The following is a 115,343-nucleotide window of genomic DNA, read 5'->3' as shown; positions in this document are numbered from 1 at the left end:
TTGGCTGATGTCATTCTTATTAACCATAACAACATCTAGTTTTAATTTTGAAATGTCAATACCTACGTGAAACAAATAATTTTTCATAATTTTAACCTTAAGTAAATTAAAAATGTTGAACTTCTTTAGAACCTTTATTAGAGCTTTTATCTACTATTCTATTTGAAGCAATTCAACGGATATTCAAACCGAAAACAGAGGACTGATACGCGTGCTAAGTCTATCTTAGTTAGGGATATAGTTCACCTCTGTTTTCTTTTGAATAAAGGTAACTTTTACTCTGAATACAAACTAAAGGTTAGGGATTGAACGGCATGTTTGAAATCCCCGACGCAGGAGGGATTGAGTAGTGAAAGCCCGACCGGAGCGATCCTGCAAGGTTTCCTTAAAACCTTGTAGGTGTGAGCGTAGGGAACGCCCAAAAAAATAAAAATGAATATAGAACAACTAAGAACATACTGCCTTAGTAAAAAAGGAACTTCAGAAAGTTTTCCGTTTGATGAAAGTACTTTGGTGTTCAAGGTGTTAACAAAAATGTTTGCGCTCGCACCATTAAGTTTATGGGATAAAGGCGAAGACACCATTACACTTAAGTGCGATCCAGATTACACGGAAGAACTTAGAGCAGAATATGATAGTATTTATGCAGGGCCTTATGTAAGCAACAAACATTGGAATACCCTAAGCATTTATAAAGGCGAGTTGTCTCCCCATTTTATAAAAGATTTAATAGACCATTCGTATGCTATGGTTGTAAAAGGAATGACCAAGAAAATGCGGGCAGAACTGGAGGCGCTTTAGTCTTCGTTTTTCTTTTTAAACAAGCCTACTCCCAACGGAAACATAAGTACAAGAAATAGAAATCTGCCTGTAACTAAACCGTAAATGGTAATGCAGGCCAGTATAATCATTAAAATTACTTTGTGGCTATACTTCATCTTTTAAAAGTAAAAACTAAATTAAGGGTATAAAAATAAAACGATATGTTGGAAATTAGACCGACTTGCGAAAATTGTAACATAACACTTCCTTTTGACTCAGAAGAAGCCATGATCTGTACTTTTGAGTGTACCTTCTGTAAAAATTGTGCAGAAACTATTTTGCAGAACATTTGCCCTAATTGTGGCGGGAATTTTGAAAAACGCCCTATTCGCCCAAAACATCTTTTGCAAAAATATCCAGTATCTGATAAGATAGTTTTTAAACCTGTGGATTTACACAAACATCAGGAGTTGGTGAACTGGATAAAAAACAATACATAAATTCTACACTGAAGTATCAGCTATAATTTTCCATTCTCCGTTTATCTTTTTAAATACTAGCATAAAAATACCATCAGCATTACCAACCTCCCTTTTTAAGTGATATTCACCTAGAACGTAGTAGGAATCTGGAGCTATATTATTAACGGCATTTATTTTAAAACTTAATTTTCCAGTATATGCCGCTGTTGGGTAATAGGTTAAATAATGGTCTAATGTGTTTTCCCATCCGTAAGTAACGCCTTTATTACCGTAAAATGCAAGGGAATCACTTTTCCAATAGCTATTCATAAAGCCTTCAATGTCATTATTAGACCAAGCTATTCTGGCTTTTTTCAAAACTTTATTTATGGACTTAATGTCAGAATCCTTATTAACCTGCACTTGGCCGTAGGTAAAACTAAAGGTCAAAAAACATAAAATTGTAATTAATTTTCTCATAATCGTAGGTTTTTCAAAAAGTGTTTCTGGGTAAAAGTAATCAAAAAATCATGCCAAAAATGTTGATCGTCGATAAAATTGACATTCGTAATTCATTCAACCTCAGTAAAAATCTATTTATCGAAAAATAATCTTTTTTTTTATTTAAGTATATATATTTACAACCTAATCAGACGATTAATAGCCCAAATTTATTGTTGAATTAAAAATTTATTTACCATGGACTTAAGAATTACTAGTTGTAATAACTTCTTCAAACTAAAAGGAATTCTAAACAAAAACAATGTTGATGCATTTCAATCAGAATTCCAAGATGCATTTGATAGATTTGATAGCCTTACAATAAGTGTAGAAGGGCTTGAAAGTGTTGACCGCTCTGGAGTTAACGCACTAACAGACTTACATTACCTTTCTCTGAAAAACAATAAACAATTGTCGATTGTTGGATTGGGCTGTAAGGAACTTTACGACCATTTTAAATCGTCTGAAGCAGCTTAATTTTTTATTTCTTTCTTTATAATTTTTAGATTTTATTTTGGGGTAATATATGTTTTTTGCCTAAAAGTGTAGGAAATTTGAATTATTTTGTTACCTTTACAATCTAATTAATCGATTAAAACCCAAATTTATCGGTATAAAGTATGTTGTACTATGGACTTAAAAATAATCTCTTGCAATAATTTCTTCAAATTAAGAGGGGAATTAAACAAAGAAAATGTTGAGGTATTTAAGAGCGAATTCCAAGAAGCCTTACAAAAATTTAGTGCCTTATCCATCTGCGTTGACGGCTTAGATAAAGTTGACGATTCAGGAATGGAAGCATTTTCAGGATTGTACTCTAAATCTTTAGAAATGAATATCCAATTCCATATTCTCGGTAGAGGTTGTGAAGCACTTTATCAAAGCCTAAAAACCAATGAGGTTTTTGCAGCTTAATCTTACAAAATAGACTTTTGCTTTTTATAAAATGCATCGGCTTGCAATTGTAAAAGTTCGCGAGCCTTTTTGCTTTTATATGCATATAGCTCTTCATCTTTCTTAATATCTGTATATACACTATCATTAAGTGCGTTTTCAGTATCAAGTAACGCTGCCCTTTGGTGCTTGTTTTGTAAAATTAGGTGTCTTACGGTCTCTTCTTCATCTTCCAATCTATAATCATAAACACCTTTTGGAGATATAAGTTTAGCAAAAATTGGTGCGGTTTCAATAGCAAGAAATGATAAGAATATGAAGAACGATGGTAGCCAAGGCAATGTATTCAAAGCGTTAATACGTGCCATTAAGCCATCAAAATTTGTAATTATGGGTTGTGTATCCACCACTTTGGCGTTATAATCTCCTTTCAACTCTGCAATTTTAGTTTCTGCTGCTAGTATTTTAGCTTTATTTTCGTCTTTTAGAGCTTGTAATTCGGCCAATGCTGCGTCGTGTTTTTCTCTTTTTTCCTTGTAAACGGAACCTTTTCCCAAAAGTTTGGTTCCTGCGGTGCCTTCAGCTTCAGAAATATATGTATCGTATAGGCTGTTTACTTCTGCTTCTTTAGAAGCAATTTGTGTATTTAGGGATGAGATTTCAGAATTAAGCGACTCAATTTCAGGAGTAAATTGTTCGGCTATTTGGGTTTTGTTTGCCAAAGTCATAGCGTTTTTTTCTTCCAATAAAACTTGATTAATTTCTTTTTCAAAAATCTTCAATTCTAAAGGTTTTGAAATAACAACTGCTATAATGATTGCTAAAATAATTCTAGGAGAAGCTTGTATTAACTCGTCTATTGCATGGCCTGTTTTTTTAATAGTTGAAACGATATAACGGTCTAAATTAAAAATGAGCAAGCCCCAAATAAGTCCAAAGAATATGGCTGTAAACAGATTGTCAAATACGGTGTAAAGGGCATAACCAGCAGCTATAAAAGCCATGACTGCTGTAAAAAATACTGTGGCACCAATGCCAACGTATTTATTTTGCTCGCCTGATGAACAGTTTTCTAAAATTGCGGTATCCGCTCCAGAGCAGATGATAAAAAAACGCTTTAACATACTGATTGTTTTTCGACCCTTCGACAAGCTCAGGGCAGGTTGATGATTGACTATTAGAACGTTAAAGCTGGGGATTTGTTACAAAAAAATCATAAAAGTTAAGTTTTTCTAGATCTAACACTTTCGATAACCACCGTAGTGAGAATTAAGGCACCACCAATAAAAGTGTTTAGCCTTGGAATTTCATTTAAGAAAAAATAAGCCATTATTATTCCGAAAATGGGTTGAGCACTGCCTATGATGCTGGCGGTACTCACAGAGAAGTGTTTTAAACTGCTGATGAATAAGGAATGACCAAGTGCAGTGGTTATTAAACCTAAAATTAATAAATATGGTAATTGTGTTTTTGTTTGGTCTACGTCTAAATTAAACAACACTGGTACTAGAACAATACTCACAATTATACATTGCTGCATCATTAGCACTGTGCCGTCATAGGTGGTGACGTGACGTTTAAGAATAAGATTTCTTGTCGCGTAGCAAAATGCCGAAAACACGCCCAAAAGTATGCCTTGTAAATACGTGCTTTCAAAGTTTATTTCTGGCGCTAGAATGTAAATTCCTAAAAGCACCATAAGCCCTAAAATTACGTGTATTGGGTTTAGTTTTGTTTTTGTGAAAAAAGGCTCTAGTAAAGCAGTAATTACTGGAAACGTAAACATAGAAAGCATGCCAACTGCTACGTTACTTAATTTTAAAGCTAAAAAATAGGTAACCCAATGTATACCGAGTAACACACCGCCTAAGATAATGGTAGGTAAATCTTTTTTTGATTTGAGTTTAATATTTAACTTTTTGAATTTACAGAATATAAACAAGAAAATGGTTGCTAAAGCACTTCTAAACCATATAATTAAAGGTGTTGGAAGATCTATATATTTTCCTAATACACCCGAGGTGCTTATGAATAATGTTGCTAAACCTAGTAGTAAAAGGTGGTTGGTATGTTGGTTTTTCATGTAATATTAATTATAGTTGGGACTGCGTTAGGGATTGCAGCGGCATCCTTTTTTGTTTTTCTCAAAAAAGATATAGCGGAAAGCCCGACCCCTTGTGGGTAACGCCCAAAATATTATGTTGAAAGCTCTGTGAAATATTTATAAAATAACGGAATAGTTTCGATGCCTTTAAGGTAATTCCATACACCAAAATGCTCGTTTGGTGAATGTATGGCGTCGCTATCTAAACCAAAGCCCATTAAAATGGTTTTGCTTTTTAATTCCTGCTCGAAAAGTGCTACAATAGGTATGCTGCCACCACTACGTTGGGGAATTGGGGTTTTTCCAAAAGTATCTTGATAAGCTTTACTGGCTGCTTTATAGCCAATACTATCTATTGGGGTTACATAACCTTGCCCACCGTGGTGAGGTGTTACTTTAACTTTAACACCATGGGGTGCGATATTCTCGAAGTGAGTTTTAAATAGTTGTGTTATTTCATGCCAATTTTGATGTGGTACTAAACGCATAGAGATTTTAGCATAAGCTTTACTAGCAATTACTGTTTTTGCGCCTTCGCCCGTGTAACCACCCCAAATACCATTAACATCAAGTGTAGGTCTTATAGAGTTTCGTTCGTTTGTTGTATAACCTGCTTCCCCATAAACCGCATCAATATCTAAAGCTTTTTTGTAGTTTTCTAGACTGAAAGGAGCTTTTGCCATTTCAGCACGTTCTTCTTTGGAGAGTTCTTCAACGTTGTCGTAAAATCCAGGAATAGTAATATGATTGTTTTCATCGTGTAGTGATGCAATCATTTTTGTAAGCACATTAATTGGGTTTGCTACTGCGCCACCATAAAGTCCTGAATGTAAGTCGCGATTGGGACCAGTGACTTCCACTTCTACATAACTTAATCCTCTGAGTCCAGTAGTGATGGATGGTACATCATTGGCAATCATGCCTGTATCTGAAATTAAAATGACATCATTTTGCAGTTTTTGTTGATTGTTTTTTACGAAGGTGGCTAGGTTTGCGCTTCCGACTTCTTCTTCGCCTTCAATCATAAACTTAACGTTACAAGGTAATTGATTGGTGGCAGTCATAAATTCCATAGCCTTCACATGCATGTACATTTGTCCTTTGTCATCGCAAGCACCTCTGGCAAAAATAGCACCTTCAGGATGCTTTTCGGTGTTTTTAATAACAGGCTCAAATGGTGGTGAATCCCACAAGTCGATGGGGTCTGGTGGTTGTACATCGTAATGTCCGTAAACCAGAACAGTCGGTAAGTTTTTATCTATTATTTTTTCACCATAAACAATGGGGTAGCCATCTGTTTTGCATATTTCTACACTATCACAACCTACTTTTTCTAAACTTATTTTTATAGCATCTGCTGTTTTTAAAACATCGTTTTTGTATGCAGAGTCTGCACTGATAGAAGGGATTTTAAGTAGCTCTATAAGCTCGTTTAAAAATCGATTTTTATGTTCTGAAATATAGGATTGAATTTGATTCATAGAGGTATCTGTGAGTAAGTATTCAAAAGTATGAAAAAAGAACCTTTTTTAAGGGTTAGGGGTTTGCAATTTAAAAATGTTGTTTATATTTGCAACCCGATAATTATCGGGATTAAGCGGGCGTGGTGGAATTGGTAGACACGCTAGACTTAGGATCTAGTGCCGCGAGGTGTGAGAGTTCGAGTCTCTCCGCCCGCACTGAAAGAAAAAGCCGAAGACACATCTTCGGCTTTTTTTGTGTAAAAGACTTATTGAGTTGCTTTATGTTGTTCTAAAACAGAGCTGTTTTAAAACAATATCCTAGTTAATAGTATCACATTCCTTCAGTCTTTATGATATTTGCATAAAATCTTCACTAAAAATTTTCTTTAAATAGAAAATTAATTCTTCGGCATTTTTCTGAGTAAAAACCATAGGTGGCTTTATTTTTAAGACATTATGGTCGGGACCATCTGTACTCATTAAAATACCGTGGTCTTTCATTCGGTTAGCAAGATAATCGGTTTGTGCTTCTAACGGATTCATATCTGCATCAACCAATTCAATACCTAAAAAAAGCCCTTGACCACGCACCTCACCAATTATTGGAAAATCTTTGGAAAGTTGTTGTAATTCAGTTTTTAAAAACTCGCCAATTTTTAGAGCATTTTCTTGTAGTTTTTCTTGTTTAACAGTTTTTAAAACAGCAGTTGCTACAGCACAAGAAACTGGGTTTCCGCCAAAGGTGTTAAAATACTCCATACCGTTGGCAAAGGCATTTGCTACAGCTTGTGTACACGCCACGGCAGCTACAGGATGCCCGTTACCTAAAGGTTTTCCAATGGTAACAATATCTGGTATTACGTTATGTAATTGAAACCCCCAAAAGGTTTTTCCCATTCTGCCGCAACCCACTTGAACTTCATCTGAAATGCATAATCCTCCAGCTGCACGAACCATACTATATGCTTTAGCTAAAAAACCTTCAGGAAGTTCTATTTGTCCGCCACAACTTATAATGGGTTCAATAATAAATGCGCCAAGGCCTCTACCTTTAGCCTTAATAGTATCTATTTGTTTTTGTACTTCATTAGCATATTGCTCACCGGTGTTTTTACCTCTATATTTACCGCGAAATGCATCTGGTAAAGGGAAAATATGTGTGTGTTCTGGAGCACCTTTTCCACCTTTACCATCAAATTTATACGAAGAAATATCTATACACATATTTGCATTTCCGTGGTAACCTACTTCTGATGCAATAATATCTCGTTCTCCTGTGTAAGCTTTTACCATTCTGACGGCCAATTCATTGGCTTCACTGCCAGAATTTACAAAATGCAATACGTTAAGTTCGGGCGGTAAGGTTTCAATCAATTCTTTTGCCAAAGCATTTATATTATCATGCAAATAGCGAGAATTGGTGTTAATAAGTGCCATTTGGTCTTGACCTGCCTTTACTACCTTGTAGTTTTCATGCCCAACATGTGCCACATTATTAACGGTGTCTAAATATTTATTACCAAATTGATCTATTAAATACTGACCTGCTCCGCGCACCATTTTGATAGGGACTTTGTATTGCAAGCTCAGGCTTTTTCCTAAATGTTGTTTTCGGTAGTTTATTAAGTCTTCGTTTGAAGCGGCTTGATTATTGTTTAAAGTGTCTAATTTGAATAGTAAATTTGGGTTTGGACATAGACTTTTCCATACAGATACTTGGTTGGGGTATGCGACTCCTGGAAAATCATTCTTGTAATTTAATAGCGATAGCATTATTTGAAAATGGAGATGTGGGGCCCAATTCCCGTTTTCAGAAGGCGCTCCCAATGTTCCGATGCGATCTCCCTTTTTAATAATATCACCTTGCGTATATGTTTTGGCACTTTCAATACTTAGATGTCCGTATAGTGTAAAGAATTCAAAATCATTTATTTGATGTTTTAAGACTATCAAACCACCATATTCCTTATCGCCTGTATCATATGCAGCAATACTAACTTCACCGTCAAATAAAGCATGAACAGGAGTCTCTTGAGGAAGCCAAAAATCAATACCTAAATGAATGGTTCTGCTTTGTCTTCCATAATTGCCAATGGTATCGTATTCTGTTGAGGTATATAAAGCACGAGGTTCTAAATAACCACCAGAAATAATTTTATCTGGTACTTGTTTTTGAAGTTGTTCAATTTTAAATTGAAATAAATCTAAATTATTAAACTCTTCTTGATGACCTGTAAATTTGCTAGAAACACTTAAATCTAAATGATGAATTTGATTTCTATTTACTGTTGGAAACAATTCAGATAAAGAAACTTGTTGTTCTTTTGCCCATTTTTCAAATTTTTGTTGATTTGGGTGTGCTGTATACCCACATGCATTTCTAAAACTATACTGTGCAAAATTAGCTGAAATTGTTCTCCATTTTCTCAAAACTTCCCAAGCAGGTTTTTCGCTTATAAGCAAATACGTATTGTCAGGTTCTTCAATTTTATTTATAGCCGATTTGGTTACAGAAATTACCAAACGCATCGCAATAGCAGTATACAAATGCTCCAATTCTCGTTCTTCCAACGGGAAAGAATTGTGGTAGCCTTTAATAATAGGTAGTGCCGATTCCAAAGGGTCGTTATGATGCATAATGCAATACGCACAACTAATGGCTAAATCGTTAATGATTTGGGTGTAAATAGCATCGCCATAATCGATTGCGGCTTTTACTGTTGGATGCTTCAAATCTTCAGAAACTATAACATTATTATCGTTAGCATCGTTATGAACAACAGCTTTTCTTAACGTATCATAAGCTGGTTTGGAACTTTTAAATTGGTTTTGAAAGTATAAAACAATGTCTTTTTCGTCGTCTTTAAATAAATTAATATGTGCCTCTGTCCATAAGGATTGTGCTACATCCCAAACAAATTCGCGATGCGCTTCTTTATGGTCAAAACCTTGTAACGCTTTGGTTAAAAGACCACATTGCTCACCTAAGCTGTAACGTAAACTGTCTAATTGTGGGTTTACGCTACTCCAAACCCGACCAGAAATCCATGTGAGTAGTCGAACTTTTCTAGTATTTCCAAAATCATCAACAAACGAAGTAAGGGTATCTCCATTTTTGTCTTTAATAACTTTTGGAGCGATAAGTTGGTTGCCATGGTCTTCTAGATGTTGCAATAATTTTTGTTGAAAATCAAGGTAGTCTTCATTTTCGTTAGGTCGTGATATTTTTAGAATATAACCTGCTTTATTTTCAATTTTAATCCTGAAATTAAAATCGACTTCCCCAGGAAGTTCTGAGGCTTTTCCCTTTAAATTAAACCAATTGAAGAGAATGTCTTCAGCTTGTTGAGTTGTAATTTTTAAATTCGTGTAATTCATAAATTTTCTAACAGGAAATAACCTAAAAAACTATTAATTTAATCAATAAAAATAGCAGCTAATAGAAACACTAAATTTATAGAATTCATAACTAAAATTTACCCTTTTTATGAAATTATGTTCTACAACAAAGTATTTGTTTGCTATAAGTTGAATACGATGCCTTGAGCTAAAGGTGCCTCTTTACCATAATTTACGGTGCATGTTTGTCTTCTCATATAGGCTTTCCATGAATCTGAACCACTTTCTCTTCCGCCACCAGTTTCTTTTTCACCTCCAAAAGCACCACCAATTTCTGCACCAGAAGTTCCTATATTAACATTTGCAATACCACAATCAGATCCAGCATTGGACAAGAATTTTTCTGCTTCTTGCATGTTTAAAGTAAATACAGCAGATGATAAACCTTGAGGAACATTGTTTTGTATCGCAATAGCTTCTTCAAAAGATTCATAAGGAAAAACGTATAGTATTGGAGCGAAAGTTTCATGCTTAACTATAGGCATGTCTATGTTTGCTTCAATTATTGTGGGAACTACATAACAGTTAGATTTATAGGTGTCACCATCCAATACTTTGTTTCCATAAACAAGTTTTCCTCCTTGCTTTTGCGCTTCTTCTATGGTCTTTAAGTAAGCATTTACCGCATCAGTATCAATTAATGGACCTACATGATTTTTTTCATCTAACGGATTGCCTATTTGTAATTGCTTGTAGGCATGGGTTAATTTGCTCAATAAGCTTTGGTATTGATTCTTATGAACTATCAATCGTCGTGTTGTTGTGCATCGTTGTCCTGCTGTTCCCACAGCACCAAACACAATGGAAGGAATAGCAGCATTTAAATCTGCTTCTTCAGTTACAATTATGGCATTATTGCCCCCTAATTCTAGTATAGATTTCCCAAGTCTTTTTCCAACGGTTTCAGAAACGCTTTTTCCCATTCTGGTGGAGCCGGTTGCAGAAACCAATGCAATATTTTGGTCTGAAGCCATACGTTTGCCTATTTCACTATCGCCAATAATAACATTAGAAATGCCCTCTGGTAGGTTGTTTTCTTTTAGAATCTCTTTAAAGATTTCTTGACATGCCAAAGCCGAAAACGGTGTTTTTTCAGAAGGTTTCCAAATACAAACATTACCGCAAACCCAAGATAAAGCAGCGTTCCAAGCCCAAACAGCTACTGGGAAATTAAAAGCAGAAATGATACCTACTGTTCCTAAAGGATGCCATTGCTCAAACATGCGATGGTTTGGTCTTTCAGAATGCATTTGTAGTCCGTAAAGTTGACGCGACAAGCCTACAGCAAAATCACAAATATCTATCATTTCTTGAACCTCTCCATAACCTTCTTGCAGGCTCTTGCCCATTTCATAACTTACTAATTTACCTAGGTTTTCTTTTTCATCTCTTAACGCATTTCCAAATTGACGAACAATTTCTCCGCGTTGTGGAGCTGGAAGTGCTTTCCAAATAGGGAAGGCTTCATTGGCTTTTGCAACTACAGCATCATAACTTTTAATATCTGCAAGTTCTACGTTGCCAATAATAGTACCATCAACAGGGGACTTTATCGTGGCAGTTTTTCCGCTATTCCCAATCCAATCCTTTTGTCCTGTACTGGTATTGTAATAAGGTGTTTTAAGGTTAAATGCCTCTAATATATTTTTCATTTTTATGTTGTGTTTATTTTGTTTGCTCGGTATAAGTGCTTTCAAAAATTTTATCGGCATTTGCCGTTTCAAAACCATCTCTACGGAAGGTTCTTTTTATATCTTCTTTCTTGGTATTACTGTATTCTGGGAGTAATTTTCGCTCTGCAAACTCTACATAGCTTCCAGCGATTTTTAAACTTTTATTATCAGAAAACGTAGCGTCAATCATTTTAGCCACAGTGCTACTTTGTTTTAATAAACCATCTGAACTAATTTTAATTTTACCTCCTGCTGTGTTTAGTTTTATCTGAATTCCTTCAAGAAATTGGTTAAAGTCTTCTATGGTATTATAACCTTCTGGTAGTTCGTGAACACTAATAGTGTAGTGGTTTAAGTAATAACGATTGTAAATAACCCATGCAGCATATTCCGATTCTTTTAAAAGGATTGAATATTCTTCTGAAGAAGGTAGACTCCATAAAGGTTTGTAGAAAAAGTTTGCTACATCAGTAATATTGTCTAAATCAAGAGCATCTATAGGATCTTGCGTTATAGGGTCTGTATATTTGTAAATAATATTTTGCGCTTTTTCCGATAAATCATTAACTCTTAATTCACTAATAAAAATTCTTGGAAAGTGTTCAGCAGGTGGCGCATACCAATATGCATTTAGTTTTTTTTCTTCAAAATTGTAAAATCCTTTTTTTTCATAGCCATGGTGTAAAAATATCTTTTCAAATGAAGCGATACCCAAATTTTTCACACCCAATGTTCTAAAAGCAATATGGTCGTTGGTGATCTCCTTCTCATTTTCGATAATACCAGTTTCTAACATGGCATTGGTTATTTTTGCAACATCAGTTACGCTTTCTTTGTAAGGAACTAGTAAAGCATTCAATACGTTTTCCAATGTGCTTTCATTAGAATGTTTCATAATTTATAAGTTTTGCACTAAAAAATTTTACTTTTTTATTTTATAAGTGCAAATATAAAAGTATGTTTGAGTAGTAATAATTTTTATTAATTATTAAATGATAAGTAAAATTAATCAATTAGAGATTCGTCATATACGTTATTTCTTAGTTTTGGCAGAAACGTTGCACTTTAGAAAAGCAGCGGCTAAACTTTTGATTTCTCAATCGGCACTTAGTCAACAAATTAATTTATTAGAAACTATACTAGGTGTTAAATTGTTTGATAGAACGAATAGGAAAGTAGTATTAAATGCTGCAGGAGCTCTTTTTTTAGAAGAATCTCGGTTTATTTTAAACCAATTGGATAATGCTATGGACAGGTGGCAGCAAGCGCTACATGGTAGTAGCGGACAGCTTAAGATAGGTTTTGTTGGCTCTACCATGAAACATTATTTACCACCTATAATTAAAGAGTTTACCAGTGATTACCCAAAGGTTGGTTTAGCTTTAGAAGAACTTACAAATTCCGATCAATTAAAAGCTTTAGAAAAAGACCATATTGATATTGGGTTTATGAGGTCTAATAAAGTATCTTCTGAGATGAATATTAAATCGGTTTATCAAGAAAATTTTTCTTTGGTGCTACCAGAACATCATCCTATTAATGAAAGTAATTTTGTTAATATTGGGCAATGCGCTAACGAACCTTTTATCCTATATCCTAATGAAAGTAGCCCAATGTATTTTCAGCAAATATTAAATTTATGTTCTGAGCATGATTTTAGCCCTATTATTTCGCACAGAGCTATTCACGGAGCAACTATTTTTAAATTGGTAGAAAGCGGTATGGGACTTTCTATTATACCTAATTCTTTGAGGGATGAACACAACTATAAAATTCGGTTTATAGAGCTTAAAAATACCATGATAAAAACAGAATTATTTGTTGTTTGGAAAAAGGATTTTAAAAATCCTGTTCTAAATACTTTTTTAAAACATATTTAATATGAAATGTGTTGTATATTTCAAAGCATAATCCATGTCAGAATCTATAATGAATAAGGCCTTAAAAGAACTTTCAGAAAACTTGAAAGGCGAGTTGTTTTTTGATAATTTGCATAAGAGCATATATGCTACTGATGCTTCGGTATATCGAATGCTACCCTTGGCGGTTTCATACCCAAAAGACACAACAGATATTAAGAAATTAATAGCTTTTGCAACCAGTCAAAATGTTACACTTATTCCAAGAACAGCAGGTACATCCTTAGCAGGACAATGTGTTGGAGAGGGTATTGTGGTTGATGTTTCTAAACATTTTACAAAAATTATAGAATTTAATAAAGAAGAAAAAACAATTGTTGTAGAACCGGGTATAATTCGAGATGAATTAAATCGTTTTTTAGAACCTCACGGATTGTTTTTTTCACCCAATACGTCAACCAGTAATCGCTGTATGATAGGTGGTATGGTTGGAAACAATTCATCTGGTTCAACCTCTATTCAGTATGGTGTTACACGCGATAAAGTTTTAGAGATTAAAACCATTTTGTCTGATGGTTCTGAAGTAGCTTTTAACACATTATCAGTATCCGATTTTAAAGCAAAACGGTCCAGTGAAGGTATTGAAGGTGCTATTTATAAAACGATTTACAACACATTATCAGATCCAGAAGTTCAAGCCGAAATTCATAACGAGTTTCCTAAGCATACAATCCATAGAAGAAATACAGGTTATGCGATTGATGCTTTTTTAGATCGTAATTCGCCAAATGGATTATTGTCCGAAATGAATGTTGCAAAATTACTTTGCGGAAGCGAGGGTACATTAGCGTTTACTACTGCTGTAACATTGCAATTGGATGAATTACCACCCAAGAACGAGGTTATGGTGGTTGCCCATTTTAAGAGTATACAAGAAAGTTTGGAAGCCACTGTTACGGCTATGAAACATAATTTGTATGCCTGCGAATTGTTGGATAAGCCCATTTTAGATTGTACAAAAAACAACAGAGCACAGCTGAAAAATAGATTTTTTATTGAAGGCGATCCTGAAGCTATTTTAATGCTGGAAATTAGAGCTGAAACTAAAGCGCAGACCGATATGCTTGCTGACGCTTTAGTAGAGGATTTGAAACAGTATGGTTTTGGTTATGCATACCCTAAATTATACGCTGAAAATATAATTAAAGCCATGGAGTTACGTAAAGCAAGTTTAGGGCTATTGGGTAATATGGTTGGTGATAAAAAGGCAGTTGCATGTATAGAAGATACTGCGGTAGATTTAAGCGACTTGCCTAATTATATTTCTGAATTTACAAAAATGATGGATGGTTTTGGGCAAAAATCTATTTACTATGCACATGCAGGAGCTGGTGAAATACACTTGCGCCCCATATTAAATTTAAAGAACAAAACCGATGTTGGGCTTTTTAGAGAAATAACAACCGAAACAGCAAAACTTGTTAAAAAATATAAAGGTTCTTTTAGTGGTGAACATGGAGACGGTATAGTTAGGGGTGAGTTTTTGCCAATGATGATTGGAGATAAAAACTATAAACTATTAAAGTGTATAAAGCAAGCATTCGACCCAAATAATATATTCAATAAAGGAAAAATAGTTGATGCTTATCCTATGGATGCCTCTTTGCGTTATGAAATTGATAGAAAGGAACCCAAAGTAGAAACGGTATTAGATTTTTCAGATTCTTTAGGGATTTTACGAGCTTCGGAAAAATGTAATGGTTCAGGCGATTGCAGAAAATTACCAGCTGCAGGAGGTACCATGTGTCCTAGTTATAGAGCTACTCGAAATGAAAAAGATACTACACGCGCTCGAGCCAATACGTTAAGAGAATTTTTAACCAATTCAAATCAAGAAAATAAATTTAATCACAAGGAGTTAATTCAGGTGTTTGATTTGTGTTTAAGTTGTAAAGCCTGCGCTAGCGAATGCCCAAGTAATGTGGATGTGGCTAGTTTTAAAGCAGAGGTTTTATATCAATATCAAAAAGAAAACCCACCATCGTTTAGAACCAAATTACTGGCCAATAACGTTAAGTATAATAAAATGGGGAGTTTTCTGCCTGGTCTAACAAATACCCTGTTAAACACAAAACTTACAAAGAAAGTTTTGGGTGTAGCACCCCAAAGGAGTATTCCCAAACTAGCTAAAAATACATTCAGGAAATGGTATAGACAAAACCAACATAAATTTCAAAATGAAAAAGAAACTATAGGAGCGTTGTATTTGTTTATTGATGAGTTTACTAATTATTACGATGTTCAAATAGGAATTGATGCATTCGAGTTACTAACAGAATTAGGATATAAAGTGCATATTGTAAATCATGAAGAAAGTGGTAGAAGTTTTATTTCCAAAGGTTTTCTTGATGAAGCTAAGGTTGTAGCTAATAAAAATATTACGGTATTTAAGGACATTATTTCTAAAAACACACCACTTATAGGCATTGAGCCATCTGCAATTTTATCCTTTAGAGATGAGTACTTGCGTTTAGCTAGTGATGTAACAAGTGCAAAACATATTGCAAATCATACGTTTACAATTGAAGAATTTATAAAAAAAGAAGTAGTAAAAGGTAACATTCTTTCAAGTCAATTTACTGATGAATCAAAACTGGTTAAAATACATGGGCATTGCCATCAAAAAGCATTAAGTAGTATAGAACCTACTTTTACTATGCTTAATCTGCCTAAAAATTACTCGGTAAGTATTATTAATTCAGGGTGTTGCGGTATGGCAGGTTCTTTTGGTTATGAGAACGAACATTACGATGTAAGCATGCAAGTAGGGGAAGATTCGCTATTTCCAAAAGTTAGAAATACAGATAAATCTACTATAATTGCTGCATCTGGTACGAGTTGCAGGCATCAGGTTTTGGATGGTACAAAGCGTATTGCTAATCATCCTGTGAGCATTTTAAAAGGTGCTCTGGTTTAATAGCTTCATCAGTTTAAATGTATTTTAGGTTGAGAGCTGCCGCTTCTGCACTTATACAAGATTATTCTGAATAAAACCTATAGTGCCTTCGCAAGTATATAATTCAAAGCATATTAACGAAATAGCTTAAAAATTAACAACAATTCTTGTAACATTTTTAGTGTTAGAAAGTCTTCTATAAAACGACTAACGCAATAATTTGTAAATTTGTTACTCACCGAATTACATAGAATCATGGATATTAATGATAATATCGAATCGCCAATGATGCTGAAGGTTAGCTTTAATAAGCTATTGGAGCATTATGAAGCAATTGCGAAAAGCGAAGATGAATTTCTTGCGGCAAAGGCAAAGCGTGTATTAAAAACAGCTGAGCCTTACCCAGAACTTAGAAATGGATTTAGCGACACGCAAATCTTGAATGATAGAGAGAAAGAAATAGGTGTTATTCTCCAAGATTCTTTTGCGCCCGTTTTAACAAAAAATGAAATTAAAACGGCATCTGTACCTTTCCATGATTTGATTTTTAATTCTTCAGAACGATTTAAGAATATAATTAAAACCGCCGGTGATGATTTTGAGTTGAATATCAAAAACATGCCTGATGATCACCGATATATTATTGCATGCACAGTAATTTTAAACTTTTGCTATGGTTATAATTTGAATTTTAAGCGACCGTTTTATTATGAGATTCCTGATGCAAATGGAGTTTTAAGGTTTTATAAAATATTATATAATGCTGATTTCTGTGAAATAGTAGCTACGGATAAAGCACATAAAATTACTGAAGAAGATTATCGAGAGTTACTTGATAATTTTGACAATTTAGAACTTTGGAAGGAAAAATTTCCACCTGATAGTTACATTTTTAGAGGTTTCGTAATTTCAAATATTTTTGATGTTACTGAGGATCAATCTATTTCTAATATTAAATCCTCGCTAATTGGAGAGGATAAAAGGAAAGATGAAGGTTTTATGGAAAACTTTCACGAAATATTCAGATCACTACTGGGTATAAACGATATTAAAGTAGGTTTTTCAATTTATAATAAAGAAGACGATATTTTTGAACGCGTTTATGGTGTAGGGATGAACAGCTATCTTTTAGGAGATAATGAAAATAAGAAATGTTCAGATGCGCTATGTAGCTGGTCATATAATCAACTTTTAATTGAAAAAAACTATTTTTCAGTTTCTGATGTTGATAGAGATTTCAAAAAATCAAAAGGGAAGACGCCTCATATTTCCAATTTAAAAGCACAAGGTATTAAAAGCGCAATTTTTGCACCAATAGCGAATGATGATGGGTTAATGGGTATTATTGAGATTGTTTCTGCAACGCCACAAACTCTGAATAGCATCAATGCCAATAAGTTAATTGATATCATGCCGTTTATTGTTTCGGCTGTTGAACGCTCAAAGAAGGATGAAGAAAACTTAATTGAGGCTATTATTCAAAAAGAGTGTACTTCTATACACTCAAGTGTCCACTGGCGTTTTGCTAAAGAGGCAAAGAATTACATTAAGAACGAGATGGAAGGTAAAGATGCGTCTTTTAGAAAGATAGCATTTGATAATGTATATCCGCTTTATGGGCAAATAGACATTAAAGGTTCTTCTGAAGCTAGAAATAGTGCCACAAGAGAGGATTTAGGCTTGCAGTTGAAGGCAGCAAAGCGTATTTTGAAAAATGCTCTCGATATTGAAACCATTCCGATTTATGAACAATTTATTTATCAAATTGATGAGTTTCAAAAAGGCCTAAACGATAATTTTCAAGTAGATAGCGAGCAACAGATTTCAACTTTCTTTAAAGAAGATATTGAACCCTTATTGCAGCATTTAAATTCAATTCCTGGGTTAAAGGAAGATATTCAAAACTATTATACTAGTATTGATGATAAGGTAAATGTACTTTACAAGCACCGAAAAAATTATGATGAAACCATAGCAAAGATAAATGTGGAAATGGCTGCATTGCTTGATAAAAAGCAGAAAGAAGCACAACAAATGTATCCGCATTATTTTGAAAGATTTAAAACTGATGGTGTAGAGCATAATATGTACATTGGAGAATCTATTACAAAAGAGGAGAGCTTCAATAAAATTTATCTCTATAATCTTAGATTATGGCAACTACAAGTAATGTGCGAAATGGAAAATGCGTATTACCAAATGCAGTCAGATTTTCCAGTAGCACTAGATGTGGCCTCCATGGTTTTGGTGTTTAATCAGCCGTTATCTATAAGTTTTAGAATGGATGAAAAACAATTTGATGTTGATGGCACCTACAATGCCCGTTACGAAATTGTAAAAAAACGAGTAGATAAGGCCTACATAAAAGGTACTACAGAACGTGTTACGCAAAAAGGAAAAATAAGTATCGTGTATTCTCAAAAGCAAGATGAGATAGAGTATTTAAGTTATATTAAATTTTTGCAGTCGAAGAATTATTTAGATAGTGATATCGAAATAGTAGAGTTACAGGATTTACAAGCGGTAACTGGATTGAAAGCCATTAGGGTAAGCGTATTGTATCATAAGTATGAAGATGATAAAGCGTTTTATACTTATGACGATTTAATGAAAGAGATTAAAGCCTAGTGTTTTAACCTGCACCGCTAGTTTTAAAGGCAACTCCAAAAGCAATAACGCTTACCACAATACCAATCATAAACACAGTGTAAGTGGTTCTCAACAGGTTGTATTTTCTATTTAAAACAAGTCCTAAAAAGTATAAATCTTTAGTAAGCGAACCGTATAAATAATCTTTATCCTGCATCATTTCTCCCATAGCCCATTCGAAATCCTTCAAACTCATTTGGTGAAAATTGCCAAAGAATAGTAGATTCACTTTTTTATTAGCAACATCTTCTTTGGTAAACTGGCCTTTAGTTACATTAGGTCGTGTTGCCAGTACCGATAAGACTATTGAAGCGACAGTAAATCCTAGGAAAATAAGTGTAGGATAAATTAAATAAGTATTTGATGGGTTATCAAGCTTAGGTAATAAATTAGAAAGCGCTACTGAGATTATAATAGCATTTACAGAAAGTAAAATATTGGCTTTTGTATCAGCAATATCGCTTAGCGTAATATGGTTTCTTAAAGCGACCCTAAACATGGTTTCTATTCCTCTGTCAGGTAAATCTAGTTTTTCTTTTTTAAATTGAAGCTCTGCTTTTTTCTGTTTGAGTTTTTCGGTACTCGCCTTAATTTTATTTTGATTTTGAATGAGGTTAGCTAGGTTTTTACCTTTACGTTTTTCCCATTTGCTTGCTGCTAGTGGCGAATAAAACGTATGGTTTGTCAAAAAATTAATATTCTCCTCAAGCCACTCCGTTTTCGAGATTTTTTTATTCAACGTAAGTTCCCATTCTTTTCTTAATAGGGATGTGTAGTCTTCGTATTTTTTACTTGATACATGCGCACAATCAGCATCTCTTATAAGCTCCTCTAAAAGATTTTTAGGCTTATATCCCATTTCGGTTGCCAAAATAATTTTCGAAATTGTTTCAATATCTGCTTTCGAAACGTTTTCAGATTTTAAAAAACTTTCAGCAATTTTTACACTTTCTTTTTCATGGTTCTTGATGGTTTTTGTGAAGCCTGTATCATGTAACCATGCCGCAACAATAAGAAGTTCTTTTTCGTTGTCACTTATAACAACAGGTTCATCTTCGATAAGTTCATATACTTTGCCAACCACTCGCTGTGTGTGCGCAATATTGTGGTAAACAAATGAAGAATCAAGATTATCATTTAAATATTTAGTTACAAATTTTTCAGTTTTATCGATAAGAGTATTCATTCTGAAGTGCGATTTTGAGTAAAAATACTAAACTTTAGTTACATTAAAATTAAGTGTTTAAAACATCATTATTTGTCGTAAATTTCAGTATTACTTTCAGAGTTGGTTTTGCATGTTGAAAATGTAAGTTTTTGGATATGATTTCGACCAAAATTCTACTTTGAAGGCATATATTTAATTTAATAAAGAAAGGACAAAACATATGCTAACTTGGAAAGAAGTCATTAGTTTTTCTGTGAATGGAAATCCTATTCCAGACAGAAGAGTTGAGAAAACCAAAAAGGAGTGGGAAGCGCAATTAACTCCAGAACAATTCAGAATTACTAGATTAAAAGGTACAGAGCGCCCGCACAGCGGAGCACTCTGCAGTATTCATGAGGCTGGTAAGTATAATTGTGTGTGTTGTGGCACGCCATTGTTTGATTCTACCATTAAGTTTGAATCTGGCACAGGATGGCCTAGTTTTACACAACCTATTAAGGAAAACGCTATTAAATACGAAAAGGATACCGCCTTTGGGATGGTGCGTGTTGAGGTAATGTGCAATACGTGCGACGCGCATTTAGGGCACGTATTTCCTGATGGTCCAGAACCTAGTGGATTGCGGTACTGTATTAATTCTGAATCTATGCAATTAGAGACGGAGGTTTCAAATGAGCAATAAAATTTTGCAAACCGCCACGGTTGGTGGCGGTTGTTTTTGGTGTACAGAGGCAATATTTCAAGAACTAAAAGGTGTTGAAAGTGTAGTTTCTGGCTATTCTGGAGGAACAGTTCCTGGGCATCCCACATATAGAGAAGTGTGTTCTGGCTTAACAGGACATGCAGAAGTGGTACAAATTACTTTTAATGCCGCAATCATTTCTTATGAAGAGATTTTAGTGATGTTTATGACTACACATAATCCCACTACACTAAATAGACAAGGTGCAAATAGAGGAACCCAATACCGTTCTGTGATTTACTATCGCAATGAGCAGCAAAAAGAGATTGCGAGTGTTGTCGTGAAAGAAATGGCTGCATATTTAGAAAACCCAATTGTAACTGAAATAGCACCTTTAAAAATATTTTATAAGGCAGAAGCACATCATCAGGAATATTATAAAAACAATAAAGAACAAGGCTATTGTAGCATTGTAATTGCCCCTAAATTAAAAAAACTGAGAGAGCTTTATAAGGATAAATTGAGATAAGCTATGACACCGAAAATAAAACTTTATGGCGCCGAAAGATGTCATAAAAGTCGATACTATAAAAATTTTTTAGAAGCCTTAAATTTGAAGTATGAATTTTTGGATGTCGAACAGAATGCAAATAGTGCTGAAGCATTGCGAAATTTATATGAGAATGGAAAACTCAACTTTCCAACAATTACGATTGATGAGAATAAATTAAGAAACCCTTCTGATAAAGATTTAAACAAGTGGATTGAAAAATTGTTATGAAACTGAATATAAAAGATAAATTTAATGAAGAACTACCAGCAGATCCTATTCTAGAAAATTCTAGAAGACAGGTTTCTGAGGCTTGTTTTTCGTATGTAACACCAAAGCAAACTGCAAAACCCGAGTTGTTACATGTATCTCCAGAGATGCTAAAAAATTTGGGTTTATCTAAAGCGGATGCAAAAACCGATGAATTTCTAAAAGTATTCACAGGAAATAAAGTTTTAGAAGAAACAAAACCTTATGCGATGTGTTATGGCGGACATCAATTTGGGAATTGGGCAGGTCAATTGGGCGATGGTCGTGCCATTAATTTATGCGAAGTAGAACATAAAGGTAAAAACTGGCAATTACAACTTAAAGGTGCTGGAGAAACACCATATTCTAGAAATGCAGATGGTTTAGCAGTATTACGCTCTTCCATTCGGGAATATTTATGTAGCGAAGCCATGTTTCATTTAGGCGTGCCAACCACAAGAGCTTTGTGTTTAGCGTTATCGGGAGATCAGGTGTTAAGAGATGTAATGTACGATGGTAATCCTGCTTATGAAAAAGGAGCTATTGTTTGCAGAACAGCCGAATCGTTTTTACGCTTCGGAAACTATCAAATTTTCGCTGCCAGAAAAGATGATAAAAATTTGAAACGATTGGTAGATTATACCATAAAGCAGCATTTTTCAAGTTTAGGTACTCCTTCAAAAAATACATATATCGCTTTTTTTAAAGAAGTTGCTAATCGAACGTTGAATATGATTATCCATTGGCAGCGTGTGGGTTTTGTACATGGTGTGATGAATACCGATAATATGTCAATATTGGGTTTAACTATTGATTACGGGCCTTACGGATGGTTAGAAGGTTTCGATTTTGGATGGACGCCAAATACTACCGATAGGCAACACAAGCGTTATCGCTATGGCAATCAACCAAATATAGGGCTTTGGAATTTACTACAATTAGCCAATGCATTGTATCCGCTTATTGAGGAGGCAGCACCTCTAGAAGAGATATTGAATCAATATAAAACCGATTTTGAACGTAAATCTTTTGAGATGATGAAGTTGAAATTAGGGTTATTTGAAGACGTTGATGATGATGCATATTTTATTCAGGATTTAGAAGAGAATCTACAACTAGTAGAAACAGATATGACCATATTTTTTCGAAATTTAAGCGATTTTAAAGATGAAGGAACTGGTTTTGAAGTATTGAAAAAGGCATTCTATGATTTTAAAAATATGCCAGATGATGTAAAAGATAAATGGGAAACGTGGTTTTTAAATTACCAAGTTAGGCTTCAGCACGAATTTGAGCCTTATGAAGAAAGAAAGAAAAAAATGAACGTAGTAAACCCAAAATATGTGTTGAGAAACTACATGGCGCAATTAGCTATTGACGCCGCAGATAAAGGTGATTATAGTGTAATAGATGAATTGTTTCAAATGCTTAAAAAACCTTATGATGAACAACCAAAATATGAAAAATGGTTTGCAAAACGACCCGATTGGGCACGCCATAAAGTAGGATGTTCTATGTTGTCATGCAGTTCGTAATGAGTATTCTTAAACATATTCATAAGTTGCCTGTGGGCTACTCAGAAGGCGTGTATGAAAATGCGAAATATGGCATTACCAAATCGATATTCAATAACGGAAAATCGTTTAAAATATATGCCAAAGAGTTACAAGGCACTAATATTATTAGTTTGAATTATTACATTACTACTAGTAAAGAAATTTTAAAACCATGTGAAATGCCTAAGCAGAAGGTAATCGATTTTTTGAAGCATATAAAATTGAAGTGAACAAACGAAAATTTAAAATAATAGAAAGATGAGCAATTATAAAAAAGCATACATCGCAGGAGGCTGTTTTTGGGGAATGGAAGATTTGTTTAGAACACGCCCAGGAGTTGTAGATACAGAAGTTGGGTATCAAGGTGGGGAAAATGATAACCCTACCTACAAAAACCACCCAGGACATGCCGAAGGTATTGAGATTACCTATGATGCCGATAAAACTTCTTTTAGGGAATTACTGGATTATTTTTTTAGAATGCATAATCCTACCACGGTGGATAGGCAAGGTAACGATATGGGTTCAAGCTACCGTTCGGCAATTTTTTATCAAAATGAAGAAGAAAAACAAATTGCTGAGGAGATGATTGCCATAGTTGATGCGTCTGGCAGATGGGATAATAAAGTGGTAACAACTCTAGAGCCGTGGTCTACGTTTTGGAAAGCAGAAGACTACCACCAAGATTATTTGGTAAAAAACCCTAACGGGTATACCTGCCACTTTTTACGATTTGAAACGCCATTTATTTAGACGTCTTATTATATTTTGAAAACACTAGTAAAAATAGCATTTGGAGGTGGTTGTCATTGGTGTACCGAAGCGGTTTTTCAATCATTGCTTGGTGTTATAAAAGTAGAGCAAGGTTTTGTAGCTTCCATTGATGAAAATAGAGAGTTTTCAGAAGCAGTAATTATTCATTTTGATACTACAAAAATTTCATTAGGGATTCTTATTGAAATTCATTTGCATACCCATAAAAGTACCTCAAATCATTCTATGCGCAACAAGTATCGTTCTGCGATATATACGTTTTCAGAAGCACAAAAATATAAAGCTACGGCACAATTAGAATTATTGCAATTTCAGTTTCAAAATGAATTAATAACTCAAGTGTTACCGTTTGATAAGTTTAAAGCTTCACGAGAACAAATTCAGAATTACTATTACAAAAACCCTAAAAAACCTTTTTGTGAAAGTTTTATCAATCCTAAGCTACTAATACTACTTAAAACGTTTTCAAAATATACAGATCAAAACAAACTAAAGCATTTGAAAGATGAATCGCGAGAGACTAAGTATCCAGAACGCCAAGGGTCATAAACTACAAGCATATTTAGAGTTGCCAGCAGACCAAAAACCGCATTATTTCGCCATTTTTGCGCACTGTTTTACCTGTAATAGTAATTTAACTGCTGTAAAAAACATTAGTAGGGCATTAACGGCTTATGGCTTTGGTGTAGTGCGTTTTGATTTCACTGGTTTAGGACGAAGTGAGGGCGAATTTGCAGAAAGTTATTTTTCTGCCAACGTAGATGATTTAATTGCCGTTAGTAATTACATGTCTAAGCATTATAAAGCACCAGAGCTATTGGTTGGGCATTCACTTGGTGGTGCAGCGGTAATTGTTGCGGCTTCAAAATTAAATGCGATAAAAGCAATAGCTACCGTTGGAGCGCCTTCTAAGGTAAGTCATGTGAAACATTTGTTTTCCCACGGAATTGAAGCGATAAAACAAAAGGGCGAAGTTGAAATTAACATAGGTGGAAGACCTTTTAAAATTGACAACCACTTTGTTGAAGATTTTGATAATATAGACCTTCCAGAAATCACCAAAAACTTAAGAAAACCGTTGCTCATTATGCATGCGCCTTTTGATGGTATTGTTGGTATAAACAATGCACAAGAATTATATCATAATGCACACCATCCAAAAAGTTTTGTGAGTTTAGATGATGCCGATCATTTGCTATCAAATTCAAAAGACAGTAACTATGTAGGGAATGTTATTGGTACATGGGCAGATCGTTATTTTGAGCCACAAGACAATACCATGTTAGAACCTAATGGTGAGCAATTAGTGGCACATCTTAATATCGTTGAAGATAATTTTACCACATCCATCCAAACCAAAAAACACCATTTTACAGCAGACGAGCCAGAGAGTATTGGCGGTGACGATTTTGGACCTTCACCCTACGATTTTCTTAGTGCAGGATTAGCAGCTTGTACTGTAATGACATTAAAGATGTATGCAGAACGTAAAAAGTGGGATTTACAAGAAGTGTATGCCTATATTACATATTCTAAAAAGCATAGTGATGATCTAATGCTGAATTTAGAGGAGCCAAAGCGTATCGATCATTTACAAAAACGCCTAAAGTTTGTTGGTGATTTGGATGAAACCCAGAAAATAAAATTAAAAGAAATAGCATCTAAATGTCCTGTGCACCGTACATTGCTGTCAGAAACTATTATTGAAACAGAAGTCATTAATTAATGAATAAAAACACAACTGAAATAGGGTTAGGGTTAGCTGCTTTAGGCCGACCAGAATACATCAACATTAGAGATAATGATGCTGTCGATAAATCTGAAACCGCGTTTAAACAAAATACATTTTCAGTCTTAGATGAAGCCTACAAACTTGGAATCCGTTATTTTGATGCAGCGCCGTCTTACGGCAAAGGAGAGGCATTTTTACAGGAATGGAACGATTCAAGAGTGTATAAAGATACGATTTTAGGTACAAAATGGGGTTATGCTTATGTAGCGAATTGGCAATTGGGCTTTGATGGAAAGCACGAAATAAAAGAGCATTCCGTAGAGAAATTATTGGAGCAATGGGAGGTTTCAAAACACTTATTGCCTAACCTAAACTACTATCAAGTACATTCTGCGACTTTTGATAGCGGCATTCTTGAAAATAATGAGGTTTTAAATCAACTACATCACATTAAGAAAAAAACTGGTTTAAAAATTGGAATTACTACCAGTGGGGCAAACCAAAAAGACGTTATTACTTCTGCATTAAAAGTTAATATCGAAAGCGAAGCGTTATTTGATAGTTTTCAAGTGACTTATAATCTGTTTGAACAAGATACGTTTAGTGTTTTAAAAACAGCTTTATTATCAGGTAAACATATAATCATAAAAGAAGGCTTATCCAATGGGCGTGTTTTCCCAAATAAGAGGTTCGTAAATTATTCAAAAGCATATGATGTTTTGGAGGGGCTATCAAAAAAATATAAAGTAGGGGTTGATGCCATCGCACTTAGATTTATAATTGATAATTTACAACCTACCTATGTTTTAAGTGGTGCGTCTAACGTAAATCAACTTAGAGCTAACATGAAAGCAATCTGTTTTAAGCTTTCAGAAGAAGATCTTAGTGTATTGCACAATTTAAAAGTTTCCCCACAAAATTATTGGGAAGAACGCAGTGAACTACATTGGAATTAAATCAAAATCTAATTATTATCTTTAAGAATTAATCCACTCATCAATGAAATTTCAAAATGTATTAGTATCGTTCATTCTTATAAGTGTTTTTCAGGCTTGTGCGACCTATAAGCCACAATACAAGAATGAAGGCGCACAACCTAGTTTTCCAGATAAAGATATAATACATTCATTTTACCTTATTGGAGATGCAGGTGTTTCTGGAGAACCAGAATCATCCCAAGCTATTTCTTATTTTAAGAGTGAATTATCAAAAGCTTCAAAAAATAGTACTGTAATTTTTCTGGGAGATAATATTTATCCAAAAGGCTTACCCAAAAAAGGAGAAGAGGGGCGTGCTTCAGCAGAAAAACAATTGGATGCTCAAATTAATGTAGTAAAAGACTTTAATGGAGAAACTGTTTTTATTCCAGGGAATCATGACTGGTATAGCGATGGTTTAAAAGGACTTAAGCGACAAGAAAAATATATAGAAGATGCCTTAGGGAAAAACACGTTTTTACCCGAAGATGGTTGCCCTATTGAAAATATTGATATTACAGATGATATTGTTTTAATAGTTGTTGATTCTGAATGGTATTTAACCAATTGGGATAAACATCCAACCATAAATGATGATTGCGATATAAAAACCAGAACTAAGTTTTTTGATGAGTTAGAAGGTGAGATAAAAAAGGCTAGAGGCAAAACAACTATAATTGCCATACACCATCCTATGTTTACCAATGGGTCTCATGGTGGGCAATATTCGTTTGGAAGTCATATGTCGCCAATTCCAGTTTTAGGAATACTTAAAAACTTAATCAGAAAAACAGGAGGAGTTACTTCGGTTGATAACCAAAATAAACTGTACAATGAGTTTAGAAAACACATCATTACTCTGGCGCAAGAAAATGATAAAACCATTTTTGTATCTGGGCACGACCATAACCTGCAGTATATATTAAAAGATAATCTACCGCAGATTGTCAGTGGTTCAGGATCTAAAAAGATGGCAACGCGTAATGTTGGTGGCGGTCAGTTTTCTTATGGAGCAATGGGTTATGCCCGTTTAGATATTTTTAAAGATGGTTCGTCTTATGTGCGTTTTTATACAGATGGAAAATTGGTTTTTCAATCAAATGTTCTAGAGGCAAATGATAAAAAAGTTTTTACTACCTATCCTAAATCCTATCCAAAAAATAAAGTTGCTTCCATATATTCTGAAGAAGAAACTACTAAAGGAGGTCTTTTTCAATTCTTCTGGGGAGACCGCTACAGAGAGGATTTTAGTACATTGGTAAAAGCGCCAACAGTGGATTTAGATACGTTATTTGGAGGCTTAAAAATGATTAGAAAAGGTGGAGGACACCAATCAATGTCGCTTCGTTTGGAAGATAAAAAAGGGCGACAATACGTTATGCGTGCCCTTAGAAAAAATGCGATACAATACATACAAGCCGTGGCATTTAAAGATCAATATATAGAAGGGCAATTTGATGATACATATACCGAAGGGCTGTTGTTAGATGTCTTTACAGGTTCACACCCTTACGCACCTTTTGTTATTGGTAAGCTTGCAGATGCGGTAGATGTTTATCACACAAATCCTGTATTGTATTATGTGCCAAAACAAAATGCACTTGGTAATTTCGCAGATGAATTTGGAGATGCGCTTTATATGATTGAAGAGCGCACTGATTCTGGGCATGGAGATAAAGCAAGTTTTGGATTTTCTAACAAAATGATTAGTACGGATGATGTTTTGAAAAAAATAAACAAAGACGAAGATTTTGTAATTGATGAGGAAGCCTACATAAGAGCACGTTTATTTGATATGCTTCTAGGAGATTGGGATAGGCATGAAGACCAATGGCGTTGGGCGGAGTTTAAAATTGATGGTAAAAAAGTATATCGCCCTGTACCAAGAGATAGAGACCAAGCGTTTTCAATAATGGCAGATGGAGCTTTGCTTAGTGTAGCTACTAAAATAGTACCTGGACTTCGTTTATTGCAAAGTTATGAGGAAGAATTAAAAAGTCCTAAATGGTTTAATTTTGAGCCTTATCCTTTAGATATGGCATTAATCAATCAATCTGGTAAGGCTGTTTGGGATGCTCAAGTAGATAGGATTGTGAAGCATTTAACCGACAATATCATCGATGATGCCTTTACAAATTTTCCGCCTGAAATCAATCAAAATACAATTCAAGAGATAAAACAAAAGCTGATTGGAAGACGTGCAAATCTTCAAAAAATATCAGATGCCTATTACAAGCATATCAATAAATATGCAGTTATAAAAGGTACTAATAAAGATGACTGGTTTGATATAGAGCGATTGCCTAATGGTGAAACTAAAGTTGAAGTTTACAGGATTAAAAAAGGGAAGAAAAAGGATAAATTTCATAGCAGAACATACACTTGTGACGATACCAAGGAAATCTGGATTTATGGTTTGGATGATGATGATCAGTTTGAAGTATTTGGTAACGGCAATAAGATGATAAAAGTACGTATCATTGGTGGGCAAAATAATGATGTTTATAATATTTCTAACGGAAGCCGATTGAAGATCTACGACCATAAATCAAAAGAAAACACATTCTTAACCAATAAAGGCAATGTAAAGCTTACTGATGATTACGAAACCAATATTTACAATCATAAAAAGCTAAAAAATAGCTCCAATCAATTTTTGCCAACTATTGGCGCTAACCCTGATGATGGTTTAAGTCTTGGTTTTACAAACACGTTAACCAATTACGGTTTTGAGCGCAATCCGTTTAGTTCGCAACACACACTTTCTGCGGCATATTATTTTGCTACAAATGGTTTTGATTTAGGGTATCATGCGGAATTTGCAAATGTTATAGGGCATTGGAATTTAGCAGTCGATACAAAATTTACAAGTCCAAACTATGCTATCAATTTCTTTGGGTTTGGTAATGAAACAACAAATCCAAATGCTGAAGATGATGATGCGTTCGATTTAGATTATAATCGTGTAAAGCTAAGAACATTTAAGGTTGCACCAGCATTGACATGGAGAGGGAGAATGGGCGCTAGTTTTAAAATAGGTGTGTCATACGAATCTAATGAAGTAGATAGAACTGCAGGACGATTTATTGCAGAACCCGATGTAATTAACACTTCTGTTTTTGATAAGCAAGACTTCTATGGCGCAGATGCAAAATATGAATATGCAAATAATGATAATGCTGCTTTTCCTACCTTGGGAATGCTATTCGCAATTCGGGCAGGTTATAGAAATAATGTAAGCACTTCTAAAGGGTTTGGGTACATTATTCCAGAATTAGCTTTTGACTATAAATTGGTGTCTAGTGGGCAATTGGTTTTAGCTACAAAGTTAAGTGGCCAATTTAATTTAGGTGATGATTTTGAGTTTTACCAAGCAGCTAGCTTAGGAAGAAATAATGGCTTACGAGGGTATAGAGACGAGCGTTTTATTGGTAATTCTGCTTTTGTACAAAGTACAGATATTAGACTAAACCTTCGTAAAGTAAAAACAGGACTTCTACCTTTAAATATTGGGTTTTACGGAGGAGTAGATTATGGTCGTGTGTGGCTAGATGGCGAAGACTCTAACACATGGAACAATTCCATTGGTGGTGGTGTTTTTGCAAATGCCGCAGATATGATGACCTTAAATGTGTCTGCCTTCAATAGTGATGATGGCTTGCTTTTGGCATTTAAGTTAGGCTTTGGGTTTTGACACTCAGTGTCATCCTGAACTTGTTTCAGGATCTCATTTTTTCTGACGTAATGTTATCCAGATTTGTGCGTCTAAAAAGACATCAAAAATAAATAAAAATGAAAAGTAGTTTTAACGATATAACCAATTCAGAAAAAGTAGTTTTAGTAGACTTTTTCGGTACATGGTGTGGCCCATGTCAAGCGCTTATGCCAATTCTTAAAGATGTAAAAGATGAGGTTGGAGATGCCGTAAAAATTGTAAAGATTGACATTGATAAAAATAACGAGCTGGCACTAAAATATCAAGTAAGAAGTGTGCCTACGATGATACTCTTTGTTAACGGTGAACCAAAATGGAGGCAATCAGGGGTGCTGCAAAAAAATGATATTTTAAATGTGATAAAAACACATTCAGGCAATGCGGTTTAATCTATGTTAAAGGTGTATAAATTTCCACCATCGCCCTTATCTCTCTCGTCAGTGATGTAAACTGTTTTAGAATCTTTAAAGCAAATTCCCTCTTTTTGGGTGTTATGGTCAAATTTTAGTTCTTCAATTTTTCCATCGAAGAAGTTATCATCTTTAAAATTGCTAATTTTCCAAAGTTTGTCATGGTTTAATAATACTACGATCTTACCATTATCACTGATGTCGGCCGAAGTGATCCTGTGGTTCTTGCCATCTAGCTTAAACTCTTTAACTAAAATAGCGGTGTGTAGCCCAACTTTATTAGGTACCTTAAATAGCATGCTAGATTTGTTTTCTTTACTAAATACATAGAAAAATCCATTCCAAATAAAAAACGCTTCAAAGTCTTTTGGCTTCACATCCTTAGGTAACATAAAGTTGATGCGTTGTGCGTTGGTTTTATCTTTGCTAAAATGAGATATTTTGTAAATGGTGAAGTCGTCTCTATTTTTACTATTGTTTCCAAAATCACCAATGTACAGGTTGCCTTCTTTATCCGAAGTTAAATCCTCCCAATCAATATTACTGGAGTTTTTTATGTCAATATCTTTTATGATGTCGCCATTCGTATTCAATCCATAAATATTGTTTTTGTTTCCAGAATCTTCAATCGTCCAGAGTAAATCAGAATTTACTACTGTCTCAATAGCTGAAGCTTCTTTTAAACTTTTTGGTACATCTGCAATTACACTTAACTTGCCGGTTTGGCATGCATTTAATAAGATGAAAATTAAAAGCAATTTTTGTATTTGGTGCATTCTTAATTTTTTAATCATTTCAAAATTACAACTTAGAGCTCCAAATGAAAGTTAAATATCATAAACTATTTATAAAATATGGGAAATCCCTTTTTAATTGATAGTTTTATGGTGAAAATCTTTGCTTATGACGACAGTTGATGACTTACTGAATCTTTTAGTTTTAGATAAAATTAGTGATGATGCTTTTAACGGGGTAAGTAAAACGGTGGGTAGTCCTATTGTTTTTGGCGGGCAGGTGCTGGCGCAAGCTTTAAATGCGGCCAGTAGAACGATTACAAACCATAGAGTTTTACACTCCATGCACGCCTATTTTTTGGAAGCTGGAGATTTAGAATGTCCTATTACGTATAACGTTAGTAAGGTGAGGGATGGCGGAAGTTTTTCTGTAAGACGCGTAACGGCGCATCAAAAAGAGACTACAATTTTTATCTTATCAGCATCATTTCATAAAAAGGAGGAAGGTTATGAACATCAAATTGAAATGCCAGCAAATATAGATCCTCCAGAGGATTTGTTAAGTTGGACCGATATGCGAAAAGAATTTGGAGATGCACTTCCCAAAGGATTGAAATCGTTTTTAGAAGTAAAACGCCCTATAGAATTTAAGCCAACAGCTTTTGCCAACCCTTTACAACCTAAAGATTTGCTTCCAAAACATCAGGTATGGTTTAAATTGAAGGGAAATGTTGAGAATTTAGATTTGGCAACTAAGCAACAGATTTTAACTTATATTTCTGATTATAATATTTTGGTGTCTACATTAAATCCTAATGCCAGTAAAGCCCATTGGGGCAACACTCAAACGGCAAGTTTGGATCATTCTATGTGGTTTTTTAGGGATTTTGATTTTTCAGATTGGTTGCTTTACGATATGGAATCGCCCAGTGGGGCTATGGCAAGAGGGTTTGCAAGAGGACATATTTTTACTAGAGATGGAAAATTAATAGCTTCAGTAGCGCAGGAGGGATTGGTAAGACCCATAGCAAAATAATGGTTAAGAAAGACGTAATTATCATTGGGGGCGGTGCTGCAGGTTTTTTTGCAGCCATTAATATCGCGGAACAAAACCCTAATTTGAAAGTAGCTATTTTAGAACGAGGAAAAGATGGGCTAACTAAAGTAAAAGTGTCTGGTGGCGGACGATGTAATATAACACATGCTGAATTTATACCTTCTGAACTAGTTCATAATTATCCCCGTGGTGAAAAAGAGTTATTAGGGCCTTTTCACAAGTTTATGACAGGCGATACCATTGATTGGTTTGAAAAAAGGGGTGTGGCTCTAAAAATAGAAGATGATGGCAGAATGTTTCCAGTTTCAAACTCATCACAAACCATCATCGATTGTTTTTTAAATGAAGCTAATAAGTTTGGTGTTGAGGTATTTTATAACCATTCTGTGAAATCAATTCATAAAGAAGAAAACAATTTTAATATAGAAACAACACAAGGTCTATTTTCAGTAGAAAAAGTTTTGATGGCCACGGGAAGTAACCCTAAAATTTGGAATTTACTGGAAGGTTTAGGGCATACCATTTCACAGCCTGTACCTTCATTATTTACGTTTAATATTGAGGATGAGCGCATTAAAGATATCCCTGGTGTTGTTGCAAAACATGTTTCCATACAAGTTTTAGAAACCAATTTATGGAGCGAAGGCCCTTTATTGGTAACACATTGGGGGATGAGTGCACCATCTATTTTAAAGCTATCCGCTTTTGGTGCTTTGGAATTGGCAAAACTAGAGTATAAATTTCAGATTGAAGTTAATTTTATCAAACAGTCCTTTGAAGATTGTTTGGATGTTTTAAAAGTTTTAAAACAGGATTTGTCAAAAAAAGCAGTGTATAAATCCACACAATTTGATTTACCAAAACGTTTGTGGCATAAATTGGTTGTGGCATCCCAAATTCAGGTTGAAACCCGATGGGCAGATTTAAACAAAATACAATTAGAACAACTAGCAACCCAATTAACCAAAGCTGTTTTCAATGTTAATGGTAAAAGCACATTTAAGGAAGAGTTTGTAACTGCTGGAGGCGTAAGTCTTAAGGAGGTAAACTTTAAAACATTTGAGAGTAAGAAAATTAAAAACCTTTATTTTGCAGGTGAGGTGTTAAATATTGATGCGGTTACGGGAGGATTCAACTTTCAAAATGCATGGACAGGAGGTTATATTGCAGCCTTAGACATTGTAAATTCATCTTAAAATGAAGTATCTAGTTACGCTTTTTCTTTTTTCCAATATGATCTGGTCGCAAAACTTAGACACCCATTTATGGGAGAATCGTGTTATCGTTATTTCATCGGATAATTATAATCTTCAAAAGGCAGAAATCCAGTTTGATTTACTTTTTAAAGAAAAAGAGAAGCTCATAGACAGAAGATTAGTCATTTATAAATGCATTGAAAATAGCTGTATGTTTCATGATTTTAAGCAAGGAAAAAAAATATTCAAAAGCAATAAAGAAATAGAAGGTTTTAGCGTTAAGTTGATAGGATTGGATGGTGGTGAAAAATACACATCAAATCAAATAGAAAAGACTGATACGTTTTTTAACTTGATCGATAGAATGCCAATGCGACGTCAAGAGCTCAAAAACAAAAAGGGTGAAAATGACTAAATATATCGCATTACTTCGTGGCATAAATGTTAGTGGGCAAAAGAAAATTCCCATGGCAGAATTACGTGAATTACTTTCCAAATCTGAGTTAGAGCAAGTACAAACTTATATTCAAAGTGGGAATGTTATCTTTCAATCTTCAGAAAAAGATAAAGGAATATTAGAAATAAAGATTTATGATGCTATAGAAAAACATTTTGGGTTTGAAGTGCCAATTCTAGTGCTAATGCTAGAGGAATTACAACAAATTTTTGATAATTGCCCTTTTCCACAGGAAAAAAAGGAAAAGAGTTATTTTATGATGCTATTCTCCAAAGCAGAAAAAGCCAAAGTTGATGAGATTTCGAAATTGTCCTATCCAAACGAGGAATTTCAAATAACTGATAATTGTGTATATTTTTATTGTTCTGTTGGTTATGGAAAAGCAAAATTCAGTAATAATTTTTTTGAAAGAAAATTAAAAGTTATCGCCACCGCCAGAAATTATAACACAATGGTAAAGTTATTATCTTTGTCGGCAGAATAATTGCTATGATAGAAAAAGACTTTATACCAAAAGCATATAAGAGTTCAATTGACAAAGGAAGTGTTACTTGGTCATCTCCAAGTAATATAGCTTTAGTGAAATATTGGGGCAAAAAGCAAAATCAAATTCCAGAAAATCCTTCTATTAGTTTTACATTAAACAATTGTAAAACAACAACTACTTTAAGCTACACTAAAAAGGGAGACAGTGATAACTTTTCATTTGAAGTGTTTTTGGATGGGAAAAAAGAAGATGGATTTAAACCAAAAATTGAAATGTTTTTTAAAAGGGTTGAGGTGTATTTGCCTTTTTTGAAAGACTATCATTTTAAAATAGAAACATCCAATACATTTCCTCACAGTTCAGGAATAGCATCTTCAGCTTCGGGAATGAGTGCTTTAGCCTTGTGTTTGATGAGCGTTGAACAAGAACTTTCAAAGGCTGATGTTATTCCGAGTGCAGTCGAGGAATCCAGCTTCATCAAAAAAGCGTCGTTTTTAGCACGCCTAGGTTCTGGGAGTGCATGTAGAAGTTTGGAAGGCGATTTAGTGGTTTGGGGAAAGCATGATGCTATTGAAGGCAGTTCGGACTTATTTGGTGTAAAATATCCATACGTGGTTCATGACGTTTTTAAAAATTATCAAGACACCATTTTATTGGTTGATAAAGGCGAAAAGCAAGTAAGCAGTACTGTTGGACACAATTTAATGCATGGGCATCCCTTTGCTAAAGAGCGCTTTAAACAGGCCAGTAAAAACCTTTCAAACATCATTTTTATATTAAAGGAAGGTGATTTAGATGGCTTTGTTGCTTTGGTTGAGAGCGAAGCACTTACGTTGCATGCAATGATGATGACAAGTATGCCTTATTTTATTTTGATGAAACCAAATACGTTGGAAATCATGAATAAAATTTGGGCTTACAGAAAGCAAACAGGCTCTAAAGTTTGTTTTACTTTAGATGCAGGTGCAAACGTACATGTATTATATCCTGAGCGTGAAGCACCAAAGGTTTTAGAATTCATTCAGAATGAATTAGTTGCATATTGCCAAAATGGACAGTATATTTGTGACGTTATTGGTTTGGGGGCTAATAAATTATAAGATCATTAATTAGTTTGTTTATATTTTAATTATATTTGTTAAACAAATTGCTCCAAGCAAAATAGCTATTATGAAAGGACCACTCTTTTACTCAAAAATTCTTCTCTTTGGAGAGTATGGTATAATCAAAGATTCCAAAGGTTTATCCATTCCCTACAGTTTTTATAATGGAGCTTTAAAAAAGGATGACAATACGTCAAAAGAAGCATTACAATCAAACGAAAGTTTAAAACGTTTTGTTGAACATCTTGCCAGTATTGATGCGGATATTGTTCGTTTCGATATAGAGCGTTTAAAAGCAGATGTTGATTCTGGAATGTATTTTGATTCCTCCATTCCCCAAGGTTACGGTGTGGGTAGTAGTGGTGCATTGGTTGCTGCTATTTATGATAAATATGCTTTTGATAAAATTACCGTTCTTGAAAATCTTACCAGAGAAAAGTTATTGAAATTGAAAGGTGTATTCTCAGCTATGGAATCTTTTTTCCATGGAAGTTCCTCAGGTTTAGACCCTTTAAACAGTTATTTGAGTATTCCTATACTTATCAATTCAAAAGATAACATTGAAGCCACAGGTATTCCTGCCCAACAAAGCGAAGGTAATGGTGCCGTATTTTTATTAGATAGCGGTATCATTGGTGAAACTGCTCCTATGGTGCAGATTTTTATGGAAAATATGAAGAAGGAAGGCTTCCGTAGTATGTTGAAAAATCAATTTATTAAGCATACCGATGCCTGTGTGGATGATTTCTTAAAAGGCGATATTAAATCCTTGTTTAGAAATACCAAGCAACTCTCTAAAATTGTGTTAAACCATTTTAAACCAATGATTCCGAAGCATTTTCACGAACTTTGGAAAAAAGGTATCGAAACCAACGAGTATTATCTAAAACTTTGCGGTTCTGGTGGAGGTGGTTATATTCTTGGTTTTACGGAGGATATAGACAAAGCAAAACAAGCATTATCCGATCATAAATTAGAAGTCGTTTATAGCTTCTAATATTCTTATCTTTATTGATCATTTTAAAAATAACGCCACCCTGAGCTTATGTAAAGGGCATTAAACTGTACATATGCTTTCCAGAAGACAGAAACATATTCTTCTTAAGTTTTTTAGTATGTTTTCTGTGGTTAGAGGGTACAATATTCTGGTGATTGTAATTGCCCAATACCTAACCTCTATTTATATTTTGGCGTATGATAAGCCGTTAAAAACAGTAATTTTTGATTTAAATTTATTAATGCTCGTTTTGGCTACTGGGGCAACTATTGCGGCGGGCTACATTATCAACAATTTTTATGATTCTGAAAAGGATCTAATCAATCGGCCAATAAAGTCAAGATTAGATCGCCTAGTCAGTCAAAACACCAAACTATCCTTCTATTTTGTTCTCAATTTTATAGCGGTGATAATGGCAAGTTATGTGTCTTTTAAGGCCGTAATATTCTTTTCTATTTATATTTTCGGTATTTGGTTTTATTCGCATAAACTGAAGAAATTACCATTTATTGGAAATCTAACATCTGCTATATTAACTATTACTCCATTCTTTGCCATTTTTATGTATTACAAGAATTTTGAATCCGTAATTTTTGTGCATGCCATATTTTTATTTTTAATGATTTCAATGCGCGAACTGACCAAGGATCTCGAAAATATAAAAGGAGACATCGCGCAAAACTACATCACTATTCCAGTGGCCTATGGTGAACGGGCTTCAAAAATTATGCTCACATTATTAGCAGTGGCTACGTTATTGCCAATGTATTTATTGTTATTTCATTATGAGGTAGGGTATATGTATCTCTTCTTCTATTTAAGTTTATTCCTTTTGGTAATTTTTATGATATTATTGTGGAAATCTACGACTAAGATTCAATATTTGATATTACACAATATTTTGAAATTTATAATTCTTGCAGGGGTATTTAGTATATTACTGATCGATGTGAGTGTTATTTTAAATCGAATTTAAATGCAAAATTTATTAAAAGTTGCTCTAGCTCAAATTTCCCCAGTTTGGTTGAACAAAGTTGAAACCTTAAAAAAAGTGGAACAGGCTATACGTGATGCTTCAAAAGAAAATTGCGAATTAATAGTATTTGGGGAAGGTTTAGTACCTGGGTATCCATTTTGGTTGGCTTTAACAGGAGGAGCAGAATGGAATACCAAGGTGAATAAAGAGCTACATGCACATTATGTAAAAAATTCAATTACTGTTGAAGAGGAGGATTTAGAATCAATTTGTGAATTAGCTAAAAAACACAAAATTGCCACTTATTTAGGGATTATTGAGCGCCCTTTGGATCGTGGTGGCCATAGTATTTATGCCTCTTTAGTTTATATAGATGCCAATGGAAAGATACAATCTGTACACAGAAAACTCCAACCTACCTACGATGAACGCTTAACTTGGGCGCCAGGAGATGGTAACGGTTTGCAAGTGCATAAATTAAAAGATTTTACGGTTGGAGGTTTAAATTGTTGGGAAAATTGGATGCCCCTTCCCAGAGCTGCGCTTTATGGTTTAGGTGAAAATTTACATATTGCCGTTTGGCCTGGGAGCGACCATAACACCAAAGATATTACACGGTTTATCGCTAGGGAATCTCGGAGTTTTGTGATTTCGGTAAGTAGTTTGATGACTAAAGAAGATTTTCCAAAAGATACGCCATATTTGGATGAAATTTTAGATAAAGCACCTGATGTTTTGGCCAATGGTGGTAGTTGTATCGCTGGTCCAGACGGCGAATGGATTGTTGCACCCGTTTTACATAAATCAGGTTTAATCATTGAAACAATTGACTTTAATCGCGTGTATGAGGAACGACAAAATTTTGATGCGGTAGGACATTATTCCAGACCAGACGTTACACAATTGCAGGTGAATACCGAGAGACAGTCTACTGTAAAATTCAACAAATAGATAAATCCTTATTCCAAAATCATCAATCATAAATTATTAGGTATATCTTTGCACAAAATTTACAGTGATGAATAAGCAACAAGGCGGTAAAGGGAAAGGAAAACCATCAAAATTTGATGGTGGTAACAAGCGCTATAAAAACATTTCCAAAGATAAAACCCCTGTTAAGAAGACTAATTCACAACATAAAAAATCTGGAAATCCAGATCAAATCCGTTTGAATAAATATGTCGCCAATGCAGGAGTGTGTTCACGACGTGAAGCTGATGTGCATATTGCAACAGGATTGGTTTCGGTTAATGGAAAAATCATCACTGAAATGGGCTTTAAGGTAAAACCAGGCGATGAGGTACGCTATGATGGTGCTAGAATTAGCCCAGAGAAAAAAGCCTATGTGTTACTAAATAAGCCAAAAGGTTTTGCTACAACTACTAGTGAGGGAAAGGGCAGAACGGTAATGGATTTAGTCGCTAATGCTACCAACGCCAAGATAAAACCTATTGGTCGCTTAGGTAGAAATTCAAAAGGTTTATTATTGTTCACAAATGATGATTCGGTTCATAAAAAGTTCACTCATTCTAAAAATGGGGTAGCGCGTTTATTTCATATTGAACTGGATAAAAACCTAAAACTTGAAGATTTAAAGAAGATTCAAAATGGGTTTAAGGTTGAAGGGAAACTAATAGAAGTGGAAGAAATAAGTTTTATAGATGGAGCTAGTAAAAAGGAAGTCGGTTTAAAAATCAAGAATACTGGCAATACTATAATCCGAACTATTTTTGAGCATTTTAACTACGATATTTTAAGCTTGGATTGTGTGGCGATCGGGCATTTAACCAAAAAAGATATCCCTCGTGGGCATTGGAAGCATTTAACAGAACAGGAGTTGAATACCTTAAAGATGCTTTAAGGGTTTTTAAACTCACCAATATGCCATAGCACCCCAGATGGGTCGTGTACAAAATATTCATTACCCCAATCATTATAATGAATTTCTGAAATTTTCACATCTTTATATTTGTTTTCTAAATGAAGTGCTTTGATATTTTTTAGATGTGTTTCTAAGTGCTCGACCTCCATAAAAATCATAGAATTATCTATCCAATCTTTAATGTTATAATCTTGCAAGTAAAAACCAAAGTCTCCTGATTTAAAGTAAGACATTTTATCTGAGAGCTTTAGTTCCTCAAATCCGAAATCATTGTAAAACTGTCTGGAAAGGCTGTAATCTTTGGCGCCTATGAAGGATCGGAGGGATTTTATATGATGATGCATCTTCAAAAAATAAACTATTTAAAAATACTGCGTTTTAACCTGCTTTATACTAAGAATATCTTAGCAAGCGGTTTCATAAGTGGAATATCAGTGTTATAATCAATGTGGCGAAGCCTTGAGATTATAGGGTAAGGCTAAAAAAGAATGGTATTCAAAGAAAGATTGAATACCATTCCAATCAAATATTGTTTTTATTTGATATTACTTCTTCCAAGCTTTTCCATTTCCTCTAATTCAAGCCCTTTGGTTTCATAGACATATTTATAAACAAAGTACACTGAAAGTATAGCGCCTATTGTATATAAACTATATGCAAAAGCTAGACCTGCTGACCCAAGTAACATTGGGAAGGTTAAGGTAACAACAAAATTTGCTATCCATTGTGATAGTCCTGCAATTGCTAAACCCAAACCTCTTATTTGATTTGGGAACATTTCTCCTAACATTACCCACATTACAGGCCCCCAAGAGAAGTTAAATAGCATCACATATGCGTTTGCAGCAATTAGAGCAAGTATTCCCATGCTATCGCTTAATTCTAAAGTTTCTTCTCCTGTAACCGCATTTAGTTCCATAGTTCCGGTAGAAAAAGCATATACTACTAAAGCTAAGGTAATACTCATGCCAATTGAACCAATCATTAGTATAGGTTTTCTTCCAATTTTATCTACTAAGAATAGTGATAGCACCACACCAGCAATACTCAAAGCACCTGAAATCACATTGATTAATAATGAATCACCTTCATCAAAACCAACAGCTTGCCATAATACGGCACCATAATAGAATACTACGTTGATACCAACAAATTGTTGAAATGCTCCTAGTCCAATCCCTACCCAGACAATAGGTTTAATTCTTCCTAATGTTTTGTCATACAAATCAGAAAACCGAGGTTTGTGGTCTGAAGATATGGAAGCATCAATTTCCTCTACTTTTCGCTCTCCAGTAACTGAACCATAGAGCTTGCTTAGAACTTTCTGTGCTTTTTCCTTATGGCTTTTTGCAACAAGATATCTTGGACTTTCTGGTATAAATAATAGCGACACAAAGAAAATTGTAGCAGGTATTAGCTCAATCCAAAACATCCAACGCCAAGTTTCGTAATCCCACCACAATGGATTTAAGGCAGATCCCGATAAATCGGCTAGCTTATAATTACTTAAGAACGAAAAAAACAAACCTGCAATAATTGCAATTTGTTGGGTGGTTGCCAGAGCACCTCGATATTTTGCAGGTGCTATCTCACTTATATAAGCAGGTGCCATTACTGAGGCTGCGCCAACACCTAAGCCACCAAGAATCCTATAAATTATAAACTCAATAGAAGATGTTGAAATCCCAGATCCCCATGCAGATACGATGAACAATATGGAAGCAACGATAAGCATGGATCTTCTACCATATAAATCGGCTAACTTCCCTGCAAAAAACGCACCTATAGCACAACCCAATAACATCGATGCAACATTAAAACCACTACCAATATTTTGAGCTTCAAAGGCAATTTCCAAACCTTTTACAGTTCCATTTATCACGCCACTATCAAATCCAAAAAGAAACCCTCCTAAGGTTGCTACTAAGGTTATTCCAATGACATATAATTTATTTACTTGTTCTTCAGTTTTCAAAATAATGACGTTTTAAATGTTAGCGATTTCAATTTAATTGATTTCAAATGTAAAGAATATTAATTTAGAGCTCAGCTATTAAATATGCTGATTAATTATATTTTCGAATAATTCTTGTTTACCACTCTTTAAAGGTAACTCTCCATTTTCTTTTGCTATTTTGTATAAATCGTTAAAGTCTAATTTACCACTTTCAAAGGCCTTACCGTTTCCTGAATCGAATGATGCGTAACGCTCCTGTCTTAACTTATCATAAGCTGAAGATGAAATGATTTTATCTGCAGTAATTAACGCACGTGCAAAAGTATCGGCACCGCCAACATGAGCATGGAATATATCTTCTAAATCTGTAGAGTTTCTTCTGATTTTAGCATCAAAGTTAACACCGCCACCTTGCAAGCCGCCTGCTTTAAGGAATACCAACATAGCTTCTGTAGTTTCTTGAATATTATTTGGGAACTGATCTGTATCCCAACCATTTTGGTAATCACCACGGTTAGCATCAATACTTCCTAACATTCCTGCGTTTGCTGAAACTTCCAATTCATGTTGAAACGTATGTTGCGCTAATGTTGCGTGATTGACTTCAATATTCATTTTAAAATCCTTGTCTAAACCGTAGTTTTTAAGGAAACCAATTGCTGTAGCAGCATCAAAATCGTACTGGTGCTTCATAGGCTCCATTGGTTTTGGTTCAATAAAGAACGTACCTTTAAAACCTTGACCTCGTGCATAATCCCTTGCCATGGTTAATAATTGTGCCATGTGATCTAACTCACGCCCCATATCGGTATTTAATAACGACATGTAACCTTCGCGACCTCCCCAAAACACATAGTTTTCACCATCTAGTTTTATCGTAGCATCTAGAGCTAGTTTTATTTGAGCCCCTGCTCTGGCAACCACATCAAACTCTGGGTTTGTAGCGGCACCGTTCATGTATCTTGGGTTTGAAAAACAATTGGCTGTTCCCCAAAGTAATTTAATGCCAGAAGCATCTTTCTTCTCTTTTAAGTAATCTGTTATGGCTGCTAATCGGTTTTCTGATTCTGCTAGCGTTGCACCTTCTGCAACTAAATCGTAATCATGGAAACAGAAATAATCAAAGCCCATTTTACTGATAAACTCAAAAGCAGCATCGGCTTTGTCTTTTGCTGCTTGAAGCGGATCGCTTGATTGATCCCACTCAAAATTTTGAGTTCCAGGACCAAAAGGATCAGCACCTTGTCCGCAGAAGGTATGCCAATACGCTATTGCAAATTTAAAATGCTCTCGCATTGTTTTACCAGCTACTACTTGGTCTGGATTGTAATATTTGAATGCCAAAGGATTATCTGAATCCTTTCCTTCAAACTTAATTTCTCCAATTCCTTTAAAATATTCTTTGTCTCCTAAAATTGCCATGTGTTATGTGTTTATTCGTTTATTTAATTATTATTCTATGTTGTTTTTTTTACGTTCTGCACCCGCGTTAGGGATTGTGCTTCGAGTACCTCAGCAACTAATGCATTTGTTGAAGCTCCCGACGTAGGAGGAGCGACTAGCGAAAGCCCGACTCTTGGGTAACCTGCCTGCCGGCAGGCAGGCGCCCAAATGCTATTTATTTAAAAACCCCTCTAATTGTATTTTCCAATTTTGGTAAGCGTTCTCGTAAGGCGCTTTATTCCCGAGTGGTTTATAAGTCATCACGTGGTCGTTAGCGGTGATGTTATCTCCAAACTTTTTAAAATCACCATCAGTTAAACCTGCGGCTCTTGCGGCACCAACAGCACCTGTGGTATTATAAATCTCGATATCATGACCGATTAAAGTGGCTACAGTATTCGAGAAAATTTCGGAACGGAACAAGTTATCATTTCCTGCTCTTATCACTTTTATTTCAGCGTTATCGCCTTTTAAAATGTCCATGCCATACACAAATGAAAACGCAATACCCTCCAGAGCTGCGCGACATAAATGCCCTTCGCTGTGCGTGTTTAAATTTAAATTGCAAAAATGCGTACCCACAATTTTATTGTTAAACATGCGCTCCGCACCGTTTCCGAAAGGAATCACACAGACGCCTTCTGATCCTACAGGTACAACCTCTGCTTTGGCATTCATAGCTTCATAAGAATTGGAAACTAAATTATCCTTTAACCAGCGGTATTGAATACCTGCACCATTTATGCACAATAGCTTGCCTAGGGTAGGATTGCTATTGGTATAATTTACATGTGCAAAATGATTGATACGAGAAGGTTCTTTTGACTTTAGCACTTCGGTAACGGCGTACACTACGCCAGAGGTTCCTCCGGTAGCAGCCACCTCACCATGATTAAATACATTAAGTGAAAGTGCGTTGTTTGGCTGGTCTCCAGCTCTGTACGTAATTGGAATGCCTTCCGGTAATCCTGTATCTTTTGCCCCTGATACATTTACCTTGCATTGGCTAGTAAAATTTTCAACGATGCTTGGTGTTAAGTTAGTATTTATATCGTAGTGCTCTAGTAACCAATCTGCTACCGCATCAGCTTTATAGTCCCAAAGCATACCCTCTGACAGTCCATTTTTCGTCGTGTTAATTTCACCTGATAATTTCATGGCGATAAAATCTCCAGGCAACATATATTTATCAATTTTCGTGTAAATATCAGGTTCGTTATCACGCACCCATTTTAATTTTGAAGCGGTAAAATTTCCGGGAGAGTTTAGTAATTTATCCATACAAATATCTTCTCCTAAAGCTTTAAAAGCTGTATCTCCTATCTCTACAGCACGACTATCGCACCAAATAATAGAATTTCGTAAAGGTTCACCAGCTTTATCAACTACAACCAGTCCATGCATTTGGTAAGAAATTCCAATACCAGTAATTTTTGCAGCATCAATATTACCTTCTTTTATAGCACGTTTGGTTGCCACACATATATGATGCCACCACATATTTGGGTCTTGCTCCGCCCAATGTTGCTGTGGTGCCACAATTTCCATTTCGTTTGTGGGTTCATTTAAGGTAATGATATTTGCTCCTGTTTCGGCATTAACAATCGCCACTTTTACAGAAGAACTTCCTAAATCGTATCCAATATAATACACCTGTTTAGTTTTAGTTAGTTTGAAAAAATTTCAGTCTTGAAAGTTATGAAAATAACCTTCGTTTTTAAGCTTTATTCCAAAAATATCGCATTGCTTTCTACGAAAATTTTTAGTAGTGTTAAATATTGAAAAATTATGTTAAGTGCAGCTAAATTTACCGACATAACCTAACAGATGTTTATATTTACATTAAAAATTTATAATGCAGAAAACATATTACGATCCCGCAGACCTTAGAAAATTTGGCAAAATCACAGAATGGAGTGAAGAATTGGGTAGCAAATTTTTTGAGTATTACGGTAAAGTTTTTGAAGAAGGTGCACTTACAGCACGCGAAAAATCCTTAATTGCTTTAGCGGTGGCTCATACCGAGCAATGCCCGTATTGCATTGATGCTTATACCAAAGACGGTTTGCAACGTGGCGTAACTAAAGAAGAAATGATGGAGGCTATACACGTTGGAGCTGCCATAAAAAGTGGCGCAACCCTTGTGCATGGTGTACAAATGATGAACAAGGTTAATAAGTTGGATGGGTAAAATAAGCCCCTGCTAACCTCTCCCGTTGAGGAGGAACTTCACTCAAACGTAAAAATGACAATAGTAAGGCGTAATAGAATTAATCATTTTTTGGGCGTTACCCACACCCTTCGAGTTCCTCAGGGCAAGTGGGTCGGGCTTTCGGCAGTGGTTCTCTCCTACGTCGGGGAGCTTCAACAAATGCATTGGCTGCTGAGGTACTCGAAGCACAATCCCTAACGCGAGCCAGAACTCATCGAGATTAATAGCTCTTAATAAAATATATGACGAAAATAAAAACACAATCCCTTCATAAGCGAGAAAGCTCATTGGCTCAGAGCAAAAGACAGTTAGAAATTCTATCCAATGGTATTTTCCAAAACGGTGAACTGCCTACTTTTGCAAAAAAAATAGCAGAGACCAATCAGTTTCCGTTAAAAGCTAAAAAGCTGGAAATTCTTCAAATCAACGTAGGTTACATGTGTAATCAGGTGTGCGAACACTGTCATGTTGACGCTGGTCCAGATCGTAAAGAAATAATGACCAAAGAAACCATGCAACAATGTTTAGACGTCATAAAAAATACAGGCGCTCACACACTAGATTTAACTGGAGGCGCACCAGAGATGAATCCTAACTTTAGATGGTTTGTAGAAGAAGCTTCAAAAGCTGGTATCAAAGATTTTATAGTGCGCTCTAATCTTACAATTATTCGTGCCAATAAAAAGTATTATGATTTACCAGAATTTTTTAAAAAGCACAATGTTCATGTAGTGAGCTCTATGCCACATTGGACACGCGGAAAAACAGATAAACAAAGAGGTGAAGGCGTTTTTGATATGTCTATAAAAGCGCTTCAGGAATTAAACGCTGTGGGTTATGGTATGCCAGATAACAGTTTACGTTTAGATTTGGTTTATAATCCATCAGGCGCATTTTTACCTGGGGACCAAATGTCGATGGAGAAAGATTTTAAAAAGGCATTGATGGAAGATTTTAACATTCAATTTCACAATTTATTCGCCATTACAAATCTGCCGATTTCTAGGTTTTTAGATTATTTAATTGCCTCGGAGAATTATGAAGACTATATGTATCAATTGGTAGAAGCATACAACCCTGCTGCTGTAGCAAACGTTATGTGTACCAATACACTTTCAGTAAGTTGGGATGGCTATCTTTATGATTGTGATTTCAATCAGATGTTAGAATTACCCGTAAATAGTAAGGCGAAGCATATTTCAGAATACAATGAAGATCTTTTGGAAGGCAGAAATATCGTAATTTCACAACATTGCTATGGATGTACTGCTGGAGCAGGAAGTAGTTGTCAAGGATCAGTAGCTTAAAAAATATATATGAAGTTTTTGTTTCTTTTCATTTGTATAGGTATTTCTATTTCTGGGTTTTCCCAGAAGAAATTGTCCAAACTTTTAAAACAACAAAATACCGAATCCGTACCTTATATTTCAATAGATTCATTGCAGAAAATTAAAAAGAATGTTATTCTCTTAGATTCACGAGAAGACAAAGAATTTAAAACCAGCCATCTTGAAGACGCTATTTGTGTAGGTTATGATAGTTTTAATTTAGAGAAAACCGTAATAAAACTCCCCAATAAAGACTCGAAAATAGTAGTGTACTGTTCTTTAGGTATCCGCTCTGAAGATATTGCCGAGAAACTTAAGAAGGCAGGTTATAAAAATGTACTGAACTTGTACGGCGGAATTTTTGAATGGAAAAATAAAGATTTAGAAGTAGTCAACGAAAATGAAAAACCGACGGACTCTGTACATGCTTTTTCTAAAGCATGGAGTAAATGGTTAAAAAAAGGTATAAAAGTTTATGAGTAAAGAACTCGTTATTGTTTTTGTAAAAAATATAAAACTTGGAAAGGTAAAAACCCGACTAGCCAAAACCATTGGTGATTTAGGTGCTTTTGAAGTTTACAAGGAGTTAGTTAAAATCACTGAAAAGGCAACCGCCAATGTTGAGGCCGACAAACGTATATACTTTTCTGATGTGATTATTGATGAAAAATGGAAGGATTTTGATAAATACGTACAGGAAGGTTCAGACCTTGGTGTACGAATGAAAAATGCGTTTATCAAGGGTTTTGAAGATGGTTACGAACGTATTGTTTTAATCGGATCGGACCTTCCGGACATAAATGCTTCCCATATTGCAAAGGGGTTAAAAGCTTTGGAAACATCTCAAACGGTTTTTGGGCCAGCATTAGATGGAGGCTATTACCTTATCGGGCTTTCAAAAATTCATGATTGCGTTTTTGACAATAAACCTTGGAGTCAATCCAATTTGTTAAAAATTACCCTTCAAGAATTAGAGTCTGCAAACATGAATTATAGTATTTTAGAAACTTTAAACGATATTGATACTTTTGAGGATTTGACTACCTCAGAGTTTTACAGATCGAACCTTCAATTACAAGAAAAAATTAAAAAATTAAATGATTAAGTTTATAAACGAGACGGTTGATTATCTTAAAGAAAAAGGCTTTGATACTCCAGAAATTGGTATCATCTTAGGAACAGGTCTAGGTCAGCTTATTAATAACGTTGAAATTATTAAGGAAGTAAGTTATAATCACATTCCTAACTTTCCAACTGCAACTGTAGAATTCCATAAAGGCAAACTCATTTTTGGGAAACTTGCTAGCAAAAAGGTAATTGTTATGCAAGGTCGCTTTCATGTTTACGAAGGTTACTCACTTCAAGATGTTACGTATCCTGTTCGCGTCATGGAAAAACTGGGCATTCATACCTTATTGGTTTCCAATGCGGCAGGTGCTATCAATTTGAATTTCAAAAAAGGGGAATTGATGTTAATTGAAGATCATATCAATCTTCAGGGCAGTTCGCCATTGGCATTTAAAGGCGTTGCTCAATTGGGTGAACGTTTTGTGGATATGAGTGCGCCCTATGATGGGGCTATCAATACTAAATTTAAAAGTATAGCAGCTTCAAAAGGTATCAAATTGCATGAGGGTGTTTACGTAAGCGTGGTAGGCCCTCAACTAGAAACCCGAGCCGAATATAGAATGCTAAAAATAATGGGAGCTGATGCCGTTGGAATGAGTACTGTACCAGAAATTATAGTGGCAAATCATCTAAAATTAAAAGCGGCTGCAGTGTCAGTTTTAACAGATGAATGCGACCCAGATAATCTAAAACCTGTGGATATTGTCGAAATTATTGCAATGGCAGGCAAGGCAGAACCCAATATGGTTACCCTTTTTAAAGAATTGATAGAAACATTGTAAGTTCGCAGTGTTCAGTATGCAGTTGGCAATCCACTGAATACTGATACTGCTTACTGAAAACTGAAAACTGAAACATGAGCACATACTTAGACACTACCCACGACGTTTATAAAGAAGCAGCCCTAACTCCAGATGTTGGTTTATGCTGTACCACAAATCCCATTTGGGAGTTACCTGGATTAAAAATCCCGAAGATTATGCAGGAGATGAACTATGGTTGTGGTTCCACCGTTCATGCACGAGATTTAACTAATAATCCGAAAATGCTTTATGTTGGTGTTGGCGGCGGTATGGAACTGCTGCAGTTCGCTTACTTTAACAGGCAAAAAGGAGGTGTTATAGGTGTGGATGTTGTTGATGAAATGCTGGAAGCTTCTCGAAAAAACTTTATTGAAGCCGAAGCCCAAAACGATTGGTTTAAAAGTGAATTTGTTGATTTAAAAAAAGGAGACGCTCTCAACCTTCCTGTGGAAGACAACGCTATTGATGTAGCTGCGCAAAACTGCTTATTCAATATTTTTAAAGCCGATGATTTAAAAAAGGCCATTGCTGAAATGTATCGTGTTTTAAAACCTCATGGGCGTTTGGTAATGAGTGATCCTACTTGCGAGCAACCTATGAACGACACTTTACGTAATGATGATAGATTGCGTGCTTTATGTTTAAGTGGTAGCTTACCTATTGCTGAATATGTAAAAATGTTGACAGATGCTGGTTTTGGCACTATTGAAATTAGAGCAAGAAAACCCTATCGTATTTTAGATCCTAAGCATTATCCAACAGATGAATTGATTTATATAGAATCGATTGAGGTTGCAGCTATAAAAGACCCAATGCCTGAAGATGGCCCATGTATTTTTACTGGTAAAGCGGCCATTTATTATGGTGAAGATGATTATTTTGATGATAAAAAAGGGCATGTATTACTTAAAAACCAGCCTTTAGCTATCTGTGATAAAACAGCAGGTGCATTGGCAAATTTAAATCGGCATGATATTTTCATTAGTGAATCTACCTACCACTATGATGGAGGAGGGTGTTGTTAGTTAATAATTAAAATTAGTTATGAAAATTTTTAGCCTCATATTGTTAGTCTGCTTATGTTTAGCATGCACTGGAACAAAAAAGGTGGTAGCGAAAACTGAAAGTTCTTCTACTGGAACTAAACAAATAGATACCATGGCAACTACAACAAAAGTAATTAAAATGACCGATTCACTTTATGTGCCGGATTCCGGCACTGATATTGAAATTGTGGATAAGCCTTTAATTAGGAATTCTAGTGAAACTACTACTGGTGCGATAGCTGAAAGAACAATAAAAGAGGAAATTGAGGAGCCGAAGCCTGAACATGATACAATTCTCTATACAGAAACTTTCAATCACGATTTTTGGGACGATTTATTAAAAAAACATGTTTCTAAAAGTGGAAATGTAGATTATCTGGGTTTAAAAAAAAATAGAGAAGTTTTATTAAATTATATTGAGCAATTGGCAAATAACACGCCAAACACTAATTGGACAAAACCTCAAAAATTAGCTTATTGGATAAATGCCTACAACGCATTAACTGTTGACCTCATTTTACGCCATTATCCTATAAAGAGTATCAAAGATATTAAAGACCCTTGGAAACAGCGCCATTGGAAATTAGGAGAAAAATGGTATAATTTAGATGAAATTGAGCATCAGATTTTGCGAAAAATGGATGAGCCACGTATTCATTTTGCTATTGTTTGCGCTTCTTACAGTTGTCCGAAATTACAAAACGAAGCTTTTACTGCCTTAAATTTAGAGTCTCAACTTACAAGGGCAACTAAAGAGTTTTTAAGTGACCCTGAAAGGAATGTACTGTCTCAAAATAGTATTGAACTTTCAAAAATATTTCAATGGTTTGCTAAAGATTTTAAACAGCATGGCTCAATTATTGACTTTCTAAATAAATATGCCGACGTACAAATTTCACAAAATGCAAAAAAGCGTTTTAAGGACTACAGTTGGACTTTAAATGAATAAAATTTCAATCATTGTACCAGTTTTAAACGAAGCAGGAAATATTAAAAATCTGCTTCGCCATCTTTGTAAAAACGCTTCAAAAGAAAATATCGAAGAAATTATTGTAGTTGATGGAGGAAGTACTGATAGCACACAAGACATAGTTGTTGATGTATCTGGCGAATTGAATGATGCATTTATACAATTAATCCATTCAGAAAAAGGGCGTGCCAAACAAATGAACCATGGTGCAAAAAACGCTAGCGGTGATATTCTCTATTTTTTACATGCCGATTCTTTTCCTCCTCAAAATTTTGATAAACACATTATTAGAACCGTAAAAAAAGGTAATAATGCTGGTTGTTTTAGAATGAAATTTGATAGTAGTCATTGGTGGTTAACCTTGGCTGGTTGGTTAACTGCCTTGCCATTTAAAGCAAGTCGTGGTGGTGACCAAAGTCAGTTTATAACGCGTCAACTCTTTAATGATATTGGCGGTTATGATGAACGCTTTTGTATTTATGAAGACAATGATCTGATTACAAGATTATACGCTAGAAAAGAGTTTGTTGTAATCCCAAAATGGCTAACAACTTCTGCTCGTTGTTATCAAAAACATGGTATTTGGAAAACGCAATTCCATTTTTGGAGAATTCATTTAAAAAGCCGTTTAGGGGCTTCTCCGAATGAGCTTAAGTCTTATTATGTTGAGAATTTGATGAAATTTTAACCTTTATTTCTTCCTTTTTCATCAGGATATAAGTCCTTAACTACATCGCTCTGAAACACTTCTTTAGTGTCAATATTTATGGCGGATAATTTCCCAAAAAATGCAGCACCTGTATCAACATTCCAAACATTAATAGCATTCATGGGTTCATATTTGCTATAATTGATTGTTGGTGTGTGTCCGATGTAAATTTCTTTGTAATGCGTTAAACGTTTAGGGTATAATTCTGAATTCTTTTCAATACGCTTGTCCATGGTTAAGGCCATTTCCCAAAGTGTTCTGTCAAAATACAACGTCGTTTGAAATACCTCCTTTTCAACTCCGTGCATCGACGTGAAACCTGCGTGTAAAAACAACCTGTTTTCAGTATCTAAATGATACATTTTTAAGCTATCAAAAAAGCTGAGATGTTCTTTTTTCTGTTCATCTGTAAAACCATCGTAACTTTCCATGGTTTCTTTTCCTCCGTGCATGTACCAAGTTGGGTTAACTTCATCATTTCGTAACCATTCCTCCGCCCAAACATCATGATTGCCTTTTATAAAAATACAGTTGACTGTCTTAGAAAGTTCAACCAAAAACTGTATTACTTGGGCAGATTCACTCCAACCATCTACATAATCGCCCATAAAAACTAGTTTGTCTTCATCTTTAACCTCCAGTTTATTTAGTAACTGTATTAAAGCTTTTAGTCCTCCGTGAATATCTCCTATTGCAAATGTGCGCATACTAAAAATTAGTTTTTTACAAAGCTAAGAGATTCCCTAAACTTAACCCTGATACAGTATTAATTTTAGATTAAAATTTATAAATTATTGATTTTAATATGCTGTATCTCAAAATTATAGCCAGACTTTAATTATATTTAGTTTCAAAACAAACCGCTAAAACCTCTACAAACCTTGAAAATCAAAAAAGTACTTGTTGCCAATCGTGGCGAAATCGCCATTAGAATTTTTAGAGCTTGCACAGAAATAAATATCAAAACCATTGGTATTTATACTTTTGAAGACCGCTATTCCTTGCACAGATACAAATCTGATGAATCTTATCAAATAGGTGAAGATAACGAACCCTTAAAACCCTATTTAGATATTAAGGGTATTATAAATATAGCCATTAGCAATGGCGCAGATGCCATACACCCTGGTTATGGTTTTTTATCTGAAAATGCAGATTTTGCGCAAGCTTGTGAAGACAATGGTATTATTTTTATTGGCCCTAAAGTTTCTGTTTTAAGAGCTTTGGGGGATAAAATTACTGCAAAACAAGTTGCTGTAGACAATAACATTCCTATTATTAGAAGTAACGAAAACCCTTTGAAGGATATTAATGTAGCGATATCTGAAGCAAAAAAAATCGGCTATCCTATTATGCTTAAAGCGGCCTCTGGTGGTGGTGGTAGAGGGATGCGTGTCATTAGAAAGGAAGAAGAATTAAAAGGTGCGTTTAACGAAAGTAAGCGTGAAGCTTTAAATGCTTTTGGAGATGATACGGTGTTTTTAGAAAAGTTTGTAGAAAACCCAAAGCACATAGAGATCCAAATTGTTGCAGACAGCCATGGTACGATGGTACATTTGTTTGAGCGAGATTGTTCCGTACAACGACGTTATCAAAAAGTAATTGAATTTGCACCTTCTTACGGCTTAAAAGAGGAAACCAAAAATGCGCTATACGAATACGCATTAAAAATATGTAAAGCTGTTAATTACAATAACATTGGTACCGTTGAATTTTTGGTAGATGATGATGACTCCATTTATTTTATTGAAGTAAACCCAAGAGTTCAGGTAGAGCATACAGTTACTGAGGTTATCACTAATATTGATTTAATAAAAACTCAAATTTTTATTGCTGGTGATTATAAGTTATCTGATGAGCAAATAAAAATATCTAGTCAAGAATCCTTGAAAATCAATGGATTTGCATTACAATGCCGCGTCACTACTGAAGACCCTCAAAACGATTTTAAACCTGATTACGGCACCGTTTCCGCTTACCGAAGCGCTTCTGGTTTTGGTATTCGATTAGATGCGGGAAGCATATATCAAGGTGCAAAAATATCACCTTTCTTTGATTCCATGTTGGTAAAAGTTACTGCGCATGGCAGGACTCTAGATGGCGCTAGTAGAAAAATACGTCGGGCATTAGCAGAATTTAGAATTAGGGGAGTAAAAACCAACATGCCGTTTCTTGACAACATCTTAAAACATGATACATTTAGACAGGGTAAAGTAACCGTTAATTTCATAAAATCCAATCCAGATTTATTTGTTTTTAAAGCGCCCAGAAATAGAGCTACAAAGTTAATAACCTATCTCGGAGACGTTATTGTTAATGGTAACCCTGATGTTAAAAAGACAGACCCTTCAAAAACATTTGTAACACCAAAAGTACCTAAGTTTGATGCTAGTGCACCATACAAAGAAGGCACAAAAAACCTGCTAACAAAATTAGGGCCAGAACAATTTTCGCAATGGTTACTAAAAGAAAAGAAAGTACACTTTACAGATACTACCATGCGCGATGCTCATCAGAGTTTATTGGCTACACGTATGAGAACCTATGATATGCTGAAAGTAGCGGAGGGTTATGCCAAAAACCATCCTGATATTTTTAGTATGGAAGTTTGGGGCGGTGCCACCTTTGATGTTTGCTTAAGATTTCTTCAAGAAAACCCATGGGAACGATTACGATTGTTACGAAAAGCTATGCCCAATTTACTTCTACAAATGTTAATTAGAGGCTCTAATGGCGTGGGATACAAAGCATATTCAGACAATCTAATAGGCGAATTTGTAGAGCAATCATGGGAAAACGGTGTAGATGTCTTTAGGATTTTTGATTCGCTTAACTGGATGAAGTCTTTAGGCCCATGTATTGAACATGTAAGAACCAGAACGCAAGGTTTAGCAGAAGGTTCAATATGCTATACCAATGATATTTTAAACCCCGAAAACACTAAGTATAATTTAAAATACTACGTTAATCTTGCAAAAGAGATTGAAAATGCTGGGGCTCATATTTTAGGCGTAAAAGACATGGCAGGCTTATTAAAACCGTATGCTGCGTTTGAGCTTATTTCTGCCCTAAAATCAGAACTCAATATCCCTGTGCATTTGCACACACACGATACCTCATCCATTCAATCGGCTACTTACTTAAAAGCTATCGAAGCTGGTGTTGATGTCGTTGATGTTGCTCTAGGCGGATTATCTGGCTTAACGTCGCAACCTAACTTTAATTCGCTGGTTGAAATGTTGAAATTTCAAGATAGAGCCAGTGATATTAACATAGATTCCTTGAACCAATACTCAAATTATTGGGAAGCCGTAAGAGAATATTATTACCCATTTGAGTCTGGTTTAAAATCTGGTTCTGGAGAGGTATATAAGCACGAAATTCCCGGAGGGCAATACTCCAACTTAAAACCTCAAGCACAAGGTTTAGGGCTTGAAGATCGCTTTCATGAAATCACGAAAATGTACGGAGAGGTGAACCAACTTTTTGGAGATATCGTTAAAGTAACGCCAAGTTCAAAAGTAGTTGGAGACATGGCACAATATTTAGTGAGTAATAATTTAACTATTGAAGATGTAATTGAACGTGGAGACACCATTTCCTTTCCGCAATCTGTGGTAGATTTGTTTAAAGGTGAGTTGGGGCAACCCGTTGGCGGTTTCCCTAAAAAACTCCAAAAGCTTATTTTAAAAGATCAAAAACCGTATTCAGATCGCCCTAATGCCCATATTCCGCCTTTAGATATTGAAAAAGAATACCTAGCCTTTAGGAAGATATTTGAACATGATTTAAGCAGAACTATAGATTTCACTGACTTCTTATCCTATCAACTTTATCCTAAGGTATTTACAGATGCTTACAATAAGCATTTAAAGTATGACAACCTTATGAATCTTCCCACTAAAAACTTCTTCTACGGTATGGAAATAGGTGAAGAAATTATTGTAAATCTAGACAAAGGAAAAACACTATTGGTTACTTTAGATTCTATTGGAAAAGCAAATAACGACGGTATGGTGACCGTATATTTTAAAGTAAACGGACAAGGGAGAAGTGTAGAAATTAAAGATGCTTCTATCAAAATAGATAAAATTGAGAATGTAAAAGCAGATAAGGCAGATGCAAATCAAATAGGTGCACCATTGCAAGGTATGCTTTCTACAATTCTGGTGAAACGCGGTGAAAAAGTGGTAAAAAATCAACCATTATTTATTATTGAAGCCATGAAAATGGAAACTACGATTACCGCCACTTCTGATGCAACTGTAAAGAAAATTGTTTTAAAATCAGGGTATATGGTTAATGCCGATGATTTGGTAGTAGTCTTAGAATAATAAGATGTGAAAAAATGATCTCGCCTTTGGGCGAGATTATTTCAACTTAGAATTTCTACAAAAAAATTATATCTCTGTAGAAATTAGTCTCACTAAAAATACTGACCAATACCGAAAACAAAACCTTTAGTAGAGTTTTCAGTAATACCATAGCCGTAATCTATTCTAAAAATGGCGTTGTAGATTTTCTTATGAATAAAGCGCAACCCTAACCCAGGATATATTTTTAAATTGTCTTTTTTACTGAAATCACCAAAATCACCTCCAGGGTTTCGCCATGTGCCTGCATCGATAAATGCATTGCCTTGAAGCACAAACCAGTTTTTTTCATATAACGTATGCCTATATTCAGTGTTAATAACAATTACACCCGTACCTCTATCAATGGTATTACCAACACCACGAATGTTTAAATTATTATCTACTGAAAATGGCGCAAAAGGGGTATCATCATTTGTGGAAAGCCCCATGCGCAGTCTATTAGCCCAATTCCCCCTTTCTCCTATACGCTTGAAATAGAAAAAATCATTCCAGCCGATAAAAAAATCAGGAAGCATATCGTTTGTAGACGTTACATATTGAAAGTTAAAAATACTTCTAAATCCTGAGACGAAATGATAAAAATAATCCAGATTATTATACTCGTAAATCCCTTTCGCTAGCCATTTATGGACGTTTAATTCTGGCCTGTTATTTATATTTTCTCCTCTAAATCTATAATCTTCAGTAAAATAGTTTACACCAAATTCCAGTCTATTATGAAAATCAAATCTATGCAAACCTAGTATTTCATAACTCTTATTGTTGTATCTATACTGTGCTGTTTCGTTATCGAAAAATACAGGCTCAAGTGTTGTTAAATCCTGATAATTTACGGCCAACCCCCATCGCCGTGAAAAGAGAAAAGGCGCTCTAAGATTAATGGCATAAGAATCATAAATATCTTTTTGATAAAACCCTCCAATAATAATGTTGTTTCCAAAGGCGTTAAATTCATACAACCCCAAACGGTATGCAAATTCGTCTTCATCAGTGGTATAAAAATTTACGGATGGGATAAGAGTAAAGTTCTCTTCAATATTATAAAATACATTATAGGTGTTATCTCCTGCTGAAAAAACTTGGTATGAGGCATGAGATACAGAGGGTAATCTTTTTATAAGTTTAATGTCCTCTTCTATGGCTACAGAGTCTAAAGGTTCATCTGGCTTTACCACTGCAATTTTTCTCAGGAAAGACGATTTTATTTTTTCGTTTCCTTGAATTTTAAGGTCTGCAACAACTGCGTTTTGGGCAAAGGCAAAAAAGCTACAACACAGCACTAAAACATAAGTTAAATTTTTTTTCATCATTGGGCGCTAAACGATTTTGTTATTACCGAATTCACCCAATTATCCAAACTTACGTCCATTAAGGTGAAATTATAGGTATTTCCCAAAACTAAATCTGGTGGTGGTAATTGTGTGGTAACATTTAAAACCACATTGCTAGTATTATAATATTGAAACATACTTTCATAGGTATATGTTCCAGAAAGTAAATTGTCCTCTGCATCTGAAATGACCTGAAAATAAATTGCGTTAGCACCCGTAGCATTATGTTGCCATGAAAAATTTGGCATACCAGAGATGTTTTGATTTATAGCTACGGCATCTGTCCAAACTGTGGGTTTGGATTGGTGTTTAATACGAATAGGATTGGAAATTTTTATTTCCCCATCCAATTCAAAAGTGATGATCACCCATTTTTCATTGGAATTGGATTGCGTGAATTTCCCTAAATGGCCATTAAAAAAAGGGTCGCTCACTAAAAATACCTGCTTGTAATTTGTATAATCTTCGTGATCTTGCTGCGCATTTTCGGTTTCATAAAACCTAATGTTGCCGGCGTCTTCCTCTGGATAAAAAAAAGTAAGTACGTCTCCTGTATCATTATCACTTGCTGCACATGCTATAACTGCTCCTTTTTCAGCGGGTTTGCTTGAAGTATATAATTCTAAGGTTTGCTCAATGACGTCGTCAGTATCAGTGCATGACATCACCACGAAAAGACAAAGTATTAGATATCTAAGTTTACCCATTATAAATTAGTGCTTATAATAAATACGAATTATTGCTTCAACTGGTTTGTTTTGTGGCGTAAACATGGGATTATCTTCTCCTCCAACTTTTTCATGATTGATGAACCATTTCCAAACAAAACCACCTCCAAACCATTCCTCTTTCCAAAAGGTTTCGAATAGTGCTGCTGTGGTATTGTTTTGGGCTTCTAAATTAACTGCCCCCATATTTCTATCACTTTTCCACGGCTCCTTTCCAGAGAAATCTACACTTCGATATCCAAATTCTGTAAACAAAATTGGTTTGTCATATTTCACAGAAATATCCTGAATCACTTTTTTATGCGCTTTCCAACCTTCTAAGCACTCCTCAATAGTTGGTGTTTTGCTATTGCTTACGGGAAAATAGGCATCAACCCCGATAAAATCCAAATCACCCCAAAAAGGCGTCCGTTTAAACTCATCCCAATTGGCAGCGTAGGTTAGTTTTCCTTTGTAAATAGTTTTTATCTTTTTGATCAACGCTTTCCAAAACCGTGTTCTATTGGCTATAAAACGTTCTAATTCAGTACCGATACAAAGTATGTCGACATTAAGTTGCTGCCCTAACAGCGCATAGTCTAAAATAAATTTTGAATAGGCTTTTTCAAGTAGTTTCCAATCGGTTTCATTATCCATTTCAATATAGCCTGTGAATTCTCCACGCCACACCCAAATTTGGGGCTTTAGCATGATTTTGATGTCTTTTTTTCTAAGCTCGCCTATATATTGTGTTGCACCTTTTGAAGTTTCTCCGAACCATTGCCGTTGCGTATTGTAGATAATTTCAGGATGTTTTAAATCTCGAATAAACCCAAAAGGCATGACAGCTGCGTAATTTGCATTTACCTTTACCACGGGATTAACATGTTTTGCGCTCACTTCTGCATTGGCAGCAACAAAACTTACACCATTAATTTTTTTGGTTTGTGTGGTGCACGACTGAAAATTTATGATCAGCACAAAAAAAAGGAGCTTAAACGCTTTCATGTAATACGCTTTAAGCTCCTAATTTACTATTTATAAAATTAATTTGGCGTTACCTTCGCTCATACCTACAAGGTTTTCAAAACCTTGCAGGATCGCTTCGGTCGAGCTTTCACTACTCGCTCTCTGCGAGGAGCTCAAACATGCCGTTCAATCCCTAACGCAGTAACGTCAATTAATTTACCGTAAAAGTCTAAAACAATGCTCTTAAGCCAATGTTAAATGTTTGCCCTAAACCTGTATTTTTTCCTCTAAAGAAGTTTGAATATAAAAATTCAACATTCAGTTCTTTAGTTAATTGATACTTAGCACCACCACCAAGAATTGTGGCATTTTGACTAAAATCGTTCGCCCCCTGATCGTTTCCACCAAAGGAAATAAGCTGTAAGTGTTGTACCAAACCTAAAACCGTAAACTTAGAGCTTGGAAAATAACTTAAAAACGCTCCAGGTGTTAAGCGCAAACTGTTATAAGCAAAACTCGCTTGTTCGCCAAAGTTGTACTCTGTATTCAGTTCAGTAAATAACTGCCAATCGCCGCCTGCAAAACTGTAATCATAAAAGAATCTATTTTGAAATATAAAACCATCTTGATCTAAAAATACACCATCTTCGGTTTCATTATCAATTAATGGAATATGAAATGCGGTTTGAATAGTGAAGTTACCAACACTTTTAATAGGGTTGAATTTAATTGCTGGTGCGAATGATGTTAAACCAGAGCGTGCTGATCCTCTTTCGCCATCAAAAGAGAATACATCTAAAGCTTTTCGTCCTCCTATGACGTTAGAGCGAATTTCGAATAACAGCCCAACGTTTATATTGTTATTTTCTGAAACCCCTGTAAAGATATCTACTGAAGAGGTAAAAAATGTATTTCTATCGATATCTTGCTTTTGAGTACCTTCTTGGTTTCCGAATAAATCCTTCGTCTCTGTATATAAATTATTAAACCATTTGATGTCCCATTGTCCCTTTTTTAATAAGATTGATGGTGTGTAGGTTTGAATGACACTACGTTGTTCCTCTTCTTCTTGTGCAAATCCCGAAAATGAGATTACCATTACTACTGCTATTGCTATTATTCTTTTCATCGTTTTGATTTTTGGTTTATTAGGTGTTACTCCTTGATAGAGTAACGTATTTAAATCCGTTTTTGAGATTCCTGTCTTCGCAGGAATTTATTATTGTTTATTGATGGTCCAATCGTAAGGGAAATAACTTAGCTTCCATTTTCCCTCTAATTTTTCGGTTCTATAGTTGTTTATGAAGTCGATTTCATCCATGTCTTTAGTTTTAAAATCCTCTTTGTACCATTCCATAATTTGAGATAGTTGCACGCGACTTTTCTTTGAATTTACTTGAATGAAACTCCCGTTTATGGCTTTTTTAGTTTGCGCTTCTAATTGTGCATCTAGAGTATCGGGCAGGTAAGCCTTATTGATTAAAGGAGGACATCCCACAGCACCGCATACCAATACGAAGTGGAAACGTGCATCATTAAATTGTCCTCTTAGTAATTTGTGCTCAATATCATTTAAAGTGACGTTTTTTCCACCAATATTATGCTTTGTTTTATCAAAAAAGCCAGCATTATCCAATGGTGATTTTGTGGGGTATTTATCGATTAAGCCTTTTATTACTGACAAATTATAAGCGTTTATCCAAAAGGCTTGATAGTTTTTGGCATCGCTTTTTTCTACTGAAATGCCTTGGGCTAGTTTTAATACGTCTTGTAATTGTGATGGGTCTTTATGAATTTTATCATAAGCTACTCTACCGTTTGCAACGTTTGCTTTAAAAAAGGCATCTGCTTTACTAAAGAATGTATTTAAGTCTTGTGCTTTTACAGAAAATGCTGCTGAAACAAAAGCGATTAAAAGGATATATTTTTTCATTTTTGAATGATTTGAATTTTCGATTTCTTAACCCTAAGTCTGCCTTATTTCAAGAAACTTTCAAAAAAACAACAAATTTTTCGCGTCTTGCGGTTGTGCAATTCCTTACAAGGGTAAATCTATTTAAACTTGTTCTAAATTAAAACCGTGTGTTAAGTTCTTATCTTTAGATGCGACCTATGTAGGGCAACCTAGTTGTTGCAAACACAAATTGTTTGTGGCAAGTACACCCGCGTTAGGGATTGCAGCGGCATCCTTTTTGCGAAGTTATAGTAACTAGAAAGTTACATTGATACTGAAATTATCTTAAACGGATGAGATCTTGAAACGAGTTCGGGACGCTTCGCGAAAAGATATAGCGGAAAGCCCGACCACGCCAGAGCGTGGGAACGCCCAAACACTTAAAACGTAAACTAACAACCAAATTATGGATCATGTAGTTATAATAGGAAACGGTATTTCTGGCGTTACGGCGGCCAGACATATTAGAAAACTTTCCGATAAAAAAATCACCATTGTTTCTGCTGAAACTGATTATTTCTTTTCCCGTACGGCGTTGATGTATGTATATATGGGGCACATGAAATTTGAGCATACGCAACCGTATGAAAATTGGTTTTGGAAGAAAAACAGGATTGCCCTAAAAAAGGGGTATGTAAAGGAAATTGAAACCTCAACCAAAACCTTGCATTTTGCTGATGGCGACACGTTGCAATATGATACATTGATTATCGCTACGGGCAGTAAACCCAATAAATTTGGGTGGCCTGGGCAAGATTTGGATGGTGTTATGGGGATGTACCATAAGCAAGATTTGGAGAATCTTGAAAAATATGCACCAAATAATAAAGTATGTAAAAGGGCTGTAATTGTTGGTGGTGGTTTAATTGGTATTGAGTTGGCTGAAATGCTACATTCTAGACATATTCCAGTAACCTTTTTAGTGAGAGAACCTAGTTTTTGGAATGGTGTTTTACCAGAAGCTGAAAGTGCTATGATTAATCGCGAAATTATTGCCAATGGTATTGATTTAAGGCTTTCTACAAACCTCCGAGAGATTGTGGCTGATGAAAACGGACAGGTAAAATCTGTGATTATAGAGGAAACTGGTGAAGAAATTACATGTAATGTGGTCGGTTTAACGGCAGGCGTTTCTCCAAATATTGATTTTATAAAAGACTCTGGAATTGAAACGGGGCGTGGTGTAAAGGTGAATCGATTTTTGGAAACTAATGTTGAAGATGTATACGCCATAGGTGATTGTGCAGAACAGCATGAAGGCATAGACCAACGTAGACCCATTGAAGCCGTTTGGTACACGGGCAGAATGATGGGAGAAACTGTGGCGCAAACCATTTGTGGTAATCGCATTCAATACAAACCGGGACATTGGTTTAACTCTGCTAAATTTATGGATATTGAATACCAAACTTATGGTTGGGTTTGGGCGCAACCTCGCGATAACGAAGCGCGTTTTTATTGGGAGCATGCCGACGGCAACAAGTGTATCCACATCAATTATGATAAGAATACGCGCGAATTTATTGGGATTAACACCTTTGGAATTCGTATGCGTCATGAGTTTTTTGATGGCGTTTTGAACGAAAAGCAATCGGTAGATTATGTATTAGAGCATTTGGCCGATGCCAATTTTGACCCCGAATTTTATAAACTTCACGAACGGGATATCGTTTCAAAATTTAACGAAGAGAATAACACTAACATACAGCTGAAAAAGAAAAGCTGGAAACGCATTTTTGCTTAAAAAGAATTGGATATGAAAATTTTAAAACAATTAGGATTAGTCTTATTCATTATAGGTTTAAGCATTTTTACAGGATCCCTTTTTACAGGTAGTTTTAGTTTATCTGAAGCTCAGTTAAATGAATTTATCACTTCTAAAGGTTACAAAAGCGACATTATTAAAGATGAGTTGCATAAGGCAGTAGTAACGGCAGAAGACCTAAATATTTTTGAGTTTTCAAGTCGTGTTAGAGGTGCTTACGAAGCTTCTAACAACCACTACAATGACTTAATCGCTAAATATGATGCAGAGAAGAATTGGGATAAAAAAGGTGAGCATTACCAATATCTTATTTATGGAAAACCCCATACTTTGAGTTATGAGCTGGCTAAAAAAGCTGGTTCTGGTTTTGTAAAGGAGAATGCAGGTTTGTTATGGTGGCTCACTTTTGGATTAGCAATAATTGGGGCATTACTATTTATTTTACCTAATCTTATTTTATTGGGCAGACCAGGTATTAAACATAACGGTATTTATCATGAAGCGAGTACCAATCGTGGTTGGATTGCGTGGTTAGTATTGATATACCTGGTGATGTTCTATCTACTATTGTATTTTATGCCAGATTATGTGGTGAACTGGACTTACATTTTAGACCCCATTAGTACGTTTTTAAATGGAGGGTCCGCAAGTCAGTGGTTTGTGTATGGATTTCTGTATTGTGTTATTATGTTGGTAATGGCAGTGCGTATGTACATAAAATATAGACATAATAAGTACCAAATTATTCGTACTACATCCGTATTGTTTTTTCAGATAGTTTTTGCATTTCTCATTCCAGAAATCATGACAAGTTTAAACATGCCTGGATACGATTTTAAAAATGCATTTCCTTTAGATTATGATTTCTTTTTTGAATGGAATTTAGAGAGCTTGAGAGAAAGCGGTGCTGTCGGACTTTTTATATTAGTTTGGGGTGTTGTATTAACTATAGTTATTGTACCCGTAATGGTGTATTTCTTCGGAAAAAGATGGTATTGTTCATGGGTTTGTGGTTGTGGAGGTTTGGCCGAAACTCTAGGAGATCCTTACAGACAACATTCTAATAAAAGCTTGAATGCATGGAAATTGGAGCGCTGGTTGATTCATTCTGTTTTAGTGTTTTCGTTAGTAATGACTTTGGTTACATTATACTGCTATTTTTCAGGTGCTGAGGCATTTTTAGGTATCAAATCACAATGGATAAAAGACACCTATAGTTTCCTGATTGGTGCATGGTTTGCAGGTGTAATTGGCACAGGGTTTTATCCTATTTTTGGGAATAGAGTTTGGTGTCGTTTTGGCTGCCCGTTAGCGGCATACTTAGGTTTGGTGCAACGTTTTAAGTCTCGATTTAGAATTACAACTAATGGCGGACAATGTATTTCCTGCGGAAATTGTTCAACCTATTGCGAGCAAGGAATTGATGTGCGTGCTTATGCACAAAAGGGTGAAAATATTGTAAGAGCTAGTTGTGTGGGTTGCGGTGTGTGTTCTGCGGTTTGTCCAAGAGGTGTTTTAAAATTGGAAAATGGTCCAGAAAAAGGCCGTATTAATCCTACTGAAATATTACTTGGGAATGATGTGGACTTGATGGATTTAGTGAATCAAAAATAGGGTGTCAACAATCTAAAATTAAAATGAAACACTTATTTCTTCTAGTAATAGTTTTATTAAGTTTCAAGGTTTACTCGCAAAAAATCTATCAAAAATTATATTATGAAAACGGTAGTTTGAAAACTGAAGGTTGGGTAGACAAAAACATAAAAGTTAAATATTGGACGTTTTACTATAAAAACGGAAAGGTTAAAAAAGAAGGGCATTACAAAAATGATAAACCCATAAAGTATTGGTATTTTTACCGCGAAAATGGCACAAAGGAAAGTGAAGGGCATTTTCAAGACGGCAAAAAGAATGATTGGTGGTTGTTTTATGATGATATGGAGAAAATTAATCATAAATGTCAGCTAAAGAATAATCAAAAAAACGGCTATTGCTTGATGTATAGAAATGAAAAGCTAGTTTCAGCTAAAAAATTTAAAAACGGAAAGCAGATAAAAGAGTGGACGGACTTCAGCAGTTTTAGAAAAGAAAATAACTTGAACGACCTTAAATGACCAGAATAAACGTCATTATTCCAGCATACAACGAAGCAGATTCTATAGCTAATGTTATTAACGATATTCCGTCAACGGTAGATGACATTATTGTGGTAAGTAATAATTCCAGTGACGCTACCGAGGCCAACGCAGAAAAAGCAGGAGCAACTGTTTTAACCGAGAACCGAAAGGGTTATGGTTACGCTTGCCTAAAGGGGATAAATTATGTTTCAAAAAAAACCGAGAAACCAGATATTATAGTGTTTTTAGATGGGGATTACAGCGACTACCCTGAAGAACTCACCAAAATAGTAGCTCCTATTATAGAAGATGATATGGACTTTGTAATTGGAGCACGTGTTAAACAACTGAGAGAAGAGGGCTCCATGACTGTACCACAAATTTTTGGCAATTGGTTAGCAACCTCCCTAATGAAACTGTTCTTTAGGGCAACATTTACAGATTTAGGACCGTTTAGAGCTATAAAATACGATAAGTTGCTAGCGCTTAACATGGAAGATAAAACCTATGGTTGGACCGTAGAGATGCAATTAAAGGCTGTAAAGCAAAACCTAAGTTATACCGAAGTGCCTGTAAACTATAGAAATAGAATTGGTGTATCAAAAGTTTCAGGAACCGTAAAAGGTGCTATATTTGCAGGCATAAAAATACTGGGTTGGATTTTTAAATACAGTATCAAATAATGTATATAGAAACTGTAATAATTGTTATTTATACCATTGCGCTGCTGCTTATTTTTATGTACGCTTTAGCTCAGCTTAATTTATTATTCAATTATTTATCTGCTCAAAAAGACTGCGATGACTGCGAAGTATTCGATTTGTCTAATCCTGATGAAATCCCACATGTTACGATTCAGTTACCCGTTTACAACGAAATGTATGTTATGGAACGTTTGCTGGATAATATTGCCAAAATAGACTACCCAAAGGATAAATTAGAGATTCAGGTTTTAGATGATTCTACTGATGAAACTATTGAAACTACAAGGGCTCATATTGAACAACTTCAAAACAAAGGGCTGGATATTCAACATATTACCAGAAAAATAAGAACAGGTTTTAAGGCTGGTGCATTAAAAGAAGGGTTGAAAACTGCTAAAGGTGAGTTTGTTGCCATTTTTGATTCTGATTTTCTGCCCAAACCAGATTGGTTAAAGCATACCGTACCTTATTTTAAGAATAAGGACATTGGTGTTGTACAAACAAGATGGGGTCACATAAATCGAAACTTTTCTGTACTAACCAAAATTCAGGCTTTTGCTTTAGATGCTCATTTTACGCTAGAGCAGGTAGGAAGAAATAGTAAAGGGCATTTTATTAACTTCAATGGTACAGCGGGAATTTGGAGAAAAGAATGCATACTAGATGCAGGTAATTGGGAAGGTGATACACTTACTGAAGATTTGGATTTAAGTTACCGCGCACAACTTAAAAACTGGAAGTTTAAATATCTAGAAGATGTAGAAACACCAGCAGAATTGCCAATTGTGATTAGTGCTGCACGTTCTCAACAATTTAGATGGAATAAAGGGGGAGCGGAGAACTTTAGGAAAATGCTTTGGCGCGTGTTAAAAAACGAAAATATTTCTGTTAAAACGAAAGTGCATGGGCTACTACATTTACTTAATAGTACTATGTTTTTAAACATACTTATAGTAGCCGTTTTAAGTATTCCTATGCTCTACATAAAAAATGAATATACACATTTAAAGCCCTACTTTTATGTGATGAGTTTTTTCGTGATAAGCACAGTAATATTTTTTATTTGTTATTGGATTATGTACAAACGCACCTATGGTGGAGGTGTCCAAAATTTCATGAATTATATAGGTATGTTTTTTGTGTTTTTCTCAATAGCAATGGGCTTTTCATTGCACAACTCTATTGCTGTTTTGGAGGGGCATTTAGGCAAGAAAAGTGAGTTTGTACGCACTCCAAAATTCAACCTAAAAAAATATAAAGACAACTGGAAGAACAATAAGTATATTAAACGTAATGTTTCCGTACATGTTATTTTTGAGGGTCTATTAATGACTTATTTCGGATTTGGTATGTACAGTGCTTTTATTGTAGGGGATCAAGGAGGCGACTTCGGGTTATTTCCATTTCACTTAATGCTTTTTGTTGGTTTTGGATATGTATTTTTTAAGTCCCTAGCGTCTAAAGTTTAGGGCTTTTTAGTATCTATTTTTTGGGCGTTACCACAAGGGTCGGGCTATCCGTTACAAGTCCTCGCACCTCCTACCTCGGGCTGTGTGCTATCCACTACTATCCCTAACGCAGGTATGTTTGCTAAATGATAGGCTTAAGCAGATAAAATGATGATTTTTTGGGGAGGTTCGTTTAATGTTTCGCGGATATGAAATCGTTTTAATGTTTTATATCCGACGTTAAACGAAGGTAGCAGATTTTTTTACAAAATCAAGTGAGTTCCTTTTATAAAAAGCAACAAACAAATAGTATTATATTTGCTCATGCTTTTAAACCCTACGTTTTTAAAACTTAATAAAGCACCATTACTCATGGTGTTATTAAGCGCATTATTCTATTGGGCTTTTGCATACAATTTAGTGAGAACAGACTATATAAAACTCATTACACTTTATAGTGCTTTGTTCTTTTTATTCTACAAATTAGTACAGTATTGTAAAAGTAATATTCAATTTTTAACCTACTTAGCGTTCGGGTTTCGAGCCCTTTTTATTTTAGCCATACCTAACCTCTCACAAGATTTTTACCGCTTCATTTGGGATGGACGCATGATTATTGAAGGATTTAACCCCTATTTATACACCGTTGAGTCCTTTATTAGTCGTGGAGAATTTCCAGTGGCACAAGCTCAAGAATTAAGAGAAGGCATGGGTACATTAAATGCAAGCCATTACACCAATTACCCACCAATAAATCAGCTTTGTTTTATTGTTGCGGGTCTGTTTGCTGGTAAAAGTATTCTAGGGTCGGTAGTGGTTATGAGATTACTAATAATAGCTGCTGATTTTGGCACTTTACATTTTGGAAAAAAACTGTTAGAAAGACTTAATATTCCAACTCATAATATCTTCTGGTATATCCTAAATCCATTTATCATTATTGAACTCACAGGAAATCTCCATTTTGAAGGTGTGATGATTTTCTTTTTAATTTGGAGTTTGTATTTACTTTATTCAGGAAAATGGCAATTTGCTGCTGTGGTTTTAGCCCTTTCCATTTCAGTAAAACTAATTCCTTTGATTTTTTTGCCTTTATTTTTTCAGTGGTTTGTTTTGCAGAAATCAGCGCATGATAATAAAACAAATAAAACACCCCTAAAGTCCCCTCAAGGGGACATTGCTAACGTCTCTGCGAATAATGTGCCGTTATTCGATTTAGCTAAAGAAGAAGATGATGATGAAGAGGAGGTCGCTTCCTTGCTAACACCTCAAAACAGCAAAACTTCAAAAGGGATTCTTTCATTCGCAGGAATAAAAAAACTCATTGGATTTTACACCATAGTCATCATTACCACGCTCCTACTTTTTGCACCATTTTATTCATCTCAATTTATAAACAACTATTCGCAAACCGTAGCACTTTGGTTTCAAAACTTCGAGTTTAACGGAAGTCTATATTACATCGCTCGAGAAATTGGATACACCTTTAGAGGGTATAATGAAATTGCAATTATCGGAAAAGCATCAGCTATAATTGTAATTATATGTGTTTTAATCATTACCTTTTTTAGAAGCAATAAAACACCCTTAGAGCTTGTTACAGCAATGCTATTGGTGTTGTCGTTTTATTATTTTACAACGACTACAGTGCATCCTTGGTACGTGGCTACGCTTTTAATACTATCTGTGTTTACTAAATACAAATTCCCTTTAGTTTGGAGCTTTGTTATTATACTAAGTTATTTGGCATACATAAACCTTAATAAAGCTGATAAATCTGAAAATCTTTGGGTAATTGCTCTGGAATATACAGCTGTTTATGCTGTATTTATATGGGAAGTATTCATAAAAAAAGCCCCCAAAACCTTGAGAGCCTGATATATTATCTAGCTTTAGTATTCTTATACCATTTATGATTTGAAATTACTGTAAAAGAAATTGATTGTTTTTTTCTTGATATAAAAAAAATAAAGCATAGCCTTAGTTACGGTTTCTTTTTATACTGATGTAGAAAGGAAAAAGGGGTAATTTATTATGGTAATTTCAAGCTGTAAATGGTATTAGAGTTTTTCTAACATGGTTATGGTATTCACTTCATCCTCGTCATCCATATTGTTCTCATCCTTCGATACTTTGATTTCCCTACTAAAAGTTACCTTAAATTTTGTACCTACAAAAGTATCGGCATTCAAATCAAATAAGCTTAACGCAGGTTCTTCAATTTTCTGAAACGTAAGCGTATACTCTTCTCCATCCTTTCCTTTAGAAATAAAATTATAGCCGTAATCCTCTCTACCATCATAGGTGGCGTATACTATTAAGCCTTCTTGGGCTTGAATCTTCAATACTTCATTATTTGAAGTTTCCACTATTTTAAAACTTGATAATGACAAAAATGCCATCATAAATCCAATTATAACAATTAATCTTTGTGTTTTCATATCTTATTACTTTGTTTTACATTTAAAAAAACTAATGACTTTAAGTGAATTTGTCACAAAACCACTTAGTAATCAACTAATTAAATATACGTTAATTCCTGTAAATTGTTGTATTTAACTGAATATTTTTTCTACGAACAGGTCAATCACCTCAATTACAATTAAAATAATGATAATCCATTCTAACCGACTACTTTCCTTGTGATCCATGATATCCTTAAATAGTTCAAGGTTTTCCTTAATGATTTCGATACGATCGTGAATCAGTCGATATCTATCTTTTAAATCGAAAGCTAATTTTAAATCTTGGTTCAGTTTGTTAAGTTTTTCATTTTCCTAAACAATATCTGGGGCATCAAAAATATAAAGGTTCTCTGAAATCTTATTTTTAATATTTAAGACTTTCCCGATGAATCGCTTCAATTTATGACCAGAAATATCCAATTTTCCATTCCTTTCTAAATACATAGTATGCGAATTAGTATCTTTGAGCAAAGTTTCTGTAATTTCGGAATATCTTTGAAGCGCTACAGATTGTGAGGTATTCAATATCACCAAGCGTATCATTTCTTCATCTAATTCTGGCAATACAATACTGTCAAATTGAACCTTGATTACATTGGGCTCAATGATAACTTCAACCGATTCTGATAATCGGTCGGCAAAATAATCCGTACAAAACGGCTGCATTAACCCTATTGCATTTTTTATTTCACTATTGGTCATATTAAAAAAACCCGCCATACCATATTGAAAGAGGTAAACGAATTTTTCGTTTGAACTTTTATAGTAAAGTTCGTCGCTATCTTGAAACATCAATTGCCACGGCAATTCTTGTTTAGCTGCTTTTAAATTGATAGCACCAGCTACTTGGTAAGCAACTACCTTAAACATTTTATAATATGTAAAGTGTCTTTAAAGAGGTTTTAAACTTTCAACTCGGTAAATAGGATCATCGTCATCACCATCTTCAACAAAAGTAATCCTGAAATCCTTATCCACTAAGCTTTTATCGTTTTTTAAATCGAATTGTTTTAAAACGCGAGGGTGCACTTCTTCAAAAGCTAGCTCCTCACCATTTTCAAACCAAAATGTGTAATAACCGTTTTTGTAAGACTTAAAAGCGGCTGTTCTCATGTTATAAATTATAAAGTATTAATCGTCGTTATCATCTTCTGGATCTTCGTCCATGTTTGGAGGCTGTACTGCTTCTGGATCATCATCATCAAAATCTTCATAGTCATCTTCATCATAATTCTCCATGGTCACTTCTAGTTTTGTACTTACTTTTACTAAATATTTGGTATCTTCTGTAATGATTTCAACAGCTTCTATTAATTCATTATGTTGATTCTTGAAAGACACAATATCATCATCATCATAACCATCAGGATATTTATCTACTAACATTGCCAGAATTTCTGGTGTTAGCTTTTTAAAATCGACGATTACACGTTTTAAATTATCATTTCTATTTTTCATTTTTATTTAGTTGGGGTTATAGTTGTTATAAAGATAATATTTATGATTATTTAACACGAATAACATCGTAAAAATCTTTTCTTCTGTCTTTAAGATTTTTTACAGCACCAAAGGAATGTAATTCTCTCAATAAACTAATATCTACATCTGCTACTAATATCATTTCAGTATTTGGCGTTGCCTCTGCTTTAATACCATTACTAGGAAATGAAAAGTCACAAGGTGTAAATACGGCAGATTGCGCATATTGAATATCCATATTATTCACATTAGGCAAATTACCAACACTTCCTGCAATAGCAACATAACATTCATTTTCTATAGCTCTTGCCTGAGCACACAAACGCACTCTTGAATAACCGTTTTGGGTATCTGTTAAAAAAGGCACAAATAATATATCCATACCTTCATCTGCTAAAAGTCTTGATAATTCGGGAAACTCTGAATCATAACAAATTAAAACACCTATTTTACCACAATCTGTATCAAAAGCTTTTAATTTATTTCCCTTTTGCATGCCCCACACTTTTGCTTCATCCGGGGTAACATGAATTTTTTCATAGCGCTCTATGCTTCCGTCTCTCTTACATAAGTAGCCTACATTGTATAGCTTGTCATCTATAACCTCAGGCATACTACCAGAAATAATATTGATGTTATAGCTTATAGAAAACTCTTTTAACTTATCAACTATTTGATTAGTAAATTTAGCTAACTCACGTATGGCCTCTGGTTCATGCAAATGATTAAACTCTGCCATTAATGGCGCATTGAAAAATTCCGGCAAAAGTGCAAAATCTGATCTGTATGCTGCAACACTATCTATAAAATACTCTACCTGTTGCATTAATGCATCAAAATCTTTGTAGGTTCTCATTTGCCATTGTATTAAGCCCAATCGAACAATTGTTTTTACCGCACTTGCTTTTTTAGATGGTTTGGTATAGTATATATTATCCCATTCCATTAATACAGCATATTCGTTGGATGCCGAATCGCCTTCTAAATAGCCTTTTAAAATTCGTACTGGATGAAAATCATTAGAAATTTGAAAGTTTAAAACAGGATCATGAATTTCTTTTCGCTTTACCTTTTCTATATAAGCTTTTGGCGATAAATCCTTATGCTTATGATAATTTGGCATTCTACCACCAAATATAATACCTTTTAGGTTAAGGTTTTCACAAACCTCCTTTCTATAATCATACAAACGTCTTCCTAATCGTAAGCCTCTAAATTCAGGTTTTATAAAAACGTCTATGCCATACAAAACATCTCCTTTAGGATTATGTCTGTTAAAAGATTCCCCTTCAATAATATCAGCATAAGTGTGCTCATCGTCAATCGTATTATAATCTACAATTAATGATAGTGCGCATCCTGCTAATTGCCCATCAATTTTTATAACTACCTGACCTTCTGGAAAAAGTGACGTTAACTGCTCTATATGGTGTTTTTTCCAATAGGAATCTAAAACGCCACCATAAGCTTCTAACGTTGCATGTTTTAATTCTTCGTAATCGTCAACGGTTAAAAACTTTAGTTCAATATTTTCAATGTTTTCTATATTCATAATTACCAACCCAAAAGATAAGCAAAAATTAAAGGCGCAACAATAGTAGCATCACTTTCTATGATAAATTTTGGTGTATCAATGTCTAGTTTTCCCCAAGTGATTTTCTCATTTGGGACTGCTCCAGAATACGACCCATAACTGGTTGTAGAGTCTGAAATCTGACAAAAATAACTCCAAAATGGAGTATCTGTACGCTCCATATCTTGATACAACATAGGCACCACACATATAGGGAAATCGCCAGCAATACCACCACCAATTTGGAAGAAACCAATTCCTTTTGATGAATTTTCTGTGTACCAATCGGCTAAAAACGTCATGTATTCAATACCCGATTTCATGGTGCTAGCTTGCAATTCGCCTTTTAAAACATAGCTAGCAAAAATATTTCCCATCGTACTATCTTCCCAACCAGGGCAAACAATAGGCAAGTTTTTTTCTGCTGCTGCATACATCCAAGAATCTTTTACATCAATTTCATAGTACTGCTCTAAAACACCCGATAACAACATTTTATACATATATTCATGAGGTAAATAGCGTTCACCTTTAGCTTCTGCATCTTTCCAAATTTCAAAGATATGTTGTTGCAATCTTCTAAATGCCTCTTCTTCAGGAATACAAGTATCGGTAACGCGGTTTAATCCTTTTTCTAACAAATCCCATTCTTCTTGAGGTGTTAAATCTCGATAATTAGGTACTCGTTTGTAATGCGAATGTGCCACCAAATTCATGATATCTTCTTCTAAATTCGCTCCAGTACAAGAAATAATTTGCACTTTATCTTGACGAATCATTTCTGCAAAACTCTTACCTAATTCTGCGGTACTCATAGCGCCTGCTAAAGACACCAACATTTTAGCACCGTTGTTTAATTGTGCTTCATAGCCTTTTGCTGCATCTACCAAAGCGGCTGCATTAAAGTGTAAATAGTGGTGTTCTATAAATTGAGAAATTGGCCCTTTAGTAGTTGTCATCTTCAATAAATTTTAAAGTGTTCTTTTTTTGTTCTGTTTTTTGAAATGCATTATCGTATTCATCTTCGGCATCTTCATTTATAAACTTATAGCTTAACATTTTGTAATACAATTTAGCTGCTAAAAAGTCTGATGATTTTTCTTTTGAATTTGGGCATAATTCAACAATATCAAATCCTACCACATTTTTCTCTTCAAAGACTTGTTTTAAGAATTCCAAAGTTTCATACCACAATAAACCACCCGGTTCTGGAGTGCCGGTACTTGGTAAAATAGAAGGGTCGAATGCATCTAAATCGAACGTAATAAATACATTATCCGTCATTTGGTCGATAGCTGAATCCATCCAAGTATCATCCACAGCCATATCATGCGCAAAATAGGTTTTCTCTTGGTCCATAACCATTTTTTCCATGATGTCCATAGAGCGAATCCCCACTTGAATTAGATTGGTGTTTTGGCTCGCTTCATATACCGCACAAGCGTGGTTACAAGTAGAACCTTCGTAAGATTGACGTAAATCTGCATGCGCATCAATATGTAACACCGTTAAATTTGGGTACATCTCGTTAAACGCACGAATAGTACCTATAGAAATAGAATGCTCGCCTCCAAAAATGGTTACAAACTTGTTTTTCTTAATGTACTTTTTAGTGGCCTGATGTACCGCATCAACCATCGTTTCTGGCGATGCATTTTCAGTAATCGCATCGGCTAAAAACACTCCTTGTTGATACACTTCTGTATCGGTTTCAATATCATAAAGCTCCATGTTTTCTGAAGCTTCTAAAAAAGCCTGAGGCCCTTTATCAGCTCCTTTTTGCCATGTGCTAGTGCCATCATAAGGCACAGGAATTAAAACAATTTTTGCTTGTTCTAGTTTTGCTAATTCTTCTGGAATTCCAGCGTATGTCGTTTTCATTGTATTAATTATCGTAATTGTTGTTTACTAGGTGTAATTCGGCATTTACAGGTTTTACTGAGTCGTTTTCAGGTTTAGAATCATAACCTAATATTTTAAGTAAGTCTTCACTTTTTTGTTGTTCGCTAAATAATTTGGTAGTAATATTTCCGTCTGCATCTCTATCAATTAAAATATGCTTTGGCGAAGGAATTAAACAGTGCTGCAAACCGCCAAAACCACCTATAGTTTCTTGGTAAGCACCTGTATTAAAAAACCCGATATATAATGGTTTATTCTCGTTATATTTAGGCAAATAAATAGCATTCATGTGCTGCTCACTGTTGTAATAATCATCACTATCGCAAGTTAAACCACCTAACAACACACGCTCATAACTATCTTGCCAACGGTTTACCGCTAGTAAAATAAAACGTTTATTAATCGCCCAAGTATCGGGTAATGTTGTGATAAACGATGAGTTAATCATGTTCCATTTTTCACGATCGTTTTGTTGTTTTTGGTACAATACTTCATATATAGCACCACCACTTTCGCCAACGGTAAAGCTTCCAAATTCTGTGAAAATATTTGGTACGTCCACCTCCTCTTCCTCACAAGTCAGTTTAATTTGATTGATAATTTCATCAACCATATACTCGTAATCAAACTCAAAAGCCAATGAGTTTTTTATAGGAAAACCACCCCCAATATTTAAGCTATCAAGTGTTGGGCAAATCTTTTTTAAACTTGTATATACCTTTAAACACTTCAACAATTCGTTCCAGTAATACGAGTTATCTCTAATTCCTGTATTAATAAAAAAATGTAGCATTTTAAGATCAACCTTCTCATTATTAGCAATCTGACTTTTATAAAACGGCACTATATTTTTGTAGCCTATACCCAAACGGGAGGTGTAGAATTCAAATTTTGGTTCTTCTTCTGAAGCTATTCTAATTCCAACATTAAATTTGCCATGGATCTCTTGTGAGAGCAAATCTATTTCCTCGTAATTATCAATAATCGGGATTACATTTTTGTGACCATTATTTATTAAACGGGCAATATTGGTAATATACTGCGCACGTTTAAAACCGTTACTAATTACATAGGTGTTGTTGGTAATTTTACCATCGGCCTTTAAATTTTCAACAATATCAATATCAAAAGCAGAAGACGTTTCAATGTGGATATCATTCTTCAAGGCTTCATCTAGAACATGCTTAAAATGACTGCTTTTTGTACAGTAACAATAGTTATAGTTGCCCTTGTAATTGTGCTTTTCTATAGCATTAGCAAACCACTGTTTTGCCTTATTAATGTTATTTGAAATTTGTGGCAAGTAGGTAAATTTTAGTGGTGCACCGTACTGTTTGGTGAGTTGCATTAAATCGATATCATGAAAATGCAATTGCCCTTTATCAACTTTAAATTCTTCTTGTGGAAAATCAAAAGTTTGATGTATTAAATCAATATATTTAGTATTCAATGTGTGTATTTAAAAAGTTAAAAAATGTAAATCTTGTATGCGCTACAGGTTACGGCAATAACAATTACATATCAAATACGGAAGGCTTTGCACGTTGTAGGCACAAAGGCATACTCATGCTGTACAGCATATATTGGAGATACGGAAGTTAGCTTTAAAATTCGGTTACTTAATCTGTAAGCTGCTTTTGAATATGACTTCCTAATTTTCAAAAGCCCGAACATAGAAACAGGTTTCAATTTGTTCAGCTACTTTTTTGAGGCTAAAGTTACATCCTCAAAAAAGGTGCGCAAATGTAATTTATTTTTTAATACAGAAATTTTTTTATTAATTTTTTTTTTTTTTTTTTGAGATTTATGTTTCTTAAAAACAGGAATATAATTTAATAACTTGGTTTATGAAGTTAACAAATTTCTTTTGGAAGGATAGTTTTAAGTGTGGAGTTTTTGTTTTATATTGTCATTAAGATTTTTGATATATTCCAAAACGTCATCTTTTCCAATACTTTTAGTGCTAGAAGTCACAAAATAATTAGGCATTTCTTCCCAGAATTCTAACATCACCTTTTTGTAGTCATTAACATGTCGTTCAATAACTTTAGGTTTTAGTTTATCTGCTTTTGTAAAAATGATGGAAAATGGAATACCGTTTTCTCCAAGCCAATTCATAAATTCCAAGTCAATAGGTTGAGGGTTGTGTCGAATATCTACCAAGACAAAAGCAGTAACTAATTGTTCTCGATAGCTGAAGTACTGTGTTATGAATTTTTGAAAGGTTTTTTTAGAGCTTTTAGAAACTCGTGCATAACCATAACCCGGTAAATCTACCAGATGCCAGTTCTTGTTTATTAAAAAATGATTAATCAACTGGGTTTTTCCAGGTTTACCCGATGTTTTTGCAAGGCTTTTTCGCCCTGTTAGCATGTTGATTAATGATGATTTTCCAACATTGCTTCGCCCAATAAATGCATATTCTGGCAGGTTGCTTTTTGGGCATTTGGCTACATCAGAATTGCTAACAACAAATTCAGCAGATTTAATTAGCATAATGTTTTTATTAGGGAGTTTGCCGATTTATAATTTTCGATCGGTTAGCCACGAATTCAAAATTTCATTGAAAGCATTGGGGTGTTCCATCATGGCGGCATGTCCGCATTTATCTATCCAGAACAAGTTGGAGTCGGGTAGTAACTCATGGAATTCTTCCGCCACCTCTGGTGGGGTTACATTGTCATTCTTGCCCCAAATAATGCAAGTTGGCGTTTTCATTTTAGGTAAATCCTTTGCCATGTTGTGTCTTATAGCGCTTTTAGCAATGGCTAAAGTTTTTACTAATTTATTTCTGTCGTTTACTGTTGCATAAACCTCGTCTACAATTTCTTTAGTGGCTACCTCTGGATCGTAAAAAACATCTTGTGCTTTCTTTTTAATAACCTCGTAATCGCTACGTTTGGTATAACCGCTTCCCATAGCGCTTTCGTAAAGCCCAGAACTTCCAGTAATAATCAGCGCTTTTACCTTTTCAGGATACAATTTTGTATGATATAAGCCAATATGTCCGCCAAGGGAGTTGCCAAGTAGGATAACCTCGTTAAACCCTTTAAATTCAATAAAATCGTGCAGATATTTTGCGAAGCTCTTTACGTTGGTTTTTAAAAGCGACATGGTGTAAATTGGTAATTCAGGAATCACAATTTTATAACCCTTGTCACTAAAAAAGTGTTTTACGGCATCAAAATTACTTAAGCCTCCCATTAAACCGTGGAGTATAATTATAGGCGTGCCTTCGCCAACTTCTATGTAACTGTAGTTTTTTTCTTTTCTTAAGCTGTCCCCCATTAAACTTTGTTCATCCGTTTCCTAAGAAAACAAATATAGTTAATTCATTCATAATTTAAATGCTTTAATTTTTACTAAAGCTTACCTGCCTAAAACTAGCTTTGTTAACATTGCAAAATAGTACTTATTCCCACTTTATAAACTCTTGATAACTAGACCGAAATAAGCTATTTTTCAATTATAAATCAGTTGAAAAACACTTCTTCTCAAAAAATTATTAACAAAAGTGGTATAAAGTGGTAAATGGTGGTAAATTTTGATATATTTGAAACTTAAACACCAAAATCTGAAATCATTACAGTGCATTCATTAATAGGAACATACAATTGTAAGGTTGATGTCAAAGGGAGGATGATGATCCCCTCAGGCATGAAAAAACAGTTGATGCCAATTCTGGATGATGGTTTTGTGCTGAGGCGTTCAGTGTTTCAAAAATGCTTGGAATTATATCCAATGGCGGAGTGGCAATTGCTTATGCAAAAAATGAACAAGCTGAACAGGTTTAAAAAGAAGAACAACGATTTTATCAGAAGATTTAGTGCCGGTGCTAGAATTATTGAGGTGGATGGAAATGGTAGGTTGTTAATTCCTAAAGATTTAACGGTTTTCGCCAACATCACTAAGGATATTGTAATCTCGCCCTCGATAAATATTATCGAAATATGGGATAAGGAGTTGTATGAGCAATCTATTGATGATGCGGCTCTGGATTTTGCTGATTTGGCTGAAGAAGTAATGGGTCAAGATGGCGAAGACGATGTATCATAATCCAGTATTGTTAAAGGAAACGGTTGATGGTTTAGCCATAAAACCTGACGGCGTATATGTGGACGTGACTTTTGGCGGAGGCGGGCACAGTCGAGAAATTTTGAGTAGGCTAGGAGATAGCGGTAGGTTGTTTGCTTTTGACCAAGACCAAGATGCATTGGCAAATACGATAGATGATGAGCGTTTCGTCTTGATAAATGAAAACTTTAGATACGTAAAGCGGTTTTTAAGATTTCATGGTGTACAGGAGGTTGACGGTGTATTGGCTGATTTTGGAGTGTCGTCCCATCAGTTTGATGTTGCAGAGCGGGGTTTTTCAACGCGATTTGAAGCTAGATTGGATATGAGGATGAATCAACAAAATGAATTGTCGGCATTTCACGTTGTAAATGAATACGGGGAGGAGCGGCTGCGACAAGTGCTTTTTCAGTATGGTGAATTAAGGGCAGCTCCAGCAATGGCAAGATTAATTGTGGCGCACAGGCAAAACGAACTAATTGTAACGAGTGAGCAGTTAAAACAAGTGTTAAAAAAGTTCTTATCGCCACGACATGAAAACAAAATTTTGGCTCAAATCTATCAAGCTATTAGGATAGAGGTAAACCAGGAGATTGAAGCCTTAAAGGAGTTCTTGTTGCAGACGCCAGAAATTTTGAAACAAAGAGGTAGGTTGAGTTTTATCTCATACCATTCTTTAGAGGATAGGTTGGTAAAGCGTTTTATAAGAAATGGATTGTTTGATGGGGAGCCAGAGCGAGATGTTTTCGGAAATTTTGAAGTGCCTCTAAAAAAAGTTAACGGTTTAATTGTGCCAACTCCAGAGGAAATTAAGTTGAATAACAGAGCTAGGAGCGCAAAACTCAGGATTGCAGAAAAATTATAGATGAAAAAAAATATCTATAACATATTAAAAGGGACCTTTTTGGTAAGTGACGATTCGTTTAAAAACTGGCGTATCATCATTTTTATTTCTGTTTTAGCCATTGTTATGATTGCAAGTTCACACAGTGCTGATAAAAAAGTATATGAGATTACAAAGTTAGAAGATGAGGTAAGGGAAATGCGATCTGCATTTGTTGATGGGCGTTCCAGATTAATGCGCTTAAAAATGGAGTCTTCAGTGGCTTCAAAAATGAAAGATAAAGGGTTGGTACCTTCAGTGGAGCCGCCTAAAAAGATAAAAGTTAAATCACAAGAATAAAAGTAGAGTTTTGGCTGTAAGCGAGAAAAACATATTGAATCGATTATACTTCATAGCTGCGTGTATGTTCATTTTTGGCATTGCTGTTATGGTAAAGTTGGCAAATATTCAGTTTGTGCAAGGTGACGAGTATCGTGCTAAAGCCAGTGAGCGTATTGTAAAAGATTTTGTAGTTCCTGCTAATCGTGGTAACGTGTATTCTGTTAACGGAAATTTGCTCGCCACGTCAATACCTAAATATGATATTCGTTTTGATGCACTTACGCCTGCATCTTCACTTTTTGAAAAACATTTAAAGTCGTTTTGTGATTCGTTAGCAAAATTTCCAGGAAAAAAAACGTCCTCTCAGTATCAAAAATTGATTAGAAAGGCAAGAATAAATAAAAACAGGTATCTGCTTTTGGCGAAAAATTTGGGCTATTCTGAGTATATGAGGATGCGTACATTTCCTCTATTGAATTTAAACGCGTTTAAAGGAGGTATAATAGTCGAGCAAAAAACGAAGCGCGAACATCCTATGGGTGGAATAGCCCAACGTACCATTGGCTACGAGCGCATAGACGAAAAAGGAAATGTAACACGTCCGGGTATTGACGGTGCGTTTGGAGTAAAATATTTAAGAGGAAAAGACGGAAAGCACGCTAAACAGCAAATAGGAAAAGACAAGTGGAAACCTATTTATGATTATAATAAAATTGAGCCCCAAGATGGTTTGGATGTATATACAACCATAGATGTGAATATTCAAGATATAGCACATCATTCATTATTAAATCAACTCGAAAAGTATAAGGCAGACCATGGGTGTGCCGTAGTGATGGAGGTTGAAACGGGAGAGATAAGGGCTGTTGTGAATTTGGGTAGAAATTCCGAAGGAAAGTATTATGAAAGGCGAAATTATGCGGTTTGGGAGTCGCACGAACCGGGTTCAACATTTAAGTTGATGGCACTTGCTGCTGCTCTTGAAGATAAGGTTATTGATACCAGTGATGTTGTGGATACGGAAAAAGGAGTTCTAACTTACTATGGAAAGAAAGTTAGGGATTCAAAATGGGGTGGTTACGGTAAAATTTCTATTTCTGAAGCTTTTGAGGTCTCGTCAAATACAGGGATAGTGAAAGCTATTTATAATGCCTATAAAGAAAAGCCCGAAAAATTTGTGGATAGGTTGTACGATATGAATCTTGATGACAAGCTAGACCTTCCAATTATAGGAGAAGGGGAAGCCATTATTCCAGATCCAAGAATAAAAAATAACCGTTGGAGCGGAATAGCGCTACCGTGGATGGCATTTGGATATGGGGTATCGTTTACACCGTTACAAACGCTAACATTCTATAATGCCGTAGCAAACGATGGTGTTATGGTAAAACCAAGATTTTTAAGAGAAGTTAAAGAGTTTGATAAAACTATTGAGCCCTTTGAAAAGGAGGTTATTAATAAGCGCATTTGTTCAAAAGAGACAATTGCTAAACTTCAACAATTATTAAAAAATGTAGTTGAGAAAAAACATGGCACAGGGAATAGGCTGTATTCCAAGAACTTTTCAATGGCAGGAAAAACCGGAACTTGCCAGAAGGATTATCGAGACAAAGAGAAACTTAATTATATCTCATCTTTTGCAGGGTTTTTTCCAGCGGATAATCCAAGATACTCATGTATTGTGGTAATTCATGAGCCCGATAAAGAAGTGGGTTATTATGGTGCTGATGTCTCAGGTCCAGTATTTAAAACAATAGCACAAAAAATATATACAGACACGCCTTTAATTGAGGAAGTTGAATCGCTAGAAGTAAAACGTGCTTCGGTAGAGCAACAATTTGAAGCGTATTACGCCATCGCCCAAAAGTATAAAACCATTATGCCAAATGTAGTTGGGCTTCCTGCCATGGATGCTATTGCACTTTTAGAAAACATGGGATTGCAAGTGAATTTCAAAGGTTCGGGTGTGGTAAAACGACAATCAGTGGCTAAAGGTCAAAAAGTAAAGAAGAATCAAAGAATCGATTTAGAAATATCTTGAAAATATTAAAGGACATATTGTACAAGGTTAACATCGATGCCGTTGTTGGAAGCACGAATATTGCCGTAGACGCAATTAATTTCGACTCCAGAGCAATTGGTGCTAAAGATGTGTTTGTGGCTATTCGAGGAACAGTAGCCGACGGGCACAACTATATAGATGTTGCGATAAAACAAGGCGCATTGGCGATTATATGCGAAGCTTTGCCTGCTAATTTGGTTGATGGTATCACTTATGTAGAAACACTAAACTCAAACAAAGCACTAGCAATCATGGCTTCAAATTATTACGATTCCCCATCGGATAATTTGAAGCTTGTTGGTGTGACAGGTACCAACGGAAAAACTACGGTTACCACATTGTTATATCAGTTGTTTAAAAATGCGGGTTATAAAGTGGGCTTGCTTTCTACAGTGAAAATCTTGGTAGATGATGTGGAGTACAAAGCTACACACACCACACCAGATTCTTTAACAATAAATAAATATTTGATGATGATGAATGATGCCGGGGTGGAATTTTGCTTTATGGAGGTAAGTTCTCATGGGATTCATCAAAGCAGGGCAGAAGGGTTGCGTTTTGAAGGCGGTGTGTTTACCAATCTGTCTCATGATCATTTGGACTACCATAAAACATTTGCTGAATATCGCGATGTTAAAAAGTCATTTTTTGATGGTTTGGGAAAACACGCATTTGCCTTATCAAACACCGATGATAAAAACGGTTTGGTTATGCTCCAAAATACCGTGGCAAAAAAATATACTTATGCGCTTAAAGGTTATGCTGATTACAAAGCGCAAATTCTGGAAAATGAGTTTAGCGGATTGCTGTTATCTATTGATGGGAGTGAGGTTTGGACGCGATTGATAGGGAATTTCAATGCCTACAACGTACTGGCAATTTATGCTACTGCGGAATTATTAGGGTTAGAAAAAGTTGAGGTTCTAAGGCTGATAAGTGAGTTGCAAAGTGTGAGCGGAAGGTTTCAGTATTTGGTATCGGACGAAAAAATTACAGCCATTGTGGATTATGCGCATACGCCTGATGCACTAAAAAATGTATTGGAAACAATAAATAGCATTCGCACAAAAAATGAATCATTAATTACTGTAGTGGGTTGTGGCGGAGATAGAGATAAAACGAAGCGCCCCAAGATGGCAAATATAGCTTCTGAGTTAAGTACCACAGTTATTTTCACTAGTGATAACCCTAGAAGCGAAGTTCCTGAGTCTATTATAGAGGATATGGAAAAGGGTGTTGCTGCTCAGAATTATAAAAAAACATTATCCATAATTGATAGAAAACAGGCTATTAAAACAGCATGTCAACTAGCTGAGGCCAAAGACATCATTTTAATTGCTGGAAAAGGACATGAAACCTATCAAGAGATAAATGGAGAGCGATTTGATTTTGATGATTATAAAATAGTTAAAGAATTTTTAAAACAGTTACAGAAATAAATGCTTTTTTATTTGTTTGATTATTTAGAGAAAGAATTTCAGTTCCCTGGAGCATCTCTCTTTGGGTTTTTAACCTTTAGGGCTGCTTTCGCTATGATTCTATCGCTATTGATTTCAACTATTTATGGTAAACGTATCATTCGTTTTTTGCAAAGAAAACAAATGGGCGAAACCATTAGAGATCTTGGTTTGGATGGTCAAGCACAAAAAGCAGGTACACCAACCATGGGTGGCATCATTATCATTCTAGCTACGTTAATACCTGTTTTTTTACTGGCAAAATTAGAGAACGTTTATATTATTCTTCTAGTTGTTACAACAGTTTGGATGGGCGTTATCGGGTTTATTGATGACTATATTAAAAAATTTAAAAATGATAAAGATGGGCTAAAGGGGCGTTTTAAAGTATTGGGACAAATTGGCCTTGGTCTTATTGTGGGGTTAACCTTGTTTTTTAACCCTAATGTTACCATAAAGGAAAAATTACCAGAAGCGCAGCAACAAGTATTATTGGCTGAAAATCCTGATTTACCGGTTACTCAACTTTTTGAAAAAGAGGAAAGATCTACAAAAACAACAATTCCTTTTGTTAAGAATAATGAATTTGATTATGCCAACTTAATTACTTGGATTAGTCCAGAATTAAAGAATTACGCTTGGATAATATTCGTACTGGCAGCAATTTTTATAATAACAGCCGTTTCCAATGGCGCTAACCTAACTGATGGTATTGATGGGTTAGCAGCAGGTTCTTCGGCAATAATAGTATTAACACTGGGCATTTTTGCATGGGTATCAGGTAACATTATTTTTTCAGATTACTTAAACATCATGTACATACCAAGGGTAGAGGAAATTACCATATACATTGCAGCTTTTGTAGGCGCATTGATAGGTTTTTTATGGTACAATACGTTTCCTGCACAAGTATTTATGGGCGATACGGGGAGTTTAACAATCGGAGGAATCATAGCGGTAATTGCTATTGCAGTTCGCAAGGAGTGGTTAATTCCTTTGTTGTGTGGCATTTTTCTAGCTGAAAATTTATCGGTGGTGATGCAAGTAAGTTGGTTTAAGTATACCAAGAAAAAATATGGTGAAGGGCGTAGAATTTTTAAGATGTCGCCGCTTCATCACCATTATCAAAAATTAGGATATCACGAGAGTAAAATTGTAACACGATTTTGGATTGTGGGTATTCTACTGGCTATCATTTCAATAGTAACATTGAAAATTAGATAGATGAAAAGGCTTGTGATTTTGGGTGGAGGAGAAAGTGGTGTTGGTACAGCACTTTTAGGGAAGGCCAAAGCGTACGAGGTATTTGTTTCAGATAAAGGAAAGATAAAACCGGAGTACAAAAAAGTTCTTATACATAATGAGATTGAATGGGAAGAGGAGCAGCATACCGAATCAAAAATTCTTAATGCTGATTTGGTGATGAAAAGCCCTGGAATTCCAGAAAAGGTGCCCCTAGTTCAAAAATTGAAAAAAAATGGGATTAGCATAGTTTCTGAAATTGAGTTTGCTTCAAAATTCACAACGGCAACCATAGTGGGAATAACAGGTAGTAATGGAAAAACAACAACGGCAACATTAACGCATCATTTGTTGAAGGACGAGTTGAACGTTGGTTTAGCTGGAAACATAGGAGATAGTTTTGCGCAACAATTGTTAGAAAAAAACTATGAAAACTATGTGCTGGAAATTAGCAGTTTTCAGTTGGACAACGTGATTGATTTTAAACCTAAAATTGCAGTCATTACTAATATCACACCTGATCATTTAGACAGATATGATTATCAATTTGAGAAGTATGTGAAAGCAAAATTCAGAATTGCAATGAATCAAACTTCAGATGATTATTTGATTTATGATGCTGACGACGAGGTTATAACTAATCATTTAAAAACTAATCCAGTTCAATCCACATTATTGCCTTTTTCACTTAAAGCAGAAATTGAAAACGGCGCATATTTTAAAGATAACAAACTAATAATAACGATAGAAAACAACCAAATAATTATGCCAACAACTAGCTTAACTCTCGAAGGTAAACACAACATTAAAAACGCAATGGCTGCCTCAACTGTAGCGCATTTATTGAGAATTAGAAAACAAACCATCAGAGAGAGTTTGGAAAATTTTCAAGGAGTAGAACATAGATTGGAGCAGGTTTTAAAAATTAATAAAGTGCAATACATTAATGATTCAAAAGCTACAAATGTAAATGCCACATATTTTGCTTTAGAAAGTATGGATGCGCCTACAGTTTGGATTGTTGGAGGAGTGGATAAAGGTAATGACTATAGGGAGCTATTTCCATTTGTGAATGAAAAGGTGAAAGCTATTATTTGTTTAGGTGTTGATAATGAAAAATTGATTGATACGTTTGGGAATATGGTAGACATCATTATTGAAACTCAATTTATGAGTGAAGCAGTTAAGATTGCGTATAAGGTGGCAGAATCAGGTGATAATGTCTTATTATCACCAGCTTGTGCGAGTTTTGATTTGTTTGAAAATTATGAGGATAGAGGGCGTCAGTTTAAGGATGCAGTAAGAAATTTATAAAAAACGTGCAGCATATTTTTAAAAACATAAAAGGAGATCGGTTAGTTTGGGCAATAGTAGCACTATTGGCTATTCTATCGTTTTTGCCGGTTTACAGTGCTGCGAGTAATTTAGCGTATAGAGGTGGAGGTACTAATACCTTTATTTTTTTCGTAAAGCATTTTGTGTATTTGCTTTCGGGGTTCTTAATTATTTATGGTGCCCATAAAATCCCGTATCGTTATTTCAAAGGGTTATCGCTTGTGATGATTCCAATTGTTTTGGTGTTATTAACTATCACAATTTTACAAGGCACAACAGTTGAAGGTGCTACGGCTATGAGATGGATAAAAATTGGGGGTATGTCGTTCCAAACATCAGCTTTAGCCGCTGTAGTATTGATGGTATACGTAGCAAGATACTTATCAAAAATGAAGGGTAAAGAAATAACTTTTAAAGCGTCTGTTCTGCCTTTATGGATGCCTGTATTTTTGATTTTGGCATTAATTCTTCCTTCAAATTTTTCAACTGCAGCCATAATTTTTACTATGGTATTGGTATTGGTTTTTATGGGAGGTTATCCTATAAGATATTTGATGTTTATTTTGGGATCTGGACTGGTGGCTTTAACGCTTTTTGTGCTTGTTGCACGAATGACTGAAGGGCCTTTGAAAGTGAAGGTAAATACATGGGAGAATAGGATTAAGAACTATTGGAATGGTGAAGATACAGAAGCGGATTATCAAATTAACAAGGCTAAAATAGCAATTGCATCAGGAGAAATATATGGTGTAGGTCCAGGTAAGAGCATTCAAAAAAACTTTTTGCCCCAATCGTCATCCGATTTCATTTTCGCAATAATAATTGAGGAATATGGATTAATAGGTGGCTTTTTAATTATGCTTTTGTATTTATGGTTGCTATTCCGGGTTGTTATTGTGGCGCAGAAAGCAGATAGTATTTTCGGAAAGCTGTTGGTCTTGGGCGTTGGTCTGCCCATTATATTTCAGGCATTGATAAATATGGCGGTAGCAGTGGAGTTGTTTCCAGTAACAGGACAAACTCTACCTCTAATTAGTAGTGGAGGAACATCGATTTGGATGACATGTCTAGCTATTGGTATCATATTAAGTGTGAGTGCAAGGCGAGAAGAAATTAAGCAACAAGAAATAAACGAAGACGATCCGTTGGAAATTTTATCGGAAACTATTTAATAATTACGATATACGATTTTTTGAATTACGATTAATGAAAGAAATACTTAAAAATAGAACAAGAAAATATGCTTCAGATTGTTGGAGGTTATGTTCAAAATTCCCTGTTTCTAGAGAGTATAATGCGTATTGTAATCAATTAATTAGGTGCTCTAGTTCTGTAGGTGCTAATTACAGAGCTGCTTGTAGAGCTAAATCGGACGCAGACTTCATAAATAAATTGAAAATTGTTGAAGAAGAAGCTGATGAAAGCATGTATTTTTTAGAATTACTTTCAGAAGTTAGTAATAAAGAACATCAAGAAATAGAAAGACTTCATAAAGAATGGAATGAATTATTAGCAATAGTTGTGGCATCAATAAAAACCATGAGAAAGCGTAAATCGTAAATCATGAATCGTAAATCTAAAATCTATAGAATCATTTTATCAGGAGGTGGCACAGGAGGCCATATTTATCCTGCTATTGCTATTGCCAACGAATTAAAATCAAGGTATCCAGGCTCTAAGTTTTTATTTGTAGGCGCTAAAGATAGAATGGAAATGGAAAAAGTGCCTCAGGCTGGATATGACATAAAAGGGCTCTGGATTTCTGGTATACAAAGAAGATTTACATTAAAAAATTTGATGTTCCCTTTTAAGTTAATCAGTAGTTTATGGAAAGCCAAAAAAATTATTAAATCGTTTAAACCTGATGTAGCCATAGGAACTGGCGGCTTTGCGAGTGGGCCACTATTACACGTAGCAGTATCAAATAAAATTCCGGCACTAATTCAAGAACAGAATTCATATCCTGGGATAACCAATAAAATTTTATCAAAAAAAGCACAAAAAATTTGTGTTGCCTATGAGGGTTTAGAGCGGTTTTTTCCAAAGGAAAAAATAAAGATTACAGGAAATCCTGTAAGACAAGGTTTGCTTAGTATTGAAGCTAAAACCGTTGAAGCAAAAAACCGCTTTAACTTAAAACATGGTAAATATACCTTGTTGATTTTAGGCGGAAGTTTGGGTTCTAGGCGCATTAATGAATTAATAGAGCAGGAACTTGATTTTCTTGAAACACAAAATGTTGAGATTATCTGGCAATGTGGAAAGTTATATTATCAGCAGTATAAGCTTTATGGAAACGCAAAGGATGTGCAGGTTTATGAGTTTTTAAACGAAATGGATATGGCTTATGCAGCGGCAGATATTATCATTTCCAGAGCAGGGGCAAGTTCCGTTTCTGAATTATGCATCGTTGGAAAGCCTGTAATTTTCATACCCTCTCCAAATGTAGCTGAAGATCATCAAACTAAAAATGCTTTGGCAATTGTAAATCAAAAAGCGGCATTAATGATGAAGGAGAGTGATTTGGAGGTGGACTTTGAAAATAAGTTTTCGCAGTTAATTGCCTCAAAGAATAAGCAAAAAGAATTGGGGAGAAATATTAAAAAACTGGCACTTGTTAATGCTACCAAAGATATTGTTGACGAAGTTGAGATATTGTTAAAAAAGTGAATTTAAATAACGTACATAACATCTATTTTATAGGTATCGGTGGTATCGGTATGAGTGCTTTGGCACGCTATTTTAAATCTATAGGAAAGCATGTTTCTGGTTATGATAAAACACCTTCTGAAATTACTGAAAACCTTGAATTTATTGGCATTTCAATTCATTTTGAAGATCAGGTTAGTCACATTAAAAAGCCATTTCAAAATAAAGAAAAAACACTTGTTGTCTATACACCTGCTGTTCCTCAATTTCATTCCGAGTTAAACTATTTTATAAATAATGGATTTACAGTGCTGAAACGCTCACAAGTTTTAGGGCTTATAACCGAAAACACCTTTTGTTTGGCAGTGGCAGGAACCCATGGGAAAACTACAACCACAAGTATTTTGGGGCATTTATTGTATCAAAGTGGTGTAAAATTAACAGCGTTTTTAGGGGGCATTAGTGAGAATTACAATTCCAACTTAATTCTCAACGGGAATGAGGTTTCGGTTGTGGAAGCCGATGAGTTTGATAGGTCGTTTTTAACGCTATCCCCAAATTTAGCCTGCATTACATCAATGGACGCCGATCATTTGGATATTTACGGTGATGCTTCAGAATTAAAGAAATCTTTTGAAGATTTTTCAAAACGAATTAAACCAAATGGAAAGCTATTTGTTAGAAATGGGTTGCCTATTGAGGGGATTACGTATGGCATTGAAGACGACGCCGATTATTCAATTCAAAATATAAAAATTGAAGATGGTACTTATGTTTTCGATATAACAACCCCTGAAACAGTTGTAAATGGTTTGAGATTTAATCTTCCAGGAAGACACAATTTATCAAATGCACTAATAGCAATGGCAATGGCTGCTGAATATGGCGTCTCTCACCAGCAGCTTGCCAATGCGTTGGAATCATATAAAGGTGTAAAACGTAGGTTTACCTATCACATCAAAACAGATAATTTGGTGTTTATTGATGATTATGCACATCATCCAGAGGAGATTAACGCTGTTCATCAAGCTGTTAGGGAGATGTATCCCAATCAAGAGGTGTTGGCTATTTTTCAACCACATTTATATACCAGAACCAGAGATTTTATTGATGAATTTGCTGAGAGTTTATCTCAATTTGATGAGTTATTGCTATTGGAAATCTATCCAGCAAGAGAATTGCCTATAGAAGGGGTAAACTCCAAATGGCTACTAGATAAAATAGACAGCTCTAGTAAAAAATTGGTAAACAAGTCAGGTTTAATTTCAGAAATCTTGAAAAGTTCCGCCCGCGTTATTTTAACCATTGGTGCTGGCGACATTGGAGAAGAAGTGAAACATATTAAAAGAGAATTAAGCGTTGCGAGTTAATTGGAATTACATAAAACTGTTGGTGCTATTTATTTCGGTAGGGCTTCTGTACGCTTTTGCTTCAGTAAAAAATAATGTTAGGAAAGTATCCAAAACCAACATATCATTTTTAGGAGAAAACAGTCTTTTTATTACGCATGAGGCTGTTAGTAAATTGTTAATACAAAATCAAGGAGGCCTTAAAAATAAGCCTAAAGAAACTTTAGATTTGAATACGTTAGAAAAGACCCTGAATTCTAATCCCATGATTAAATCAGCTGAAGTGTATGTTGCTGTAAATGGTACACTTAACGCTGAAATTGAACAAAAACGACCTGTTGCGAGAGTAAGCACAAATGCATCATATTACATAGATGATGAGGGTAATTATATGCCTTTGTCATCTAATTATACAGCAAGGGTGCCACTAGTTACAGGTTATGTTGAAAAAAATAATTTGAAGAATGTTTTTGAAATAGCCAAAAAAGTAGAATTAGACGCCTTTTTGAAACATCATGTAGTAGAGATTCATCAAAGTTTAAACGGTGCTATTGCCCTTAAATTGAGACAATGCAAGTTTACTGTGAATCTAGGAAGTTTAAAGCTTTTAGATAAGAAGATTAACAACTTAAAAGCGTTTTATAAAAAAAGTTTAAAAGAAAAAACGCTGGATACGTACAGTAAAGTGAATTTGCAATTTGATAATCAAGTGGTGTGTACCAAAACGTAAGATATGGAGCATAATTTATCAGTAGGTTTAGATATAGGAACCACAAAAATTGTGGCGATGATTGGCCGTAAGAACGAGTACGGCAAACTTGAAATTTTAGGTATTGGTAAATCTAAAAGTTTAGGCGTGCACCGTGGCGTGGTAAACAATATTACCCAAACTATTCAGTCTATACAGCAAGCAGTTCAGGAAGCAGAAGCAACGGCAGAGTTAAAGATTGAAGAAGTTACGGTTGGTATTGCGGGGCAACATATACGAAGTTTACAGCACAGTGACTATATCACAAGACCAAATTCTGAAACTGTAATTGATGAAGACGATATTGATAGATTGATTAACCAAGTTCACAAATTGGTAATGCTTCCAGGTGAAGAAATTATCCATGTCTTACCGCAAGAATACAAGGTGGATGGACAAGCCGAAATAAAAGAACCCATAGGGATGTACGGTGGTAGATTAGAAGCTAATTTTCATGTGGTTGTTGGGCAAGTGTCCTCCATAAGAAATATTGGACGATGCGTGCAAAGTTCTGGATTGAATCTTGAAGGTATTACGCTTGAGCCATTAGCTTCAGCGAATGCAGTTCTTAGTCAAGAAGAAAAAGAAGCGGGAGTTGCACTGATTGATATAGGAGGAGGAACAACAGATTTAGCCATATTTAGAGATGGAATAATTCGCCATACAGCGGTAATACCTTTTGGAGGAAATGTAATAACCGAAGATATCAAGGAAGGTTGTTCAATTATCGAAAAACAAGCGGAGCTTCTTAAAATAAAGTTTGGTTCAGCATGGCCTGGTGAGAATAAGGATAACGAGATTGTTTCTATTCCAGGATTACGGGGGAGAGAACCCAAAGAGATTACCCTTAAGAATCTTTCCAGAATTATCCATGCACGCGTAGTTGAAATTGTAGAGCAAGTTTTTGCAGAAATTAAAAACTACGGTCATGAAGAGCAAAAGAAAAAATTAATTGCAGGTATCGTACTTACCGGAGGCGGTAGCCAATTAAAACATCTGAAACAACTTGTAGAATATATCACAGGAATGGATACCAGAATTGGGTATCCCAATGAGCATTTGGCAGGTGATAGTGATGCTGATGTAACGAGTCCGCTTTACGCCACAGCTGTTGGTTTGGTACTGGACGGTCTAAAGCGTAAAGAGCGCAGAAAGGTTGAAGAGCAAGAGCGGGAGGAATATGAAGAACAAATTAAAGACGAAACCATTAGCGAAGAGGAGATTGAAAAACCAGTGAAAGAGCGCAAATCTTTCTTGGATAAATTAACCGAACGCGTTAAGGATTTTTTAGATAACGCGGAGTAGGAACGAGTGAAATAGAAATTGTCTAGTAGACAATTTTAGCGAAGTTGCCAGATGGCGTCAAGGAGAATTAACCATTGAATTAAAATAATATTTAGAACCCCAGAAAAAAAGAATTTATGAGCAGCAAGAACGAATTCGAAAGCATTTCATTTGATCTACCAAAAAATCAATCAAATGTGATAAAAGTTATCGGTGTTGGCGGTGGCGGTAGCAATGCTATCAACCACATGTTCCAGCAAGGTATAAAAGGTGTTGACTTTTATATTTGCAATACCGATGCGCAAGCACTACAAAGCAGTGGTGTGCCCAATAAAATTCAATTGGGTGTAAACTTAACCGAAGGATTAGGTGCAGGTGCAAACCCGGATATAGGTGAGCAGTCTGCTGTTGAGAGTTTTGACGAAATTTCCCAAATGTTAGATACTAATACCAAAATGGTATTCATAACAGCAGGAATGGGCGGTGGTACAGGTACTGGTGCTGCGCCTATCATTGCTAAAATGGCTAAGGATAAGGATATTCTTACCGTTGGAATTGTAACCATGCCATTTCAGTTTGAAGGTAAGATGCGTTTGGAGCAATCTCAAAAAGGTATTGAAAAATTAAGAAGTGTAGTAGATTCTTTAATCGTAATTAACAATAACAAACTTCGCGAAGTTTACGGAAACCTAGGATTTAAGGCAGGATTTTCAAAAGCTGATGAAGTGCTGTCTACCGCTGCTCGTGGAATAGCAGAAGTTATTACACACCATTACACACAGAATATCGATTTACGTGATGCTAAAACTGTGTTAAGCAATAGCGGAACCGCAATCATGGGGTCATCAATAGCTTCAGGTCAAAATAGGGCGCAGGATGCTATTCGTAAAGCTCTGGATTCTCCATTATTAAATGACAATAAAATTACTGGAGCTAAAAACGTACTGTTGCTTATTGTTTCTGGTTCACAAGAGATTACAATTGATGAGATTGGAGAGATTAATGATCATATCCAGAATGAAGCGGGGCATGGTGCCAATATCATAATGGGTGTAGGAGAAGATGATTCTTTAGAAGAATCTATTTCTGTAACTATTATTGCCACAGGATTCAATATCGATCAACAGAATGAGATTTCAAATACTGAAACTCAAAAAGTTGTCCACGCACTGGAAGACGATTCAGATACAAAAGATAAAGAGCCCGTTATTATTGCTCCAATTGTAGAGTTGGAAAAGAAAGAGTCTAATCCGGTAGTTAGGCATACTTTAGATTTAGATGAAGTTGAAGATGAAATTACTTCTGCTGAAAAAGTTGTAGTTGATAAGCCTAAGCTTGCTGATGAACCTAAAGATATCACTTTGATTCCGACATCCGAATTGATAAAAAATATGGATGTAGTTTATGAAGAAGTGAACGCCAATATGGAAGATGACGACTTTATTATCAAGCCAGTTACTACTATGGAAGTGAATGAGGAAGAGGTTGTTAAACCTGAAGATGAAGAAGAACAACAAATTACCTTGACTTTTGATTTGCCTTTACCAACTGAAAAAAAGGAGGAACCAGAAGTTGAGGAAAAAGTAATGTTTAGTCTGGATGAGGAAGAAGCAAAAGATATCCCTGTCAATGATTATGTTGAGCTTATAACAGTTACTGAAACTAATGAAGAAGGCAGTGATGTGCGTTATGCTTTGGACGATTATGTTGAAGCTGAATCGTCCATGAATACACAATCTGTCGCGGATAAAGTGGCCGAAGAGGTGCAAGAGGATGTAGTGTTTGAAAGAAAGGTAATGGAAGAAGAAGCGATTGAAACGGAAATTGAAGATGATTTGGAAGCAACAGAATTACCAATATCCGAGATATTAAAACAGCGTACGGCAGAACGAAGACGAAAGATGAAGGACTTCAATTACAAGTTTAATAATGCCAAAATTGACGATATAGAAAAAGTACCTGCTTATAAGCGCCAAGGTGTTAGCTTAGAAGAAAATAAACATTCATCAGAATCTGATATTTCTAGAACCAGCGTAGGTTTAGATGATAATGATGAAATACAAATAAGAACAAATAATTCTTTTCTGCACGATAATGTAGACTAGAAATGATACTTCTGTGTTTAACCTCACTTTAGTTATGACCCCGAAAAGTATCCCTCAATCTTTTCGGGGTTTTTTATTGAAACTAGATTTTGAGAAGCTCAATGGGCGAACACAAAATCGTAAGTTGAACTAATCCCGCTGAAAAGCGAGATGAAGTTTTACGAAAATTACCTTGGATAAATAATATTTTAAACTCTCAACTTTTTTCTATCTTCGCAGCACCTTTCAATTTTACATATTATGAGTTTACAACAAGATATAATGTCTGCTTTAAAAGACGCGATGAAGGCCAAAGATCAAACTGCATTAACGGCTTTGAGAGCGGTTAAATCTGCAATTTTACTAGCTAAAACAGAAAGTGGCGCTGGAGATGATTTAAGTGAGGCGCAAGAGCTTAAAATACTCCAAAAGCAAGTAAAACAGAGAAAAGACAGTGCCGCAGTTTATATTGAGCAAGGGAGAGAAGATTTAGCTGCACCTGAATTGGCGGAAGCTGAAATTATAAGTCAGTTTTTACCAGAAGCATTAAGCGAAGCTGAAATTGAAAAAGTGGTTGTAGCAACAATTGATCAGGTTGGAGCAGAAGGTATGAAGGATATGGGTAAAGTTATGGGCATTGTAAGCAAGGAATTAGCTGGACAAGCTGACGGTAAAACCATATCCACAATTGTAAAAGCAAAACTATCTAGTTAATAATTTTGGTTTTTATGTATATGTTATAAAGAGTGAAAAGGATGGTCGTTTTTATAAGGGCTTAACTGGGGATTTAGAAAAGCGGATAGAGCAACATAATACAGGAGAAAATAGGTCTACTAACGGATTTTTACCATGGGTTTTAGTATATTCGAAAGCTTTTAGGACAAGGTGGGAGGCAAGAGGTTTTAAAAAATACCTAAAATCAGGAATATGTAGGGAATTTTTAAAGACAATTACATAAATGGCCCCGTGGCGCAACTGAATAGCGCATCAGATTTCGGCTCTGAGGGTTGGGGGTTTGAATCCCTCCGGGGTCACGAATAAAACAAATGGTAAATAAAAAATATCTGAGCTTGCTCAAGCATTTTTTATTTACCATTTGTTTTTCAAGGCGGAGCCTTGAGGGATATGTAATCCCTATAAGTGTAATAAAACACAAACTCCCTTTAAATTTAAAGGGAGTTTGTTCTTGTTTTAAATGCCTAAAACTGTACTAATATTAAGGGTTTAGTTATTAGGTAAACCGGATACTTTTCCAGTAATATTTAACTTCTCAGAAAGTACAGTCCCATTTTTTACTCTTTCACTTGAAGGTTGAGACCCACCTACAGATATTTTATAAGCTCCTGGTTGTATGATTTTTTCTCCTTCATTATTTACAATAGATAACTGCTCTTTCTTTATGTTAAATTTTAAAGTCTTCTTTTCCTTAGGTTCAAACGAAACACGATCAAAAGCTATTAATGTTTTATGAGGATTATACTCATCTGCGTTAGGATTTTCAATATATAATTGAATCACTTCTTCACCTTTTAAAGCCCCAACATTTTCAACGTCAACCTCAATTGTAAAATCATTACCAGCTTCAAGATTTTCAGGCGTTTTAAAATTACCGTATTTAAATTTGGTATAGCTAAGCCCATAACCAAACTCATATAACGGATCTCCTTTAAAATAACGATATGTTTTACCTTTCATATTATAATCACTAAATGCAGGTATATCGTTAATACTTTTATAGAAGGTAACTGGTAATCTTCCAGCTGGATTGTAATCTCCGAAGATAACATCTGCAATGGCAGTACCTCCAGCTTGCCCTGGATACCATGCCTCTATAATAGCTGGAATGTTTTTATTTTCCCAATTTATCGAAAGTGCACTACCGTTTAGTAATACTAATATAGTGGGCTTACCAAGTGACTGAATTTTTTTAATTAAATCTGTTTGCGTCCTAGGTAATTTGGTGTTAACACGATCTCCTCCAGAAAATCCATCAACTTTCACTTTCATTTCTTCACCTTCCAATAACGGGCTAATACCCATACATAAAACAATGGCATCAGCATCCTTAGCAATGTTTATTGCTTCTTGTTCTAAATTATCTTTAGGTGACTCCCAAAGTAAGCGCATTATCGAGTGTTCTGTATTATCCTGAACACATTCAAATCTGATTTTATAATTTTTTCCAGCTTGTAGTTTTACATATTCATACAACTTTTTTGGGTGATGTACATCTTTTCGTTCTATCAATAGCTTATCATCTAAAAATAGTTGAATGGATGAAAAAGCCTCACCTCCTAAAGCATAATTACCCGTTTTGTTAACAGAAAGTATACCAGTCCACCTAACGGAGTAGGCGTCATAAGCCATATCAGGGAAAGGGGGTGTAGTTCCCCATGTAAAATCTACGGTATTGTCAACTCGAGTGTGTTTTGGTGTGCCTTCAAAAGCAATATTATCATAATATTCAGCTTTTAAGCCTGAAGTGCTTTTAGTTTTATCTGTGTATAATACTGAACTTGGAATAGCTTCAAAAACAGGCAGTCCTTCGGCTAATTTGCATCCTGTAGCGTAAACAACTTCTGCATTAGGTAATTTATTTTGTAACCCTTTTAGAGGTGTAATTGGTTCTTCTGGATAACCATTATAATTACCTAATAATACTTCTAAATCATCTGCATTAGATCCAATTACGGCAACCTTTTTAACCTTAGTTTTATCAAGCGGAAGTACGTTGTTATCGTTTTTTAATAACACCATAGATTTACGAGCAGTTTCAAGAGCTGCGAGTCTATGTTTTTCAGAATCTACAACATCGTAAGGTATGGTTTCATATTTAACTGCGCCTTCAGGTGCAAATAAGCCAAGTTTTAGGCGAGCTACCATCAACCTTTCTAAAGAAACATCAAGTTCAGCCTCAGTAATTAGTCCATCTTTTACTGCTTGTACTAAGGCAGGGTATGAATTACCGCAGTTTAAATCTGTACCGGCCTTTACTGCCATGGCAGAAGCTTCTTTAGCATTGGCGCTTATTTCGTGTGCGCCTTTATCATAAAAATCTCTAATGGCCCAACAATCGGAAACAATGTAACCTTCAAAGCCCCAATCATCACGTAATAAGCTACTCAGTTTTTTACTTCCACAGCAAGGTTCGCCAAAATAACTATTGTAAGCGCACATTACTGAATACACATTAGCTTCTTTAACCACTTTTTCAAAATGTGGACTATAAGTGTTTAAAAAATCCTGAGCACTGGGCTCCGCATTGAATCTATGACGATCAATTTCAGGACCACTGTGTACCGCAAAATGTTTTGCTGTTGCTACAAGTTTTAAATAATTTGGGTCGTCTCCTTGAAGCCCTTTTATAAATCTTACTGCTAGTTCTCCAGCAAGATAGGGGTCTTCTCCATAGGTTTCCATACCTCGTCCCCATCTAGGATCTCTAAAAATATTGATATTAGGTGTCCAGTATGTAAGGCCTTGATAGATACCTCTTTTTCCTCGTGAAGCAAATTCATGATGTTTCGCACGAGCTTCATCCGATATTATTTCAGATATTTTGCTCATTTGATTTTTATCAAACATCGCTGAAAGCCCTATCGCTTGCGGAAATACAGTAGCTTTTCCTGCACGACCAACACCATGCAAGCATTCGTTCCACCAATTGTATTCTGGTATCCCAAGTCTTTCTATGGCAGGAGATTCATAGTTCATTTGTCCTACCTTTTCTTCTAGGGTCATTAAAGCTACAAGTTCTTTCGCCTTTTTTTCGAAATTAGGAGCTTCTTTATTTTCCTGTGTATTAGTTTGAGACTTGTCGTTAGAGCATGCTGCTACAATGCTCAAAACAAAGAGGAGCATAATACGTATGTGAAAATTCATTAATTTTTATTTAAATTAAAGATGGATTAAGTTATGGGCAAACACCTACGTCGTCTAAGTAGAATGTACCAGATACATCATCTCCTGGACTAATAAACATTTGAAATCTTATGTACTGTCCTGTAGGTTCAAAAGGTGTAAAGTCAGGAATGCCTAGAGCACCAGATCCTGTAAAACCAGCAGTGGCCGTTGTAAAATCAAACCTTAGTTCTTCCCAACCTGTTCCAGTGTGTATAAGATTAACTTCTGCTTCACGTTCTGTATCATTATTAGGGTCCTGTTGCACAGTTAGTCTTAAAGGTATTTGTGTGTTTGACCAAAACTTAAGTCTTACGATTTTATCATCATTCTCACCATCACTGCTAAAATCTATTGGGCTATTCATTTGAACACCAAAACCATCAAAGTTCCCCCCACCATCTTGCGTAATTTGCAAAACATTTGAAACCTCAGGATTTGCACCTGATGGATCTGGATTCGCTACTGTTGCAAGATCTACACCATTAAACCCAAAAGAAAAGGCTATGTTGCCATCATCCCAAGTAGCCGGTGCACTAAAAATTTGCGTACAGGGATCGGCAGGAGGTATTACTTCAAAAAGTTGCTCTGTCACTTTGCCATTGGGTGCAATGGCCCTAATTGTTACAAAAAAGGTCTCATCAGATTCTGGGTATAAATACATGATTTCTTGTTGAATACCAATAAGGGTAGGGGTGTCACCCGGAAGTCCTGACAATACTTCAAAAGCTGTCGCTCCAATTGCAGTAGGACTTACTGTTACCTCGAATGGAGGTTCCGAATTATTAAAAGCTATGTTGGCTTGAACACTTTCAGGAGCAGGTCCTTCTATAAGTATAGCGTCAAACTCAGAATCTCTATTACAAGAGACAAATAATAAGATTACAATTAACAATAAAAACGGTCGCATAGTTCTAGTTTATTTTAAATTTATGGTACAATATAATATTTTACTTGTGTTTAGAAGCATGTAAACATTTGTGAATATTGTATTTGCAACATTTGAGGTCTAAAATGCTACATATTTTATTGTTATTAGTTTCAAATTGCATTTATTTGACTTCTAAATGCTACATATTTTATGATTATTAAAAAACGTTATTTTTTGAAATTTTATAGATATATATTATTGACTTTGTTTTTTCTTAACATGGTGACCGGTTATTCCCAAATTGATTTTACCGCTTTAGAGTTTAATACCGTTGAAAATAATATATTTCAACGCCCCATTACATCAATAGTTCGTGATAGAAATGGGTTTTTATGGATAGCTACCGATGGTGCTGGCTTGTATAAATATAATGGTTTTTCTTATACGTATTATGGGCATATTATAGACGATGTCAATAGTGTTAATAGTAATTCAATAACAGCACTGTTTTTAGATAGTTCTCAGCGATTATGGATTGGAACGGATGCAGGGCTATGCGTATATAATGAAGAGCAAAATTCATTTAAGCGATATAATCACTCATATTATAACAACTTAGAAAACGCCTACATTAGTGTATTAAGCTTCGCTGAATATGAAGATAGGTTTCTTGTGGGAACTTATGATGGTATTATGGTATTAGATATGGAGAGTGGCATGTTAAAGGATTATGGGCTAGAAGGTCAAGGGGTTTTAGATATGCAGTTTTCTGCGAAAGGGAATTTATACGCCGCTACTAATCTTGGATTGAAAGTGGAGAGATATCATGAATTAGGAGGGTTTGAGGAGATAAGTTTGGGAGCTGGTATTTTAGGGGAACACATAACAAGTTTGCATATTGACAAACAAGAGATTTTATGGATAGGAACGCTTAAAAATGGAACTTTTAAGGGTGATTTAAAAAAATCAATAGTTGCTTTTGATAAATTAGATATCGTTGATAGTGCTACAATGGCTATTACAAGTGGTTTAGATCATGTTTTTGTATCTGTAGAAAATGAAGGTCTTTTTGTTTTGGATCAGACGGGAGAAATAGTAAAACACTATTTGTATAGCGTAAAAAATCTTAACGGCGTGGGTTCAGATTCTGTTTGGTCCATGTTTTTGGATGACGAGAACAGGCTATGGTTGGGCTATTACGAAAATGGTTTAGGTTTTTTTGATAAATACCATAACAAGTTTGATTCTATTGAAAGGAAGGAGGAAGGCAATGGCATTCATACCAATGAAATAAAGGCATTTGCTAAAACAGGAGATGGTAATATATGGATAGCTCAAATAAATGGAATTGATATTTTAAATACTAGTAGTGGTACAGTAGCCAATATTTATGGGAAACAAAGCTCAGAATATAAAGGCCTGAAAAACGGACTGTATATTGAAGATGTTTTTATAGATAGTAAGGGTAATGCTTGGGTTGCAACATGGGGCGAGGGGCTTTTCTTTCTAAAAAAAGGGAGTAAAACTTTTGTAAACTTTAATAAAGTTAATACCTCTGGAGCTCTAAAAACAAATAAAGTTAAATGTTTTGCTGAAGATAGTACTGGTAAGGTTTGGATAGGTTCTTTTTTAGAAGGGGTTTTTTATTTTGATTATAATACTGGAAAAATTCATTCACCAAGTGGGGAGTTTTATGCTAGTTCAGAAGTAGTGGATAAGGATATTAAGGTGATACACAACGATAGTTCTGGTCATATTTGGATAGGAACGTCGTCTGGTTTATATCAAATCGACAATAAAGATAATAATGAGTATGTAGTAACTGCACATAATGACTCTATTTCGTCCAAATTTGCTGGCCACCCAAGTTCTAATAGAATATTAGATATCTATGAGACGCAAGACGGAACGGTATGGTGTGGGACTAATGGCGGTGGGTTGTTTGAGTACAAAAGAGATAAGAAGTGTTTTGAATCTTTTGAGTTGGAAGGATTTGATTTATCATTTGTAAACACCATTTTTGAGCCTGTAAAAAATGAGCTTTGGGTTAGTAGTAAACAGGGAATTCTTAAAATTAATCGAGAAACCAATCATGTTGTTCAGTTTACTATTTATGATGGTTTGCTTGAAAACTTTTTGACAGATGGAGCAGCAATATTAGATAATAACAACAATTTATATTTAGGTACCAAGAGCGGGGTTAATATTATAAATCCACAAAACATACCGTTTAACCCTTATTTAGCAAAACCCTATCTTAAAGGTGTAAAATTATTTAATAAAAAAGTAAATAAAAGCGATAAGGATAGTCCTTTAGTTATCAAAAGTGATACTAATGTAATATCCCTAAGGCATGATCAACGTGTTGTTACTATAGATTATGGTGCCGTTAGCTTTACAAGGCCAGAAAAAAACCAGTTTGCCTATCTTTTGGAGGGTTTTGAGGAGGACTGGAATTACGTTGGGTCAAAAATGAATGCAACTTATACTAATCTTGAGCCAGGAGATTATACTTTTAAGTTAAAGGCTTCAAATAATGATAATATATGGAATGACGCATCTGCTATTCTCAAGATACAGGTGCAGTCTCCGTGGTGGAAAACTATATGGGCGTACATTGCCTACATTATTTGTTTTGGTTTATTTGTGTTAGTTGGAATGTATTCGTATCGCAAGTATGTTAACGAGCGAAATACTTTTAGACTTGAAAGAGAACGAAGAAAGCAAAAAATGGAACTGCAACAGCAAAAACTTCAATTCTTTACAAATATATCACACGAATTCAGGACACCACTTACCTTAATAATTAACCCAATAAAGGAGCTTATCGAGAAGCATAATACAGAAGCGTCAAAGCCTGTACAACAAAAATATCATATCATTTATAAAAACGCTGAACGCCTTTCTAGATTGATAAACGAACTTATGGATTTTAGAAAGCTGCAATCCAATAAGCTTCAATTAAAATTGAGCGAGTTTAATATTGTTAAAAGTACAAAGAACATTCTCAGCTTTTTTAACGAAGAATCTAAAAGAAGATCAATACAACTGGATTTAAAATATGAAAGCATAGATTTTAATATATGGGCAGATAAAGGGATACTGGATAAGGTATTGTTTAATTTGTTATCCAATGCTTTTAAGGTAACGCCTAATAAAGGGAAAATTCGAGTAAAGATTGCTTCTAAAAAGAAAAAGATATTACCGCTATTAGATAAAGACACTCCCGTACCTGTGCTAGAAATTAGTGTTAAGGACAATGGGCCAGGTATAGACCAAAAAGATTACAATAAAATTTTTGAACGATTTTATCAAGTAGGGCAATTAAATAAATCTTACTACGGTAGTACTGGAGTGGGTTTAGATATGGTTAAAAACTTTATTAAACTTCATAAAGGTTTGATAGAAGTAGAGAGCGAATTAGGAAAAGGTTCAAGTTTCAAGGTGTTTTTGCCTTACGGAAAAGAATATTTTAAAGACGAGGAATTTTCATCGAAATTGTCAGATAAAATGTTGCAGTTACCTAAAATCTCTAAAACTAAAGTTTATAACATAGAAGATATTCTTTCAAAAAAAGAAGTAAAGAATAAATTGCTGATTGTGGAGGATAACGTAGATCTTCAAGATTACTTAGTATCAGTTTTAAAAGAAGAGTACGATTTGGTTTTGGCGTCCGATGGGCAAGAAGGGTGGCTAAAAACTATGGAACACAGTCCCGATATAATTATTTCAGACTTAATAATGCCAATTATGGATGGGATAGAGTTTTGTAAAAAAGTTAAGAATGATCCTAACCTAAGCAGTATACCTATAGTAATGCTTACAGCAAAAAACTTGAGCGAGGATAGAATAAAAGCAATAAAGGGAGGTGCCGACGCATATATCGTGAAGCCTTTTGACAATGACGAACTAATGGTGGTTCTGGAGGAGCTTCTTGTAAAGAGTGAAAAGTTATCTGAGAAGTACGCTAATACAGCAGCGCCTTTAAATGAAGAGAAAAAGGAAAAGGATTTGGACAATGATTTTATTCAAAAAGTGCTAGGATTCATTTATGAGAATATTGAAAACCCTGATTTAAATGTAGAAAAGCTATCTTCTCACCTTTGCCTAAGTAGAAGTCAGGTTTATAGAAAGATAAAAACGCTAACGGGCTTGTCCCCCATACAGTTTATAAGAAGAGTAAGATTAGAAAGATCTAAGGTGATTTTTCAAAATGATAAAAATTTAAATGTAAGTGAAGTTGCCCATAAAGTAGGTTTCCTGTCCGCATCATATTTTACAGTTTGTTATAAGAAACAGTTTGGAGAATTACCCAAAAGCAGGAAGAGCGATTAGATATTAGCCTTTTAAAAAGTGTTTTGTTTTAGTCTGCAAGGGTGTTTAAAAAACCATATAAAACACAGGTATTTGTAGATAATGTCCAAATGCAACATATGAAATATTTATTGCATCAAATAAATTGCTCTCGTTGCAATTACTAAATATAAATTGCAAACAATAAAGCAGATGTTGGTATTACGCATAACAATTTGTGAGACCAACAAGAAACTTAAACTATTTAATCAAAACTAAATTCGAACATGAAATTAAAGAACTTATGTATTGTTTTCTTTTTGACCATTGTAGGTCAAATCATGGGACAAACAGTCACTGGAACAGTTACTTCTAACGGAGTGACCGTTACCAGGAGCTAACGTTACTGTAAAAAACCAATCTAAAGGAGTAGTTACAAATTTTGATGGAATGTACACCTTGGATAATCTAAGTAATGGCGATGTTATTGTATATTCTTTTGTAGGTTTTATAACTAAAGAAGTTACGTATTCCGGACAAAAAGAGGTAAACGTTTTTCTAGACGAGGACTTGGTCGGTCTAGATGAGGTAGTTATTGTAACTTACGGTACTCAAAGAAATACACCAGTTTCTGTGGTAAAATCTGAAGATCTTAGTGAATTTCCAACGGCAGATTTGGGGCAAGCACTTCAAGGAAGAGCCGCTGGTGTAACTATTACAAATGGAGGTTCTCCTGGATCGCAAACCCTAGTGCAAATACGAGGTGTAAACACATTTGGCGATGGTACACCACTTTACGTTGTGGATGGTGTTTTTACTAACAGTATTAATAGTCTCGACTTATCAAGTGTAGAGAAAGTTGATATATTAAAAGATGCCGCTTCACTTGCTGTATATGGTTCAAGAGGAACCAATGGTGTGGTTTTAATTACCACAAAAAAGGGTAAGGCAGGTAAAGCAACCTTTACAGTTCAAGCTTCTGCAGGGATTCAGGAGTTCAACAGAAGGTACGACCTTATGAATACTTCACAATATATCCAATTCTTGAGAGAAATAAATGCACTAGTAGGACAAAATGGAGGGCCAGATGATCCAATAGAAAGAATAAATGACAATCCCTTATTTGATGGTAATGGTATAGATACCGACTGGCAAGATGCTTATTTTAGACAAGCACCCTTATATAACGTTAACGGTAATATAAACGGCGGTAGTGAAAAAGCTAGATTTAATATAGGTTTTTCTAGGCTTAGTCAGGATGGTGTATATATAGATACTGGCTTTAACCGATCAACGTTGAATATCAATTCAGATGCTAGTATAGCTGATTGGGTAGATATAGGACAAACTCTTGCATTAGCACACAGTGAAACAGTACTTCCAGAACAATTTGAGGGTAGAGATCCTTTGTGGAACATTATTGGGCAAGCACCTTATGTTCCTGTTATCGACCAAAATGGTCTTTTTGGTGGAACTGCTTCAGGCGATCTCAATGATGCAAGAAATCAAATTAGAGTTCAGGAGACTAACGATAACTTATCAAGATTTTCATCTATCATTGGTAGTTTATATGCTACTTTTAAATTGGCTAAAGGGCTTACTTTTAGAACACAATTTGGTTTAAATGCAAATTTGAATTTATTTGATGCGCAAAATAGAGCTTTTGAAGAGGGTGGTGGTAGATTTGAAAACCCTATAAATTTTATTACTAAAAATAGGCAGACAGTTTCTCAAACCATATTTACAAATACCTTAGGGTTTGATAGGACTTATGGTAAGCATTCCGTAAATGCTTCTGCCGTTTTAGAACAAACGAAAATTAAGCTAGAGTCAGCTTCCATATCTGATAATAACACAGTGTCATCAAGTATTCCTGAAGTATTTTCACCCAATGCTAGAGCCACATCTTTTTCTGTTCCAGAAAATCTAAATTCTATTCTGTTTCTTGGCGGGTATGAGTTTGATAAAAGATATTCGGTAAGTGCTTCTGGGCGTAGAGATACGTCTTCAAGGTTTGCTCCTGAAAATGCTTCAGAATGGTTTTTCTCTGGGGCAGTAGGTTGGAACGTAACTAATGAATCCTTCTTTAATGTTGATTGGATTAATAATCTGAAACTAAGAGCAAGTTATGGAGAGACGGGAAATAATAGAACTGGAAATGTTGTTAACCAATTCTTGCCTACCTTAGGTTTAAATCTACCTTCTTCGATTAATAATGAAACAGCAACTGGTATTAGTCCAAATAATGCAGCTAATCCTGATATAAGATGGGAAACTCAAATTAAGCAAAACTATGGTTTTAATTTGGGCATTTTGAACGATCAGATACAAGTTACTGTTGATTATTTCAAAAACAGAAGTGAGGATTTATTGATTCCCGTAGAATTAGCAGCATCAGCAGGTATTCCTGGGAACGCGCAAACAGGACCATCAGTGATAAGAAATGTGGGTATTGTAGATGTAGAAGGTTTTGAGTTCACATTGGGCTACAATGATTATAAAGGAGATTTTAAATGGAATTTTTGGGCAAATTTAACAACTGCTCAAAATGTTGTTGAGAGTTTAGGTGCTAGTGGTGAACCTATAGAACGTGCCAGATTGAATCCACCATTTGCTGCTCCATTAAATAGGTTAGCTGTAGGTGAAGCACCATTCCATTTTTTTGGTTTAGTAGCTGACGGTGTCTTTTCTACCCAAGAGCAAATAGATGCGGAGCTACCTAATAATGGTAATGCTGCTGTACCAGTTCAACCAGGCGATGTAAGGTATCTTGATATTGATGGTGATGGATTGGTTACATTAGGTGACAGAGCTGTTATTGGTGATCCTAATCCAGACTTTACCTATGCTATTAATCTTAGAGCCGAATATAAAGGCTGGGATTTTAATGTATTACTCAATGGCGTACAAGGTGTTGATGCCTTTAATAGTAACATTTACTATTTAGAAGGTTTAGATAATGGGTTAAATTACGGCACTCGCGTAATACGAAGATGGCAAAACCCAGGAGATATTACAGATATACCAAGATTTAGGTTTGGATCAAACATTAATAACGAAATTTCTTCCCGTTATGTTGAAGACGCCTCTTATCTTAGGTTGAGAAACGTTACGGTTGGTTATAATCTTCCAAGTAATTGGATAAATAAATCAGGCAATGGCATAATTAAAAAGCTTAGGATTTATGTACAAGGTCAGAATTTGTTAACTTTCACTAATTACACAGGGCTTGATCCAGAAATAGCACCATTTTACAATGCGCTAGGGCTTGTGGATGGGCTAGGAATTGACAGAAGTGCACAACCAAGACCAGTTACCGTGTTGAGCGGAATTCAAATAGAGTTTTAAATAAAAGAATTGTTAAGATGAAAAAATTTAGTAATTATTTTTTGGGTTTTGCAGCGTTGTTTGCCTTATTCCTTATAGCTGCATGTGACGAAGATGTACCTGTTGAGAATACAAATGCATTAAATCCTGAGATTTTCTTTGAGTCTCGAAGTCAAGTAGAAGCGGCTGTTAACTCAGCTTATAATCAATTTCAAACCTTATATCAGCGTGTAGGTTATGTTTTTCCGGATGCAATTTCGGATGAGGTGGTCGCTAGTGGAGATCCAAACTTTGCACCTTATAATAGGTTTGAGTTTAATGCCACTCTTGATAATATCGCATTGTATTGGACTGCTTGTTTCAATGGTGTAGGAGCCTGTAACTTTGTTATAGGGAATGAAGACAGAATGAGAGCCAATGCTGAAGGCTCTGATTTTTCTGACGAAGATATTGATAATGCCTTAGGACAAGCCTATTACTTAAGAGCACTTTACTATTATCACTTAGTAAAGCGTTTTGGTGGTGTACCCCTAAAAATCGATGTTTTGACAGCTACTAATGACGAACCTAGGGCAACGGCGGATCAAGTTTACAATCAAATCATAGCAGACTTACAAATGTCAACCACATTAACTTTGTCTAAAGGTGCAACTGAAAAAGGACGAGTTACAAAAGAGGCTGCCTATGCAATGCTTGGTAAAGTATATTTGCACAGGGAGTTATACCCTGAAGCTAAAGATGCCTTTAGCAATGTTACAAATCATAGTCTACTTCCAATAGAGGAATATCGTGATAACTTTAGTGAAACAGGAGAACATAATGATGAGTCTATGTTTGAGATAGGCTACAATGGAGAAGTTGGTACTGAAGCAGAGCGATGGGCGCAAACAGGTATAGGAACGTCAGAAGTAACGTTTCGCTCTCAAGACTACACTGGATGGGCTAATGCACGGCCATCTACTAAAATTATAGAAGAGTTTGAGGAGGATGACCCAAGGTTAGACCTTGCTATTTTGCAGGATGATACCAATAGTTATGGACCAGGAGATGCTTTTCAATTTCCGTGCCCTGGATGTGTTGGTGGACCTGTTTGGTATAAGTTTTCACAATTGTATGATGAGCAAAATGTATCACAAAATAGTGGGGTGAATGTAAGAATAATGAGGTATGCCGATGTGGTACTTATGCAAGCAGAAGTCGAAATGAATTTAAATAATAATGATGCCGCTGTAGATTTTCTCAATGAAATAAGGGATAGAGCTGGCATGCCAAGATACGGTACTGCAACCATGGATGCCCGAGGTTTCCCTGTAAATACAAAGGAACAAATATTTGATGCTATTGTGCATGAAAGATTTGTAGAGCTGTGTGGGGAACAAGTAAGATTTGACGATTTGGTAAGATGGAATTTAGACGATCAGGAATTATCAATTTTTCCAGATGCTAATTTTAACAATCCAGATCCATCATTGAGAGTCACCAGGAATTATGATCCATCTGTACATCGTGTAATGCCAATACCTCAGAATGAGATAGATGCGAATACACAAATGACCGGAGCGGATCAGAACCCCGGATACTAATTGAGTAATTTGTTTAGTTTAGTTAATAAATGGGCGGAAGTTTTTCTTTTCGCTCATTTGTTTTTAATTTAAGCAAATAAAGAAAGTTAAAAAGTAAACACCATGTTGCGATACATTGTTATGCTGGTTTTGGGAGCAACCATTTTAGGTTGCGCAGAAAATGATACTATAGAGAAAAATTCAGGTAATACGGATAAAGAAAAGATTTTTACTAAACTTTTACCTGAGGATACGGGTATAGTTTTTAAAAATAATTTAGTTGAAAATGATACGTTAAACTACTTTACTTATCCTTACATATACATGGGTGGCGGTATTTCTGCTGGCGATATTAACAATGACGGTCTTACCGATTTATTCTTTTCGGGTAATATGGTGGATAACAAACTTTACCTTAATCAGGGCGAACTAAAGTTTAAGGATGTTACTGAGGAATCTGGACTTTCTGGAGATAGACGATGGTACACAGGTACAACTATGGCAGATGTAAATGGAGATGGTTTAATGGATATCTATTGCTTAGTTGCTGGACAATCTGGAAATAAAAAAAATCAACTTTTCATTAATCAAGGCGATAATACGTTCAAAGAGCAAGCATCTAATTTTGGTTTAGATGATGCTGGTAATAGTGTTGATGCCACTTTTTTTGATTTCGATAATGATGGTGATCTCGACGTATATGTTGCTAACTATCCCATTACACCATTTGAATACAATAGCTATCATTACAAGATGCGCATGGATAGGGTAACAGATACAGAAACCGATAATTTATATAGAAACGATGGTGGAAAATTCACTAAAATTACAAACAACGCGGGAGTTAAGCTATATAGCCTTTCGCTTAGTGTTACAGCATCTGATATAAATAATGATGGGTGGATCGATCTTTATGTTTCCAATGATTTTGGTACACCAGATTGTTTATATATCAATCAAAAAGATGGCACGTTTAAAAACGAAATTAAGAGTGCCACGGCTCATACTGCATTTTATGGAATGGGTGTGGACATAGCAGATTTTAATAACGATGGCCATGTCGATATCATCCAAATGGATATGGATGCCTCGTCTAACAGACGCTCCAAAGCCAACATGGCTAGTATGAATCCTGAGCTTTTTGCAAATATAGAGCGTGTGGGTTTTCAGTACCAATATATGCAGAATGCGCTTCAGATCAATACAGGGTTTAATCATCAAGGCATTCCAAAGTTCAAGGATATTTCGCGTTTAGCAGGAGTGTCTTCCACAGATTGGAGTTGGGCACCACTATTGGCTGATTTTGACAATGACGGCTATAAAGACCTGTTTGTTTCTAACGGTACAAGAAGAGAAATAAACAATAAAGACTATTTTGAGAGTCTTCGAGGTGAAAAAAAACATGAGGATAGTTTGTTAATCAAAAGCCTAAACATTCCAACAGAACCCATTGATAATTATGTTTTTAAGAATAATGGGGATCTCACATTTTCAAAAAGTAATGCAAACTGGGGTATTGAAGATAAGGGCTTTTCCAATGGTGCTGTTTATGTGGATTTGGATAATGATGGGGATTTAGAATTGGTTACAAATAATATAGATAATTATGCGTCTTTATTTGAAAATCATAGTGCGGATATTAGTAATCATTTAACGGTAGCTTTTAAAGGAAGCGCTAAGAACACCCATGGCATAGGAGCTAGAATACACTTGTATCATAACAATAAATATCAAGTTCAAGAGCTGTCTTTAAGTCGTGGATTTCAATCATCAGTAGCACCAAAGCTTCATTTCGGGCTTGGTGATGATGAAAAAATTGATAGTTTGGTAGTTGTTTGGCCAAATCAAAAGAGCCAAAAATTAACAGATGTGGTAATCAATACAAGTATCCTATTAGATTTAAATCAAGCTGACGGAGACTTTGGAAAAAAACATGAAAATATCACGGGTAAGCTATTTGAGAGCTTTACAGATACCCTAGCGTTATACAAGCACAAGGAGAATAGGTATGATGATTTTAAAAAGGAAATTCTTTTACCCCATAAAACGTCTCAATTTGGACCTGGTATATCTGTGGGTGATATAAATGGTGATGGTTTGGATGATTTTTACGTTGGTGCCGCATCAAAATACCCAGGGGGCTTATTTTTTCAGAAAAGCGACGGCACTTTTGAGCAACAAAAATTTAAAATACTACTTGAGGATAGACAACATGAAGACATTGGTTCTTTAATTTTTGACGCTGATAACGATGGCGATAATGACCTTTATATTGTTAGCGGTGGAAACGAATTTAAGAGTGGATCACCCATGTTAATGGATAGACTTTATGTGAATCAAGGTAATGGTGAATTGATTAAAAGTTATAATGCATTGCCACCAATAAGCGAAAGCGGTAGTAGAGTTTACGCTTATGATTTTGATAAGGATGGTGATAAGGATTTATTTGTGGGCGGCAGGCTTGTGCCATCAAATTATCCATACCCAGCTTCTAGTTATATATTAGAGAATATAAGTGAAGCGGGTAAGCCTAAATTTAGAAATATAACTCAGAGTGTTGCTCCTGAATTAAGTAGAATAGGTTTGGTAACCGCTGCACAATGGTTTGATTATGATAATGATGGTTGGGAAGACCTTGCTGTTACAGGAGAATGGATGCAGGTTAGAGTTTTTAAAAATGATAAAGGAAAGCGTTTTACCGAAACTACTAAAGACCTTGGTTTAGATGAAACAAGAGGTTGGTGGTTTAGTTTAGTGGCTGACGATATTGATAATGATGGCGATATTGATTTGGTGGGAGGAAATCTTGGAGATAACTACAAGTACAAAGCTTCGGGTAAGGCTACTTTTGATATTTACTTAAATGATTTTGATGGAAACAGAACTAATGATATTGTTTTGAGTTATTATAACGAAGGGAAGCAGTATCCTGTAAGGGGTAGAGAGTGTTCTTCACAACAAATACCATCAATTAAGAAGAAATTTAAAAATTATAATGAGTTCTCAACAGCAACATTGAGTGATGTTTATAGTGAGAAAAAACTTGAGAACGCCATACACTATCAAGTATCTTCATTTAAAAGTGCCGTATTTGTAAACGAAAACGGGAAGTTTATCAGGCGCGACTTACCTATACAAGCGCAAATTGCACCCACAAATCAAATTTTGGTAAAGGACTTTGATTCTGACGGGATTAAGGATATGGTTCTTGGCGGTAATTTATATGCTTCGGAAGTTGAAACACCTAGGGCAGATGCTGGTTATGGTACGTTTTTAAAAGGCCAAAAGGAAGGTAAAGATTTTAATGCCTTAAGTGCCACACAAACAGGGCTATTTATTGATGGTGATGTTAAAGACCTCGCGATGATTCAGGTACAGGGAAAGTCTTACATTTTGGTAGCAAAAAACAATGATTTTTTAAAGTTTGTTGCTATACTATAACGCATTTATAGTTACTGATAATTGCCCGAATTGGCTTCAGGAAAAAATGCTTAGTACTGCCAAAAAAACCGCTAAGTTGGCTGGTAAGCCCCATGGTGGCTGAGGTTCTCGAAGCAAGGGTAACACCCAAATTTTGTTATTGGTTTGAGTCGTCTTAAAAAAGGTTTTTTTATTTATTGGTAGGCTTTAATGATTACATTTGCGATATCATCAAAAGGCCAGGTAATATTTCGCCTGTTAAATATGCCTAAATCGTCGTTAGATACGCCAATTTTACCATTATCCCACCAAACGGACGGCATGCCTCTTTGCGCTGCTGCCTTGGCATAATAATCGGCATGCGTGATACGGTCAGACAAATTGTTTAAGTTTCCAGAACTCCATTCACCAAGTACTACGGGGATGCCGTTATCAATAAATTTAGCCTTTATCTTATCCATTTCGGTATCCAAGACTTGTTTGTCACTGTTAGTACCCCAAGTTGTATCAGTACCCCCCAATGTAAAAGGAAAAGGAAAATAAGAATGAAGGGAGACGATGACTTTCTCATCATTGTTAGGAATTTTTAGTGCGTTTATGGCAACAGGCAGCGTACTTGCTGCATAGCTTGAAATCATGATGTGCCTTGAGGTGTTATTGCCTCCAGTAGCTCTTATGGCGTCCAAACTTACTTGATGGTATTGGTTTACTACATCTCTGCCCTCTGCGGTTCCGCCCGTCCATTCTTGTGGTGTGTTTTCATAACGGGGCTCGTTAAGTGTTTCAAAAATTAGATAGTCGCTATAGTTTCGAAATCTGGTTGCGATTTGTGTCCATAATTTTGATAGTCTGTTTTTTACTTCGTCGGCCTCCGCATAAGTAGGTATTATCCAAGTATCTTCATGGTGCGTATTAAGGATAACATACATGTTATTGGCTCTAGCGTAATTTACGACCTCTTCCACACGATCCAACCACGCTTTGCTAACAGTATAATCGGGACTTGGTCCTTGGTGGAAACGCCAAGTTACTGGTATTCTTATGGTTTTAAAACCCCTATTTGCTACTGCGTCAATCATAGCTTTTGTGGTAACAGGGTTGCCCCAATGGGTTTCGGTAGGGCCTTCAGCATCTAGGCTGTTTCCCAAATTCCAGCCTATTTTCATTTCAGAAACAATTGCAACAGATGTCATGTCTCTCATTTCTCCATTATCAAATTCGCTAGCAAAACCATCGCCATCGTTATTATCGATTGGTGCTTCTTGTTCTGGTATTATAGTTATATTCATTGTTGGTTTATCGCATGAGGCGACCAATATAAACACAGCAAATAAAATAGTGTGAAATCTCATAGTATTCTTTTTTTGCAAATTTAGTTAAAACTACGGATGAGCTTCATCCGTAATGATGTAAATAGTACTAGAAATGATGAATATTATTTGTGTGTTAACTAAAATAAGAGCGCACTCTAGTTTAGGGTAAGTTGTATCTTTAAATATTCTTATTGTTTCGTGATAATTTTTTCCTAACTGAGATTAATTTTAGAAATTCATACTTCTTGATTTTAATGTATTACTTGACTGCTATTTTTTTTGAAACAACAAGGACTAACTTGATTAAAACATATTTTTAGAGTTTAATAATGATACGCATCATTTGTTATATAAGATGCTCTATTTGGACTGTTGGATTGTTTGGAAGGATACTAATTTAGTGTTAATAAAAAACTATATAATTATGATGAAAAAATTACTCTTTTTTACAACGCTCCTATTGAGTGTTTACGCGTCAAATGCACAAGGATTTTCAAATCTTGTTTTTGACACCACTATTCCGCCAACGGCAACAACAGTAGATATAACTTTTGACTACTCAGGTATTTCAACTGGAGATGTTTTTGAGTGGCAATTGTTTTTGGCTAATCCTGATGGGAGCCCGAATTGGGGTTCAGGACGAAACATAGCTTATGAAGGAAATATTGTTCCCACTTCTATGGGGTCTGGAACTCAAACCGTTACTATTAACATTTTTAACACACCGGTAGATGGTGAGGTTTTCACATGGGCTGGTAAAATAACGTTGGGTTCAGATGGTTCTGATACGGGTTTTAACAATACTGGAAATTTAGTTACAATATCGTCTACTGCTAGTGTAGAAGAAGTTGTAAATAAAAATTCAATTTTGATTTTTCCTAATCCTGTTGAGAATATCTTAAATATAGACCTTATGGGGGTGCCGTCGGAAAAAGCATCAATTTTAGATATGACTGGAAAAGTAGTAATGAAGCTTTTGAATATTACTGCTGAAATCGATGTTTCGAATTTAGAACAAGGATTTTATTTTCTAAAAACAAGTGATAATAGGTCATTTAAATTTGTTAAGAAATAAAATTGTATGAAAAAATAAAAATTCAAAAGTCTAGTTATAAATTTGGCTAGTCTTTTGAGTTTTTTTGTAAATCAAGATGTTAAAAGTTTCCAAAGAACTCTGCGCATTTAAAAAAAATTAATATAATCGATTAGTTGTATAAATTAATTTAAATAAATGAAAAGGAAAATGAAAAAAAATCAAGCTTTAAGTCAAACTATAAAATTTATCTTAGTGTTTGTTATAACCGGAAGTTGTGCGCAATCAAAATCGCATCTAGATAAAAGTAAGCCTATAGAAGAGCGCATAACACTTTTGATGAACCAGATGACGTTAGACGAAAAGGTAGGGCAAATGAACCAGTATAACGGTTCTTGGGATTTTACGGGGCCTTTGCCAGAATCAGGTTCGGAAGAAGAAAAATATGAGCACCTTAAAAAAGGTTGGGTTGGTTCTATGCTAAGTGTTAGAGGCGCAAAAGAAGTTAGGGCTGTTCAAAAAATTGCTGTGGAGGAAAGTCGTTTGGGCATCCCAATTATTTTTGGTTTTGATGTGATACACGGGTACAAGACATTAAGCCCTATACCGTTGGCAGAAGCCGCAAGTTGGGATTTGGAGGCCATAAAAAAATCTGCTAGTGTAGCTGCGCAAGAGGCTTCGGCATCAGGTTTAAATTGGACTTTCGGACCTAACGTTGATGTCGCCAATGATGCCAGATGGGGTCGTGTTATGGAAGGCGCGGGAGAAGACACCTATTTGGGAAGTAAAATAGCCACGGCCAGAGTTACAGGATTTCAGGGAGATGACTTAGCCGACTCTACTACCATTGCATCTTGTGCAAAGCATTTTGCCGCTTATGGTTATGCTGAAGCAGGTAGGGAGTACAATACCGTTGATATGAGCAGGTCAAAATTGTATAATTCTGTTTTGCCCCCTTTTAAGGCAGCTGTAGATGCAGGAGTTCGTACACTTATGAATTCTTTCAATATACTAAATGGTATCCCTGCAACAGGCCATGTTTTTTTACAAAGAGATATTTTAAAAGGCGATTGGGGTTTTGATGGATACGTAGTGTCAGATTGGGCTTCGATTTCTGAAATGGTAACTCACGGTTACGCTTTAGATGGCGCAGATGCTTCTGCTAAGGCTGTAATTGCAGGATCAGATATGGATATGGAATCGCACCTATATGTTAAGGAATTAGTGAAGTTAGTTGAGAACGGAACGGTAAAGGAAGCATTAATTGATGATGCTGTTAGAAGAATACTTCGTGTAAAATTTGAGCTTGGTTTGTTTGATAATCCTTATAAATATTGTGATGAAGCTAGAGAAAAAGCTACCATAGGTAATAAGGCTATTAATGATGCTGTTTTGGATATGGCCAAGAAATCAATTGTACTATTAAAGAATAACGATAACCTATTGCCATTAAAAAAATCAGGACAAAAAGTAGCTTTAATAGGTGCACTGGCTGCCGATAAAAATAGTCCTTTAGGAAGTTGGAGAATTGCTGCCGACGATAATACTGCCGTGTCTGTTTTGGAAGGTATGCAGCAATATAAAAATAATGAACTTGTTTATGAAAAGGGAACAGATGTCTCTATTGGAAAACAATTGTTTGTTCAAGAAGTCAAGATAAATAACGATGATTTCTCTGGATTTGAAGCTGCAAAAAACGCTGCAAAAGATGCTGACGTTGTGGTGATGGTTTTAGGAGAAGTAGGTTTTCAAAGTGGAGAAGGTAGAAGTAGAACAGAATTAGGTCTGCCTGGAAACCAACAACAATTACTAGAGGCCATTTTTGAGGTTAATAAAAACATTGTTTTGGTCTTGAATAACGGACGTCCATTGGCTTTACCTTGGGCAGCCGAACATATTCCAGCAATAGTTGAAGCGTGGCAATTAGGAACGCAAACTGGAAATGCTGTGGCTCAAGTGCTATATGGAGATTATAACCCAAGTGGTAAGCTACCTATGTCTTTTCCTAGAAATGTTGGTCAATGCCCCATTTATTATAATAACTTCAGTACCGGTAGGCCTGTTAATTCGCAGGACAATGTGTTCTGGTCACATTATATAGATGTTGAAAACACACCTTTATTTCCTTTTGGTTATGGCTTGAGTTATACAGATTTTAAGTATAACAACCTAAAATTAGGTAAATCTGAATATAATAAAGGTGAAACCGTAGAATTAAGTGTAGAAGTTACAAATGTTGGTGATTTAGATGGAAAGGAAGTAGTACAACTATACATCAATGATCCAGTAGCTAGTATTGTAAGACCTGTTAAGGAGTTAAAAGGATTTGAGCTAGTAGAATTAAAAAAGGGACAAACAAAAACTAT

The 115,343-nt window shown here is 35.2% G+C and carries 96 protein-coding genes, 2 tRNA genes and 2 pseudogenes (2 of these 100 running past the window's edge); 66 read left to right on the top strand and 34 right to left on the bottom strand.

Annotated elements, in window-relative coordinates; translation table 11 throughout:
- Positions 1-87, bottom strand: partial view of an IS110 family transposase gene (locus tag AC1B0Z_RS08680; RefSeq protein WP_483791577.1) — the 5' end (the start) only. Its footprint begins 921 nt before the window's first position; 87 of the gene's 1,008 nt are visible here — the first part of the coding sequence; the start codon lies at positions 85-87; its stop codon lies off the left edge, out of view.
- A 345-nt stretch (positions 88-432) separates the two neighbouring features.
- On the opposite strand from AC1B0Z_RS08680, the gene AC1B0Z_RS08675 reads away from it, so the two are divergent.
- Entirely contained in the window at positions 433-801 is a 369-nt protein-coding gene (locus tag AC1B0Z_RS08675; RefSeq protein WP_483791576.1) for an MmcQ/YjbR family DNA-binding protein, read from the top strand.
- On the opposite strand, the gene AC1B0Z_RS08670 is transcribed toward AC1B0Z_RS08675, so the two are convergent.
- Entirely contained in the window at positions 798-938 is a 141-nt protein-coding gene (locus AC1B0Z_RS08670; RefSeq protein ID WP_483791575.1) for a hypothetical protein, read from the bottom strand. The two genes, AC1B0Z_RS08675 and AC1B0Z_RS08670, sit on opposite strands and share 4 nt — an antisense overlap.
- A 45-nt stretch (positions 939-983) precedes the next feature.
- Here AC1B0Z_RS08670 and AC1B0Z_RS08665 point away from each other — a divergent pair, with 45 nt between their 5' ends.
- Positions 984-1,262, top strand: coding sequence for a DUF1272 domain-containing protein (locus tag AC1B0Z_RS08665; RefSeq protein WP_483791574.1), 279 nt, complete (start codon positions 984-986; stop codon positions 1,260-1,262).
- A gap of 3 nt (positions 1,263-1,265) precedes the next feature.
- Here the strand turns inward: AC1B0Z_RS08665 and AC1B0Z_RS08660 are convergent, their stop codons facing one another.
- Positions 1,266-1,703 carry a YybH family protein gene (locus tag AC1B0Z_RS08660; protein ID WP_483791573.1) on the bottom strand — a complete coding sequence of 146 codons (438 nt, stop codon included), beginning with the start codon at positions 1,701-1,703 and terminating at the stop codon, positions 1,266-1,268.
- Positions 1,704-1,922: 219 nt separating this feature from the next.
- Between AC1B0Z_RS08660 and AC1B0Z_RS08655 the strand changes: the two genes are divergently transcribed.
- Together AC1B0Z_RS08655 and AC1B0Z_RS08650 are read left to right on the top strand one after the other, a co-directional pair.
- Entirely contained in the window at positions 1,923-2,201 is a 279-nt protein-coding gene (locus AC1B0Z_RS08655; protein WP_483791572.1) for an STAS domain-containing protein, read from the top strand.
- 153 nt (positions 2,202-2,354) lie between these two features.
- Positions 2,355-2,639: an STAS domain-containing protein gene (locus AC1B0Z_RS08650; RefSeq protein WP_483791571.1), complete on the top strand. Its 285-nt coding sequence runs from the start codon at positions 2,355-2,357 to the stop codon at positions 2,637-2,639.
- A gap of 2 nt (positions 2,640-2,641) precedes the next feature.
- On the opposite strand, the gene AC1B0Z_RS08645 is transcribed toward AC1B0Z_RS08650, so the two are convergent.
- From AC1B0Z_RS08645 to AC1B0Z_RS08635, 3 genes are all read right to left on the bottom strand, one after another.
- A complete protein-coding gene (locus AC1B0Z_RS08645; RefSeq protein ID WP_483791570.1) occupies positions 2,642-3,742 on the bottom strand; it encodes a DUF4407 domain-containing protein in 1,101 nt (366 codons plus the stop codon).
- A 98-nt stretch (positions 3,743-3,840) separates the two neighbouring features.
- Positions 3,841-4,701, bottom strand: coding sequence for a DMT family transporter (locus AC1B0Z_RS08640; RefSeq protein ID WP_483791569.1), 861 nt, complete (start codon positions 4,699-4,701; stop codon positions 3,841-3,843).
- Between the two features lie 113 nt (positions 4,702-4,814).
- Entirely contained in the window at positions 4,815-6,203 is a 1,389-nt protein-coding gene (locus AC1B0Z_RS08635; protein WP_483791568.1) for a dipeptidase, read from the bottom strand.
- A 116-nt stretch (positions 6,204-6,319) separates the two neighbouring features.
- Here AC1B0Z_RS08635 and AC1B0Z_RS08630 point away from each other — a divergent pair.
- A tRNA-Leu gene (locus AC1B0Z_RS08630) sits at positions 6,320-6,401 on the top strand.
- A 132-nt stretch (positions 6,402-6,533) separates the two neighbouring features.
- Here the strand turns inward: AC1B0Z_RS08630 and AC1B0Z_RS08625 are convergent.
- The 3 genes from AC1B0Z_RS08625 to AC1B0Z_RS08615 form a co-directional block, all read right to left on the bottom strand.
- Entirely contained in the window at positions 6,534-9,563 is a 3,030-nt protein-coding gene (locus AC1B0Z_RS08625; protein WP_483791567.1) for an aminotransferase class III-fold pyridoxal phosphate-dependent enzyme, read from the bottom strand.
- Between the two features lie 143 nt (positions 9,564-9,706).
- On the bottom strand, positions 9,707-11,236 hold the full coding sequence (amaB, locus tag AC1B0Z_RS08620) for an L-piperidine-6-carboxylate dehydrogenase (RefSeq protein ID WP_483791566.1): 1,530 nt from the start codon (positions 11,234-11,236) through the stop codon (positions 9,707-9,709).
- A gap of 13 nt (positions 11,237-11,249) precedes the next feature.
- Positions 11,250-12,152, bottom strand: a complete 903-nt coding sequence (locus AC1B0Z_RS08615; protein ID WP_483791565.1) for a 2-oxoadipate dioxygenase/decarboxylase family protein — start codon at positions 12,150-12,152, stop codon at positions 11,250-11,252.
- A gap of 97 nt (positions 12,153-12,249) precedes the next feature.
- On the opposite strand from AC1B0Z_RS08615, the gene AC1B0Z_RS08610 reads away from it, so the two are divergent.
- The 3 genes from AC1B0Z_RS08610 (at position 12,250) to AC1B0Z_RS08600 (ending at position 18,700) form a co-directional block, all read left to right on the top strand.
- Positions 12,250-13,137, top strand: a complete 888-nt coding sequence (locus tag AC1B0Z_RS08610; RefSeq protein WP_483791564.1) for a LysR family transcriptional regulator — start codon at positions 12,250-12,252, stop codon at positions 13,135-13,137.
- Between the two features lie 34 nt (positions 13,138-13,171).
- Positions 13,172-16,093 carry an FAD-binding and (Fe-S)-binding domain-containing protein gene (locus AC1B0Z_RS08605; protein WP_483791563.1) on the top strand — a complete coding sequence of 974 codons (2,922 nt, stop codon included), beginning with the start codon at positions 13,172-13,174 and terminating at the stop codon, positions 16,091-16,093.
- Positions 16,094-16,327: 234 nt separating this feature from the next.
- The gene (locus AC1B0Z_RS08600) at positions 16,328-18,700 is read left to right on the top strand and encodes a GAF domain-containing protein (RefSeq protein ID WP_483791562.1); all 2,373 of its coding nucleotides are present in this window, start codon (positions 16,328-16,330) and stop codon (positions 18,698-18,700) included.
- 4 nt (positions 18,701-18,704) lie between these two features.
- Here the strand turns inward: AC1B0Z_RS08600 and AC1B0Z_RS08595 are convergent, their stop codons facing one another.
- Positions 18,705-19,907, bottom strand: coding sequence for a Pycsar system effector family protein (locus tag AC1B0Z_RS08595; protein WP_483791561.1), 1,203 nt, complete (start codon positions 19,905-19,907; stop codon positions 18,705-18,707).
- A gap of 202 nt (positions 19,908-20,109) precedes the next feature.
- Between AC1B0Z_RS08595 and msrB the strand changes: the two genes are divergently transcribed.
- From msrB to trxA, 11 genes are all read left to right on the top strand, one after another.
- Positions 20,110-20,571, top strand: a complete 462-nt coding sequence (gene msrB, locus AC1B0Z_RS08590) for a peptide-methionine (R)-S-oxide reductase MsrB (protein ID WP_483791560.1) — start codon at positions 20,110-20,112, stop codon at positions 20,569-20,571.
- Complete coding sequence (msrA, locus tag AC1B0Z_RS08585) at positions 20,561-21,100, top strand: peptide-methionine (S)-S-oxide reductase MsrA (protein ID WP_483791559.1); 540 nt, start codon at positions 20,561-20,563, stop codon at positions 21,098-21,100. The genes msrB and msrA (AC1B0Z_RS08585) overlap by 11 nt, the downstream gene beginning before the upstream one ends.
- Positions 21,101-21,103: 3 nt before the next feature.
- Positions 21,104-21,352, top strand: coding sequence for a glutaredoxin family protein (locus AC1B0Z_RS08580; protein ID WP_483791558.1), 249 nt, complete (start codon positions 21,104-21,106; stop codon positions 21,350-21,352).
- Entirely contained in the window at positions 21,349-22,905 is a 1,557-nt protein-coding gene (locus tag AC1B0Z_RS08575) for a protein adenylyltransferase SelO (protein WP_483791557.1), read from the top strand. The genes AC1B0Z_RS08580 and AC1B0Z_RS08575 overlap by 4 nt, the downstream gene beginning before the upstream one ends.
- On the top strand, positions 22,905-23,156 hold the full coding sequence (locus tag AC1B0Z_RS08570; protein WP_483791556.1) for a peptide methionine sulfoxide reductase: 252 nt from the start codon (positions 22,905-22,907) through the stop codon (positions 23,154-23,156). Before AC1B0Z_RS08575 ends, AC1B0Z_RS08570 begins: the two co-directional genes overlap by 1 nt.
- 28 nt (positions 23,157-23,184) lie before the next feature.
- Positions 23,185-23,679, top strand: coding sequence for a peptide-methionine (S)-S-oxide reductase MsrA (gene msrA, locus AC1B0Z_RS08565; RefSeq protein ID WP_483791555.1), 495 nt, complete (start codon positions 23,185-23,187; stop codon positions 23,677-23,679).
- 15 nt (positions 23,680-23,694) lie between these two features.
- Positions 23,695-24,249 carry a peptide-methionine (S)-S-oxide reductase gene (locus AC1B0Z_RS08560; protein WP_483791554.1) on the top strand — a complete coding sequence of 185 codons (555 nt, stop codon included), beginning with the start codon at positions 23,695-23,697 and terminating at the stop codon, positions 24,247-24,249.
- Positions 24,206-25,426, top strand: a complete 1,221-nt coding sequence (locus AC1B0Z_RS08555; RefSeq protein WP_483791553.1) for a bifunctional alpha/beta hydrolase/OsmC family protein — start codon at positions 24,206-24,208, stop codon at positions 25,424-25,426. Before AC1B0Z_RS08560 ends, AC1B0Z_RS08555 begins: the two co-directional genes overlap by 44 nt.
- Positions 25,426-26,388, top strand: a complete 963-nt coding sequence (locus AC1B0Z_RS08550) for an aldo/keto reductase (protein ID WP_483791552.1) — start codon at positions 25,426-25,428, stop codon at positions 26,386-26,388. The genes AC1B0Z_RS08555 and AC1B0Z_RS08550 overlap by 1 nt, the downstream gene beginning before the upstream one ends.
- 43 nt (positions 26,389-26,431) lie before the next feature.
- Entirely contained in the window at positions 26,432-30,103 is a 3,672-nt protein-coding gene (locus AC1B0Z_RS08545) for a metallophosphoesterase (RefSeq protein WP_483791551.1), read from the top strand.
- 98 nt (positions 30,104-30,201) lie between these two features.
- On the top strand, positions 30,202-30,513 hold the full coding sequence (gene trxA / locus AC1B0Z_RS08540; RefSeq protein ID WP_483791550.1) for a thioredoxin: 312 nt from the start codon (positions 30,202-30,204) through the stop codon (positions 30,511-30,513).
- Here the strand turns inward: trxA and AC1B0Z_RS08535 are convergent.
- The gene (locus tag AC1B0Z_RS08535) at positions 30,510-31,310 is read right to left on the bottom strand and encodes a hypothetical protein (protein WP_483791549.1); all 801 of its coding nucleotides are present in this window, start codon (positions 31,308-31,310) and stop codon (positions 30,510-30,512) included. The two genes, trxA and AC1B0Z_RS08535, sit on opposite strands and share 4 nt — an antisense overlap.
- Before the next feature lie 127 nt (positions 31,311-31,437).
- On the opposite strand from AC1B0Z_RS08535, the gene AC1B0Z_RS08530 reads away from it, so the two are divergent.
- From AC1B0Z_RS08530 to AC1B0Z_RS08490, 9 genes are all read left to right on the top strand, one after another.
- Positions 31,438-32,304: an acyl-CoA thioesterase gene (locus AC1B0Z_RS08530; protein WP_483791548.1), complete on the top strand. Its 867-nt coding sequence runs from the start codon at positions 31,438-31,440 to the stop codon at positions 32,302-32,304.
- Positions 32,304-33,521 (top strand): BaiN/RdsA family NAD(P)/FAD-dependent oxidoreductase, encoded by a 1,218-nt coding sequence (locus AC1B0Z_RS08525; protein WP_483791547.1) that lies wholly within the window; start codon positions 32,304-32,306, stop codon positions 33,519-33,521. The genes AC1B0Z_RS08530 and AC1B0Z_RS08525 overlap by 1 nt, the downstream gene beginning before the upstream one ends.
- Position 33,522: 1 nt before the next feature.
- Positions 33,523-33,936, top strand: a complete 414-nt coding sequence (locus tag AC1B0Z_RS08520) for a DUF4174 domain-containing protein (RefSeq protein WP_483791546.1) — start codon at positions 33,523-33,525, stop codon at positions 33,934-33,936.
- A complete protein-coding gene (locus AC1B0Z_RS08515; protein WP_483791545.1) occupies positions 33,929-34,462 on the top strand; it encodes a DUF1697 domain-containing protein in 534 nt (177 codons plus the stop codon). Before AC1B0Z_RS08520 ends, AC1B0Z_RS08515 begins: the two co-directional genes overlap by 8 nt.
- Before the next feature lie 5 nt (positions 34,463-34,467).
- A complete protein-coding gene (locus AC1B0Z_RS08510; protein WP_483791544.1) occupies positions 34,468-35,565 on the top strand; it encodes a diphosphomevalonate decarboxylase in 1,098 nt (365 codons plus the stop codon).
- A 70-nt stretch (positions 35,566-35,635) separates the two neighbouring features.
- The gene (locus tag AC1B0Z_RS08505; protein ID WP_483791543.1) at positions 35,636-36,565 is read left to right on the top strand and encodes a mevalonate kinase family protein; all 930 of its coding nucleotides are present in this window, start codon (positions 35,636-35,638) and stop codon (positions 36,563-36,565) included.
- Positions 36,566-36,638: 73 nt separating this feature from the next.
- Positions 36,639-37,541 carry a geranylgeranylglycerol-phosphate geranylgeranyltransferase gene (locus AC1B0Z_RS08500; protein ID WP_483791542.1) on the top strand — a complete coding sequence of 301 codons (903 nt, stop codon included), beginning with the start codon at positions 36,639-36,641 and terminating at the stop codon, positions 37,539-37,541.
- Positions 37,542-38,492, top strand: coding sequence for a carbon-nitrogen hydrolase family protein (locus AC1B0Z_RS08495; RefSeq protein ID WP_483791541.1), 951 nt, complete (start codon positions 37,542-37,544; stop codon positions 38,490-38,492).
- 67 nt (positions 38,493-38,559) lie between these two features.
- Entirely contained in the window at positions 38,560-39,402 is an 843-nt protein-coding gene (locus AC1B0Z_RS08490; protein WP_483791540.1) for a pseudouridine synthase, read from the top strand.
- On the opposite strand, the gene AC1B0Z_RS08485 is transcribed toward AC1B0Z_RS08490, so the two are convergent.
- The 4 genes from AC1B0Z_RS08485 to AC1B0Z_RS08470 all read right to left on the bottom strand — a co-directional run bounded on the left by AC1B0Z_RS08485 (position 39,399) and on the right by AC1B0Z_RS08470 (position 44,476).
- A complete protein-coding gene (locus AC1B0Z_RS08485) occupies positions 39,399-39,767 on the bottom strand; it encodes a VOC family protein (protein WP_483791539.1) in 369 nt (122 codons plus the stop codon). The two genes, AC1B0Z_RS08490 and AC1B0Z_RS08485, sit on opposite strands and share 4 nt — an antisense overlap.
- Positions 39,768-39,958: 191 nt before the next feature.
- Positions 39,959-41,398: a sugar porter family MFS transporter gene (locus AC1B0Z_RS08480; protein WP_483791538.1), complete on the bottom strand. Its 1,440-nt coding sequence runs from the start codon at positions 41,396-41,398 to the stop codon at positions 39,959-39,961.
- A gap of 78 nt (positions 41,399-41,476) precedes the next feature.
- Positions 41,477-42,802: a xylose isomerase gene (gene xylA / locus AC1B0Z_RS08475; protein WP_483791537.1), complete on the bottom strand. Its 1,326-nt coding sequence runs from the start codon at positions 42,800-42,802 to the stop codon at positions 41,477-41,479.
- A 192-nt stretch (positions 42,803-42,994) separates the two neighbouring features.
- Complete coding sequence (locus AC1B0Z_RS08470) at positions 42,995-44,476, bottom strand: xylulokinase (protein ID WP_483791536.1); 1,482 nt, start codon at positions 44,474-44,476, stop codon at positions 42,995-42,997.
- Between the two features lie 202 nt (positions 44,477-44,678).
- Between AC1B0Z_RS08470 and AC1B0Z_RS08465 the strand changes: the two genes are divergently transcribed.
- From AC1B0Z_RS08465 to AC1B0Z_RS08430, 8 genes are all read left to right on the top strand, one after another.
- Entirely contained in the window at positions 44,679-45,014 is a 336-nt protein-coding gene (locus AC1B0Z_RS08465; protein WP_483791535.1) for an arsenosugar biosynthesis-associated peroxidase-like protein, read from the top strand.
- A gap of 272 nt (positions 45,015-45,286) precedes the next feature.
- Positions 45,287-46,342, top strand: a complete 1,056-nt coding sequence (gene arsS, locus AC1B0Z_RS08460) for an arsenosugar biosynthesis radical SAM (seleno)protein ArsS (RefSeq protein WP_483795282.1) — start codon at positions 45,287-45,289, stop codon at positions 46,340-46,342.
- Positions 46,343-46,351: 9 nt separating this feature from the next.
- The gene (locus AC1B0Z_RS08455) at positions 46,352-46,846 is read left to right on the top strand and encodes a rhodanese-like domain-containing protein (RefSeq protein WP_483791534.1); all 495 of its coding nucleotides are present in this window, start codon (positions 46,352-46,354) and stop codon (positions 46,844-46,846) included.
- Entirely contained in the window at positions 46,839-47,468 is a 630-nt protein-coding gene (locus tag AC1B0Z_RS08450) for a TIGR04282 family arsenosugar biosynthesis glycosyltransferase (RefSeq protein WP_483791533.1), read from the top strand. The genes AC1B0Z_RS08455 and AC1B0Z_RS08450 overlap by 8 nt, the downstream gene beginning before the upstream one ends.
- Positions 47,461-48,273, top strand: a complete 813-nt coding sequence (locus AC1B0Z_RS08445; protein WP_483795218.1) for a purine-nucleoside phosphorylase — start codon at positions 47,461-47,463, stop codon at positions 48,271-48,273. The genes AC1B0Z_RS08450 and AC1B0Z_RS08445 overlap by 8 nt, the downstream gene beginning before the upstream one ends.
- 74 nt (positions 48,274-48,347) lie before the next feature.
- Positions 48,348-49,319 carry an arsenosugar biosynthesis arsenite methyltransferase ArsM gene (gene arsM / locus AC1B0Z_RS08440; protein WP_483795216.1) on the top strand — a complete coding sequence of 324 codons (972 nt, stop codon included), beginning with the start codon at positions 48,348-48,350 and terminating at the stop codon, positions 49,317-49,319.
- Between the two features lie 19 nt (positions 49,320-49,338).
- Positions 49,339-50,289, top strand: coding sequence for a DUF547 domain-containing protein (locus tag AC1B0Z_RS08435; RefSeq protein ID WP_483795215.1), 951 nt, complete (start codon positions 49,339-49,341; stop codon positions 50,287-50,289).
- Positions 50,282-50,998: a TIGR04283 family arsenosugar biosynthesis glycosyltransferase gene (locus tag AC1B0Z_RS08430; RefSeq protein WP_483795213.1), complete on the top strand. Its 717-nt coding sequence runs from the start codon at positions 50,282-50,284 to the stop codon at positions 50,996-50,998. The genes AC1B0Z_RS08435 and AC1B0Z_RS08430 overlap by 8 nt, the downstream gene beginning before the upstream one ends.
- On the opposite strand, the gene AC1B0Z_RS08425 is transcribed toward AC1B0Z_RS08430, so the two are convergent.
- The gene (locus AC1B0Z_RS08425) at positions 50,995-51,726 is read right to left on the bottom strand and encodes a metallophosphoesterase family protein (RefSeq protein ID WP_483795212.1); all 732 of its coding nucleotides are present in this window, start codon (positions 51,724-51,726) and stop codon (positions 50,995-50,997) included. The genes AC1B0Z_RS08430 and AC1B0Z_RS08425 overlap by 4 nt on opposite strands.
- A 174-nt stretch (positions 51,727-51,900) precedes the next feature.
- Here AC1B0Z_RS08425 and AC1B0Z_RS08420 point away from each other — a divergent pair, with 174 nt between their 5' ends.
- Entirely contained in the window at positions 51,901-55,353 is a 3,453-nt protein-coding gene (locus tag AC1B0Z_RS08420) for a pyruvate carboxylase (protein WP_483795211.1), read from the top strand.
- A 92-nt stretch (positions 55,354-55,445) separates the two neighbouring features.
- Here AC1B0Z_RS08420 and AC1B0Z_RS08415 read toward each other — a convergent pair whose 3' ends face one another.
- From AC1B0Z_RS08415 to AC1B0Z_RS08395, 5 genes are all read right to left on the bottom strand, one after another.
- A complete protein-coding gene (locus AC1B0Z_RS08415) occupies positions 55,446-56,705 on the bottom strand; it encodes a POTRA domain-containing protein (RefSeq protein ID WP_483795209.1) in 1,260 nt (419 codons plus the stop codon).
- Positions 56,702-57,433, bottom strand: coding sequence for a hypothetical protein (locus AC1B0Z_RS08410; protein ID WP_483795208.1), 732 nt, complete (start codon positions 57,431-57,433; stop codon positions 56,702-56,704). Before AC1B0Z_RS08410 ends, AC1B0Z_RS08415 begins: the two co-directional genes overlap by 4 nt.
- A 6-nt stretch (positions 57,434-57,439) precedes the next feature.
- Positions 57,440-58,441: a glycoside hydrolase family 113 gene (locus AC1B0Z_RS08405; protein WP_483795206.1), complete on the bottom strand. Its 1,002-nt coding sequence runs from the start codon at positions 58,439-58,441 to the stop codon at positions 57,440-57,442.
- A 190-nt stretch (positions 58,442-58,631) separates the two neighbouring features.
- Positions 58,632-59,531: a hypothetical protein gene (locus AC1B0Z_RS08400; RefSeq protein ID WP_483795205.1), complete on the bottom strand. Its 900-nt coding sequence runs from the start codon at positions 59,529-59,531 to the stop codon at positions 58,632-58,634.
- 90 nt (positions 59,532-59,621) lie between these two features.
- Positions 59,622-60,335, bottom strand: coding sequence for a DUF547 domain-containing protein (locus AC1B0Z_RS08395; RefSeq protein ID WP_483795204.1), 714 nt, complete (start codon positions 60,333-60,335; stop codon positions 59,622-59,624).
- 427 nt (positions 60,336-60,762) lie between these two features.
- Here AC1B0Z_RS08395 and AC1B0Z_RS08390 point away from each other — a divergent pair, with 427 nt between their 5' ends.
- From AC1B0Z_RS08390 to AC1B0Z_RS08365, 6 genes are all read left to right on the top strand, one after another.
- Positions 60,763-62,100 (top strand): NAD(P)/FAD-dependent oxidoreductase, encoded by a 1,338-nt coding sequence (locus AC1B0Z_RS08390; protein ID WP_483795202.1) that lies wholly within the window; start codon positions 60,763-60,765, stop codon positions 62,098-62,100.
- A 12-nt stretch (positions 62,101-62,112) separates the two neighbouring features.
- Positions 62,113-63,735 carry a 4Fe-4S binding protein gene (locus tag AC1B0Z_RS08385; protein ID WP_483795201.1) on the top strand — a complete coding sequence of 541 codons (1,623 nt, stop codon included), beginning with the start codon at positions 62,113-62,115 and terminating at the stop codon, positions 63,733-63,735.
- Positions 63,736-63,758: 23 nt separating this feature from the next.
- Complete coding sequence (locus tag AC1B0Z_RS08380; RefSeq protein WP_483795199.1) at positions 63,759-64,235, top strand: toxin-antitoxin system YwqK family antitoxin; 477 nt, start codon at positions 63,759-63,761, stop codon at positions 64,233-64,235.
- Positions 64,232-64,921, top strand: a complete 690-nt coding sequence (locus AC1B0Z_RS08375) for a glycosyltransferase family 2 protein (RefSeq protein ID WP_483795197.1) — start codon at positions 64,232-64,234, stop codon at positions 64,919-64,921. Before AC1B0Z_RS08380 ends, AC1B0Z_RS08375 begins: the two co-directional genes overlap by 4 nt.
- Complete coding sequence (locus tag AC1B0Z_RS08370) at positions 64,921-66,411, top strand: cellulose synthase family protein (RefSeq protein WP_483795196.1); 1,491 nt, start codon at positions 64,921-64,923, stop codon at positions 66,409-66,411. The genes AC1B0Z_RS08375 and AC1B0Z_RS08370 overlap by 1 nt, the downstream gene beginning before the upstream one ends.
- 303 nt (positions 66,412-66,714) lie before the next feature.
- The gene (locus AC1B0Z_RS08365) at positions 66,715-68,268 is read left to right on the top strand and encodes an MptA/MptB family glycosyltransferase (protein WP_483795195.1); all 1,554 of its coding nucleotides are present in this window, start codon (positions 66,715-66,717) and stop codon (positions 68,266-68,268) included.
- 182 nt (positions 68,269-68,450) lie between these two features.
- On the opposite strand, the gene AC1B0Z_RS08360 is transcribed toward AC1B0Z_RS08365, so the two are convergent.
- The 10 genes from AC1B0Z_RS08360 to AC1B0Z_RS08315 all read right to left on the bottom strand — a co-directional run bounded on the left by AC1B0Z_RS08360 (position 68,451) and on the right by AC1B0Z_RS08315 (position 77,097).
- Complete coding sequence (locus tag AC1B0Z_RS08360) at positions 68,451-68,831, bottom strand: hypothetical protein (protein WP_483795194.1); 381 nt, start codon at positions 68,829-68,831, stop codon at positions 68,451-68,453.
- Positions 68,832-69,167: 336 nt separating this feature from the next.
- On the bottom strand, positions 69,168-69,725 hold the full coding sequence (locus tag AC1B0Z_RS08355; protein WP_483795193.1) for an RMD1 family protein: 558 nt from the start codon (positions 69,723-69,725) through the stop codon (positions 69,168-69,170).
- A 21-nt stretch (positions 69,726-69,746) separates the two neighbouring features.
- Complete coding sequence (locus AC1B0Z_RS08350) at positions 69,747-69,968, bottom strand: hypothetical protein (RefSeq protein ID WP_483795191.1); 222 nt, start codon at positions 69,966-69,968, stop codon at positions 69,747-69,749.
- A gap of 18 nt (positions 69,969-69,986) precedes the next feature.
- Entirely contained in the window at positions 69,987-70,313 is a 327-nt protein-coding gene (locus AC1B0Z_RS08345) for a hypothetical protein (RefSeq protein ID WP_483795190.1), read from the bottom strand.
- A gap of 46 nt (positions 70,314-70,359) precedes the next feature.
- A complete protein-coding gene (locus AC1B0Z_RS08340) occupies positions 70,360-71,886 on the bottom strand; it encodes a GNAT family N-acetyltransferase (RefSeq protein WP_483795189.1) in 1,527 nt (508 codons plus the stop codon).
- 2 nt (positions 71,887-71,888) lie between these two features.
- Positions 71,889-72,866: a deoxyhypusine synthase family protein gene (locus AC1B0Z_RS08335; protein ID WP_483795188.1), complete on the bottom strand. Its 978-nt coding sequence runs from the start codon at positions 72,864-72,866 to the stop codon at positions 71,889-71,891.
- Entirely contained in the window at positions 72,853-73,788 is a 936-nt protein-coding gene (gene speB / locus AC1B0Z_RS08330; RefSeq protein ID WP_483795187.1) for an agmatinase, read from the bottom strand. Before speB ends, AC1B0Z_RS08335 begins: the two co-directional genes overlap by 14 nt.
- Before the next feature lie 4 nt (positions 73,789-73,792).
- On the bottom strand, positions 73,793-75,259 hold the full coding sequence (locus AC1B0Z_RS08325) for a type III PLP-dependent enzyme domain-containing protein (protein ID WP_483795185.1): 1,467 nt from the start codon (positions 75,257-75,259) through the stop codon (positions 73,793-73,795).
- A gap of 431 nt (positions 75,260-75,690) precedes the next feature.
- Entirely contained in the window at positions 75,691-76,305 is a 615-nt protein-coding gene (gene yihA / locus AC1B0Z_RS08320; RefSeq protein ID WP_483795184.1) for a ribosome biogenesis GTP-binding protein YihA/YsxC, read from the bottom strand.
- A 27-nt stretch (positions 76,306-76,332) separates the two neighbouring features.
- The gene (locus AC1B0Z_RS08315) at positions 76,333-77,097 is read right to left on the bottom strand and encodes an alpha/beta fold hydrolase (RefSeq protein WP_483795183.1); all 765 of its coding nucleotides are present in this window, start codon (positions 77,095-77,097) and stop codon (positions 76,333-76,335) included.
- Positions 77,098-77,397: 300 nt separating this feature from the next.
- Here AC1B0Z_RS08315 and mraZ point away from each other — a divergent pair, with 300 nt between their 5' ends.
- The 17 genes and pseudogenes from mraZ (at position 77,398) to AC1B0Z_RS08230 (ending at position 94,292) form a co-directional block, all read left to right on the top strand.
- Entirely contained in the window at positions 77,398-77,865 is a 468-nt protein-coding gene (gene mraZ / locus AC1B0Z_RS08310) for a division/cell wall cluster transcriptional repressor MraZ (RefSeq protein WP_483795182.1), read from the top strand.
- On the top strand, positions 77,843-78,748 hold the full coding sequence (gene rsmH, locus AC1B0Z_RS08305) for a 16S rRNA (cytosine(1402)-N(4))-methyltransferase RsmH (protein WP_483795181.1): 906 nt from the start codon (positions 77,843-77,845) through the stop codon (positions 78,746-78,748). Before mraZ ends, rsmH begins: the two co-directional genes overlap by 23 nt.
- Positions 78,749-79,066 (top strand): FtsL-like putative cell division protein, encoded by a 318-nt coding sequence (locus AC1B0Z_RS08300; RefSeq protein WP_483795180.1) that lies wholly within the window; start codon positions 78,749-78,751, stop codon positions 79,064-79,066.
- 64 nt (positions 79,067-79,130) lie between these two features.
- Entirely contained in the window at positions 79,131-81,089 is a 1,959-nt protein-coding gene (locus AC1B0Z_RS08295) for a penicillin-binding protein (RefSeq protein WP_483795281.1), read from the top strand.
- The gene (locus tag AC1B0Z_RS08290; protein ID WP_483795179.1) at positions 81,086-82,549 is read left to right on the top strand and encodes a UDP-N-acetylmuramoyl-L-alanyl-D-glutamate--2,6-diaminopimelate ligase; all 1,464 of its coding nucleotides are present in this window, start codon (positions 81,086-81,088) and stop codon (positions 82,547-82,549) included. The genes AC1B0Z_RS08295 and AC1B0Z_RS08290 overlap by 4 nt, the downstream gene beginning before the upstream one ends.
- The gene (gene mraY, locus AC1B0Z_RS08285; RefSeq protein WP_483795178.1) at positions 82,550-83,791 is read left to right on the top strand and encodes a phospho-N-acetylmuramoyl-pentapeptide-transferase; all 1,242 of its coding nucleotides are present in this window, start codon (positions 82,550-82,552) and stop codon (positions 83,789-83,791) included. It abuts the gene before it with no gap.
- Positions 83,792-85,123 carry a UDP-N-acetylmuramoyl-L-alanine--D-glutamate ligase gene (gene murD / locus AC1B0Z_RS08280; RefSeq protein WP_483795176.1) on the top strand — a complete coding sequence of 444 codons (1,332 nt, stop codon included), beginning with the start codon at positions 83,792-83,794 and terminating at the stop codon, positions 85,121-85,123.
- 5 nt (positions 85,124-85,128) lie between these two features.
- Complete coding sequence (locus AC1B0Z_RS08275; protein ID WP_483795174.1) at positions 85,129-86,316, top strand: FtsW/RodA/SpoVE family cell cycle protein; 1,188 nt, start codon at positions 85,129-85,131, stop codon at positions 86,314-86,316.
- A 34-nt stretch (positions 86,317-86,350) separates the two neighbouring features.
- Positions 86,351-86,704, top strand: coding sequence for a four helix bundle protein (locus AC1B0Z_RS08270; RefSeq protein WP_483795173.1), 354 nt, complete (start codon positions 86,351-86,353; stop codon positions 86,702-86,704).
- Positions 86,705-86,707: 3 nt separating this feature from the next.
- On the top strand, positions 86,708-87,814 hold the full coding sequence (murG, locus tag AC1B0Z_RS08265) for an undecaprenyldiphospho-muramoylpentapeptide beta-N-acetylglucosaminyltransferase (protein ID WP_483795171.1): 1,107 nt from the start codon (positions 86,708-86,710) through the stop codon (positions 87,812-87,814).
- Positions 87,811-89,163, top strand: a complete 1,353-nt coding sequence (gene murC / locus AC1B0Z_RS08260) for a UDP-N-acetylmuramate--L-alanine ligase (protein WP_483795170.1) — start codon at positions 87,811-87,813, stop codon at positions 89,161-89,163. The genes murG and murC overlap by 4 nt, the downstream gene beginning before the upstream one ends.
- On the top strand, positions 89,153-89,872 hold the full coding sequence (locus AC1B0Z_RS08255) for a cell division protein FtsQ/DivIB (protein WP_483795168.1): 720 nt from the start codon (positions 89,153-89,155) through the stop codon (positions 89,870-89,872). The genes murC and AC1B0Z_RS08255 overlap by 11 nt, the downstream gene beginning before the upstream one ends.
- Before the next feature lie 3 nt (positions 89,873-89,875).
- Positions 89,876-91,195 (top strand): cell division protein FtsA, encoded by a 1,320-nt coding sequence (gene ftsA, locus AC1B0Z_RS08250; protein WP_483795167.1) that lies wholly within the window; start codon positions 89,876-89,878, stop codon positions 91,193-91,195.
- A 116-nt stretch (positions 91,196-91,311) separates the two neighbouring features.
- Entirely contained in the window at positions 91,312-93,279 is a 1,968-nt protein-coding gene (ftsZ, locus tag AC1B0Z_RS08245) for a cell division protein FtsZ (protein ID WP_483795166.1), read from the top strand.
- Between the two features lie 240 nt (positions 93,280-93,519).
- Entirely contained in the window at positions 93,520-93,972 is a 453-nt protein-coding gene (locus tag AC1B0Z_RS08240) for a GatB/YqeY domain-containing protein (protein ID WP_483795164.1), read from the top strand.
- Between the two features lie 22 nt (positions 93,973-93,994).
- Positions 93,995-94,216: pseudogene (locus AC1B0Z_RS08235) on the top strand (GIY-YIG nuclease family protein); the annotation flags it as partial.
- 2 nt (positions 94,217-94,218) lie between these two features.
- Positions 94,219-94,292: transfer RNA gene (locus tag AC1B0Z_RS08230), tRNA-Arg, on the top strand.
- Positions 94,293-94,482: 190 nt separating this feature from the next.
- Here AC1B0Z_RS08230 and AC1B0Z_RS08225 read toward each other — a convergent pair.
- Positions 94,483-97,140, bottom strand: a complete 2,658-nt coding sequence (locus AC1B0Z_RS08225) for a glycoside hydrolase family 3 protein (RefSeq protein WP_483795163.1) — start codon at positions 97,138-97,140, stop codon at positions 94,483-94,485.
- A gap of 31 nt (positions 97,141-97,171) precedes the next feature.
- Entirely contained in the window at positions 97,172-98,068 is an 897-nt protein-coding gene (locus tag AC1B0Z_RS08220) for a hypothetical protein (RefSeq protein ID WP_483795162.1), read from the bottom strand.
- Between the two features lie 240 nt (positions 98,069-98,308).
- Here AC1B0Z_RS08220 and AC1B0Z_RS08215 point away from each other — a divergent pair, with 240 nt between their 5' ends.
- The 4 genes and pseudogenes from AC1B0Z_RS08215 (at position 98,309) to AC1B0Z_RS08200 (ending at position 110,652) form a co-directional block, all read left to right on the top strand.
- Positions 98,309-102,364 carry a hybrid sensor histidine kinase/response regulator transcription factor gene (locus AC1B0Z_RS08215; protein ID WP_483795161.1) on the top strand — a complete coding sequence of 1,352 codons (4,056 nt, stop codon included), beginning with the start codon at positions 98,309-98,311 and terminating at the stop codon, positions 102,362-102,364.
- Positions 102,365-102,718: 354 nt separating this feature from the next.
- A pseudogene (locus AC1B0Z_RS08210) lies at positions 102,719-105,670 on the top strand (SusC/RagA family TonB-linked outer membrane protein); the annotation flags it as partial.
- 17 nt (positions 105,671-105,687) lie between these two features.
- Complete coding sequence (locus AC1B0Z_RS08205) at positions 105,688-107,232, top strand: RagB/SusD family nutrient uptake outer membrane protein (RefSeq protein WP_092576400.1); 1,545 nt, start codon at positions 105,688-105,690, stop codon at positions 107,230-107,232.
- Positions 107,233-107,334: 102 nt separating this feature from the next.
- The gene (locus tag AC1B0Z_RS08200; protein ID WP_483795160.1) at positions 107,335-110,652 is read left to right on the top strand and encodes a CRTAC1 family protein; all 3,318 of its coding nucleotides are present in this window, start codon (positions 107,335-107,337) and stop codon (positions 110,650-110,652) included.
- A 173-nt stretch (positions 110,653-110,825) separates the two neighbouring features.
- On the opposite strand, the gene AC1B0Z_RS08195 is transcribed toward AC1B0Z_RS08200, so the two are convergent.
- Positions 110,826-111,983, bottom strand: coding sequence for a glycoside hydrolase family 5 protein (locus AC1B0Z_RS08195; RefSeq protein ID WP_483795158.1), 1,158 nt, complete (start codon positions 111,981-111,983; stop codon positions 110,826-110,828).
- A 385-nt stretch (positions 111,984-112,368) separates the two neighbouring features.
- On the opposite strand from AC1B0Z_RS08195, the gene AC1B0Z_RS08190 reads away from it, so the two are divergent.
- Both AC1B0Z_RS08190 and bglX read left to right on the top strand, forming a co-directional pair.
- The gene (locus AC1B0Z_RS08190; RefSeq protein ID WP_483795157.1) at positions 112,369-113,019 is read left to right on the top strand and encodes a T9SS type A sorting domain-containing protein; all 651 of its coding nucleotides are present in this window, start codon (positions 112,369-112,371) and stop codon (positions 113,017-113,019) included.
- Between the two features lie 168 nt (positions 113,020-113,187).
- Positions 113,188-115,343, top strand: the 5' portion of a protein-coding gene (bglX, locus tag AC1B0Z_RS08185; protein WP_483795155.1) for a beta-glucosidase BglX. The gene runs 136 nt beyond the window's last position; only the first 2,156 of its 2,292 coding nucleotides appear in the window; it begins with the start codon at positions 113,188-113,190; its stop codon lies off the right edge, out of view.

Source organism: Hyunsoonleella sp. J2K-J805, assembly GCF_057167125.1.
Note: the sequence above shows the minus strand (reverse complement) of the source record. Positions and strands in the feature narration are given on the sequence as shown.

Excerpts from the sequence above, each read along its gene's own strand:
- AC1B0Z_RS08530 (WP_483791548.1), top strand. The coding sequence starts at position 31,438 with ATGACGACAGTTGATGACTTACTGAATCTTTTAGTTTTAGATAAAATT.
- AC1B0Z_RS08365 (WP_483795195.1), top strand. The coding sequence starts at position 66,715 with ATGCTTTTAAACCCTACGTTTTTAAAACTTAATAAAGCACCATTACTC.
- AC1B0Z_RS08345 (WP_483795190.1), bottom strand. The coding sequence starts at position 70,313 with ATGAAAAATAGAAATGATAATTTAAAACGTGTAATCGTCGATTTTAAA.
- AC1B0Z_RS08215 (WP_483795161.1), top strand. The coding sequence starts at position 98,309 with ATGGTGACCGGTTATTCCCAAATTGATTTTACCGCTTTAGAGTTTAAT.
- AC1B0Z_RS08295 (WP_483795281.1), top strand. The coding sequence starts at position 79,131 with ATGTTCATTTTTGGCATTGCTGTTATGGTAAAGTTGGCAAATATTCAG.
- AC1B0Z_RS08370 (WP_483795196.1), top strand. The coding sequence starts at position 64,921 with ATGTATATAGAAACTGTAATAATTGTTATTTATACCATTGCGCTGCTG.
- AC1B0Z_RS08635 (WP_483791568.1), bottom strand. The coding sequence starts at position 6,203 with ATGAATCAAATTCAATCCTATATTTCAGAACATAAAAATCGATTTTTA.
- AC1B0Z_RS08425 (WP_483795212.1), bottom strand. The coding sequence starts at position 51,726 with ATGCGCACATTTGCAATAGGAGATATTCACGGAGGACTAAAAGCTTTA.
- AC1B0Z_RS08465 (WP_483791535.1), top strand. The coding sequence starts at position 44,679 with ATGCAGAAAACATATTACGATCCCGCAGACCTTAGAAAATTTGGCAAA.
- AC1B0Z_RS08495 (WP_483791541.1), top strand. The coding sequence starts at position 37,542 with ATGCAAAATTTATTAAAAGTTGCTCTAGCTCAAATTTCCCCAGTTTGG.
- mraY (WP_483795178.1), top strand. The coding sequence starts at position 82,550 with ATGCTTTTTTATTTGTTTGATTATTTAGAGAAAGAATTTCAGTTCCCT.
- AC1B0Z_RS08500 (WP_483791542.1), top strand. The coding sequence starts at position 36,639 with ATGCTTTCCAGAAGACAGAAACATATTCTTCTTAAGTTTTTTAGTATG.
- speB (WP_483795187.1), bottom strand. The coding sequence starts at position 73,788 with ATGAAAACGACATACGCTGGAATTCCAGAAGAATTAGCAAAACTAGAA.
- AC1B0Z_RS08395 (WP_483795204.1), bottom strand. The coding sequence starts at position 60,335 with ATGAAAAAATATATCCTTTTAATCGCTTTTGTTTCAGCAGCATTTTCT.
- AC1B0Z_RS08315 (WP_483795183.1), bottom strand. The coding sequence starts at position 77,097 with ATGGGGGACAGCTTAAGAAAAGAAAAAAACTACAGTTACATAGAAGTT.
- AC1B0Z_RS08335 (WP_483795188.1), bottom strand. The coding sequence starts at position 72,866 with ATGACAACTACTAAAGGGCCAATTTCTCAATTTATAGAACACCACTAT.
- AC1B0Z_RS08430 (WP_483795213.1), top strand. The coding sequence starts at position 50,282 with ATGAATAAAATTTCAATCATTGTACCAGTTTTAAACGAAGCAGGAAAT.
- AC1B0Z_RS08675 (WP_483791576.1), top strand. The coding sequence starts at position 433 with ATGAATATAGAACAACTAAGAACATACTGCCTTAGTAAAAAAGGAACT.
- AC1B0Z_RS08655 (WP_483791572.1), top strand. The coding sequence starts at position 1,923 with ATGGACTTAAGAATTACTAGTTGTAATAACTTCTTCAAACTAAAAGGA.
- AC1B0Z_RS08400 (WP_483795205.1), bottom strand. The coding sequence starts at position 59,531 with ATGAAAAGAATAATAGCAATAGCAGTAGTAATGGTAATCTCATTTTCG.
- AC1B0Z_RS08205 (WP_092576400.1), top strand. The coding sequence starts at position 105,688 with ATGAAAAAATTTAGTAATTATTTTTTGGGTTTTGCAGCGTTGTTTGCC.
- AC1B0Z_RS08385 (WP_483795201.1), top strand. The coding sequence starts at position 62,113 with ATGAAAATTTTAAAACAATTAGGATTAGTCTTATTCATTATAGGTTTA.
- AC1B0Z_RS08390 (WP_483795202.1), top strand. The coding sequence starts at position 60,763 with ATGGATCATGTAGTTATAATAGGAAACGGTATTTCTGGCGTTACGGCG.
- msrA (WP_483791559.1), top strand. The coding sequence starts at position 20,561 with ATGAGCAATAAAATTTTGCAAACCGCCACGGTTGGTGGCGGTTGTTTT.
- ftsZ (WP_483795166.1), top strand. The coding sequence starts at position 91,312 with ATGAGCAGCAAGAACGAATTCGAAAGCATTTCATTTGATCTACCAAAA.
- AC1B0Z_RS08435 (WP_483795215.1), top strand. The coding sequence starts at position 49,339 with ATGAAAATTTTTAGCCTCATATTGTTAGTCTGCTTATGTTTAGCATGC.
- AC1B0Z_RS08605 (WP_483791563.1), top strand. The coding sequence starts at position 13,172 with ATGTCAGAATCTATAATGAATAAGGCCTTAAAAGAACTTTCAGAAAAC.
- murG (WP_483795171.1), top strand. The coding sequence starts at position 86,708 with ATGAATCGTAAATCTAAAATCTATAGAATCATTTTATCAGGAGGTGGC.
- AC1B0Z_RS08660 (WP_483791573.1), bottom strand. The coding sequence starts at position 1,703 with ATGAGAAAATTAATTACAATTTTATGTTTTTTGACCTTTAGTTTTACC.
- AC1B0Z_RS08575 (WP_483791557.1), top strand. The coding sequence starts at position 21,349 with ATGAAACTGAATATAAAAGATAAATTTAATGAAGAACTACCAGCAGAT.
- AC1B0Z_RS08615 (WP_483791565.1), bottom strand. The coding sequence starts at position 12,152 with ATGAAACATTCTAATGAAAGCACATTGGAAAACGTATTGAATGCTTTA.
- AC1B0Z_RS08665 (WP_483791574.1), top strand. The coding sequence starts at position 984 with ATGTTGGAAATTAGACCGACTTGCGAAAATTGTAACATAACACTTCCT.
- AC1B0Z_RS08650 (WP_483791571.1), top strand. The coding sequence starts at position 2,355 with ATGGACTTAAAAATAATCTCTTGCAATAATTTCTTCAAATTAAGAGGG.
- AC1B0Z_RS08410 (WP_483795208.1), bottom strand. The coding sequence starts at position 57,433 with ATGGGTAAACTTAGATATCTAATACTTTGTCTTTTCGTGGTGATGTCA.
- AC1B0Z_RS08375 (WP_483795197.1), top strand. The coding sequence starts at position 64,232 with ATGACCAGAATAAACGTCATTATTCCAGCATACAACGAAGCAGATTCT.
- AC1B0Z_RS08580 (WP_483791558.1), top strand. The coding sequence starts at position 21,104 with ATGACACCGAAAATAAAACTTTATGGCGCCGAAAGATGTCATAAAAGT.
- trxA (WP_483791550.1), top strand. The coding sequence starts at position 30,202 with ATGAAAAGTAGTTTTAACGATATAACCAATTCAGAAAAAGTAGTTTTA.
- yihA (WP_483795184.1), bottom strand. The coding sequence starts at position 76,305 with ATGCTAATTAAATCTGCTGAATTTGTTGTTAGCAATTCTGATGTAGCC.
- AC1B0Z_RS08270 (WP_483795173.1), top strand. The coding sequence starts at position 86,351 with ATGAAAGAAATACTTAAAAATAGAACAAGAAAATATGCTTCAGATTGT.
- AC1B0Z_RS08485 (WP_483791539.1), bottom strand. The coding sequence starts at position 39,767 with ATGCATCATCATATAAAATCCCTCCGATCCTTCATAGGCGCCAAAGAT.
- AC1B0Z_RS08550 (WP_483791552.1), top strand. The coding sequence starts at position 25,426 with ATGAATAAAAACACAACTGAAATAGGGTTAGGGTTAGCTGCTTTAGGC.
- AC1B0Z_RS08225 (WP_483795163.1), bottom strand. The coding sequence starts at position 97,140 with ATGAATTTTCACATACGTATTATGCTCCTCTTTGTTTTGAGCATTGTA.
- ftsA (WP_483795167.1), top strand. The coding sequence starts at position 89,876 with ATGGAGCATAATTTATCAGTAGGTTTAGATATAGGAACCACAAAAATT.
- AC1B0Z_RS08240 (WP_483795164.1), top strand. The coding sequence starts at position 93,520 with ATGAGTTTACAACAAGATATAATGTCTGCTTTAAAAGACGCGATGAAG.
- AC1B0Z_RS08415 (WP_483795209.1), bottom strand. The coding sequence starts at position 56,705 with ATGATGAAAAAAAATTTAACTTATGTTTTAGTGCTGTGTTGTAGCTTT.
- AC1B0Z_RS08220 (WP_483795162.1), bottom strand. The coding sequence starts at position 98,068 with ATGCGACCGTTTTTATTGTTAATTGTAATCTTATTATTTGTCTCTTGT.
- xylA (WP_483791537.1), bottom strand. The coding sequence starts at position 42,802 with ATGGCAATTTTAGGAGACAAAGAATATTTTAAAGGAATTGGAGAAATT.
- AC1B0Z_RS08545 (WP_483791551.1), top strand. The coding sequence starts at position 26,432 with ATGAAATTTCAAAATGTATTAGTATCGTTCATTCTTATAAGTGTTTTT.
- murD (WP_483795176.1), top strand. The coding sequence starts at position 83,792 with ATGAAAAGGCTTGTGATTTTGGGTGGAGGAGAAAGTGGTGTTGGTACA.
- AC1B0Z_RS08510 (WP_483791544.1), top strand. The coding sequence starts at position 34,468 with ATGATAGAAAAAGACTTTATACCAAAAGCATATAAGAGTTCAATTGAC.
- AC1B0Z_RS08595 (WP_483791561.1), bottom strand. The coding sequence starts at position 19,907 with ATGAATACTCTTATCGATAAAACTGAAAAATTTGTAACTAAATATTTA.
- AC1B0Z_RS08625 (WP_483791567.1), bottom strand. The coding sequence starts at position 9,563 with ATGAATTACACGAATTTAAAAATTACAACTCAACAAGCTGAAGACATT.
- AC1B0Z_RS08645 (WP_483791570.1), bottom strand. The coding sequence starts at position 3,742 with ATGTTAAAGCGTTTTTTTATCATCTGCTCTGGAGCGGATACCGCAATT.
- AC1B0Z_RS08570 (WP_483791556.1), top strand. The coding sequence starts at position 22,905 with ATGAGTATTCTTAAACATATTCATAAGTTGCCTGTGGGCTACTCAGAA.
- AC1B0Z_RS08535 (WP_483791549.1), bottom strand. The coding sequence starts at position 31,310 with ATGCACCAAATACAAAAATTGCTTTTAATTTTCATCTTATTAAATGCA.
- AC1B0Z_RS08405 (WP_483795206.1), bottom strand. The coding sequence starts at position 58,441 with ATGAAAGCGTTTAAGCTCCTTTTTTTTGTGCTGATCATAAATTTTCAG.
- AC1B0Z_RS08340 (WP_483795189.1), bottom strand. The coding sequence starts at position 71,886 with ATGAATATAGAAAACATTGAAAATATTGAACTAAAGTTTTTAACCGTT.
- AC1B0Z_RS08610 (WP_483791564.1), top strand. The coding sequence starts at position 12,250 with ATGATAAGTAAAATTAATCAATTAGAGATTCGTCATATACGTTATTTC.
- AC1B0Z_RS08520 (WP_483791546.1), top strand. The coding sequence starts at position 33,523 with ATGAAGTATCTAGTTACGCTTTTTCTTTTTTCCAATATGATCTGGTCG.
- amaB (WP_483791566.1), bottom strand. The coding sequence starts at position 11,236 with ATGAAAAATATATTAGAGGCATTTAACCTTAAAACACCTTATTACAAT.
- AC1B0Z_RS08640 (WP_483791569.1), bottom strand. The coding sequence starts at position 4,701 with ATGAAAAACCAACATACCAACCACCTTTTACTACTAGGTTTAGCAACA.
- msrA (WP_483791555.1), top strand. The coding sequence starts at position 23,185 with ATGAGCAATTATAAAAAAGCATACATCGCAGGAGGCTGTTTTTGGGGA.
- AC1B0Z_RS08525 (WP_483791547.1), top strand. The coding sequence starts at position 32,304 with ATGGTTAAGAAAGACGTAATTATCATTGGGGGCGGTGCTGCAGGTTTT.
- AC1B0Z_RS08490 (WP_483791540.1), top strand. The coding sequence starts at position 38,560 with ATGAATAAGCAACAAGGCGGTAAAGGGAAAGGAAAACCATCAAAATTT.
- msrB (WP_483791560.1), top strand. The coding sequence starts at position 20,110 with ATGCTAACTTGGAAAGAAGTCATTAGTTTTTCTGTGAATGGAAATCCT.
- AC1B0Z_RS08670 (WP_483791575.1), bottom strand. The coding sequence starts at position 938 with ATGAAGTATAGCCACAAAGTAATTTTAATGATTATACTGGCCTGCATT.
- AC1B0Z_RS08300 (WP_483795180.1), top strand. The coding sequence starts at position 78,749 with ATGAAAAAAAATATCTATAACATATTAAAAGGGACCTTTTTGGTAAGT.
- AC1B0Z_RS08200 (WP_483795160.1), top strand. The coding sequence starts at position 107,335 with ATGTTGCGATACATTGTTATGCTGGTTTTGGGAGCAACCATTTTAGGT.
- AC1B0Z_RS08360 (WP_483795194.1), bottom strand. The coding sequence starts at position 68,831 with ATGAAAACACAAAGATTAATTGTTATAATTGGATTTATGATGGCATTT.
- arsM (WP_483795216.1), top strand. The coding sequence starts at position 48,348 with ATGAGCACATACTTAGACACTACCCACGACGTTTATAAAGAAGCAGCC.
- AC1B0Z_RS08505 (WP_483791543.1), top strand. The coding sequence starts at position 35,636 with ATGAAAGGACCACTCTTTTACTCAAAAATTCTTCTCTTTGGAGAGTAT.
- AC1B0Z_RS08455 (WP_483791534.1), top strand. The coding sequence starts at position 46,352 with ATGAAGTTTTTGTTTCTTTTCATTTGTATAGGTATTTCTATTTCTGGG.
- AC1B0Z_RS08515 (WP_483791545.1), top strand. The coding sequence starts at position 33,929 with ATGACTAAATATATCGCATTACTTCGTGGCATAAATGTTAGTGGGCAA.
- rsmH (WP_483795181.1), top strand. The coding sequence starts at position 77,843 with ATGGCGAAGACGATGTATCATAATCCAGTATTGTTAAAGGAAACGGTT.
- AC1B0Z_RS08600 (WP_483791562.1), top strand. The coding sequence starts at position 16,328 with ATGGATATTAATGATAATATCGAATCGCCAATGATGCTGAAGGTTAGC.
- AC1B0Z_RS08450 (WP_483791533.1), top strand. The coding sequence starts at position 46,839 with ATGAGTAAAGAACTCGTTATTGTTTTTGTAAAAAATATAAAACTTGGA.
- AC1B0Z_RS08195 (WP_483795158.1), bottom strand. The coding sequence starts at position 111,983 with ATGAGATTTCACACTATTTTATTTGCTGTGTTTATATTGGTCGCCTCA.
- AC1B0Z_RS08355 (WP_483795193.1), bottom strand. The coding sequence starts at position 69,725 with ATGTTTAAGGTAGTTGCTTACCAAGTAGCTGGTGCTATCAATTTAAAA.
- AC1B0Z_RS08445 (WP_483795218.1), top strand. The coding sequence starts at position 47,461 with ATGATTAAGTTTATAAACGAGACGGTTGATTATCTTAAAGAAAAAGGC.
- AC1B0Z_RS08190 (WP_483795157.1), top strand. The coding sequence starts at position 112,369 with ATGATGAAAAAATTACTCTTTTTTACAACGCTCCTATTGAGTGTTTAC.
- AC1B0Z_RS08555 (WP_483791553.1), top strand. The coding sequence starts at position 24,206 with ATGAATCGCGAGAGACTAAGTATCCAGAACGCCAAGGGTCATAAACTA.
- AC1B0Z_RS08350 (WP_483795191.1), bottom strand. The coding sequence starts at position 69,968 with ATGAGAACAGCCGCTTTTAAGTCTTACAAAAACGGTTATTACACATTT.
- AC1B0Z_RS08380 (WP_483795199.1), top strand. The coding sequence starts at position 63,759 with ATGAAACACTTATTTCTTCTAGTAATAGTTTTATTAAGTTTCAAGGTT.